The organism is Paenibacillus amylolyticus (genome assembly GCF_003719335.1).
GTDB classification, from domain to species: domain Bacteria; phylum Bacillota; class Bacilli; order Paenibacillales; family Paenibacillaceae; genus Paenibacillus; species Paenibacillus amylolyticus_D.
In genome coordinates, this window is the sequence record NZ_RIAS01000018.1 from 57,672 (window position 1) to 144,482 (window position 86,811).

At 42.0% G+C, this 86,811-nt stretch carries 101 protein-coding genes and 2 pseudogenes (1 of these 103 cut by a window edge); 4 read left to right on the forward strand and 99 right to left on the reverse strand.

Translation table 11 applies throughout. The features are described from left to right. The 27 genes from EC604_RS24810 to EC604_RS24935 all read right to left on the reverse strand — a co-directional run. Window positions 1–730: the 5' portion of an S-layer homology domain-containing protein gene (locus EC604_RS24810; RefSeq protein WP_240037188.1), read on the reverse strand. Its footprint begins 914 nt before the window's first position; only the first 730 of its 1,644 coding nucleotides appear in the window; it begins with the start codon at window positions 728–730; its stop codon lies beyond the left edge, outside the window. A gap of 94 nt (window positions 731–824) precedes the next feature. Beyond that, the gene (locus EC604_RS24815; RefSeq protein ID WP_123066710.1) at window positions 825–1,424 is read right to left on the reverse strand and encodes a nitroreductase family protein; all 600 of its coding nucleotides are present in this window, start codon (window positions 1,422–1,424) and stop codon (window positions 825–827) included. Between the two features lie 101 nt (window positions 1,425–1,525). Then, entirely contained in the window at window positions 1,526–1,771 is a 246-nt protein-coding gene (locus EC604_RS24820) for a hypothetical protein (RefSeq protein WP_123066711.1), read from the reverse strand. 247 nt (window positions 1,772–2,018) lie between these two features. Further along, complete coding sequence (locus EC604_RS24825; RefSeq protein ID WP_240037203.1) at window positions 2,019–2,867, reverse strand: AraC family transcriptional regulator; 849 nt, start codon at window positions 2,865–2,867, stop codon at window positions 2,019–2,021. A gap of 88 nt (window positions 2,868–2,955) precedes the next feature. Further along, window positions 2,956–3,504 (reverse strand): glutathione peroxidase, encoded by a 549-nt coding sequence (locus EC604_RS24830; protein ID WP_123066713.1) that lies wholly within the window; start codon window positions 3,502–3,504, stop codon window positions 2,956–2,958. A gap of 48 nt (window positions 3,505–3,552) precedes the next feature. Continuing rightward, window positions 3,553–3,966 carry a hypothetical protein gene (locus EC604_RS24835; protein ID WP_123066714.1) on the reverse strand — a complete coding sequence of 138 codons (414 nt, stop codon included), beginning with the start codon at window positions 3,964–3,966 and terminating at the stop codon, window positions 3,553–3,555. A gap of 53 nt (window positions 3,967–4,019) precedes the next feature. Next, on the reverse strand, window positions 4,020–4,499 hold the full coding sequence (locus tag EC604_RS24840) for a GyrI-like domain-containing protein (RefSeq protein ID WP_123066715.1): 480 nt from the start codon (window positions 4,497–4,499) through the stop codon (window positions 4,020–4,022). A gap of 75 nt (window positions 4,500–4,574) precedes the next feature. Beyond that, on the reverse strand, window positions 4,575–5,420 hold the full coding sequence (locus EC604_RS24845) for an aminoglycoside phosphotransferase family protein (protein WP_240037190.1): 846 nt from the start codon (window positions 5,418–5,420) through the stop codon (window positions 4,575–4,577). 13 nt (window positions 5,421–5,433) lie between these two features. After that, window positions 5,434–5,721 carry a hypothetical protein gene (locus EC604_RS30640; protein ID WP_240037192.1) on the reverse strand — a complete coding sequence of 96 codons (288 nt, stop codon included), beginning with the start codon at window positions 5,719–5,721 and terminating at the stop codon, window positions 5,434–5,436. A gap of 15 nt (window positions 5,722–5,736) precedes the next feature. Continuing rightward, complete coding sequence (locus EC604_RS24850; protein WP_429351027.1) at window positions 5,737–6,012, reverse strand: hypothetical protein; 276 nt, start codon at window positions 6,010–6,012, stop codon at window positions 5,737–5,739. Window positions 6,013–6,246: 234 nt separating this feature from the next. Continuing rightward, on the reverse strand, window positions 6,247–6,786 hold the full coding sequence (locus EC604_RS24855; RefSeq protein ID WP_123066717.1) for a GNAT family N-acetyltransferase: 540 nt from the start codon (window positions 6,784–6,786) through the stop codon (window positions 6,247–6,249). 219 nt (window positions 6,787–7,005) lie between these two features. After that, window positions 7,006–8,208, reverse strand: a complete 1,203-nt coding sequence (locus tag EC604_RS24860) for a glycoside hydrolase family 5 protein (RefSeq protein WP_123066718.1) — start codon at window positions 8,206–8,208, stop codon at window positions 7,006–7,008. A gap of 225 nt (window positions 8,209–8,433) precedes the next feature. Continuing rightward, entirely contained in the window at window positions 8,434–9,471 is a 1,038-nt protein-coding gene (locus EC604_RS24865; protein ID WP_123066804.1) for an alpha/beta fold hydrolase, read from the reverse strand. Window positions 9,472–9,596: 125 nt separating this feature from the next. Beyond that, entirely contained in the window at window positions 9,597–10,130 is a 534-nt protein-coding gene (locus EC604_RS24870) for a GNAT family N-acetyltransferase (protein ID WP_123066719.1), read from the reverse strand. 78 nt (window positions 10,131–10,208) lie between these two features. After that, window positions 10,209–10,691 carry a GNAT family N-acetyltransferase gene (locus EC604_RS24875; protein WP_123066720.1) on the reverse strand — a complete coding sequence of 161 codons (483 nt, stop codon included), beginning with the start codon at window positions 10,689–10,691 and terminating at the stop codon, window positions 10,209–10,211. 1 nt (window position 10,692) lies between these two features. Continuing rightward, entirely contained in the window at window positions 10,693–11,277 is a 585-nt protein-coding gene (locus tag EC604_RS24880) for a GNAT family N-acetyltransferase (RefSeq protein WP_123066721.1), read from the reverse strand. A 41-nt stretch (window positions 11,278–11,318) separates the two neighbouring features. Further along, window positions 11,319–11,786: a GNAT family N-acetyltransferase gene (locus EC604_RS24885; RefSeq protein WP_123066722.1), complete on the reverse strand. Its 468-nt coding sequence runs from the start codon at window positions 11,784–11,786 to the stop codon at window positions 11,319–11,321. Between the two features lie 27 nt (window positions 11,787–11,813). Next, a complete protein-coding gene (locus tag EC604_RS24890; protein ID WP_123066723.1) occupies window positions 11,814–12,305 on the reverse strand; it encodes a GNAT family N-acetyltransferase in 492 nt (163 codons plus the stop codon). Window positions 12,306–12,346: 41 nt separating this feature from the next. Further along, on the reverse strand, window positions 12,347–12,595 hold the full coding sequence (locus EC604_RS24895) for a hypothetical protein (RefSeq protein WP_123066724.1): 249 nt from the start codon (window positions 12,593–12,595) through the stop codon (window positions 12,347–12,349). 142 nt (window positions 12,596–12,737) lie between these two features. Next, a complete protein-coding gene (locus tag EC604_RS24900) occupies window positions 12,738–13,616 on the reverse strand; it encodes a class I SAM-dependent methyltransferase (protein WP_123066805.1) in 879 nt (292 codons plus the stop codon). Between the two features lie 150 nt (window positions 13,617–13,766). Continuing rightward, complete coding sequence (locus tag EC604_RS24905) at window positions 13,767–14,234, reverse strand: DUF2691 family protein (protein WP_123066725.1); 468 nt, start codon at window positions 14,232–14,234, stop codon at window positions 13,767–13,769. A 17-nt stretch (window positions 14,235–14,251) separates the two neighbouring features. After that, a complete protein-coding gene (locus EC604_RS24910; RefSeq protein WP_192895156.1) occupies window positions 14,252–14,521 on the reverse strand; it encodes a hypothetical protein in 270 nt (89 codons plus the stop codon). Between the two features lie 51 nt (window positions 14,522–14,572). After that, a complete protein-coding gene (locus EC604_RS24915; protein ID WP_123066726.1) occupies window positions 14,573–15,622 on the reverse strand; it encodes an ABC transporter substrate-binding protein in 1,050 nt (349 codons plus the stop codon). A gap of 118 nt (window positions 15,623–15,740) precedes the next feature. Continuing rightward, window positions 15,741–16,715 carry a galactofuranose ABC transporter, permease protein YjfF gene (gene yjfF, locus EC604_RS24920; protein ID WP_123066727.1) on the reverse strand — a complete coding sequence of 325 codons (975 nt, stop codon included), beginning with the start codon at window positions 16,713–16,715 and terminating at the stop codon, window positions 15,741–15,743. Then, window positions 16,705–17,748 carry an ABC transporter permease gene (locus EC604_RS24925; RefSeq protein ID WP_123066728.1) on the reverse strand — a complete coding sequence of 348 codons (1,044 nt, stop codon included), beginning with the start codon at window positions 17,746–17,748 and terminating at the stop codon, window positions 16,705–16,707. The genes yjfF and EC604_RS24925 overlap by 11 nt, the downstream gene beginning before the upstream one ends. A 4-nt stretch (window positions 17,749–17,752) precedes the next feature. Next, window positions 17,753–19,285, reverse strand: a complete 1,533-nt coding sequence (locus EC604_RS24930) for a sugar ABC transporter ATP-binding protein (RefSeq protein ID WP_345789282.1) — start codon at window positions 19,283–19,285, stop codon at window positions 17,753–17,755. 123 nt (window positions 19,286–19,408) lie between these two features. Beyond that, on the reverse strand, window positions 19,409–20,431 hold the full coding sequence (locus EC604_RS24935) for an ABC transporter substrate-binding protein (protein WP_123066730.1): 1,023 nt from the start codon (window positions 20,429–20,431) through the stop codon (window positions 19,409–19,411). Between the two features lie 250 nt (window positions 20,432–20,681). Between EC604_RS24935 and EC604_RS24940 the strand changes: the two genes are divergently transcribed. Genes EC604_RS24940 through EC604_RS24950 form a run of 3 tightly spaced genes read left to right on the forward strand, consistent with a single transcriptional unit; the run spans window position 20,682 to window position 25,094 of the window. After that, entirely contained in the window at window positions 20,682–22,493 is a 1,812-nt protein-coding gene (locus EC604_RS24940; protein WP_123066731.1) for a sensor histidine kinase, read from the forward strand. Window positions 22,494–22,498: 5 nt separating this feature from the next. Further along, entirely contained in the window at window positions 22,499–24,088 is a 1,590-nt protein-coding gene (locus EC604_RS24945) for a response regulator transcription factor (protein ID WP_240037207.1), read from the forward strand. Further along, entirely contained in the window at window positions 24,081–25,094 is a 1,014-nt protein-coding gene (locus EC604_RS24950) for a sugar ABC transporter substrate-binding protein (protein WP_123066733.1), read from the forward strand. The genes EC604_RS24945 and EC604_RS24950 overlap by 8 nt, the downstream gene beginning before the upstream one ends. Window positions 25,095–25,184: 90 nt before the next feature. On the opposite strand, the gene EC604_RS24955 is transcribed toward EC604_RS24950, so the two are convergent. The 11 genes from EC604_RS24955 to EC604_RS25010 form a co-directional block, all read right to left on the reverse strand. Further along, window positions 25,185–26,264, reverse strand: a complete 1,080-nt coding sequence (locus EC604_RS24955; protein ID WP_123066734.1) for a glycoside hydrolase family 88/105 protein — start codon at window positions 26,262–26,264, stop codon at window positions 25,185–25,187. Between the two features lie 35 nt (window positions 26,265–26,299). After that, window positions 26,300–28,855 (reverse strand): hypothetical protein, encoded by a 2,556-nt coding sequence (locus EC604_RS24960; protein ID WP_123066735.1) that lies wholly within the window; start codon window positions 28,853–28,855, stop codon window positions 26,300–26,302. Window positions 28,856–28,860: 5 nt separating this feature from the next. Next, window positions 28,861–29,685, reverse strand: a complete 825-nt coding sequence (locus EC604_RS24965; protein WP_123066736.1) for a carbohydrate ABC transporter permease — start codon at window positions 29,683–29,685, stop codon at window positions 28,861–28,863. Further along, the gene (locus EC604_RS24970; RefSeq protein ID WP_123066737.1) at window positions 29,685–30,590 is read right to left on the reverse strand and encodes a carbohydrate ABC transporter permease; all 906 of its coding nucleotides are present in this window, start codon (window positions 30,588–30,590) and stop codon (window positions 29,685–29,687) included. Before EC604_RS24970 ends, EC604_RS24965 begins: the two co-directional genes overlap by 1 nt. A gap of 112 nt (window positions 30,591–30,702) precedes the next feature. After that, window positions 30,703–31,974 (reverse strand): ABC transporter substrate-binding protein, encoded by a 1,272-nt coding sequence (locus tag EC604_RS24975; RefSeq protein WP_123066738.1) that lies wholly within the window; start codon window positions 31,972–31,974, stop codon window positions 30,703–30,705. A 22-nt stretch (window positions 31,975–31,996) separates the two neighbouring features. Beyond that, on the reverse strand, window positions 31,997–32,878 hold the full coding sequence (locus tag EC604_RS24980; protein WP_123066739.1) for an AraC family transcriptional regulator: 882 nt from the start codon (window positions 32,876–32,878) through the stop codon (window positions 31,997–31,999). A 615-nt stretch (window positions 32,879–33,493) separates the two neighbouring features. Further along, a complete protein-coding gene (locus EC604_RS24990; protein WP_123066741.1) occupies window positions 33,494–33,958 on the reverse strand; it encodes a GNAT family N-acetyltransferase in 465 nt (154 codons plus the stop codon). A 113-nt stretch (window positions 33,959–34,071) separates the two neighbouring features. Further along, entirely contained in the window at window positions 34,072–34,902 is an 831-nt protein-coding gene (locus EC604_RS24995) for a phosphotransferase family protein (protein ID WP_161557034.1), read from the reverse strand. A 67-nt stretch (window positions 34,903–34,969) separates the two neighbouring features. Continuing rightward, a complete protein-coding gene (locus tag EC604_RS25000; RefSeq protein ID WP_123066743.1) occupies window positions 34,970–35,914 on the reverse strand; it encodes a hypothetical protein in 945 nt (314 codons plus the stop codon). Window positions 35,915–35,933: 19 nt separating this feature from the next. After that, the gene (locus EC604_RS25005) at window positions 35,934–36,758 is read right to left on the reverse strand and encodes a methyltransferase domain-containing protein (RefSeq protein ID WP_123066744.1); all 825 of its coding nucleotides are present in this window, start codon (window positions 36,756–36,758) and stop codon (window positions 35,934–35,936) included. A gap of 43 nt (window positions 36,759–36,801) precedes the next feature. Further along, a complete protein-coding gene (locus tag EC604_RS25010; RefSeq protein WP_161557035.1) occupies window positions 36,802–37,578 on the reverse strand; it encodes a class I SAM-dependent methyltransferase in 777 nt (258 codons plus the stop codon). A gap of 156 nt (window positions 37,579–37,734) precedes the next feature. Here EC604_RS25010 and EC604_RS25015 point away from each other — a divergent pair, with 156 nt between their 5' ends. Then, window positions 37,735–38,184, forward strand: a complete 450-nt coding sequence (locus EC604_RS25015) for a DUF1569 domain-containing protein (RefSeq protein ID WP_123066746.1) — start codon at window positions 37,735–37,737, stop codon at window positions 38,182–38,184. A 127-nt stretch (window positions 38,185–38,311) separates the two neighbouring features. Here EC604_RS25015 and EC604_RS25020 read toward each other — a convergent pair whose 3' ends face one another. The 61 genes and pseudogenes from EC604_RS25020 to EC604_RS25310 all read right to left on the reverse strand — a co-directional run bounded on the left by EC604_RS25020 (window position 38,312) and on the right by EC604_RS25310 (window position 86,690). Further along, on the reverse strand, window positions 38,312–39,880 hold the full coding sequence (locus tag EC604_RS25020) for a glycoside hydrolase (protein ID WP_123066747.1): 1,569 nt from the start codon (window positions 39,878–39,880) through the stop codon (window positions 38,312–38,314). 149 nt (window positions 39,881–40,029) lie between these two features. Further along, the gene (locus EC604_RS25025) at window positions 40,030–41,043 is read right to left on the reverse strand and encodes a carbohydrate ABC transporter permease (protein ID WP_123066748.1); all 1,014 of its coding nucleotides are present in this window, start codon (window positions 41,041–41,043) and stop codon (window positions 40,030–40,032) included. Between the two features lie 21 nt (window positions 41,044–41,064). Next, the gene (locus EC604_RS25030) at window positions 41,065–41,964 is read right to left on the reverse strand and encodes a carbohydrate ABC transporter permease (RefSeq protein WP_090920925.1); all 900 of its coding nucleotides are present in this window, start codon (window positions 41,962–41,964) and stop codon (window positions 41,065–41,067) included. After that, a complete protein-coding gene (locus EC604_RS25035) occupies window positions 41,961–44,633 on the reverse strand; it encodes a DUF5696 domain-containing protein (protein WP_123066749.1) in 2,673 nt (890 codons plus the stop codon). Before EC604_RS25035 ends, EC604_RS25030 begins: the two co-directional genes overlap by 4 nt. Before the next feature lie 22 nt (window positions 44,634–44,655). Then, window positions 44,656–45,279 carry a Yip1 family protein gene (locus EC604_RS25040; protein ID WP_123066750.1) on the reverse strand — a complete coding sequence of 208 codons (624 nt, stop codon included), beginning with the start codon at window positions 45,277–45,279 and terminating at the stop codon, window positions 44,656–44,658. Next, on the reverse strand, window positions 45,266–46,705 hold the full coding sequence (locus tag EC604_RS25045) for a gluconolactonase (RefSeq protein WP_123066751.1): 1,440 nt from the start codon (window positions 46,703–46,705) through the stop codon (window positions 45,266–45,268). Before EC604_RS25045 ends, EC604_RS25040 begins: the two co-directional genes overlap by 14 nt. Window positions 46,706–46,722: 17 nt before the next feature. Continuing rightward, window positions 46,723–47,586 (reverse strand): carbohydrate ABC transporter permease, encoded by an 864-nt coding sequence (locus EC604_RS25050; RefSeq protein ID WP_123066752.1) that lies wholly within the window; start codon window positions 47,584–47,586, stop codon window positions 46,723–46,725. Window positions 47,587–47,589: 3 nt separating this feature from the next. Further along, on the reverse strand, window positions 47,590–48,495 hold the full coding sequence (locus EC604_RS25055; RefSeq protein WP_240037208.1) for a carbohydrate ABC transporter permease: 906 nt from the start codon (window positions 48,493–48,495) through the stop codon (window positions 47,590–47,592). A gap of 72 nt (window positions 48,496–48,567) precedes the next feature. Beyond that, on the reverse strand, window positions 48,568–51,441 hold the full coding sequence (locus EC604_RS25060; protein WP_192895159.1) for an extracellular solute-binding protein: 2,874 nt from the start codon (window positions 51,439–51,441) through the stop codon (window positions 48,568–48,570). A gap of 147 nt (window positions 51,442–51,588) precedes the next feature. Beyond that, window positions 51,589–52,995, reverse strand: a complete 1,407-nt coding sequence (locus tag EC604_RS25065; RefSeq protein ID WP_161557036.1) for an ABC transporter substrate-binding protein — start codon at window positions 52,993–52,995, stop codon at window positions 51,589–51,591. Between the two features lie 34 nt (window positions 52,996–53,029). After that, entirely contained in the window at window positions 53,030–54,421 is a 1,392-nt protein-coding gene (locus tag EC604_RS25070; RefSeq protein ID WP_123066754.1) for an extracellular solute-binding protein, read from the reverse strand. Between the two features lie 404 nt (window positions 54,422–54,825). Then, on the reverse strand, window positions 54,826–55,773 hold the full coding sequence (locus EC604_RS25075) for an acetamidase/formamidase family protein (RefSeq protein ID WP_123066755.1): 948 nt from the start codon (window positions 55,771–55,773) through the stop codon (window positions 54,826–54,828). Next, on the reverse strand, window positions 55,770–56,258 hold the full coding sequence (locus EC604_RS25080) for a DinB family protein (RefSeq protein WP_123066756.1): 489 nt from the start codon (window positions 56,256–56,258) through the stop codon (window positions 55,770–55,772). The genes EC604_RS25075 and EC604_RS25080 overlap by 4 nt, the downstream gene beginning before the upstream one ends. Window positions 56,259–56,295: 37 nt before the next feature. After that, on the reverse strand, window positions 56,296–56,763 hold the full coding sequence (locus tag EC604_RS25085; protein ID WP_345789283.1) for a DUF5662 family protein: 468 nt from the start codon (window positions 56,761–56,763) through the stop codon (window positions 56,296–56,298). Between the two features lie 26 nt (window positions 56,764–56,789). Continuing rightward, a complete protein-coding gene (locus EC604_RS25090; RefSeq protein ID WP_123066757.1) occupies window positions 56,790–57,302 on the reverse strand; it encodes a DUF6886 family protein in 513 nt (170 codons plus the stop codon). A gap of 23 nt (window positions 57,303–57,325) precedes the next feature. Continuing rightward, on the reverse strand, window positions 57,326–57,859 hold the full coding sequence (locus EC604_RS25095) for a hypothetical protein (RefSeq protein ID WP_123066758.1): 534 nt from the start codon (window positions 57,857–57,859) through the stop codon (window positions 57,326–57,328). 55 nt (window positions 57,860–57,914) lie between these two features. Further along, window positions 57,915–58,502, reverse strand: a complete 588-nt coding sequence (locus tag EC604_RS30305) for a hypothetical protein (RefSeq protein ID WP_205127953.1) — start codon at window positions 58,500–58,502, stop codon at window positions 57,915–57,917. Between the two features lie 111 nt (window positions 58,503–58,613). After that, window positions 58,614–59,132 carry a phosphotransferase-like protein gene (locus EC604_RS25105; protein WP_123066759.1) on the reverse strand — a complete coding sequence of 173 codons (519 nt, stop codon included), beginning with the start codon at window positions 59,130–59,132 and terminating at the stop codon, window positions 58,614–58,616. A 104-nt stretch (window positions 59,133–59,236) separates the two neighbouring features. Next, window positions 59,237–59,938 carry a metallophosphoesterase family protein gene (locus tag EC604_RS25110; protein ID WP_123066760.1) on the reverse strand — a complete coding sequence of 234 codons (702 nt, stop codon included), beginning with the start codon at window positions 59,936–59,938 and terminating at the stop codon, window positions 59,237–59,239. After that, window positions 59,935–60,375 (reverse strand): class I SAM-dependent methyltransferase, encoded by a 441-nt coding sequence (locus EC604_RS25115; protein WP_161557037.1) that lies wholly within the window; start codon window positions 60,373–60,375, stop codon window positions 59,935–59,937. The genes EC604_RS25110 and EC604_RS25115 overlap by 4 nt, the downstream gene beginning before the upstream one ends. Then, on the reverse strand, window positions 60,353–60,532 hold the full coding sequence (locus EC604_RS25120; RefSeq protein ID WP_123066762.1) for a hypothetical protein: 180 nt from the start codon (window positions 60,530–60,532) through the stop codon (window positions 60,353–60,355). The genes EC604_RS25115 and EC604_RS25120 overlap by 23 nt, the downstream gene beginning before the upstream one ends. Before the next feature lie 56 nt (window positions 60,533–60,588). Then, window positions 60,589–60,888 (reverse strand): hypothetical protein, encoded by a 300-nt coding sequence (locus EC604_RS25125; RefSeq protein WP_123066763.1) that lies wholly within the window; start codon window positions 60,886–60,888, stop codon window positions 60,589–60,591. A gap of 157 nt (window positions 60,889–61,045) precedes the next feature. Continuing rightward, window positions 61,046–61,270: a hypothetical protein gene (locus EC604_RS29765; RefSeq protein ID WP_151458121.1), complete on the reverse strand. Its 225-nt coding sequence runs from the start codon at window positions 61,268–61,270 to the stop codon at window positions 61,046–61,048. Window positions 61,271–61,284: 14 nt separating this feature from the next. Beyond that, window positions 61,285–61,725 carry a GNAT family N-acetyltransferase gene (locus EC604_RS25135; RefSeq protein ID WP_123066765.1) on the reverse strand — a complete coding sequence of 147 codons (441 nt, stop codon included), beginning with the start codon at window positions 61,723–61,725 and terminating at the stop codon, window positions 61,285–61,287. 24 nt (window positions 61,726–61,749) lie between these two features. Further along, window positions 61,750–62,250 carry a helicase gene (locus EC604_RS30645; protein WP_240037210.1) on the reverse strand — a complete coding sequence of 167 codons (501 nt, stop codon included), beginning with the start codon at window positions 62,248–62,250 and terminating at the stop codon, window positions 61,750–61,752. A 63-nt stretch (window positions 62,251–62,313) separates the two neighbouring features. Beyond that, window positions 62,314–62,820 (reverse strand): annotated as a pseudogene (locus EC604_RS30650) (YfiT family bacillithiol transferase); the annotation flags it as partial. Window positions 62,821–62,964: 144 nt separating this feature from the next. Further along, the gene (locus tag EC604_RS25145) at window positions 62,965–63,252 is read right to left on the reverse strand and encodes a hypothetical protein (protein ID WP_123066767.1); all 288 of its coding nucleotides are present in this window, start codon (window positions 63,250–63,252) and stop codon (window positions 62,965–62,967) included. Between the two features lie 16 nt (window positions 63,253–63,268). Then, complete coding sequence (locus EC604_RS25150; RefSeq protein ID WP_123066768.1) at window positions 63,269–63,874, reverse strand: oxidoreductase; 606 nt, start codon at window positions 63,872–63,874, stop codon at window positions 63,269–63,271. A gap of 257 nt (window positions 63,875–64,131) precedes the next feature. Then, on the reverse strand, window positions 64,132–64,581 hold the full coding sequence (locus EC604_RS25155) for a hypothetical protein (protein WP_123066769.1): 450 nt from the start codon (window positions 64,579–64,581) through the stop codon (window positions 64,132–64,134). A 63-nt stretch (window positions 64,582–64,644) separates the two neighbouring features. Beyond that, entirely contained in the window at window positions 64,645–65,100 is a 456-nt protein-coding gene (locus EC604_RS25160; RefSeq protein ID WP_123066770.1) for a hypothetical protein, read from the reverse strand. Between the two features lie 88 nt (window positions 65,101–65,188). Continuing rightward, window positions 65,189–65,563, reverse strand: a complete 375-nt coding sequence (locus tag EC604_RS25165) for a hypothetical protein (protein ID WP_161557038.1) — start codon at window positions 65,561–65,563, stop codon at window positions 65,189–65,191. Window positions 65,564–65,605: 42 nt separating this feature from the next. Then, complete coding sequence (locus EC604_RS25170; RefSeq protein WP_345789284.1) at window positions 65,606–66,025, reverse strand: GTP pyrophosphokinase; 420 nt, start codon at window positions 66,023–66,025, stop codon at window positions 65,606–65,608. Between the two features lie 17 nt (window positions 66,026–66,042). Continuing rightward, on the reverse strand, window positions 66,043–66,372 hold the full coding sequence (locus EC604_RS25175) for a low molecular weight protein tyrosine phosphatase family protein (protein ID WP_123066772.1): 330 nt from the start codon (window positions 66,370–66,372) through the stop codon (window positions 66,043–66,045). Between the two features lie 70 nt (window positions 66,373–66,442). After that, on the reverse strand, window positions 66,443–66,940 hold the full coding sequence (locus EC604_RS25180) for a DinB family protein (RefSeq protein WP_123066773.1): 498 nt from the start codon (window positions 66,938–66,940) through the stop codon (window positions 66,443–66,445). Between the two features lie 547 nt (window positions 66,941–67,487). Beyond that, entirely contained in the window at window positions 67,488–68,420 is a 933-nt protein-coding gene (locus EC604_RS25190) for an aminoglycoside phosphotransferase family protein (protein ID WP_123066775.1), read from the reverse strand. Window positions 68,421–68,704: 284 nt separating this feature from the next. Further along, window positions 68,705–69,193, reverse strand: coding sequence for an NUDIX hydrolase (locus EC604_RS25195; protein WP_123066776.1), 489 nt, complete (start codon window positions 69,191–69,193; stop codon window positions 68,705–68,707). Between the two features lie 66 nt (window positions 69,194–69,259). Beyond that, on the reverse strand, window positions 69,260–69,688 hold the full coding sequence (locus EC604_RS25200; RefSeq protein ID WP_123066777.1) for a GNAT family N-acetyltransferase: 429 nt from the start codon (window positions 69,686–69,688) through the stop codon (window positions 69,260–69,262). A gap of 13 nt (window positions 69,689–69,701) precedes the next feature. After that, on the reverse strand, window positions 69,702–70,169 hold the full coding sequence (locus EC604_RS25205) for a GNAT family N-acetyltransferase (RefSeq protein ID WP_123066778.1): 468 nt from the start codon (window positions 70,167–70,169) through the stop codon (window positions 69,702–69,704). Window positions 70,170–70,302: 133 nt separating this feature from the next. Next, a complete protein-coding gene (locus EC604_RS30655; protein ID WP_240037195.1) occupies window positions 70,303–70,836 on the reverse strand; it encodes a phosphotransferase in 534 nt (177 codons plus the stop codon). Between the two features lie 266 nt (window positions 70,837–71,102). After that, the gene (locus tag EC604_RS30660) at window positions 71,103–71,333 is read right to left on the reverse strand and encodes a hypothetical protein (RefSeq protein WP_240037196.1); all 231 of its coding nucleotides are present in this window, start codon (window positions 71,331–71,333) and stop codon (window positions 71,103–71,105) included. A gap of 347 nt (window positions 71,334–71,680) precedes the next feature. Continuing rightward, on the reverse strand, window positions 71,681–72,172 hold the full coding sequence (locus tag EC604_RS25215) for an NUDIX hydrolase (protein WP_123066779.1): 492 nt from the start codon (window positions 72,170–72,172) through the stop codon (window positions 71,681–71,683). 240 nt (window positions 72,173–72,412) lie between these two features. Beyond that, window positions 72,413–72,928 carry a GNAT family N-acetyltransferase gene (locus EC604_RS25220; RefSeq protein WP_123066780.1) on the reverse strand — a complete coding sequence of 172 codons (516 nt, stop codon included), beginning with the start codon at window positions 72,926–72,928 and terminating at the stop codon, window positions 72,413–72,415. A gap of 176 nt (window positions 72,929–73,104) precedes the next feature. Then, window positions 73,105–73,713 (reverse strand): alpha/beta hydrolase, encoded by a 609-nt coding sequence (locus EC604_RS25225; RefSeq protein WP_123066781.1) that lies wholly within the window; start codon window positions 73,711–73,713, stop codon window positions 73,105–73,107. A 47-nt stretch (window positions 73,714–73,760) separates the two neighbouring features. Further along, window positions 73,761–74,138, reverse strand: a complete 378-nt coding sequence (locus tag EC604_RS25230) for a hypothetical protein (protein WP_123066782.1) — start codon at window positions 74,136–74,138, stop codon at window positions 73,761–73,763. Window positions 74,139–74,270: 132 nt separating this feature from the next. After that, window positions 74,271–74,489, reverse strand: a complete 219-nt coding sequence (locus EC604_RS30015; protein WP_161557039.1) for a hypothetical protein — start codon at window positions 74,487–74,489, stop codon at window positions 74,271–74,273. Between the two features lie 398 nt (window positions 74,490–74,887). Next, a complete protein-coding gene (locus EC604_RS30665) occupies window positions 74,888–75,028 on the reverse strand; it encodes a hypothetical protein (protein WP_240037197.1) in 141 nt (46 codons plus the stop codon). A 105-nt stretch (window positions 75,029–75,133) separates the two neighbouring features. Beyond that, on the reverse strand, window positions 75,134–75,415 hold the full coding sequence (locus EC604_RS30670; RefSeq protein WP_240037199.1) for a hypothetical protein: 282 nt from the start codon (window positions 75,413–75,415) through the stop codon (window positions 75,134–75,136). Window positions 75,416–75,485: 70 nt separating this feature from the next. Then, entirely contained in the window at window positions 75,486–76,151 is a 666-nt protein-coding gene (locus EC604_RS25245; protein ID WP_123066784.1) for a hypothetical protein, read from the reverse strand. A 281-nt stretch (window positions 76,152–76,432) separates the two neighbouring features. Continuing rightward, a complete protein-coding gene (locus EC604_RS25250) occupies window positions 76,433–76,918 on the reverse strand; it encodes a hypothetical protein (RefSeq protein WP_123066785.1) in 486 nt (161 codons plus the stop codon). A gap of 159 nt (window positions 76,919–77,077) precedes the next feature. Beyond that, window positions 77,078–77,650 (reverse strand): DinB family protein, encoded by a 573-nt coding sequence (locus EC604_RS25255; RefSeq protein WP_123066786.1) that lies wholly within the window; start codon window positions 77,648–77,650, stop codon window positions 77,078–77,080. Window positions 77,651–77,860: 210 nt separating this feature from the next. After that, window positions 77,861–78,178: a hypothetical protein gene (locus tag EC604_RS25260; RefSeq protein ID WP_123066787.1), complete on the reverse strand. Its 318-nt coding sequence runs from the start codon at window positions 78,176–78,178 to the stop codon at window positions 77,861–77,863. Window positions 78,179–78,449: 271 nt separating this feature from the next. Beyond that, a complete protein-coding gene (locus tag EC604_RS25265; RefSeq protein ID WP_123066788.1) occupies window positions 78,450–78,698 on the reverse strand; it encodes a ParB N-terminal domain-containing protein in 249 nt (82 codons plus the stop codon). Between the two features lie 248 nt (window positions 78,699–78,946). Next, window positions 78,947–79,555 (reverse strand): hypothetical protein, encoded by a 609-nt coding sequence (locus EC604_RS25270; RefSeq protein ID WP_123066789.1) that lies wholly within the window; start codon window positions 79,553–79,555, stop codon window positions 78,947–78,949. Between the two features lie 193 nt (window positions 79,556–79,748). Then, window positions 79,749–80,381: an AAA family ATPase gene (locus tag EC604_RS25275; protein WP_123066790.1), complete on the reverse strand. Its 633-nt coding sequence runs from the start codon at window positions 80,379–80,381 to the stop codon at window positions 79,749–79,751. A gap of 189 nt (window positions 80,382–80,570) precedes the next feature. Next, window positions 80,571–81,122 (reverse strand): hypothetical protein, encoded by a 552-nt coding sequence (locus tag EC604_RS25280; protein ID WP_240037201.1) that lies wholly within the window; start codon window positions 81,120–81,122, stop codon window positions 80,571–80,573. A 222-nt stretch (window positions 81,123–81,344) separates the two neighbouring features. Then, on the reverse strand, window positions 81,345–82,334 hold the full coding sequence (locus EC604_RS25285; RefSeq protein WP_123066791.1) for a phosphotransferase: 990 nt from the start codon (window positions 82,332–82,334) through the stop codon (window positions 81,345–81,347). Between the two features lie 242 nt (window positions 82,335–82,576). Continuing rightward, a complete protein-coding gene (locus tag EC604_RS25290) occupies window positions 82,577–83,320 on the reverse strand; it encodes a hypothetical protein (protein WP_123066792.1) in 744 nt (247 codons plus the stop codon). A 174-nt stretch (window positions 83,321–83,494) separates the two neighbouring features. Beyond that, complete coding sequence (locus tag EC604_RS25295; protein WP_123066793.1) at window positions 83,495–84,286, reverse strand: GNAT family N-acetyltransferase; 792 nt, start codon at window positions 84,284–84,286, stop codon at window positions 83,495–83,497. Between the two features lie 165 nt (window positions 84,287–84,451). After that, window positions 84,452–85,351, reverse strand: a complete 900-nt coding sequence (locus EC604_RS25300) for a hypothetical protein (RefSeq protein WP_123066794.1) — start codon at window positions 85,349–85,351, stop codon at window positions 84,452–84,454. A gap of 359 nt (window positions 85,352–85,710) precedes the next feature. After that, a complete protein-coding gene (locus tag EC604_RS30020; RefSeq protein WP_007431380.1) occupies window positions 85,711–85,803 on the reverse strand; it encodes a putative holin-like toxin in 93 nt (30 codons plus the stop codon). Window positions 85,804–86,159: 356 nt separating this feature from the next. Continuing rightward, window positions 86,160–86,690 (reverse strand): annotated as a pseudogene (locus EC604_RS25310) (AAA family ATPase). Window positions 86,691–86,811: the final 121 nt, after the last annotated feature.

Genomic DNA, 86,811 nt, shown 5'->3' on the forward strand with positions numbered 1-86,811 from the left:
AATTGTACTGCCACCCCAGTTGAATCCCATGATCCTGCTTCCGCTGGATTTGTGTGGCCCATGTGTAATTCTGCAGGATCGCGTCCAGCATCACCGCAGCCTCTTCCCGTGTGACTTGGTCAGCTGGCCGGAACATGCCGTTGCTTCCGCGCATCAATCCAAGCTGATGAACCTTCTGTACATATGAAAGAGCCCAGCTTGAGATATCCCCCGCGTCTGCATATGTATTGTATATACTATCGCTTGCCACAGGGCGCTGTTTCAGCATACGAACAAGCAAAGCAGCTGCCTCTTCCCGCGTGATGGAAGCATTCGGCTGAAACTGGTTCTGGCCTTTACCCTCCAGAATGGATAGATTAGTCATCGCAGCCACATTGCCGTAATACCAAGCTTTCGCAGAAATATCTGCAAAAGGTTTAATATTGTTTGAAACTGGCTTTAGTCCGAGCAAGCGTACCGCAAATGATGCAAATTCAGCACGTGTGACCGCTTTTTTCGTTTCAAACGTGTGCTCCGTTGTTCCTGCCACAATCCCTTTCTGTACCAATCGCGTAATGGCTTCTCTTGCGTAGCTTTTGCTTGTATCCTGAAAGGTAGGTTGCTGGCTCCCCGCTCCGTTAACGAAGCTTCCATTTCCAACCACTGAACTGAATAAAATGGCACTGCTCAACACGATTTTCCACACGGAATGAAAGGTTCGAAAAGCTCTATTATCATTTACTATTTTCACATTAAAAAGCCTCACTTCAATAGATTACGATCTTCATTATCGTATCAAATTGAAGCGAGGCCGTATGTGGTTAAATATTGGTAATGTTCAAGAATTACTTGTGTACTTTAACGCGCTCTTCGATCGGCTGGAACTCTTTCTCCCCTGGTGTTGCAGTTGGTTTACCAAATGGCATCTGAGCGATCAGTCTCCAGTGCTCTGGAATATTCCATTCTTGCTTTACTTTTTCATCAATCAGTGGATTGTAGTGCTGCAGGGATGCTCCTAGTCCCTCTTGCTCCAGCGCAGTCCAGATGACCAGTTGCAGCATACCGTTAGATTGGTTAGACCAGATCGGGAAGTTATCTGCATAAGCAGCAAAGTTTTGCTGAAGCTGTGCTACCACATTGTTGTCTTCGAAAAACAGAACCGTACCGTAGCCGCTGCGGAAACCTGCCATTTTCTCAGCTGTGGATTGGAATGCCTCTTCGTTGCCCACAACTTCACGCAAAATTTCTTCCGTGTGGTTCCATAATTGATCATGTTGTTCACCAAGCAATACAACCGCCCGGGATGTCTGTGAATTAAATGCAGTTGGTGTATACTTTACCGCTTCTTCGACGATTTCCTGAATTTTCGCATCCGAGATTGTGGATTCCTTGCTGATTCCATAATAAGATCTTCTGTTCTTCAACGCATCAAAAAAAGTAGACATTCGTATACGCCTCCTAAGTCATTTGTAGTTCATTGCCAACAAGGTAACTATAATATAGTAACATACATTAGTCAATAAACTATTTTATTTTCATAAATTTTTCAATGCCTCTTACGATAGTCTGCCCGGTACTTCTCTTCTGTAGACGAATTACTTTTCGTCTGATCCTTATTCTTTTCTTCCTGCGCTTCCATATTCAAATCTTGCATAGGAATCGGATCAACCGTTTGTTCTTGCTCGTATCGATCCAGCATGCTTTCGTGTTCCGTCTTATTTTGCTCCGGGTGATCTTGCATCTTATCCTGTGTACCTTTTTCCCGCAGCTGTTTCGGTGTGTCCTTTTCCATCCCTTTTCGCCTCCTATAATCGTCTTCTCCTCATTACCTTTCTTTACCTGTTCGCATGGAATTCTAAACATCTTCGTTACGTGAAGTGTGCTGATCCTTGGTCGCTATTTGTTCAAATGTAATAAAAAGAAAAGCCAAAGAAGCCGGCCGCGATGAATCTGCGGGTCGGCTTCTACATATGACATACAATTATTCTTCGTTTACTCTAATATAAGCGATAAACTTCGTTTTAACTTCCCTATCAGTCCTACAGCTGCCGATGCAACTGACTTCGATACAGATCAGGCGAACAGCCCACGCTTTGTTTAAATATTCGGCTAAAATGAGACAGCCTTTTAAAACCAGACAATCGACTGGCCTCCGTCACACTCATCTCGGGCTGAAACTGAAACAGCAGCTTCGCTTGATTAATACGCCGATCATATAAGTACTTAAATATGGTCAGCCCCGTCATCTCCTTGAACATACCTGCCAAATACGGCTTGGACAGATGTAGTTCCTGAGCGAGATCATCCAGACCGATGTCATGCATGTAATTCGTATCCACATATCGGATGATATGCTGGACATGTCTTTCTTTTTCCGATGAAGAACGCTGTTCCTGCACATGTCCCTGACAGATCTCTGCTACACAATATAACAGGTCACACACACGGATATGCATACGCTCCTGTCTGAATCTGGACGAGTGAGAAGATAACTGGTGCAGATCATGCAGCAGTGCTTCAAATTCTGTGCGAATCTCACCTGTGAGGTTCACCCGGCAATTGCCCAGCTCATCGAACGGCTTCAGCACTTCATGGATGCGCTCGGGGTGCAGGCTTTTACGAATGGCAGAAGGGTCGAAATGAAGCGTAGTCCGAACATACGGTTTACCGACTTTGGGATGCGGCCGATGCAAGGTCAGTCCATGCATTAACACCAGATCCCCCGGCTCCAGAGCATATACCCGATCCCCAATAATATAGGTGCATTCACCTTCATGAAAATAATAAATCTCATAGTGCGGATGCGAATGGAAACCGTCCGAGTTACCCGGATCAAACTGACTCGTGGCTTTATACGTATACGCCAGTGGGGCATTAAACTGCATCATGCTTGGCACGTCATCACCTCCTGTGCAAAAAAAAGAAAGCGGGATACAACGTTATGCTTGGTTGCCCCGCTAATATTAAGCTAACCTTTTATAACAACTCTCGGATACTTGCTTTGATCTCGTCCATGGAATCCACCGGCTCGAAGCGCCGAACGACTTGACCTTCTGCATCAATCAGGAATTTGGTGAAATTCCATTTGATCGCATCGCCGTGCAGCCACTCTGGTGCTTTGTCTGCAACCATCAGCTTGAGCAGTTTGGCCTGAATATCGTTCTCGTCAAAGCCGGCGAACGGACCTGACTTTTTCAAAAAGTCGTACAGCGGATGCGCTTCCTCTCCGTTCACATCAAGTTTCGCAAACATCGGAAATTTCACCCCGTAGTTGATCTGACAGAAAGACTCGGCTTCCGCACTGCTACCCGGTTCCTGCTCCGCAAACTGGTTGCACGGGAAGCCAATGACCTGCAACCCCTGATCCTTGTACTCATCATATAACTTCTGAATGTCATCAAATTGATGTGTATATTTACATTTGCTTGCCGTGTTCACAATCAGTACAGGCTTTCCTTCATATTGAAAGAGCGGGAAACGCTCTCCACTCGTTCTCGTCACAGTGAAATCATAGATCGTTGGCATAAGTCGAAGTGCACCTCGCAATAGTATGTAGTTCGTTGCTTTATAGAGTCATCTCTCATTATATACGAAGTCAGTCAGGTTGTATTGAGAAAGGTGGAGAATAGTTTGTTCTCTTATTTTCTTGCCCATAGGCCCCACGTAGTCTGGCCTGCCTGATAATGTAACATACTCTTTTTTGTAATACGAACCAAGATCCAGAACACCAGCCAGAGCTTCAGGAGAAAAACTCCATAAACATGCGAATCCAAAAATAATAAATAAAAATTTAGAGCTTAGCCGTTTTAGTTTGCTTCTAATCGATTTCATCCCATGAAATAATCCGATACCAAAAAAAAATGCTGAAAAACCAACAAAAAATAATCGTACAAAGACCCAACTGGGGAAAAAGGCAGGAAACAACACGGCCACAAAAGAACATATAACGATCAAAAATATGAAACCGCCTAAGCCAAATAATTTCATTTTATTAAATTCATCTTCTTTCTCAATAATCTAACACGATGAAAACTCGATAATTAAGAATGCAAAGCCACATAAACATCGATCTCGTTATTGACACTATCCGGCTGGTAACGTTCATCCCAAATTTCAAAATCATAACACTCAGGTGTGTATCCAGCATCTTCTAACCACGGTCCATAGATGTAGTCATATGTATCACCTATATCGGATTCTAGTCCTCTGTGCGTACATGTAACGTATGAACGAGCTGGCACATGATGAATAATCATTCCAGGCGGCGCGCCCTCCGGCTCGTTTACTTCATAACACAATACATGTGTGAATGGATGCACTTTGGCATTAAAGTCCTCATGGGACGGATAAAGTTGCATCAAGAAAACCTGGTCATTTTTCCGATGCTTAATCTCGTCTTTTTTCTCTATTAACTTATCATACTGGCTCTGTCGCAATCCTGCTTCAAACTCTTCCACCGTAGCTTCAATGCGATAACCTGCAACGTAAAATGCATTCAATGTAACAATCTTCGTTTCCATCTTGGTCTCTCCCAATGTATAAAAAAATACAAGCCGTATTAACATTGCACTTGCCCAAAAACGATGTAACAAAAACTAGGACCACTCTTGCCAATGTTGCTCCAGGAAAATCACTTCTCTCTCATAGTGAGCCAGATGACCTTCCTCAACCATCTTCATAAAGGCTGCGTCTCCTGCTGCTGCACGATCCTCTAATGTTTTGCACATAAAGCGAATACGGGACACCACCCCATGTTTAAGATTAGGTGGCACATTTAACCCGTAAGCTTTCATAAACATTGCGATACGTTTTTTCCGAACCTTTGCGTGCTTTTCGCTATCATATAAGGTAACTGATTTTCCTTGGCCTTCAAGCTTGGGTGAAAAATTGGCTAGGGGTACACACGTGTATAAAGTGTAGGCGATATCCCACATACGCGGCCCCGGACAGGCCAGATCAAAATCAATAATACCCTGCGGCAAACCATGTCTGAAAACGATGTTGTATAAAGCAAAGTCGTTATGGCAGACCACTTCGGAATTCTTTGAATTTGTATCTACTGATTCATGTGAGCGTTCATCTCTACCTATATCTGGATAAATGTTATCAGACTGTTCTACCGTGGTGAAATTTACGGTTGCATCGTGGTAGGCTCTTAATAAACGGGCAACGGCAATCAGTGACTCGTCGGACCACATGTAACTTTCGATCTCCGGATAATCATTACCCGGGACGTCTCCGTCAACGTAAGAGAGCATTTCTCTACCCTTCTCGTCCATGCCAAGATATCTCGGCGCCTGATGGAAGCCTTCCTTTTCCAGATGCAACAGCAGTTTATGTACATAACGATTCGGGTGGGCACTACGGCGAACTGTATCTCCAACGCGCACAACTTCATTCACGTTACCACCCGTTAACTTCTCCTCCGGTAGTTCAGACAACTTGAATCCTCCTCTATTGATAATTCTCTGGCCGCTCGTATTGATGTCTATTCTTGTTTTTATTTTTGTAGGTCCCCGGGAAACCGGCAACCAGCAATACGAATCCAACAAAAAACATGAAATATACGAGTAGTCCCGTGGGTACATCTACCGTCTGCGTAACTTCTCGCAAACCTTGCTCCGTTCCGCTTCCCGACTCAACCAATGCTGCTGATAATCGGATGGACATTCGTTCAAGTGTGGATATAAACACACTCGCAACCATTAATACGACACCCAGAATCTTGTTCATCTGATTCAAAATATAACCCCCTTCTTATTCAAAAAAAATCTCACTGTACACTCCAGACAAAAAGGTCTTTAGCGTTTGAGCCAGTGCATAGTGGTTGGGCAGGTCTTTAGCAATGACGCCTCCGATATTACCTGCCTCGCCTTGGGTTAGGCAGGTTAGTTGAAGCTCATTCGAATTTCCATATATGTATGAGAGCAAGTATTCCAGAGGCTGCTCTTGATATATTCGAATTTTGGTACCTGCCCAGATCGGCTCCTGATCCTGGATCTCATCCATTGGAATCCATACCTCCGTTGTCAAAACAACGACCTCCTTCAATAGACTTTACTTCAATTATAATCCATGTTCTTCCATAAAGGAATTTTCTATAAAGCTATTAACGAGGTATACAATAGCTCTTAATCCAGCAGTTTTCACCTATGCTTCTACGAATGAAGCTATACCTAGTTTCATAAGGTCGTGTTTCCCTGTATATCAAATAGCGCCGTCATCTCTGACGGCGCCTGGAATACTCTTTTACACTCCCGAGTCATCTTACGTAGCTAAAATATGGTGCAATTCCATATGACTTTCGAGAAAAGTAGCACGTTCGACATGGTACAAATCATATATGGACTGCTCCGAATTAATGGCCTGCGTAACCTCTGGATACAGGTCGTTGGAAAATGTAACGTATGGCAGTTTCTCTACCGCTTTACGTGAGCGAACATTTTGCTTGCGTATTTTCATAAAAACCGTCTGTATATCTTGTTCAAGAAACAGTTCTGTCAAAAAAGCGGACTTGGCTCTTTGACTGTATCCTTGTCCGAAATAAGGGGCACCGATCCACGTTGCCAGAAATCCAGTCTGGTTGACAATGTGATACAGATCAATGGTTCCGATTGCAGTTCCAACCTCATTCAAAATCGTGCGTGTTATGGCGGTTCCCTGTTCTTCTTCTGCGATTAACTGCCTCGTTAAAAACATAAATTCCTCTTGCGACTGACATGCATAACGAACATAAGGGGAAACTGCGGGATCCATCATCAAGCTGTGCAGAGATTGACATTCATGCAGCTCACGCTTCTTCAACATTCTGTCTACCACCCAATCCTTCAAGTTCGCTAGATCAAAGCAAAATTAAGTATAACCATGATTGTGTGGCATTTAATGAATTCTGCTTGCGGCTTGTGTAAAAATTCATGGGAAATTACGAGTGAACTGGCACTACGTTTGCTTGAGAAAACACACTAAAACGGCATGTTCCTGGTAATAAGAAACACGCCGCTGGATTCTTCCTTCTGACAATATCAGTTATTGCATGCCTTGCATGATAGCATTAATGATATTTTGTTGTGTTACAGTATTGTTAAATCGGTTGAACAGCGCGAATCCATGCTGGCCGTTGAATCCGTTGTCCCAATAAACTGGAACCATTTTATATTTTTTTGCCTTGGCGGTCACGGCTTTGGCATAAACCGCTCGATAGGTACTGTTGCTGGAATCATAAGAAGATTTGTCAATGGAACCGAACTCACCCATAACGACTGGATAACCTTGAGTCACAAATTTATCGTACATGGACTTGAACTGAGATTCCAAGTAATCCTCCTGCCCCCATGTCGATCTTTTGGAAGGATTCGTCGCGGTAGCTCCCCATTGCGTAATGTTTCCATTTTCTTCACCAGCAAAATCCCATGGCGAGTAATAGTGTGCCGAGATCATGATTCGCTTCTGAGAGCTTGGAATTGCGGAAGATCTGAAATTATCACTTGGAACGACAAAACCATAATTGCCCACAGTGTAGTCAATGTTTGTGTTCCAACCAGGAACGAGCAACCATCTTGCATTGTTGTTGCCACCCGTTTTACGAACAGTATCCACAAAAATCTGATTGTACGCGTTTAAGTTACCATAATAAGACGTATTCGGATTGTTGTAATTTCCGTCAAACACCTCATTCATGGATTCAAAAATAAGACGTTCATTATAATTGCTGAACTTGGTGGCAACTTGTTGCCATACCTTTTGATACTTCTCACGAATGACGTTCTGATTTCCACTGTTCACATGTAACCACGAGCCCGGAATCGAGTGGAACCCGTCTCCATGCATATTGATGACTACATATAAACCTTCGTTATACGCATAGTCAACCACTTGCTGTATACGATTAAGCCAAGATGCGTTCACTGTATAATTGGGAGCGCTTCCAATATAGTTCAGATAAGAAACCGGAATACGAATCGTTTTGAAACCTGCCGCTTTTACCTTTTTGATCAGCTCAGGTGTGATCGTTGGATTGCCCCATGACGTTTCATTCGGTGTACCGTTCACGGTAGCTTCCAACTGATTACCCAGATTCCAGCCTGCACCCATCTCTGCAGTAATCTGCGCAGCGGTTAATGATCTCATGTCAGCAGCAGCCGCCTTGGAGCCCCATCCCGCAAACGCCGCTGTGGCCATAAAAAGCAGTGCCAAACTGGCTATGCCAAATTTTTTAAACGTTTTCGTCATAACAATACCTCCGCTTATTTTAATTTGGAACAAGCAGTGCAGTTATTCTAGTGATTCATCTGGATGGTTAAAGAAATTGATTGATTAGATTGAAGAAATAAGAAAAACTATTCCTCCCTTCTCTATGAATAGATTATGCGAAAAAACGGTTCGCACCAACATAATAACACAATTATGGTAAATAAAGTTCATTTTCTTGTCCATTTTGACAGGTTATTACACTTTTTAATCCAATTTGAAATGTTCGACCAGCCAAGCCATGAATTTGTCCTTCTCTTCAAACTGAGGATAATGCGCGGATTCATGAAATATAACCAGTTCTTTCTCGGGCGCTTTCAACATTTCCAAGTAGTCCCTGGCTGCATTAAGAGTTGTCATATAATCATATTGTCCCATGAAGAAATAAGTCGGAATTCGGATCTCGTCTACAATCTCAGGCAATGGGTGATCCAATGCTTCTAGCACAAGACGATCTTGCAATTGGAGAATTCCAGTATAAAACCGAATGACATCCACCCCATTGTACTCCGGATTTATCAGAAATCCTTTAACATAATCAGCGTTCTCGTTAATGAGTCTGGCTGAACCTCCATACTTTTGCACAAACGTTCGAGGAGTCAGTCCTTTCCCTTGCTGTACGGAATCACGCAATAACTCTAATTGTTTCACATCAGCTTTGTTTCCTGACGCGTTTGCCTGCTTTATCGTATAATCCAGCGTTTCCATTTCACTCTGAATGGTGTCGGCCACCTGTCCAATTCCAATATAAGCTTTAAACCGTTCTGGAGCTTTTGCAACCGCCTTGATGCCGATATACGTTCCAAAAGAATGCCCGACCAAGATCACCTGCTCTTGATGCAGTTCCTCAGTAACATACTTTGTCAGTGCTATTAAATCATCTGCAAGTACATCGGTTGTCAGCTTCGAGTAATCCTCTGTAAAATGGAACGACTTTCCGCTACCGCGTTGATCATAATGAACAATTGTAAAATGCCGCTCAAGCTCACGCTGATATTTTCTTACATAAGGAATCTCTGAGTACCCAGGTCCACCATGAACAAATAACAATACCGGATTGGCTCGATCTGTTCCCCTGATCATCACTTCGTGCCCTTCACCGTTAATGTCAATCTGCTCTAGATGGCTTATACTATTCTCCCCTTCGATACTCGGTGTCCATGTAGGAACAATGAGAAAAACCACTATTATTCCTAAGATGGTAAAGAAGGTATATTTACAAACTTTTGCTATCTTTTTTCTCATACGTTCTCCTTTTACTTCAAAGGATAAATCCAATGAACATCCTCTTTCTGTAACTCATCCTGAAATATGTAATTGTGACCGCACCGACGATATGAATTGAATTGTTCCTAACAAACCAACCGTCGTCATCCGTTAAGCTCCTTTACCATATGAATATCTTTGGGCTCTTTGGTGTACAATTCTACGTCTAACTCACCTGTCACTTCACTGCCCTGGCTTTGGTAAAAAGATACCGCTGATCTCGTTTCGGTTGACGAGATGTACAAGGATTGCGCTCCACGAATTCTTGCCTCTTCACTTAAAAAAGATAGAATTCGTGTCCCAATTCCCTGTCGTCTGTACGCTCTGGATACATACATGAGATCGAGCTGCAACTGATTATGCTCTTTTCCTCTAAATTGATGGGCAAGCACACCGAATCCTACTAATTTCGTACCATCAAAAGCCCCATAAGCCATTCCACCATGCTGCAATTCATAAACGTAACGATCCTGCATCTCTTCCAGTTGCCCCTGACCCCAACTGGCACACTCGTGATCTTGTTTGTGCTCAACTAAACCCTGTGCACTGACCTCATAGATCAGGTCGATATACTCAGAACGATCAATTTCATGTAACTGTTTTGCATGATCCAGGTTCAAGATTTGGTATGTAATCATTCTTTTTGTCTCCTTTTTACATCCTCTAAGCCTTAATATTCAGGTGTTGCTCCTGCTTAGGTGACCCTTCCTCTATAATCAGAGCTCCAAAACGGTAATATACTCATCATGGCAGATCTCACCGTTATCACGGAAACCAAAGCTCTCATACAACCTTTTAGCATGTACATTTTCTGCACTATACGATATCCAACTATATTGAGCAGGGCCTGCAGGGCAGGTCCGAATCCAGTCTAAAATCTTTTCCATAGCTTGGCGCCCGTATCCGCGATTCTGGAACTGCTCGTCAATCATCAGCCTCAGAATACAGTAGCTACCTTCTGCGATTGATGGCAGGTCGTACCCTGTAATTCCATAGGTGATCATTACAAAACCAACAGGTTTGTCATCCGCATAGATTGCAAAAGGAAAGGGATAACCTCCGTTCTGGGAAAGCACATAACAGGAAGCCACGCTCGACAGATTGGAGGCAACGAACCGACGCTGTTCCTCCGCGACCTCCAGATTAAATACGGCACGCCGATTATCGAGTGTAATGTTCTGCAAAGTAATGGTACTCATATTAAAGCCCCCGCTTTGCATCTCGATTAGCGAGGTACTCGTCCTTTGTTAATCCGAACATAATAAAGTCCATATGTTTCCCATTAATATAAACAACCTGACGACGAATTCCCTCTTGCACACAACCCAATTTCTGCATCATTCGAGCCGATCCTTCATTACCCTCCAGCACATAATCGTTGAACTTATGAAGCCTGCGCTCCAAAAACGCATAACGAAGCAAAATATTCATCGCGCTTGTGCCATATCCCTGACCACGATAAGTTTGATCGATGACTATGCCGATACTGAACGTTCCGTTTCGTTCATCAATGCTATTCAGATTAATGCCACCGATGTTATGCCCCTCAAGATTTTCGATGGTAAACATAATACGACCGTTGGTTGATGAGAATGCTACGTTCTGTTCTATAAATCGTTTGGCTCCAGCAATCGTTGGCGGAAGCTCAACAGCACATTCAAGCAGAATACGTGCAGGAGAGTCAAAGCCCTCTGTGTAACAACTCTCCCAGTCCTCTTCTTCAAAGGCTCTCAGCCTCACCTTGTCATCTTGCCAGTAATACTGGCTATAATCGATTGTTCTCATAAGAATGCCTCCCTTTAAACGATGTATGTTGACTTGGTGATTCATCTTATTTCCAATCTGTAAATAACCTCATCATCGGAATTGGTCAGATTCTCGCTTACAAATGACATGCTTGTATATAAGCGCTGGGCAATATGGTTGTCTCGTTCAACGGTCAGAGAAATGACGTGACATAACGGATGTTTATCGGTGATAAAATCGATGATGGCTCTTAAAGCTCGTTTTCCCATACCTTGCCCTTGAAACGCCTTGTCGATCTGAAAGCCGCCAATCCAGTAATTATCTATACTTTCAGGCGTATAACTTATATAAAAGAATCCAATGATGTTGCCTTCGATTTGCAAAACGTAAGGATCAAATGCTTCATCCCATGGTTTAATATAGGCATAAGCAAGTCCTTCCGTAATACTTGGAACCAGATGTTTTTGGTTTTCATGTAGTGAAATTTGTAGTGCCTGTTCCCAATTATCTCGTGTAACGGGATGAATCTGGATGATGTGTGTTCTCATGTGATCTCCTCATTCAACGGTTAATTACTACACTTCGATAGAAAATACGGCAACTTGTTTACCTAGGATGTCGACATCCTTCTCATGGGTCATGCCATTCTTTTCCGCAACTCGCATCGAGCCTGCGTTTCCGTATTGGATCAAGGAGATCAAACGTTTCTCTCCTTGTTGCAAACCGTACTCCTTCCATGCGTTGGCTTGCTCATACCCGTAGCCTTGTCTCCAATAGGGCTCTCGCACCCAATAACCGACTTCAAGCTCATCCGTGCCATCAATCACTTGCGGGATCAATCCAGACGTTCCAACAAGTTGCCGATCTTCTCTGTTAAAGGCAAGCAAAAGTCCTTTGCCTGCCTTATTCCAATGGATAAATTTCTCTAACGTCTGCATCGTTTCTTCTTTCGTCCATGGGTTTCCATGGCGAATGTATTTCATCACGTTTGGATCACTGGTCATCGTATATAAATGTTCAAAATCATTTTTAGTGTATTCACGAAATATAAGCCTTTCTGTCTCCATAATTCACACTACTCCTCGCTTTAACATCTCCATTTGGTCTTCTATAGTTTAAAACGACAACCTTCAAACGTTAGATCATTTTGGACCAGATTAACTGCTGATGCAATAGCCCCTTTTTGATGTTCAGATAAGCTCGCTTCATCTCCGTTCCAATCTTTCAACCACCAGAAGATTGAACTTATATTTCGGTACTCCATAAATAAAGGAATCCGAGCGATCCATTCCTGACTTATTGGCTGTTGTTGCACATCCCCTTCCTTCCCCATCGAGTAAATAAATCCGTATCCCATACACCCCAGTCATAATCAAAAAAAATATCCAGTCGCTCCTTCAAATACCGCTGCCACATAAGATTTCTCCTGATCACGGCATACAGCAGTCAGCTTGCCTTCAACCGTAAGAATTACTGCCTTTCTTCGGTACACATTAGATTCATCGTTCTACAATCCCGCTAGTGATTTTCATATTCGGAGCATACGTCATATACGAGTTTCCATTGAACTCTCTAGCAAAACTCTCCTCTGCCTCATACTGATGGATGGCTTCCTCGGAAGTTAATCCGCGTCCAATGAGGTGGACAGTGGCTTCGTTTCGGTTACCCGGAACGGCTCCTAACCCTTCTTCTTTTAGCGCGTTATACAACGTATGTTTATCTGGCTCATCCATCTGTTGATCTAGAAAGTTTACCCGATCGCTTACTCGGCATTCCACGCCTCTAACACCAAGCTGACTTAACAGTGTCGGAATCTTCATACCTATATTTCCATCTTTTCCACTCTCTCTAGCACCCTGCTCATACAATTTCTGAAGTACGCCCAGGTGCACAATGCTGGACTGCTCCATGCCATCCAATGCATAACTCGCCATGTTGGCAATCCAGTGTGGCTCGAAACAAATCACTCGACCTCCATCCACCACACTGCCGATCATCTTTTCCAATATCACACGTGGTTCTGTCATATGTACCAAAAAAGCATGACTTATCGCGATGTCATAGGCTCGTTCGACCTGCACCGTTTCAATGTCACCTTCTATAAATTCGGCCTGATAAGACGTATGTGCGTAGAGTTCTTTCGCATGTTTAATCAGTTCTGATCCTTGATCTACTCCCGTGTACCGTGAACCAACAGGCAGTAGCGGGAGTAGCTTCAGTCCCATGTAACCAAAACCACATCCATAATCGATCATATGTACGGCTTGCTTAATCTTCCAAACCCGCTCAACCAAGAATTCGAGATAATCATCGTTATAATAAAGCCAGCGTGTTTTTCTCAGATACTCTATTTGGTTATCCCAATAATAATCCGACAATAATTTACGCCCCTTTCTTGTAAACGCATTCATATTTCTAAAGGACTTCCTCTAACTTCATTTGCAATTCAGCACATCCCATTCTACTCCTAACATATGTCATAGTCTATCCGACTTCAGGATGATCTGTTCCCGAACTTCCAGCAGTTATCACCAGACGGACAGTTTTGTTCTTACTTCATTATCATCCGTAATATAATCCAGCGCTTCGTATCCCAGTCTCTTGATATGCTCGAACATTTCTTCCCGTATTTCAGTATCTTTAATGTATACCGCAACGTAACTGCTATCTATGACAAGCAATACGAGCTGACACTCACTCTCTGCATAGTCTTCGTAAGTCTCTATATCTATAATTGCTGTACCTCTCGGATAGGCCTTCAGATTGGCAAAGATCAAATAATACTTGTTATCATCAATCATTTTCTGCAACTCTTCACCTGCCATGCCCATAACCCGATCTGGAAAAAGACTGCCTCCCAAGCTATTCTCAACCACTAAATAAGACTCTTCCCCGCCAACAAACCAGTCATAATCCGCGATCTTGATCGACTTCAGGATTTCTCCCAGAAATCGTCCATAGGCATTGGGAATGGTGAACTGTATTCCTCTCTTCATCGTACCTCCTCCTGACTTCAACCCTTCAAATTGTGCAAAATGATATCAATCACTTCGTCCGTTGCCAGATGATCTGTCGCTATTCGGGTTTCGAATGCAGCTTCCTTGAACGCTTCAACACACTTCGGAGCTTGTTGATATTGCCAGCCGCCGAATTCATCTCCACGTTGAGCAAGGCGCTTATATATCGTCTCTAACTCAGCCGTTAAACAAAAATGATGCAGGTCCGGGTCGATCTCCTTTAGCCCGTTATAAATGTAACCAAAGTTCGATATCCTGAAAATCATCCGTGCGCCCGTCGGGATTATCCAACAGGATTTCTTACAAAATCTGGCCGTTTAAAATTTTCGATTAAGCATCTCACGCTTCGCACTTTCTTGTGTGAAAATATCCTCTCGGGGCACCATACGTTTCGGAAGTGTACGCCCTGCCATAATTTCTTTGGTAGCCTGCATCAGCTGAGGTCCGAGTAACGGGTTGCATTCCACCACGGCATTAATCTGTCCGTCCGCCAAAATCTGCAGCGCTTTACGTGAGCCGTCTACCGACACAATGATGATGTCTTCACCAGGTTTCAAGCCAGCATCCTGAATCGCCCGAATCGCCCCAAAAGCCATCTCATCATTATGCGCAAAAAGGACTTGTGGCCGCTCCTCTTCCCCGACCTGAAGAAAACCTTCCATCACTTGCCTGCCCTTGTCTTCTGTGAAATCAGCAGGGGCACTTTGCGAGAACAAGATGTGGTCTTTATCCCCTAAAATGCTTCGGAAGCCCTCCCCACGCTGAATAGACGGGGTTGATCCACTTGTTCCTTGCAGTTCAGCAACTCGAATCGTTCCTGGCATATTCCGTAGCCGATCCTGAATATACTTTCCGGCTTTCACTCCTTCTTCATAGAAGTCCGAGCCGATCGTCGTTACAAACAGAGAGGTATCTTGAGCGTCAACGGAGCGGTCTACGATGATGACCGGAATTCCGGCTTGCTTCGCTTCCTGCAGAATATCATCCCAGCCCGATTCCACCACCGGTGCAATCGCGATCACATCTACTTTTTGCTTGATAAACGAACGAACAGCCTCAAATTGTTTCGTCTGAGACTGCTCTGCATTTTTTATAATAAGGGTAATCCCGGATTCCTTGGCGGCATCCTGAATGGAGGTGGAATTGGCGATACGCCAAGCACTCTCCGTACCCAGCTGCGAAAAGCCCAATATGATTGGTTCTTTGGAAGGCAGGTTATATTCCTGTGATTGCATCCAATCCTCTAACGAGGGCAGTGAGTCAACGTTTGATGGGACAGGAAGAGGTTTGGACTCGGACTCAACCAGGGTGCAGCCAGAGAGACACAACAGAAGCAGCAGACCCAACCAGCTCACAACTTTTTTCACCAGACCCCTCCCCCTTTAACATCTTTTACAACCTCCAATCCACTCACTGCAACCTGATTTTACGGATTAATCGATAATGATGAGGCTGAGAAGCTTAATTACCTCATGTTGAAACAGGTTAATGCAATGATTTGGCGGATACTCGCCGTTCACTGAGAAGTCGTTGGAATAAAATAAAGACAAACAGCATCAGACCGATTACAATCTTTGTCCACCAGGAGCTGAGCGTGCCTTCGAAACTAATTATAGTTTGGATAACCCCTTGGATCAATACACCAAGGAACGTGCCGGCTACGTAACCAACGCCGCCCGTCAGCAATGTTCCCCCGATCACAACCGCTGCAATCGTATCCAGCTCGAGACCCATCGCGTGTAATCCATAGCCGGATAACATGTAGAATGTAAATACAACTCCTGCCAGTGCAGAGCAAAACCCGCTAAAGGTATACACCAAAATTTTTGTGCGGGCTACAGGTAGACCCATCAGCATGGCCGATTGCTCACTTCCGCCAATGGCGTACACATTACGTCCAAAACGGGTGTAGTGGGCAAGGAAGATGGCAAGCAATAAGATGATCAGAGCTATAATTACATTAATGGAAACGAAGCTGCCTCCAGGCAGAGGAATCTTGGCTTGTGCAACGTCCGTATAGAACGAGTTGGTAATCGTAATGGTGTCGGTACTGATGACATAACAGAGCCCCCTTGCCAGAAACATACCGGCGAGTGTCACAATGAAGGGCTGAATTTTAAAATAATGAATGATGGCTCCCATCAATGTGCCAAACACCGCTCCCATAATGAGCACCATGGGAATGACTACTGTGGGCGACCAGCCTTGCTTTTCAACCAAACTCGCACTAATAATCGTGGTCAGCGCAATGACCGAACCGACCGACAGATCAATGCCACCGGATACGATGACAAAGGTCATGCCAATCGCCGTCACAATCAGAAAAGCATTATCAATCAACAGATTAAACAGAACTTGTGTGGAGAAGAAACCCGTGTAACGGAACGAGCCAATGGCAATCATAACAGCCAGTAAGCCAAAGGTGACCAGAACCGGGAGCAGCTTTCGATTAAGATACATGGCGATTCACCCCTTGTTCAGCTGGAAACTTCCGCTTTTTCAGGCGCTCTGCCAAGGACTTGCGGAAAGCATCTGATTGGATTAGACATACGGCGAGCACAACAAAGGCTTTGACAACGAGTGTGACCTCTGGCGGCACACCAATCATGTAGATGGTTGTCGTTAAGGTCTGGATAATCAGCGCACCGACCACCGTACCCATCAGATAGAAACGTCCGCCATTCAGTGAAGTCCCGCCGATCACGACAGCCAGAATAGCGTCCAGCTCATACCATAAGCCGGCGTTATTGCCATCCGCACTGGATACATTGGAGCTAAGAATCAGTCCTGCAATCCCCGCACAGAGACCACAGAACACATAAACGGCAAGGATGACGGTTTTGGAACGAATGCCAGCAAGTTGGCTGGCCCGTGCATTATTGCCAACCGACTCAATAAACAGCCCCAGTGCTGTTTTTCTGGTGAGAATTACAGCAACGAGCAGTACCGTCAATACGATGAAAATTGAAAAAGGCAACGCTGCGAGTGAACCCGCGCCAATGTACTGATATTGTGCATTGGACACCGTTATAATCTGTCCGTCAGTGATTAATTGGGCAACACCTCGGCCAGCCACCATAAGAATGAGCGTTGCAATAATAGGTTGGATTCGAGCTACGGATACCAGTGCTCCGTTCCACATACCAAGAACCAGGGAAAGACCGATCGATAACGCAAGTGCACTCAAAACAAGCCAGAGTGAGCTTTGATCCGTTCCTTTGCTGATCGTCATACAAGCCATTGCCCCCGAGATCGCTACGATCGAACCTACTGACAGGTCAATACCGCCGGTTGCAATGACCAGAGTCATACCAATGGAGACCAGAATCAGCGGAGCGCCGAAATTGAGAATATCGATCAAACTGCCATATAGATTGCCTTCACGTATCACAAGCGAGAAAAAATCGGGCGAATAAAGCAAGTTAAATAATAAAAGTAAACCGAGCATACATAACGGCCAAAACAAATGATGTTTTCGCATCCTGCTCATCATGACGTCAACCTCCTGCCATCGCTTTCATAATTTGCTGCTGATTGATCTCTTCACCACTGAGCTCTTTTACTTTTTTACGGTCTCGCAGCACGGCTACCCGGTCGCTAACCCGAATCACTTCTTCCAGCTCCGAAGAAATAAACAGAACACCCATGCCTTGCTTCGACAACGAGAGCACCAGCTTCTGAATTTCTGCTTTCGCCCCAATATCGATGCCGCGTGTAGGCTCATCAAGGATTAGCAGATCGGGATTCATCAATAACCAGCGCGCAAGCAATACTTTCTGCTGATTGCCACCACTCAGGTTTTTGATTAGTTGCTCCGGATTTTTAGGATGAATCTGTAACAGATTGATATATCTCTCCGCAAGCTCATCCTGTTTTTTTCGCGAAATAGGCTTCGACCAGCCCCGTGTCGCCTGATAGGCAAGAACAATATTCTCTCTGATCGTCAGATCATCGATGATCCCTTCGGTTTTGCGATTCTCTGAGCAAAAGGCAATATGTTGGTCAATCGCATGCCGCGGTGACTTTACCGAGTTACCTGTATCCGCAACCGTCAGCTTGCCTTCGTCCGCACGGTCTGCGCCAAAGATCAGACGAGCAATCTCGGTACGCCCCGATCCGAGCAATCCAGCCAAACCCACAACTTCTCCTTTACGAATCGTTAAATCAAATGGGTCGATGGCTCCTTTTCGTCCCAATCCCGTTGCGGTAATCATAACTTCCCTTGCGTCTGCTTCCGCTTCTGTCTCTGACTTTCCTTCGCCCGTTTGCTTAGGAAGATCCTCCAGTATTTCGAGTTCTTTGCCAATCATCTTGAGTACAAGTTCCATACGTGGAAGCGATGCAGCAATGTATTCCCCTTCGAGTTCACCGTTGCGGAGCACGGTCAGACGATCCGACATTTCGTACACCTGGTCGAGAAAATGCGTGACGAACAGAATCGCCAGTCCTTCACTCTTCAGCTTGCGCATAATCTGGAAGAGCTGCTGCACTTCATTTTTATCTAAACTGGAAGTGGGTTCATCTAAAATAAGGACTTTGGCCGAGATGCTAAGCGCTCTTGCAATGGCGATGAGTTGCTGTACCGCCACCGAATAGGACTGAAGCGGCGCTTTCACGTCGATGACCAAATTTAATCGTTCACGTAACAGCTTCTCCGCATCTTGGTTCATCTGTTTCCAGTTGATTCGGCCATGCTTCATCGGCTCCCGCCCGATATAGATGTTCTCTGCTACCGTCAGATTCGGACAAAGATTCACTTCCTGATATACCGTGCTAATCCCCGCTTTTTGTGCCTCTAGCGGCCCTGATATGGCAAGCGTTCGATTGTCCATCGTAACCGTGCCTTCGTCAATCGAATACACCCCTGTCAGTACTTTGATCAATGTTGATTTTCCCGCGCCATTCTCACCCATTAGTGCATGAATCTCACCTGGAAACAGGCGAAAGCTAACGTCAGAGAGGGCTTTAACGCCTGGAAAACGTTTGGTGATCCCCGTCATTTGCAGGATCGGTGCATGATGATCCTCCACATCCATCTCTCCTTTATTGTAGAAGCCGTTCGCATTCGAGCGGCTTTCCGATTGGGATAGAAAAAAGTCATTTAGCGACAGCGAGGTCGAAAAATGACTTTTCGGTGTTAACCGCAGCTGCTTTTAATATTGCCGTGATGGCAGTGCTTCTTTGGCTTGCTCCGATGTAAAGGTCGTTTCTTCCGTGACGATGCGCGGCTCAATCTCTTTGCCGTCCACCACAGCCTGAACCGCCTCCATCAACTGAGGTCCGAGCAGCGGGTTACATTCCACGATAAAATTGATCTTGCCATCGGCAGCCGCCTGCATACCATCTTTCACCGCATCAACGGAGATAATAGTGATATCTACACCTGGTTTTAAACCCGCAGCTTCAATCGCCTGAATGGCACCAAGTGCCATGTCGTCATTGTGTGCATAAAGAACATCGATTTTTTTATGCGCTTTGAGGAAAGCCTGCATTACCTCTTTCCCTTTAGCACGTGTAAAGTCGCCCGATTGGGACGCGATTACTTTCAGTTTGGCATTGGAACCAATGACCTCCATAAAACCTTCCTGGCGATCATTCGCTGGAGCAGAACCTGTTGTACCTTGCAGTTCAACAATATTGATCTCCTCTTGTGCATCTTTATACTTATCGCTCAGCCACTGGCCTGCTTTACGTCCTTCTTCCACAAAATCGGAACCGATAAATGTCTTGTACAAAGATTTATCCGGTGAATCCACGGCACGGTCCGTCAGAATGACCGGGATGCCTGCATCCTTCGCTTCTTTTAAGACTGTATCCCAGCCGGATTCCACCACGGGGGAAAAGGCAATCACAGTCACCTTCTGCTGAATAAAGGAGCGCAAGGCTTTAATCTGATTTTCCTGTTTCTGCTGAGCGTCCGAGAATTTCAGATCATACCCGGCTTCTTTGGCAGAGTCCTGAATGGATTTGGTGTTGGCTGAACGCCAGCCGCTCTCCGCACCCACTTGAGAAAAACCAAGTGTAATCGTTTTGGAAGTCGCAGGTGTACTTCCGCTATCTCCTCCAGAACTCGCTTGATTTGTACCGGATGCCCCATTGCTGCTGTTACACGCTGTGCTTACAAGCATAACCATCGCCAGTGTGATGGCCAGTCCCCATTTTTTTTTGCTTCGCATCATGTGATCCTCCCTTTTTCAGTTCACCTTGTGTGGTGTGATCACATTATAGAACGCTTGCAACATGCACTAATATGGAATGTGATGCGAATTTTATGTAATAATTTAGTAATTGTGGAGGACATGTTATATAAACGTGTAATTTTTTTAGTGAATGGTGTACTATTTTGCGATACGCTTTCATTGTCTAAATTCATGTTATAATAATGCTACCTTTAGATCCTGATCCCTTCAAATGGAGTGGAATACGTTGAAACTTGTTAGGTGGATAGCTTCGAGCCTCAGACTTAAATTACTCAGCATGTTCATCATCCTCAGTTCTGTACCGCTGATTATCGTTGGATTAATTTCGTACCACAAGTCATATACCGTTGTATCGAATCACAACAAAGCCTCCACCCAACTGGCTGCGGACCAGCTTGCCAGAAACATCGACATCATGTTTGAAGATACGGAGCGGCTACTAGAACTGGGCAAGAATCCACAAGTTCTACAGTATTTGTACGCGCAATCCGAGTCGTATGGCGAAGCAAAGGCTATTTTACAGACCTACAATCTCTACCGTGAAACCTACAAATACGATAAGGTACTTAACATCTCGTTTGTTAACTTCTATGGCAAAGGCATCAGTGAGCGAAAAGGAGTATTCAAGCTGGATCGTAACCCGCTTCGCAATCCCTATTTTCAGTATCTGGTACAGTACCCAAACGCTATTTTGCGAATTCCTCATGCTGCACCTTATGCGGAATATAACCGTTTGGATGGTTTTGTATATCCAAAACAGAATGCGCTTTCAATTATGACGACCGTCAAAGAACGCATTACACATGAAGTGATCGGCTTTATTGTGATTGATATGAATGATTCATTCATAGATGATTTTTTGACAACGACGAAAATTAAAGATTCCGGCTTCTTTTATATTAATGATCAATATGGGAAAACACTTTTCACACCGCCTGCGGGCGAGGCATCTCTCGCCATCATCAACCAGATCAACTCCGTGCCTCTACACGCAGAGCAAGATAGCTTTAACTTGTCCGCAGGCTCGAAACCGCAGTTTGTTGTATATAGTACATCCAGGCAGACGGGATGGAAAATCATCGGAGCTGCGCCTTTTCAAGAAATTATTACGGAGGCCAATGGCATTCGCCAGTTAATTATCATCAGTGTTTTATTAAGCGCATTTTTTGCGATTTCTTTATATTTTTTCCTGAATAACAGACTCATTCATCCCATCCAAATTCTCATGAACAAGATGCGTAAAGCAGCCAGCGGATATTTGGAGGTCAAAGTCACCCCTACCGGTTCGGACGAAATCGCGGATTTAGGGCAAAGTTTCAACATCATGCTGGAGAAAATCAAAACGCTGATTGACCAAAGCATCAAAGAAAATGAACAAGTCAAAATAGCCGAATTGCGAACGTTGCAAGCGCAGATTAACCCGCATTTTCTATACAATACGCTGGAGTCCATCATCTGGATGGCCGAAGCCGAAAAAAAGGAAAGTGTGATCAAGCTGGTTCAGGCACTCTCCAAGTTCTTTCGGTTGGGTCTGAACAAAGGCTTTGATTGGGTATCGATCCAGACGGAGCTTGAACATGCGCGCAATTATCTGGTAATTCAGCAGATGAGGTATCACGATATTTTGACATACGAAATCAAGGTTGAGCATCAGCTTCAAGAGTATCCCATCCTGAAAATGACACTACAGCCTCTAATCGAAAACGCCATCTATCATGGCATTAAAAACAAACGGGGTCAAGGACTCATCTCGATTCAGGGTTACTCCGATGATACTAGCATTGTGCTCACCGTGCGGGACAACGGCATTGGCATGAACACTGAACAACTGACACAGTTGAGAGAAAAATTAGAACAACCAGCAGGCTCCCGCTCTCCTCAAGAAAATGAGCAAGACGGAGGGTTTGGTCTGTTGAATGTGCATGACCGCATTCGTCTCTATTTTGGCCCTTCCTATGGCGTTGAGATGGAAAGCACGTATATGGAAGGAAGTACATTTCAGATTCGCATCCCCAAAAGCAAGGAGGTACAGCATTGAAAAAGGTGATGATTGTCGATGATGAAATCGGGATTCGGGAGAACATACGCAACAGCGTACAATGGGAAAAGGAAGGTTTTCACTACTGCGGAGATGCACCGGATGGGGAGCTGGCTTTACCCTTAATCGAAGAATGGGCACCTGATATTCTCATTACCGACATTAAAATGCCGTTTATGAACGGTTTAGAGCTGGCCTCTATCATCCGTGCACAAAAACCCCAGATCAAGATCATTATTATGAGCGGACATGATGAGTTCAGTTATGCCCAGGAGGCGATCCGTCTTGGCGTTACTGAATATTGTCTTAAACCCGTCAGCGCAACAGAACTTCTTCAGATTTTGCATGAAGTCAGTCAGAAGATGGATGAAGAAGAACAACGACTGAGTAGTCTTTCGATGACCAAAGAAAAACTGCTCGCCGATCTGTGCGGGGGTCTCATCGGTACATCGGATGCCATCGATTCTGCCAAAAAGCTTTCCCTGTCTCTTTCGGCGAAATTCTACACCATCGTCATTATGGATATCAGACCCCATGATGATTCTCAAAACTCGGAGTTATTATTAAATAAAACACTTCGGATTCTGGAGGAATTCTGTAGCGTCGATGTGGAACTCCTCTCTTACATTCGTAGTCGAACGGAACGGGTGCTGTTGCTCAAATCCAGCTCCGAAAACCGTATTATGGCTTATCTGGAACAGCTTCGAGGACAGATTCGTCTGGATCTGGAGCAGCAGTTCAACTGCAGTGTCGTTATTGGCATTGGCCGCAATCAGGAGCGCCTGCAAGGCATTCATGTTTCCTATCTTGAAGCAGATGAAGACAAATATATTACGCGTTTGACCCAGCAAAACAAAGCCTCATTGCGGGAGATTCACCTGGATGAGAAAATGAATATTTTGTTAGATCGCAGTCGGTTTCTTGAGTTTCTCAAGATTGGTGATCCCCATCTGCGTGACAGCTTTGTACAGGAATTCGCAGCTCCATTACAGTCGATAGACTGGAATGCTTCATCATATGGCGTTTATTTGTTGAACGATCTTACACTAGAATCCTTCCGACTCGCGAATCAAATCTTTCGTATGGGCGCTGACCCGGATGAGAACATTCGGAGCTTACAGCAGATGATTCGGGGAATTACAAGCTGGGAAGCCTGCACTCAATACTTGCGCTATCTGCTCGAACAATTATGGCAGCGAAGAGCAGCATCTTCTGGCAAATACAGTGATGTCATTGATCAGGTCAAAGCGTATGTGTCTGGGCAATACAATAACGAGCAGGTTTCCTTGAAGAGCATCTCAGCACATGTGCGTATTAGCCCAAGTCATCTCAGTAAAATTTTCAGCCAAGAAACTGGTCAAACCATAACGGAATACTTAACCCAAGTGAGAATCGGCAAAGCCAAAGAATTGCTCAAAACAACGAGCAACAAGACGTTTGAGATTGCATTCAAGGTCGGCTATAACGATCCACACTATTTTTCAAATATATTCAAAAAGACAACCGGATGTACGCCCAAGGAATATCGCACTCGGGGGGCCGTGGTACCCGATGAAACATCTGTGGACATGAGAAAAGAGCCCATGTATGAGTAAGCTCCAAAGGGCTGGCTGGCTCTTGTTGTTGATCTTGCTTGTATTAACTATAACTGCTTGCTCGAAAAGCACTTCGAGTTCAACGATAAATTCGGATACAGGCGCTCTACATCCCAAACGTCAGGAAGCAAGCCAGTATGCTACTACAGCTGCGGAACCATCCGTGGCCAAAAACAAAACCTTTGGAATTATCTATCCGATGACCTATCCGACATATGAGATGATCACGATGGATGCTGCACAATCTGCTGAAAAACATCATGTGACTCTTACCGTCAATGCGCCGGACGAAGCAAGTACCGAACAGCAAATACGCATTCTCGAAAACATGATCAAACAACATGTTGACGGGATTGCCATCGCTCCTATTGATGTTGCCGCGCTCACACCGGTCATTCATAAAGCTACGGCAGCAGGTATTCCGGTGATTACATTTGAATCCGATGCACCTTCCAGCGAGCGGGTTGCGTATGTCGGAGCGGACAATTATCAAACGGGACGACAGTTTGCTCAGACCACAGCCAGGCTACTAAATAATGAAGGCATGATTTTAGTCGAAAGTGGTATGGAAGAGATCGTTGGTCTGCAGCAGCGTCTGGACGGATTCATTGATTATATTCGCAATGACACCGACATCGAAATTTTGGAAGTCAGATACAATCAAGGCAATGAAGACCGAGCAGTCAACGATATTGAATCCATGATTGATGCACACCCCCATTTTAATGCAGTTGTGGGGCTGGATTTTGTATCCGTTTCAGCTTCTACTCTCGTTTGGAAAGCCAAAGGGTTGAACCGGCATCTTATTGCTTTTGGTGGCAATTCAATTAGTGAAAAAGGACTGTTAAATGGGCAGGTATCATCCGTAATTTCGCAAAATGAGCAGGTATGGGGGACAAAAATTATTGAAACGTTGCTGCGTGCAAGTGAAGGTCTTCCTGTTGAGGATTTTATCAATACGGGTATAACGGAAATCAACCAAAATAGGATTACATCTGAGTACTGACGAATCAAAATCACCCTCTAGAATAGCCTTTCAAAGGGCTTCGCTATAGGGTGATTTTTAATCAAATCATGAAGATAGTATTATCTTTTTTTAAGACACTTCAGCAACAACTGAAGACCTTAAGCCCTCAATGAGGATAAATAACGTCAACGCTTGTCCATAGCCCATCGGACTAATCGGTATTTCTTTATAAAACTGGGCATCATGCCCTACAGGTGTTCCATAAGATACTTGCTGTACAACTCCGGTTTCATCAATATGCTGCAACACAGCTTCAAGCGCCCTCATCCCCGTATCAAGATAGGATTCATCGAGGTAACCATAACGGATTCCCTTGAGAATTCCGTATCCAAACGCTGCCGTTGCGGACGTTTCTTTATAGGAGTCTGGATCATCCAGTACCGTATGCCACATGCCATCCTCATGTTGCAGCTTGCTAAGTGCTCTGACTTGCGCAGTCGCTGTATCGAGCAGATAAGACTTCAGCACATCTTCAATGGGGATGATATTTAGAAAATCCATCACTCCAGCCGTATACCATGCATTGCCTCTTCCCCAATGAACAGCCCCATAATTATGGTTTTCATTGAAATCCCAGCCGTGATAGAACAATCCGCTTTGTTTATTGTACAGATATTTAATATGCACAAGGAACTGTCGTTTGGCTTCTTCCACATAGGCTGGTTTCTCAAAGTGCACTCCTGCTTTGGCCAAAAACAGCACCGTCATAAAAAGAGTATCGATCAGAATCTGACCATCATTCGCATCTCCCGTGATCATATGCTGGAACGCACCATCTCCGGTCCGCAGCAGTTCTTCCATAATCCAGCTACTCCATTCTTCACAGACACGTTCGTATGCTTTGTTTCCGGTCAGCTGGCTTAGTGCCATCAAAGTAAGCAACGGTGCACAGGTATTCACATTTTTCTCGGGTAGTCCCTCCATCAGCCTGGCATCATACCAGGATTCAAGAAAACGAAGCACTTCAGCATCGTTGGTTGCTTCATAGAGCTGAAGGAGACCGTAAAGTCCGACCCCTTGCGGCCATTCCCACAGATGAATGTCGATCAGTCCAATAGGGAACTGTTCGTTGATGCTTGTGTTTTTCATCGATTTCATCGCACCCGATACCTTGCTTATTTTCTCCATAAGCATATCTTGATTCAGCATGTTAGTTTCACTCCCCAGATTTTATTGCACACGATTCAACGTTTAATGTCATCTAGATGCAATTGTCCCCTAACACCATGACCTGCGTGTACGATTTCCTCTCCTTGAACAAGTAAAGGTTTATTCATTCCCCACTGAACGGAACCGTATATCGGATCGGTCAGGCTAAGCGTCAGAGAAGTACTGTCAAATTGCGGGCTGGAAGAACGAACTTGGTCTACAAAATGGCTAAATGATCCGAATTGCAATTCATTGCCTGCTCTGATAATCCAGGCATTACGCAATCCAGGGGAAACAAGTTCACGCTCTCTTGTCACTCCGTTCTCCTCCATGCTCGTTCCATTCGCTGCATATAGAGCCACATACCCTTTATCCAGACGGCCAAAATACCAATTCTCATGTTTCTCCCATGTCGTGAAAAATGACGTAGGAAAATAAGCATGTGTCCAATCCGAAGTATGCGTTGCCGGAATATCAAACATCATCAAAGCTATCGCTTCATGCTGAACAACGTCAGGCAAAATACCATTTCCAGCCCAGAAACAAGGCCTACCATCCCCATGTTTGTATATCTCTGCGGGATGATTCACCCATACCTGCGCCTCTGGCGACAGGGACAGATGGTTGACATGCTCCTGATAACCTGGCTTGCCTGGTCGAAAGCGAATGATGGAAGACAAAGCGTACTCCGCTGTTCGATAATGATAGAGTCTGGCATACCCTCCCTTGCCCTGCTGATTGGTAAACGTTAACTGTTGATTTTCCTCAAGCAAGAGATGTTCCTGATAAGCGGCAGGAGGGATATAATCGGATAAACTCAAAGCCACGTTACTAATTGAATAATTGTTTACATGACCGACACCATAACCGATCCAGCACATGGACGTTGTCCCCGCGGCATAACTCCCCAGCAATTCTTTCTCATAGCTACGCCCAAACGTGGTGGACATCACCCCTTGATGCATCTGAATCGTAATATAATAAAATAACAAATCCATTGCTTTTTTCGCTTGCTGTCTAAGTTGTTCATTCTGAGCAAACTCGTAAATATGCAAGAGTCCCACGGCATCAATGGGAATGTACGCACTAGAATTCCATTCAGCCAATCCTTCTTCCATAAAGCGTTCAAACCATAAAGCAAGCCTCTGTTCTGCCTTCTGACGATGTACTTCACCGGTTTCACCACTATTCGTGAACATTTCTTCCCCAAACAGTTGCCCCGCTAACAGTTCGTTCGTATGGAACAACAACGCATGATTCTCACTGAAAAACCACATCACATCATCGCCAGGTTCATCGATCCAATACCGATAATTCAGGATACTTGCTTTTACCCGCTCCCAGAATGCTTCACTGAACAACCCGCTATCTCGTTCATCTCTCCATAGCCGGAACAGCCCTACGAGATAAAAATCACTACAATCCTTCCGCTCTTCAATGCCCTCCACACCTTCTAACAACATGGTCTCCGCGTCTTGCACATTGCCATTTGTTTTTAGCATAGCGATCGCTGTGTGAATGTTAGAGCTACCCTTCTCGGCAATACATTGCAGAGCCAGCAATTTGCGGGTTTCAATATCTTTGGCTTGATGAGCAGCCTCATCATAACGGGTATCGTAGGATTGGCAACCAAACTTCTTGGTGAGAACTACGTTTGAAACCGAAATGGTCAGCGTGAAATAGACGTAATGATGTCCAATTTCATTGGTATGTCCCAGAACCAGATCCGCTTCCTTCTCGGCGATCTGTATCGTCTTATTTTCGGTGCCATCAAAGAAATTGCCATACTCAACATGCATCTCTCTGACGATATCTGGCAAGGAAAGCGGAAGCTTAAGTTTAATCTGTTCGCCTTTAAAAATATCTGAAGGAAAGTAAGCTTGTTCCAGAGCGCGCTCGGCGGATCGCACAGGCTCTACCAAATGAGAAGCAATAGGCAGCGAAACATGCAATTCTTCGTTTCCAAGGTATTCTACGGCAAAAGCATACATCGTATCTCGTTCAGCCAGATCCTCCCAGCAGGCATAAATCTCATTGACTCCGGCTGTAAGCTCAGCTTGAATCACGATTTCCTGCTCTTTATTACGAACAAACGGCGCAAAATCCGTTACCTGTTCTCCATTGATCCACAGTGTCAGGCTTCCATACGTTTTGATTCGGAATGAGGCCTTATGAGCGGTCGGAGAGACCAGACGTGTCGCGGCATAACTACGCAGATGAGTGGGCACAAACCAGAAGCCTGATTTCTCTACTCGTGGATTACCCCAGGGAGAATAGATCTCCCATGACATCCCATCCTGCTCTCCTCGAAATGGATCTCCCGGACTCGGAAACTCACTCCATTGATCGAAAAATCGGGATACAGGCTGTGATCTTCTATGTTCAACAAACTCTTGCCTGCACGGGTTTTCGTGAATGGCAAATCCATCGATAAGCCAATCATTAATATCTCCCTCCATCGTTGTTGGAACAAAGGTAACAGGCTCCGTATATATACCACTGATCAACCAATGATTGATGACCTGATTTCCGCCTAGTTTCATCGGCTTGTAATTCAAAGTATCCGTCCCGTCCTGGGTGGATTCTACCATTTAACTCATCCTTTCATGCCTGAAGTAATCATACCGCTGACAAAATAACGCTGGAAAACCATAAAAACAATTAAGACCGGAAGCATCGTAATAACGGACATGGCAAGCAGGCTTCCCCAGTCGACGTTGTATTCTCCAATAAAATTAGAGAGTGCCAGCTGAATGGTGTATTTGGATGGATCACTGATTGCAATTAACGGCCATACAAAATCATCCCATCTCCACATAAACGAAAAGATCGCAAGGACAGCCAGAATGGGCTTGGCTATCGGAAGAATAATGCTCCAGTAAATTTTCCATTCTCCCGCTCCATCCATACGAGCCGCTTCTAACAACTCATCCGGTACGGTCAGCAAATATTGCCGCATAAGGAACACACCCGTCGGCGTTGCTGCAGGCGGAATGATGATGGCAAGCAGGCTGTTATATAAACCGAGTGCACTTAACACTTTGAAGATCGGGATCATAATGACCTCAATCGGGATCATAAGTGTTGAGATAAAAGCAATGAGTATAATGGAGCTTCCACGGAAGCGATACTTTGCGAGTGCAAAGCCTGCCATGGAATTGATCAATAACAGTAGCAACGTTGAAGAGAGCGTGACGATCGTACTATTCATAAAATACAAGCCAAAATCGCCTTTTTTGAATGCCGCCTTGAAATGTTCAAAGGTCACTGGATCTGGCCACAATTTAGGAGGAAAGCTATACAGATCGCTATTTGTCTTTAGGGCAGAAATTACAACCCATAACACAGGTAGTAGCCACAACACTGCGGCCACACTTAACATACCGTAGATGGTGATTTTAACCATAGGTTTCATGACCATCAGACAGCCCCTCCTTTCGATAGGCGGAATTGAAGTGCCGAGAATCCGCCGATGAGCATAAATAGAATGACAGACATGGCACTGGCAAGACCTAATTCCTGCCTGTTAAATCCAATCTCATAAATATATTGAACAATAAAGGTCGTTTCTTTACCTGGCCCACCTCCTGTAAGCGCAAACATAAGTGGGAACGCTTTAAACGCGTCTATCAGACAAAGCATAACCACAAGTAAACTTGTCGGCTTCAACAGCGGAAGGGTAATATAGCGGAACACCTTGGTTCCTGTTGCCCCGTCCAAACGGGCAGCCTCATAATAATCTGTAGGTATAGCCTGTAAACCTGCGATAAAAATGACCATGAAAAATCCTGCTCGTGACCATACCGTCGCCACAATTACAGCCGTATTGGCCCAGAAAGATGAGGTTAGAAAGCCTACAGGTTCTGCGCCTGCCATCGTTAACAGATGATTCAGAATGCCGAAGGAATCTCCGAAAATCCATTTCCAGGTTAAACCAACAATGATATAAGAAATCATGGTCGGCCAGTAAAAGATGGCTCTGAAAAAACCGCGCATTCGAATCTCTCGCGCCAGCAACAACGCAATGCCCAAAGCTGCTGCATAAATTAATGGAACAACAATCACAGCATAAATGCCTGTTCTTCCTATGGTTGACCAAAACTCCTGATCCGTCAGAATCTTCATATAATTGTCCAGCCCATTAAATTTCATCGGATTTAACCCATCATAGACATGGAATGAATAGTACAGACCCAATAAAGAGGGGAAGACGATAAATGTACTAAAGATCAGGAGGTTTGGAAGTATGAACAGATACGGAGCGATCACGAGTTTCCTATTCTGTTTGCTTAATGTTTTATGATTTGTTCGTTGTGCTTCACTCATCTGCATGCCCCTTCCTTATAAATTAAACGAAAGGGAGGCCTAACAGGAATCGGTAAGCCCCCGGTCGTGATGAACATTTGGCTTTGCGTTTAACTTTGTGTTTGGTTAGACCTTATTGACTGCCTATGGCTTCATTAATCTGCTTAGCCATCTGATCCAATGCATCCTGCGGGGTTGCTTTGTCGGATAACACGTCCATAATATGATTTTTCAAATCCGTAGAAATCTTGGATATAAGCGTTTGCCTGGACCAATCATTCGCTGCAAGCGGAGAACTATTTTTCAGTTCATCCGAGAAAACTTCAAACATCTCCTTTCCAAATTCATAATTCAGTGTGGAGCTGTCCTTCCTCGGACTCATGAACAAGGACTCCTGATTATATTTGGAATTCACTTCCTTGGACGTCAAATATTCAATAAACTTTGCAGCTTCCTCTTCCTGCCCGCTACCCTTAAAGGCCATAAGGAACTTCCCTCCTGGTACGGAAGAACGCTGCGTTCCTTTTGGCATGTAGGTGACACCCCATTCGAAGTCGGTAATATCCTTATAATTGCTAATCATCCAGTTGCCAGCCCAGTGAGCGGCTACCGTGCCAGAACGGAACAAGTTATTCGGATTCTCTCCGCCGAGCCATACCGATTCAGGCATGATACCCTCTTGATGAAGCTGTTTGAACATCTCCATGGAGCGAATTCCAGCTTCACTGTTAATCGCTGCTGCACTGCCATCCTCTGTCAAGATGCTTCCGCCATTCTGGTACAACAACGTAGACCACCGGTGGGGAGTGACATCCCAAACCATGCCATATCGTGCTCCGCCTTTGTCCATCACCTGCTTTAATGCAGCGATATATTCGTCCCAAGTCCATACTTCATCTGGAGATGTTGGCACCTTGACACCGGCTTTATCAAATAAGGTTTTGTTATAAATCAATCCATTCGCTGTAACGTCCATCGGCGCGGCTACCAGTTTGTTGTCCATAACATAGTAAGGTTTAAGGGAGTCGATAAATTGATCCTGGAATTGTTCCGCATTCTCTACATAAGGGGTAAGATCAACAGCCTGATTGGCAAAAGACCCCGTATCCGTCACCCGGCTCAAGGCTGGTGGTTTCCCTCCAGACAACATCGTTTTCAACTTGGTTTGAATATCCTTGAAGCCAACTTCAATCAGATTGATTTTTACGTTGCTATTACTTTGCTCGTATTCCTTAATAATCTCCTTGATGACTTCTCCTTCTTTCCCATCAGAGAACCATAAGAAGTCAAGAGATTTTTGTTTCCCACTAGCGTTGTTACCCGCACTTCCACAAGCGCTCAGCAGGATGAGCACAGCTGTCAGTAACACGCTGATGCTCATCTTAAACCATGTTTTTCTTGTCATTTTAACCTCTCCTTAAGAAGAATTAATGATTTTGGGATACATGAAGCAATTCATTTTTACGGAACAACTGTGGTGAAACACCAACGTATTGTTTGAATGCTCTGCTGAAATACACAGGTGTATTGAAGCCTAATGTCTCGGATATGGACAAAATCGGTGCATCGGTAGAAAGCAACAGCTTTTTGGCCTCTGCCACCCTTTTGCGTATGACATAATTGCTGATCGTATATCCCGTAGTTTCTTTAAAAGAATGACAAATATAATATTTGTTCAAATGCAGCGTTTTGGACAGTTCATCGAGTGAAACATTTTCCGCATAATTTTGGTTCAAATAATGAAGAACTCGGCTCACACTGGACTGCTTCTGTGAGGAAATCAGAATCGGATCGACCGATTGCTCCGTAGTCATTTTTCGATAAATCCGCAGTAGCAACTGAGTAAGAATCAATTTAACCATCGTTTTACATCCCGCACTTCGGGCATCCATCTCCTCTTTAATCCCTTTAAATGTACTTGAGATGTATTCACGCTCCTCCGGGGACCAATGTACCAATAAACCGTCGGGGTGACGGAAAATAGACATCAGATTCTCTAATTGACTAAGCTCAAGCATATCTAATAGCAATATTTCCGTAAAATTAACAAAACTTCGCTTGTACACAATCTCTCTCGAAGGATTGATCCGATGAGGGACTCCGCCTCTGAAAATAAACATATCCCCGGGCTTCGGCTTATAGATTCGATCACCGATTAAGAAGGTTGCATCCCCTTGGATAAAATAATGAATCTCATACCCGTTATGTGTATGAATGGGCCATTCATCCTGAAAATTGTCAGCTTCCGAGCGCACATAAATTTCATTTTCCTGCAATGCCATATTCGTCGGGGTGTGTATAGTTAACATCAATAAAGATCTCCCTTCTCTGAATATAAATAGCAATATAGTTTAATCATTTGTAATGATAGCGCTTTACAATGAATTGTATCACAGATATTTCGAACTAATATGAACTATATTGCTGTATTGTTGATCACAATTGTTGCAAATGATTTCAAAGGATCTCAACCATCTAAATGCTGGAAATAAAAAAACACGCCATAGCTCTTAGTCTACGACGTGGTGGAGATACTCTCTGAGTACGATTCGTTCTCCATATATACGAGCCATATCCGTTACCTCCCGGTTTGTTTCCTGATCTTATCCTTCTTTATTAATTTATCAATAATCAGACCCAATGCTGTCCAAAAGAGCAGATGTAATCCACAAATGAGAGGTTTAAACAAGTACGTTGTCTCCGGGTTCATATTGATGTCTGTTAGCCAGCGGTTTAATAGCGGATTGAATGGATTCGTTAAATATATCAAAATGTTTTTATCATCATTACCAGATAGGTTGTTGAAACACACCAGTAATGAGAAAAGGACTAACCAAAAGGTCAGCCGTTTGAATATGTTCATCTTCGTCTATACCTCCTTCTAAACAAGCCATGCTCAGCGGACTCAATCCATCATAGAGAAGTTATTCAATCCCTCTGTATTCTAATTTCAAAGCTCGAACAACCTCTCCATCAATAAGTTCCTCACTGATCCGCTGGAAACCGAGAGATTCGTACAAGGCACCTGCAACGTGATTATCAGGTCTGTGTCCAATCAGGATGCGTTTGCAGTCTAATGCCTTTTGCATCCTTTGAATCAAAGCACGGAGTGCTTCTTTTCCATATCCTCTGCCCTGATATTTGCTATCGATCATCAGTGCAGGCAGCCAATAATCACCCTCGTCAGGCTCTTGATCGGAGTACACCGCAAAACCTACCAAATCTGAATCGTTGTAAATTGCCATAGGTTGAAAATCTTTGACAAACCTAGACTCAGCCAACCAGTATACAACCGGTGCAGGGAACGTTGATTTCTGTTCTTCACTTACCTGCAATTGAGTACAAGCAAACCAATCATCCATCGAAACAGGTCTCACCTGAATAGTCATTTAAAATTCCTCCTAATGGTTTTCTTCGTTTTTTAATGCACGTATTCAACTGTTTTCTCATACTGCATCACTCCTTTCACATTGGCTTAGGTATTTCGGTGTGATTCATCTCACTATTCATTTACACAAAAGTTCGTTTGCAGCGTCCATTCTAATCTTCGCAACCATTCCTTCTGTACATCCGGGTGGGCATTCTTGATGCGGTTCATGATCTGTATTACTTTGGATGTGGCGTAAGCTCGGATTAAATCATGTGTTATTTGGACATTTGTATGTTCTGTATATGTACTTAAGAAGGCTCCTGACAGTTCCTTGGCCATATTAGGATAATGTAAATGCACAAACCAGACAACCCATGCCACATCAAATAACGGGTTCCCCCAGCCTGCCCACTCCCAGTCCAAAATGAACATGGAATCGTTGCATAACATTACATTATGCGGTCCATAATCCCCGTGAATCAGAGTTTGTTCCCCATGATCTGGAATGCTTAATACTTCTTTTGCCATGCTCTTGATTCCAGTAGGCATGAACTTAAGTCCATCCACAGCAACAGCGGATTTCATGATAACAGGCAACTCTGTCTCTTGGTCGTCTCGTTTGACGGAGTGCACCTCTTTGGCGAGATATTTACCCAGTTGCTCATACATTCTCCTGCCTTGGTCAAGTCTATCTTGATCCAAAATCTTCTGTGCATTTACGCCCGTGACATAGTCCATCATTACAAATAGCCGTTCATCTTGCTCAAAATAATCATACACTCGAGGAGTCACCCCAGAATGAGTTAACAGCGTCAGTGCACTTATTTCTGTCTTTGCATCTGAATTATTCACATGATAGATTTTGGCAACCCTCTTCATGTCAGTTCCCTCAAGTAAGAGGGTCGTATTCGTATAACCGCCAGTTAATCCAACGATTTTTACATTTGGGAATCGATTTAACAAGGTGTCATGTATCACTTTATGATTCCTTCTTTCTTATTTCCATTAAGTGCTATTCACTAACGCGTACTCAAATCTGATCTCCGATCTCGACAAGAACAGGACTATGTTTAGTCAATTCAGAGAGCTCAAAAGATTTATTGGCAGCCAACGCTGTTCGAGCGATACTTGCCCCTTCTGACTTCCAAACCGAATAAATATATTTGGAAAAAGCATATCCATTCAAGACGTACCCCCTATCTTGTAGCTGTCTGAACAATTTCGCACTTTCTTCAGACTGTTCAATATCCGCTAGAATACAAGCCAGATTATTTAACGCAATATGAATATCTCGCTGTGAGTTTCTACATGAATTCACATCTTCCCAGCTGCCGACAACTTCTTCTTTTTTCATGGGCTCTAAGGAAGCCCAATCAATGTTATCTATTAAATGCATCGTTTCATGCATAAGTAAATCTACTTCTCTTTCGTCTCTGGAGTGATACAGATAAGCTAGACGCTGTTTGTTATATGTAATCCGGGCGAAAAGAAGATTGTCCCACTGCTGATCTTCCCAGGTAAGCTGTTTCATATGTTCTAAGACTTCCGGCATCTCGCTGTATCTCTCTAATGCCCAGAACGTACCGCCCAAGGCCCGGTGGCTCTCAAAACGAACGGCGCGATTGGAATCCAATTTTGGCGCATGATCGCAAGCATATCGATACCAGACAATCCAATGCTCGAAGTAATTCCCCAGAGACAATGACAAAGCCTGTGTGGAATCGGAAACGACCCAATGATACTGTTCAGGGAGAAGAGTCTCCTTCCCCCATTCGTAAAATGCCAGATGATTGGCATAAAGTAGCTCCGGCTCTCTTAACAGGGCGTAGCCATCTGAAATATTCCAGTATACCCAGCCGCGTTCATTCACAGCGAGTTCGCCGGTTTGCTCGTATTTTTTTAATAAGTTAATCATCTCCTGATGATCGCCTCGCACCACTGTTTCCCGAAAAGCATGAACGATATTCTTCCTCATCCTCCGTCCCTCATAGCCCTTACAATGGCTTCGTACCGCAAGCAGTAATAAAATTCATCATGGCATAGGCTTCTGGCGAATGATTGATAGCTTCAAAAGCTCGCTGCAACTGGGCAAACTCCTCCGGGCTAATGATGCCCTTTTCAACAAAATGTACAAAACGCTGGAGATTGAATTGTTGCTTGAAACCCTCTATACCGATGATGTCACTGTGTTGAACAACCGCATCAATGTCAACATCAATGTATCCACTCTCAGCAAGGAGCCGCGGCAAACTTCTGCCAATTAACCGATTACCGCCATGTTGGGCTACATAGTCGGCGATTTTCATTAATACGCTATGCAACGCCGGTATATCCGGATTCACCGCCCCAAAAATACCGTCGTCAACATCAATAATGGCCAGCCGGCCACCAGGCTTGAGCACACGATAAATTTCTTGCGCAGCTTCGATCGGATTGTTCAGGTGAAGAAAGATCAGTCTAGCCACCACAAAATCAAAGGAGTCATCTGGCAGATCCATTTGATATATGGAAGATTCCACAAACTGCAGTCGCTCGGAAGAAACGTCTTTCAGCCGTTCTTTGGCTTGTGCCTGTAACGTACGATCAATCTCAAGCGAGGTGATCTCGCTGCCCGGTAGACTGTTCAATAATTGTTCTGTGATGTAGCCTGGTCCGCTTCCGACCTCTAATACACGCATTCCATTTTTGAGCCCATACCACGACAGATTACGAAATTCTTTGGACCATCCCATGACCGCTTGCATCTTTAACCTCTCTAGTTCCTCATTGAAACTTAATACTGCGGTTTGGATATTGTAAGTTGAACGCGTGTCAGTCATATTTCTTCATCTCCTGTTGATTAAAATGATAGAACCTGCATTCTCACACTTTTTTTCTACCTAAAAAAAGAGCAACCTTGTGATGTTTGTCTATCGTTCCACCTGCATGATCTATTGAACGTTTAATTCTCTCCAAAAGCGTACTCCGAACATCCTCAGAAAGCTGCTGATGCTTGGAATTTGTATTTAAAAGTGCGACATACTCATCGCTCGAACAGGACTGTATCCAGTTATATTCCTTGACCTTAATGTCTGTGAACAAGCCCGAACGCTCCGTTATTTCTTTGCGCTCCTGAATGACTTCATCGGGCGAAGGATATTGAGAATCATCCAAATGAGAGGCTAGCGCAATGTAATGCGCACGGATTTCTCGATGCAGCTGGTCGTAGCCAGGAACATGAACTGTCCAAAAAAAACCTATGCATCCCTCATCCTCAAGCACTTCCCAGGCCCTGCGGTAACCGATCTCTGGATCAATAAAATGAAAGGCTGTCCCTGACACCATCAACTTGAAAAGCTTTCCTTCTTCATTCCATTCCTCAAACGAAGTGTTGATCACTTGAATGGATGGATACGATCTGAATTTATCTGCGGTAAACTGTGCCAAATTGCTACCTAATTCAATACACGTTATGTTGGTGTAGTGCTTACTTACCAAACCACCAGTGGCCTGCCCTGTTCCGCAACCAACTTCAAGAATAGAATCTTGCTTATCAAGCTTCGCATATGTAAAAATATCATCAAACATTTCACTCGGATAGACGGGTCTGTAACGCTCATATTCAATCGCTACGAGATTGAATGTTTCCTTGTTTTCCATAAATATCCACCTCAAATTTGCTAACATTATTTTTCTCATTTCATTGACTAAACTTACCATATTTTATTATTGTTGAACATATCCGAATAAACCTCTCAATAATGGAATAATACTGTCTCCAGTTCAACAGTTACTATAATAGATCGGGGTGCTTCGATGAAAAGTATTTTTGAAACAAGACATGCTACTGAAATTACAGATCGTATTGATCGACTCCGTGAAGATTCCACACCTCTGTGGGGAACCATGCAGGTTTCTCAAATGTTAGCTCACTGTGCAGCTTTTCATGATATCCCTTTGGGTAATACGTTCCCGCCAAGAGGATTGCTAGGAAGACTTGTTGGACGGTTTGCCAAACCGATGTTTTACAATGAAAAACCTTTACCACAAAATATGTCGACCATTCCAACCATCGTTATTGATGATGATCGAGTGTTTGAGACCGAGAAAGAAAAACTAAAAGAGCAGATCACTACTTTTCAAGTAAGAGGCCCAGATCAATGTTCCCATCATCCCCACCCTTTCTTCGGAAAACTAACACCTGAGCAATGGGGAAAAGGAATCTATAAACATCTGGACCATCATCTAAAGCAATTTGGAGTTTAAATGTAGAGTCTTATCCAGCCGCGACAGATCCCATGATCGAAAAAAAGCCCATGACAACATTCCGCTTTATCACACATTTCTGCATGGTTCAAGCTTCAAGTGTCATGGGCAATATCAAGTGAAGCTCTTACTCGCCACTTTCCACTTTCTGTGCGCCGCCAGTGAGGGTCACAACCGATTTTCCTGGAATGTTTACGATAAAAGTCTGCTCTTCTTCCGCTTCGGGTACTCTCTCCTGACAAACCAGATCCAATTCCGCATTGGTTACGTAAGACTGCATTGTGGTAATTCGTTCATTTAATCCCAGCTCATGGAGGTGTAGTTGAATGCATTTGTCCTGTTCACCATGATTCACAAAAACAGCTGTCACGGTTTGCTCTCCCTCATGGACATAGGCAGAACCTAACAAACCGCTGTCGGCTTCCTCACCAAGTCCGGTCAAGTCGATTCGCTTCGCACCAGGCCGAATAAATCGGCTATAGTTACCGAGTACCCACAGCATTTTCGAAGTAAGAATATTTTGCTCATCGCCGGTTTCATTAAAATCCGTATAGATTAATCCATCTTTGTAATCTACTTTGGAAACCGCTGTCCACCATTGCCATGCTGCCGCATTCGCTTCTACCAGATCAAAATGAATCGTTCTTGCCACATGAAGCGCAGGCTCGATCCCTAAATCACGTCCGGGACCATAATCCCCCAGAATGCAATATTCCGTCACCCAGTACTTGCTCTCTTCATCGTAATGCTTCATGTTGGTGTGCAGCAATTGCCTCAATCTGACTAACCGATCGTCTCCGGGATTACTGTAGTCGGACCAGTATGAATGGGAAGCCATTTTATTCCCTATCGCTTCTTTCACCTCAGGATCACCAATCATATCCTTTATGTATTCCCTATACTTCCCTGTGCCCAGCTTGTTAGCGCCGCTGGAATACGTGCCACTTCCCGCAAACTGGCGATAGTACTCATCGTCCAAGAGCGACGTAATTTCCACGCCATCCGGTGCACTGATCCGTGTCTGTAGACCGGTATGCTGTAACTGGCGGTATAATTCCAGAATTACTTGTTTCAGATCATCATTATTGTAACGGTTCCCCTCCTGCCAAGACTGATTCCAATCCCAAGTCGGCTCGTTGATCGGGCTAATATAGTCAAAAGCGAGTCCTTTTCCCTTGAAATAGGATAAAACATCAATCAGATAAGACGCGAACTTTCCATTATAACCTGGTTTCAGATTCGTCGAACCCACTTCAAGATCAGGCTGGGCATGCCCATTTTTGGTCATCCATACCGGTGGGCTATTTACAAAAGCGATTAGTGTCCCAACTCCCCGCTCACGCGCGGCTTGAAGGAACCACTGTTGGCCAGACTGTTTACTCCAGTCATACTCGTGCTCCTCTGATATTTTGAAAGCTTCGGCTCTTCTCCAGGGGTCGGGTATTCGATCCTGATCGGTTTCTGTTGAACCTGCGCCTATGTTAAAACGCCACGCGGACAACCCGATTCCTCGCTCCCTGGAAAATAACAGATCGGCAATCTTTGCTTTATTTTCCTCACTCCAATACTTCCCTAGCGGTTCCATCGACCACGCATCCGACGCGCCAAAATTGTCTATGCTCTGATAACATTTATTTCCATCAATCGTGACTTGTGCATCCAGCCTATCTATTGCTTGTGGGTTATCTCTTTGCATTCCTAATCCTCCTCTGCCGATAAGCCGTTAAAATAGCTATGGGTTAGAGACTGCCATCTACGTAGGCAGCCTCTTATAAGCTTCCAAATTCAGTGTCCTTCTCAAGTTATGAAGGACATATTCCCCTTCAGTTCACTGCTCCAATCCTGTTATCCTACAAGACCGGAACGTTCCACACTCTCCACGAAATGACGCTGAACGAACAGATAAATGATAATCAGCGGCAAAATGGCCATCAGTACACTCGTATTCATCATCATGGACATGAAAAACGGATCTTGTGTATAAGATGCCGCGGCCTGACCTCCGCCCGTCAGATACGTCGCAATGGTAAAGCCCGAGGACGACATCATCGAGGACATGACTTTAGGTTCATTTAAATACATATTGGTGAAGAAAGAATCATTCCACTGCCATACAAACGAGAACAGCATAACCGTAACCATTGAAGGTATCGCGTTAGGCAAAATAATACGTCCAAACGTTTTGAAATATCCAGCACCGTCCACGTAGGCTGCCTCTTCAATCTCACGTGGGATACCTCTGAAGAACTGGCGAAAAATGTAGACGTACAGACCTGTTTTCACACCCATGCCGAGTGCTGCGGAAATCAGAAATGGCCAGTATGTGTTGATGAGATTAGCAGGACTGCCACGAAACAGCTCGATTAAGCCCATCACATCAAAGTTCTTAAAATTTAGATAGAGCGGAATCATGATCGTCTGTGAAGGCACCAAGATGGTAAAAATTACGGCAGCAAACAACAAACCGCTACCTCTGAACTTGATTCTTGCAAACCCGTAGCCGGCTAGCACACAGGTTATCGTCTGGAGAAGCATAACCGCAGAGGATAACCATAAGGTGTTCATCAGCACGCTGGGATAGTTCATCGCCGTGAAGACCAGTTTAAAGTTTTCGAGCGTAAACGTACGCGGAATCCAGATCACCGTTGGGTCATACAGATCGGACATGCTTTTAAAGGATATCGATATTTTCAATAAAATCGGGTAAAGAATGACAAATGAAATGCCAAAGATCAAGACAAACCGAACCAGAATCCACGCCCACTTCTTGATCGCTTCAAACCAGTAGGCCGTGGATCCCAGGCGATGCATCCATTCCTTTTTCGCTGGCGGTTGCCCTGCTGCGGTTTCTGTCTTCATGTCAGGCCTCCTTCAGAATTACTAGTTTTGATAAAAGACCTTGCGGGATACCAGGGCGGTCGTTACCCACAGGATTAGTGCAATCACGGCAAAATACATCCATGACATCGCCGCACTGAGCCCGAAGTTAAAGCTTTTGAAGGCCGTGTCCACCACAAGCCGACTCGTCTGATCACTGATGAAGCTGTCCACGATGGTATACACCAGATTCGTCAGAATCAATGGGCTCAGCATCGGGAACGTAATTTTCCAAAAGGCTTCGTAACCTGTAGATCCTTCGATTTTGGCTGCCTCATACAGCGATGGAGAAATCGACTGCAAACCCGCAAGGAAAATCAAAATCTGAACGCCTGATTGACTGACAATCTCGTAAATCCGGCTAACCGCACCTGTCAAATATTCAACCAGAATCGGACTCATACCTGATTCAAGGAGCATTATCGTCAGATCCAGATTTTTCATCACAGACAGTCCACCGCCCGTCATGTCGTTGGCACTGCGCACAACGGATTGCATCAAATCCCCGTTTTCGATACTCGCAATAATACCCGAAGCCAGAATAACCGGAAGGAAAAAAATCGCTCTTGCCAGCACCCTTCCATGAAACTTCTGATTCAGAATCACCGCAAAAAACAGGCTGAAAATAATAATTAACGGTGTATTGACGACAATATTGATTACAGATTCCGTCAACATCCTGACATAGGATTCATGAGAGAATAACGCCTCACGGAAATTGGCCAACCCAATAAACTCCAGCGTAAATCCTTCATTGGACACCTGCAGATTGCTCAGACTGTATCGGAACGAAGAGATCAGCGGCACCATGAAAAGCAGCAGGAAACCGATGAACCAAGGCAGGATGAAATACAAACCGTAATATCTGTTTTTTTGCTCTAGGGATAATTTCTTAAGTTTCATTCCGGCATGTCACCTCCTACCCAGTAGCTCTTCGCTGCCACACGTGTGCCATTCCACTCCACAGCAGCATCGTTGTAATTCACAATGACCGTTTTACCTTTTTCGTAAGTCGTTTGATACACACCCTTACTCAGCTTCTCATGTTTAACAATCGTTTGATTCTGTACATCTTGGAGCACGTTCTTCAGTTCCTTGTATCGCTCTGCTGATTCCTGAATCCAGCGCCGATAATCGGCTGAATATAACGCGTCAAAACTCGTCAGTTTGATCGCAGATGGATCTGCGTAGAACCACGTGTAATATGGCGCCGATCCGGTTTCGATCGCCCGCAGCATCTGTACATGGGAATCCTGATCATCCGCCATATTCCAGGCCTGCCCTGTATATTGCACGAAGCCGTGATAGACCAGTTGGAAAAAGGGAACCGCTTCATCGGTGATGTTAAACCCGCTGTTGCTCACAGGTGCATCCACGATATGTCTGGCATAGGGGCTTGCATAACTATTGCCGCCCTCTACAAGAAGCGATGCATCGGAACTGCGCACCTGATCAAGCTGCTTCATCACAACCTCTTTGGCCTGCTCGCGATTGATCACATTAGCGCGGTTGAAATCGGAATTCAGCTGGTCGCCTAAGTCTCGAAGCGACAGACCTGTAAGTCCAGTCTCTTTATAATCTTGTAAAAATCCACTCACAATGCCCGGCACCGATTCCGGACTCAGGACATAGCCCGGAGATGCTTCATCATCCCGTGTAAAGGAGGAGATATAGTACGGGAACAACTGCGCAAGTTTACCCGTAATTTGGCGTGAAGCATACGTTTTTTTGAATCCCTTCGCTTCTGGGAATGCCTCCAGGAAGGATACGTCCGGGTATAATCCAAAGCCATTCTCTTGTATATAAGCTTGCAGGCTTTGCAAACCTTTAGCTCCACCAAGCTTTTTATCAACATCGATCGACTTCGGTATATCATGGTGGATACCTCCGCCAAACCACCCCGAGTACCGAAGCTGGATGTCCTCCACACCAAGGCTTTGCATCTCTTTTAAAATATCCTGTGCCTCTTCAAACGTGGTAAGCGACTCGTAAGCATTGTAAGGGATGCCGAGGAAAAACTTTTTCTTCGGAATGCCGCCGATCAGTTCCACGTAAAATGGCATTTCTGTATCATCACCTAAACGGGTGAGTTTCTTTTGCTCCGTCAGATAATCCCGATAAGTCGAGGCCATACCTGAATAGCTCGCATCATCTGCATCCAGGAATTCATACACAACGGCCATTTCATTATGAAAAGGCTGTGCTTGAAACCGTTTGACTGTGCTCGAACGCCAGCCATTAGTCAGGGTAACCTCTTCCATACTGCTGAGCGAAAAACTGGAATGCACCGTGTTGTACTGGTTCAACCTGCCGCTGACATCCGCTTCAACAGACGCAACCGCGTCACCCTTATCAATGACCGCAAGGTATCCTTTGTCTCCGTAACTCATGCCAAACACCGGCATTCTCGCCTTCTGTTCCTTCTGAATCTGGGAGAGTTGGTTTACAGCATGATCACTTCCATACAGAGCTGTACTATATGGGGACACAGACGTTTTTTTATTATTAAAATAAATCAGAGATCCCGATCCGTCCGGCACCAGACTGTATCCTTTATCTTTTGGACCGCTCGCTCCGAAAAACGGCAACAGGGACAACGATTGAATTTTCATCGTATCCGGGTATTGGATACCGTTCTCCGGGATGGATACACGCAGACGTCCTTGCTCCAGCCGATAGTGGACAGGCACAACGACACTTGCGTTCCCGTTTTCCTCTTCACCGTAGGCCGCTTTGTCTATGGCGATCTGTGCCTCATCATAGCCGATGGATTCGAAAATTCGGGTTACTTTGGACAAACCTACGCCTTTTAGAGATGAATCCCGTCTTTCATAACGTTTGTTCTGCGCATCATACTTAAAGCGCTTCTCAATTTCTTTCTGGTCTTTTTCTTCCAGTTTCCCGAGAATTAACGTGTTAAAGCGTTCCTCGCTAATATATTTAGGGATGGCTTCAATATCACTTTTGACTTCACCCAGCGTGTATACAACGTTGAGACCGTCCTTTACTTTTTCAACTTCAAACTGACCACTCTCTACACTGTGCGTAAAATTATCGTATTTGAGCGCATTGCCCGTATTATCGTAATACGTCAATTCAAATTGCACATTCAGCTGGGACTTGTTATAACCCGTCGCAATGCTATCCTGATCACGATCCTGCGGGTTAGAAAACCACATCGCACCATTCTTCTGATCCTTGACCGCAATCTCTGTGGTTTCCGGCTTCAGATATAGAATCAAGCCATCCTTTTCTGCAACAGCTTCCATCCCCTCAGGAGCAGCCGCCGCTTTGTTATTCTTTTGATTTGCAGATGCTGCCTTCGGTTCAGAGCTGGTCGCAGCGGATTGCTCTTTTCCCTCACGTTCAGGATCCGCCGCCGTAGATTTTTGATCCGTTGAAGTTTGTTGTGTTGCAGACGACTCAGCAGCCTTGCTCTGATCCGCCTCTTGTGAATCTCCGGATGTGGTTACCACACGTTCCGATACGGACTCCGCATAGTTGACATTTTGAGACATGAACAAGCTTGCAATGAGAATGACCGCTGCAAACGCAGTACGCTTTTTTCTCATATCAGGCACCTCCTTTCTTCTCCTATTCGCGCAGTGTAATCTCCTGAAAGAGGGTATAACCAAAACTGATAATTTGCTGGATCAGGCTAAAGAAAAGCAAGCCCAGAAAGATTACAACACCCATCACAACCAGCGTAAGCAACATCGTCATCATTGTTTTCATGACTGAATACTGATGTACCGTCTTGGTTCCGATAAAAAGCAGCCACACAAACCAGATGACACCGAACGAATCAAGCAAGTAATAAAAAGAAGATTCACGCAGCGTGATCACATTACTCAGCAAAATATTAGGAATGTTGACCAGAATAAGCGGAAGCATCGCATATCCTGTGGCAATCAAGATGTCTTTGAACTTGCCTTCCCCGTCCATCAGCGTGGTCAGCGACCAATTGGAAATACACCAGAGCAGAAAAGGAAGCACGATGTACTTGAACTCGTTAATACTGTTAAGTGAAAGTGGATAGTTATCATTGACAACATACCCGGCAAACTGTCGCTTCAAGATCATCGTTACCGTGACAGCCAGAAGCACGAGCAATGCAACGCGCAATCTGCCTTTGTTTTCATATTTCAAATCCCAGTATCCGTCAAAAGGGCGTACCGCAACATGCAGAGAGTATTTGAGTTCCTTAATTAGCGACATCTCTGACCCCCCTCTCATTCCTTGTTCTGACGATCCGGCGCCAGACGATGACGCTGATTAACAATGCAATTGCTACAGTCATGTACATCCCGAAATATTCACGCATGTATTCTCTCCGATACTTCGCTAAAGCTTTGGAATAGTATTCGCGATCGTTTCCCAGCTTCAGGTAGGTCATTGCATCTTTGTATTTTCCTTCTCGAAGCATTGATTTACCGATCCCGATATAGGCCATCTCGTAGTTGGCATCAAGACGCAGTACCTCTTGCCACAATTTTGCCGCTTCCGTATGTTTGCCTGAACTGTACAAGCGGTTTGCTTCATTAACCAGGCTTCCAAACGTTGTTGCCTTGAACTCCGTAATCCGACCGAGATCTCGATCCAGTACGTAGATGGCGTCCCCATAGCTTTCGATGGCGACCGGATTTTTAAATGTACCGATCTGGTTGCCAAGCTGACCTATGACATAGAGCAGATTACCGTCCTCGTTATACGTGAACACCCGTCCTCTTGTTGAATCCAGCGCACGATAGACACCGTTACTGGACACCTTGATATCCACGAAGGAAGAGCGATTGAAGGTCAAGTCTCCGACCGGTGCAAATTCACCGTTGACCCGAAGTACGTCAATACCGGACGGATTCAATCTTTTGACGGAAGAAAGCGAGTTTTTGTCCGCTGTTGTGGTGTAGATAAAACCGCCATCATCGATGTCCGCGTTGTTGAACTCCAGCGGGATAAACCGAACCATTTTCTCACGTTGTTCCTTGGTAGATACGGTTTTCCAGAACAGGTCGACCGGATCAAATTGCACACGATTGGTACCCATAAATCCTGTGAAACGTCCGTCACTGTCAAACTCGATCAGTCCTTCGAAGACACCACGGCCAACCACATAGATCCGTCCAGCTTTGTCCACGATAACCTTGCGAGGAAAGTATTCAAAGTTATCACTAAGCACATCCGACTCTGGTGCACCGATGGCACGCACAAAAGTACCATCTTGATTCAACTCTACGATCCGTCTGTTTTCGGTATCCGCAACGTAGATCTGACCTGCTTCCGTCACGAAGATCCCCTCAGGATTGTTAAAACTGTCCTTTTTACCGTCATGTTTAAAATCTTGAATGACCCGAACCGCTTCCCATTTCTCGTTTAAGACAACGATCCGTCCATTGCCTGAATCCAGAATATAGAGCAAGCCATCTTTCGCAGCATATATATCCAGCGGAGACTGCCATGCTCCTGTTCCGGCCTCATCCCCTGTGATTACTCTGGAGGGAAGAAACGCAATCGGTGACTTCACCGAATCTCCCCAATAGTTGTAGGTATATCCCTCATACGGTGCCGCATGAGCCTGGTTATGTCCTAGTCCGGCAATCAGCAGGGAAGCTGCCAGAACGATTAGCCATGATTTCAATCTCATCTGTAACACCCTCTCCCTTAATCCTTCATGCCGGATGAAGCCATCGTTTGAATGACATTGCTCTGCGACAATACAAACGTCACGATCGGCACCGTCATCATGATGACCGCTACTGCAGCTCCTACCCCTGCCCGGGCAATTCCTCCTTGCACAATCTGTCCCATGGCATAGTGCATCGTTTTGAGTTGCTCACTGTAGATGAAGCTGCCGCCATCCGTTCCCCATAACATCTGCATCATCAGGATCAACAGCGTTAACCAAGCCGGTTTAACGAGTGGCATAACGACCTGGAAGAAAATCCGGTATTCGCTCGCACCATCCATTTTCGCCGCCTCAAGCAATGCATCCGGGATCTGCTCCATAAACTGCTTCATCAGATACAAGCCGAGTGGATAAGCAAAGGCCGGGATAATAATCGCTTGATATGAGTCGAGCCACCCCAGGGTCGACATGATCATGTAGTTCGGGATCGCTGTGACATGCGGCGAGAACATCAGCGACAATACGATGACTGTAAACAGCACCTTGTGTCCGCGAAATTTATGTTTCGCCAGCGGATATGCCGCCGCCGAGGCCAGAATGATATGACCGAACGTACCCGCCGCGGTAATAAACACGGTATTAAAAATGTATCTGGAAAAGGGAACCCATGAATTTTTCATCACCTGAAACAAATCCGAGAAATTTTCGAACGTCGGATTGCGAACAAACAGGGTTGGCGGGAAAATGAACAGCTCATCCAGCGGTTTAAACGCATTATTGATGACATAGATGAGCGGAACCGCCATAAATGCGCCAAATCCGCCAAGTAGCAGGAACAGCAGGATGTCGACCTGCCAGGATCGGTTAATTTTTCGTTTCATACGCAGGGCTATTTTCATCTGCTATTCCCCCACTCTCTTCAGAAGCTTTTGTACAAGGAGGTTGGAACCCAGCATCAGACCGAACAACACCGTTGCAATGGCAGACGCATAACCCATTTCGAAGCGGATCGTTCCATAATCCATCAAGTGAGTGACGATCGTATGCGCACCATACTGCACACTTGGGAAACCGGCCAGCGCCGTAGCGACTTCGGCAACCGCCAAAGATGCTGTAATCTGAATGACCGCACCAAACATCAGCTGAGGCCGCATCGAAGGCAGCGTAATGTACCATAGTTCCTGCCAGCGATTTTGTACCCCATCGATTGCTCCTGCTTCATACAGCGTACGATCCACGGTTTGCAAACCGGCAATGAACGCGAGGAAACTGGTTCCCAAGCTGAGCCACAGCTGCACAAGCATGATGATTGCCAGCATATATTTCGGATCTTGTAGCCACAGGATCGGCTCATAAAGAATGCCTGTTTTCATCAAGAAACCATTCATAATGCCGTACGAATCTCCCGAGAAAATAATTTGCCAAATAAAGAACACATTTCCCGAAATTGAAGGTGCAAAAAAGATCAGGGTCATAAAGGCTCTCACCTTGGGATTCAACTCATTGATCAGCCATGCGAATACAAAACAAGCGATGTAACTGATTGGGCCGGTGACCACCGAGAAAATAATTGTATTTTTGAGACCGATCAAGAACACATCATCATTCCAAAGCAGCTTGGAGTAATTCTCCCAGCCGACCCATTGCGGAAACTCCAGCATATTGAAGTTGGTAAAGCTGAAGAAAATGGATATGATGACGGGAAACACTGTAAATAGTAAAAACAACAACATATACGGAGATAATAGAACATAAAGATGTTTATCCCGCTTCATATCTCTGACAAAGAGTTCCCATTTCCCCGGCATGCCGGCAGGCGTGCGCTTGGGCTGAGAACCGGTTTTGTTCACCATTTCTGTCTTTTGCAAAAGAGTCCCTCCCTAGCGCATTCCGTCCAATTTAAACTCTTTTCGTTTCTGCTGAATTTCGTAGTTAATTTCCTGCACATAATCGTAGATGGCATCCGTGGAATTGGTACCGTTATTCACGACCTCACGCAAGGCATTGTCCAGATGGCGACCTGTAAAGTAACCTCCAGGAACCTCCGGAACACCCTGCACCCACTCCCACTGTTCTTCCAAACTGCGGTAATCGCGGATTGGCCAAGGCAACTCCTGTAATGCTTCGATGTTGGCTGTCGGATATCGCGCCGCAGCTCCCATCAGACCTTCCATTTCCCGTCCGAATCGAACCTGCGCATCCTTACTAACCCACCATTTCATGAATTCCCATGCGGCATCCTTATGTTTGGATTGTTTCAGCATGACTGTCGCCGTGCCACCACTAGCCACATCCCGTTTGATGCTTCCGTCCTTCTGCTTGATTCCTGGAACCGGAATGAACTCCCATAGTCCTTTAATCTCTGGCGCAGATACAGACAAATAGTTGTAGAAAGTGTAATCCATAATGCCCACTGGCATTTCACCTGTTCTAAAACGCATCGGGAAATCAAACGTTAGTGGAAGCTTATAGCTGGTATAAAAATCCGTCCATTCTTTGAATGCTTCCAGTCCCGTTTCCGTATCCATACCACTTTTCGCACCATGGTCTAGATAGAATGAACCGCCCATTTGATAGAGCAGCATCGCATAGGCCCGGTTCACTTCGAGTACCGGTACACCCGTAGTTTGAGCAAGCGGCAGTGCCATTTCCATGTTGTGCTTCTGCAGCACCGGGATCATGGCATACACATCCTCCCACGTCTGCGGCGGCTCCAAATCAAGCTGTTCCAATATATCTTTCCGGTAAAATAACATGTTGAAGATTTGCTGTTCCGGCAGCGCAAATACTTGATCCTCAAATTGATAAGGAACCATGGCACTGGCCCTGAACTGTTTAATCAACTCGTGATACCCCGGATACGTCGACAGATCCTCTGCCGCATGCCGCATCCCGAAGTTAACCGGCACATCATTGCCTACTTGCATCGCCACATCCGGCCCTTCTCCTGCAAGCGACGCACGAAGCAACACGTCGGCATTGACCAGCTTGAGATTGACGCTAATGCCTGTCAGCGGCGTAAACGTATCATCAATCATCGCTTTTAATACCTGCGCCTGGTCGCGGCCTGTACCAATCCAGACGGTAACGGATTTATCTTCATCCGCTGTGCTACCGATGGTGTCGTAATCTTCGAAGAAAGAATGGAAGAAAGACGAAACCTCATGCCCTGCTTTGCGGAAGGCCGAATCATTTGCTTTTGGCAACTTCTCATTAGGAGAAGCTAAGAGCAGATAGTCAATTTCCAGCGGTTGCTCCCGTACTTCCAGCAGCCAAGAACCGACACTTCCGACGTTAATTTTGAATTGAGACAATCGCTTCTGAACCGTTTCCGGTTTGTCGGCAAGATCAGCCAGTTGATAAGCTGTTTTATTCAAAATCGCGGTTTTATCACTCTTTTCTCCTGTTAGACGAATTAGTTCTTCAGAGACCGCATTCAAAATGTCACTTTGCTTATGAAAAACATCCACCATATCTGGAATTTGCTTCTCTAATTGATAATCGCGATACGGGTCAGGCACATTGCCTGTGATCATCAGAATTTTTCGATACATCGCATTGATCTCAAGCACACTGGCTTCAACCTGACGGATCAAAGGCGCAATGGCTCCAAGACTGACCTCAAGCCGCAAATCATGTTTTCCTTTGGTTAAATAAAATAAATACGGCTCTTCTTCGTTACCAAGCACATGCATCTGCCAATCCGAATCATAGAAGAATGGAACCTGCATCATCTCTTTGAATGGCGTTTGGTTATCAATCTGCAGCGAGCGCGTGGAGTAAATGCCTCTCAGCAATTCCTGTCTGCCTTTGATCGCAATTTTATATAAGCCATCCTCCGGTACATCCATTTCCCATGCAATCCATTGCCCCGGTACTCGCCAGTTGTTTCCACCAATGGTGTTCATTCTGATTTTAGAAACATCATACGGTTCTGTTGATGTGCTGGATCGATCTGTAATCGGATACAATGTCGGTGATGATTTGTATGCGGCCTGCTCCCCTTGAACTTTGATCAAGTGCCCGCTGGTTTCCGCGTATCCCTTCGATTCGTACTCCTGCTTCAGTTCAGCATAGGAAGGCGGTTCTTCGTAATGATGCAGCTTGATCGAATCAATAACCATAGGTTCCCGGGTCGATACAAGCTTTATGGAGTGTTTCCCTGCTGAAAAATAAAACTGGTACGGCTCTTCATAATAGCCTTCTTTATCTCTCAGGATGGACTCCTGCCACATCGGTGCTTCGATCTGACGCGGACGCAGGTCATTGCCTCTGTTGTCCTGCTCAATTTCGGATTTTTCATTGACCCAAACCCGATGAAAGCTCATGTTGCGTGCACTGTTGAAAGGGATCTCTCCATCAATCCATAACTCACGTTCGATGGCAGAGCTCTTTCCTTGAATCGGGTAATAGCGCAACGTCATGTGATACATGCCGGATTCCGGAACATCTACATCCCATTGCACGGAACCACTTTCCTCAGTTCGTATAAACTTGCCCGTTTCGCCGCCGAGTTCCGTGATCATCTCCGGTTTCATTCCTTCAGCAGCTGTGTAATCTGCTCCCTGAATGACAATTTCACTGGAAGGCCGCTTCTCGTTCTGGTATTGCTGCAGATAATAATCATAGCTACCCTCCGCAGCAGACTCCGATATCGGCATCACACGGCTCGGATCTGATGTTCGATTTCCGGTTTTCGAACTACCGCTTGCACCGGAACTGAATATCGCATACACCACGACGAGCATTACCATGACGACAACAATCGTCACTCGGGATAATGTGAATTTCACCCAATGCCCCTCCTTTAACTGACTCTGGTAAACGTAATGAGATGGACGGCCCACAAATTTGTTTCCCGGCTAACCGAGAACAGCAATGAGGCCGTCAACTTATATCCATTATTTTTTCTTGTCTTGCTCTCCGCTTAATACTTTTTTCGCTGCAGCTTGAGCTGGTGCAATAACTTGTGCAATACCTGTGGAAGGTGTAATTTCACCTTTAACAAATTTCTCGGTTACGCTGTCCAATTGCTCTTTGATGCCCAGACCGCCAAAGCGTCCGCCAAACAAGCGTTGTACCTTACCATCATCATTCATCGCATTCGCGATTGAAGTTTCATCCGGTAAAATATTTTCAAGAGACAGTCTGCGGTTATCCTGCCAGTTATCAAAGTCTTGCAGATCTTCCCAGATCTTGACGATCACATCTGCATCCTTTACACCTTTCGGAATAACATAAGCTGCCGTCTGACCGAATGGTTCATAATAAGACTTCGCTTTAGGACCCTTCGGCATATAAACATATCCCCACTCATCCTTCAGCTTATCTACAATCCGGCCTTCAACCTCCCAGAGTCCACCGGGATACATTGCAATCGTGCCTTCTCCGAAATATTTGGCTGGATCTTCCCAGTCGTTGCCCCCGTTGGCTTTGATCACTTTATGCTCGGTGTACAGGCTATGCAGGAAGTTAAGCGCTTCCATAGCTTCGGGAGAATTAAACGTCACTTTGCCTGACTGCTCATCGTATAATTTGCCGCCGTTGCTCGCAATTAGCATTTCTGAAAGCACATAATGTGCTCCAGCGAGACCGTATTGATCCATTTTACCGTCGCCATTGCGATCAACGGTTAGCTTTTTGGCTGCATCCAGCATCGTATTCCAGTTCCAGTTATCCTCATCCATTAACTGCTGTGGGTCTTTCAATCCCGCTTCCTTGAAAATCCGTTTGTTATAGAACAAGCCGCTGTCATTCGGTGAATACCAGCTTTCGAGACCATACACCTTGTCTCCACCAAAGCGCATCGAGTCCACAACATCCTTCTCTACTCGAGTGTCTTTGAGATAATCATCCAGCGGGGTCAGGAATCCGCCCTGCATTAGTCCCCAGATGAAACCATCTGGAATACGGACAATTTCCGCAAAAGGTTCGTTCGCAAGCACGGAGGAAGACAGTTTTTCAGAAGTAGACCAGTATTCGGTGTTCAAATACTTTATTTTCACGTTATACTTTTCTTCCACCATTTTGATCCGCTCACGTGCCAGTTCATCTGACTCTGAATCCCCTTTGGGAGTGGCGTCCCACCAGTGAGATATGCGAATGACCCGTCCGTTCAAATCAGGAGCTGGCACAGCCTCTTCCTTCTCTTCTTCCTTGGCAGGTGTGGTGTTCGTCTCCGTCTCAGCTGGTTTAGTCGCAACAGGTTCGGCTGGTTTGTCATTAGAACCACTACATGCAGACAAAAGCATAATCAAAGCGGCAAACAAAACGATGAACATGATTTGGTTAGAAATCAATTTTTTCAACATGGGTTGCCTCCCTTAAGTAAATGATTTTACTTCACTTGCTTTTTTCGCCCTTCAGTACTTTCTGAATTCCTGCCTGTGCAGGTCCGATGACCTGAGCAACACCTGTAGATGGAGTCACTTCACCTTTCACAAACTTTTCGGTTACACTGCCGAGAGCTTCCTTAACACCTAATCCTCCAGCACGAGCACCGTATACACGTTCAACCTGACCATTGTCATTCATCGCGTTAGCAATTGAAGCTTCGTCAGGCAAAATGTTTTCTAACCACAGACGGTGATTATCCTGCCAGTTGTCAAAGTCCTGAAGCTCTTCCCAAATTTTCACGATGATATCGGCATCCTTCACACCCTTGGGAATAACAAAACTTTCTGTACTGTTGACTGTATCCAGATACGTTTTTGCTTTTGGACCTTTAGGCATGTAAACATAACCCCAGTCGTCTTTTAACTTATCCAGAATACGACCTTCTACTTCCCATAATCCGCCAGGGTACATCGCAATGCTGCCTTCTGAGAAAAACTTGGATGGATCTTCCCAATCATTACCGGCGTTAACCTTCACAACTTTGTGGTCGTTGTACAGACTATACAAAAAGTTAAGCGCTTCCAAAGATTCGGGTGAATCAAACGCTGCCTTCTGCGTTGCCTCGTCATACATCTTGCCGCCGTTACTTCCAATCAGCATTTCATGAAGTACGTAATACGCGCCCGACAGGCCATACTGATCCATCTTGCCGTCACCGTTTTTATCCACGGTTAGCTTCTTGGCCGCATCCAGCATCGTATCCCAGTTCCAGTTATCCTCCTCCAGCAATTGCTGCGGGTCTTTCAAACCAGCTTCCTTGAATATTCGTTTGTTGTAAAACATTCCGCTGTCATTCGGGGTATACCAACCCGTCAGCCCGTATACTTTATCACTGCCGAATCGCATCGAATCGATGACATCGGGCTTGATCTGTGTATCCTTCAGATAATCATCCAATGGTGTGAGGAATCCCCCCTGCATGAGACCCCAAATATTGCCGTCAGGCACACGTACAATCTCTGCAAAAGGTTCATTTGCCATCACGGATGAAGAAATTTTCTCGGACGTTGCTCCGTAATCTGTATTCAAATAGGAAATTTTAACGTTGTATTTCTCTTCTACATTTTTGATACGTTCACGAGCGCGTTCATCTGCCTCCGAATCTCCTTTGGGAGATGCATCCCACCAGTTCGATATACGGATTGCTCTGCCGTTCAAATCTACCTTAGGCTCCTGTTTTTCCTCTACAGGTTCGACTGCCGCTTCTTTGTTTTTATCCGCTGGTGGCTGAGTCGCCGTGTCAGATGGTGTACCTCCACCACTGCAACCAGCAATAATGGTTACCAGTAAGGTGAATATCACCAACAGGCTGAACCTCTTCTTTCTCACAAACTTCATCTTTCACACGCTCCCCCTCAAAGTTAGATAAAGATGAATCAAGCTTGCAGCATGCTTGGATGACTTCCTCGAATGACTTAACTCATCACAAGGCTGTCACGGATGGGAACTTGAAAACCTGCCTTCCCCCTGCAACAGAAAGCGCTTACTAAGTTGTCAGGAGATAATGAAACGGATTTCATGAAACCCATTTCATTATAGTATCATGAAAAGCTTTGGGTCAATACATATTCTGTTATTATTTAGAATATTTTGATCACCACTATTTCATTCCGCACAATTTCAGGAAAACATAACACTTAAAGGGGATAAATCTTCAAAACCCTCTAACATCAGACTAAATGACATCGTAGAGGGCTTCATATAATCTGGTTTAGCAGAATGCAAATTTTTCAGAGTTGCCGCTAGTTTGAATCACTTATAAAAGCATCGTGGGGCAAAAAGGCATGCACGCCTTTCACACCATTCACAATTTGCGTGATACGCAGATCAATCACTGCGCTTCCCAGCGCAATCGCTTCTACCCGCTCCAGGCCATATAACTCGCCCATCAGGCCCAACATGCCATCCAACGCTTGAACCGTTGCTTCATTCAAGTCCTCATCAAAACCAAAGGTAATCCATCCAGAAGGCGTATGCGCACGTGGATTGGTCAGCTTTATATCATCTGTGACATTCACTGTGATATCTACAAGCTCCATGGCACATTCAATCGCCTGACAGCTGACTTCCCCATCCCCTTGCCGTGCATGACCATCACCAATCGCCAGATAACCCCCATCTACAGGAACAGGCAGATATAACTTACTTCCCTGTACTAGTTCCTTGCAGTCGATGTTCCCTCCACAATATCGCGGCGGCCATGTCGTATGAATCCCTCCTGATTCTGGCGGCATGCCCACGACACCCATGAATGGATTTAAGGATACGCTGTATGACTTGTCCCGTACCTCACAAGAGCCACTCATCGCATGTCGATCAAGTGTCCAATTTAGAGACAGTTCTTCGACCTCTGTTAGATGCAATTTCTGATTCTGCCAGTTGGGATATCCACCCGCGGAAGTAAACCCGTAACTGCCTGGTATAATCTCATTGAAAATGATCTCGAGTGTCTTTCCCTGCTTCGCCTCTTCAATATAGATTGGGCCGATTAAGGCGTGCCCTCCATCTTTTTCACCTTGTCGTGGAAAAGGTTTGATCCGTTTCGCATAACTTACTCCCGTGCCCCAACCTGCGTCCAGCGTCTGAAAACGTATGGAATCACCTGACTTGATCTTTAAAATCGGCGTAACCACATTGGAGAATGAACCAATCAGATTTTCCTGAGCCAATGTAATCGTATGAATACTCACAACAATCCCTCCCCGGCCAGATATTGTTTTAACGGCTCCATATGATGCTGGTCATGCCATATAAAATCTTTAAGGTATTGGGGAATGTAAAATACATTATCTTTGTTCTCTGGATCCACATATCGTTGATAAAGCTGTTCCTCCGATAACCCTCGAATATCATTCATAATTTTGTGACGGTAAGTGATCGCCTTGTCGACAATTTCGGACGGCTCTGTGCGGTTCCCGTACTCCACAGCTTTGCGATTAAACTCATCAAAATCCAGAAGCTTCAACGTAATCTGCTGATTCAGGGCAATCTTCTCAATCGCTTCCTTGTAAAAATATCGATCCCATAACATCATATGGCTTACGATGGATTTGATCGTCCACTTTCCTTTTTCTAGACTGGAATTCCAGGTCTTTTCTTCGAGACGACTCAACGTTTTGACAAATAGCGTCCATTCTTCAAAAGCTTGAAGCAAATGTTCCATTTCTTTATTCACAACAAATTTCCCCCTTCTCTTTGTAGAAGATGAATCATCACGATTCGCCCTTTCTAGTAAGCAACTGTTCAAGCGATTCTCTCGTCTTTGGATGCAAAATAATATCTTCCGAGTTCATCATACGTTCTGCCAGATTGGAATCTTTGACTCTACGACCCCATTTTCTCGTAAAAGTTCTCCAGTCACATACCATCTCTATAATATATTTTTGCGGCATAGGCAGAGCTTCTTTTGTATTTCTGTTCACGATCCAATACTCCCAATGATGTTTATTATGATTCTGATGATGAAGCCATGCCTTCTTCCACCTTAGTTCTGTGACTTCATCTTTACGGTCCGAATAGAACTTGATTGCATAAGGGAAAAATTCGTGAGGACAAAATTTCGTTAAATCATGAAATATCCCTTGTAAATATAACCCTTCATGCCAGCACTCAATGAAAACGTTCAACTTATGTTCAGTTACATATAAGAAATACCTCCAATAGGCAGAAAGCATGGTCATCCCCCCAGCTGGCTATTCCCCGCCCTCTACAATGGTTTAGCATGATTGAAACGATGTATTCCGAATTGTTGGAAGTCTGACTGTAACACAGCATCTCTCAGAGGATATAGATTTGTCGTGAATCGCAACTCAACCCCTCTGGCCAAAAGCCTCTCTAGCAGATGATCTATTTTCTCTATGTAACTTGGTGTAACCACCTGATCAGAAATATAGTACCCTGCGGTTTCATCAAAAAGTTTAAACGACGCTGCATCCAGATGATACCGATACAACGTTTGTTGCATGATCCTGGAGTACCACTCGTTCTCAACCGTTACAATGAGGTCTGCATTTGAGTGTTTAAAAAACAACTCATGATGCTCATCACTAATGTCGTTCGTTCTTCGAATAACAATGCGAGGACAATCTCTCGGAAAGTAATAACTGAATTCATGTTGCTCATCAATCGCCCAGACAACCGCCGGAAACTCAGGCCGATTCTGCTTCGCTCTTGGTATAAAGATATGAATATCAGATTCTTCACTGAAATGATATAGCATTTGATACACCTCTGTTCGTGAAGTTAAGTCTCAAGCAGTGTGTTCAATCCTTTTCTAATCCCATACGTTAAAATGTCGTTCGCTAACAAGCTCTTAATCAGATCCTGATTCACATACTCATTGCTTGTTTGCAAATAATCTAAAATCAAATCCGCTTTCTCATGTCTACCCATCATCTGATAAGCAACGTACCACACTTCAGGACTTGAAACATGCATTCCGTGCCATTTTACATTTCGAATAGGCGATATAGGTAACTCCAGTCGTCTTCCATCTACATCAAAAGCAAATCCGCCAATGACATCCACATTTAACGGCCCAATTTCCATTCTATATTTACTTGCAAAAGTTTTGTCGCCGCTTTCCTTCTCGATCCACTCATATCCAGCAATCGCTTCTATAAATTTGAATTTTGAGCAATCGACCATCAGATCCCAATCGTTCACGGAATCAACCAAGCCAAGAAAACACAACATCGCACTTCCACCCAGTGAATATGCAATATGATTCGCTTCTAAACGTTTGACTAACGGTAAAATCTCTTGAGGATTCATCATTATGTGTCCCACTCCTAACGCTCATTTTATATCAATCATTCGTATCTAAATTACATTAATATAAAATCTCAATCTGGTTGTATACGTTCAGCGGCTCCTGATCAATCAACACATTCGGGTCTTTCTGCTCGGTAAGTAACATATTCAATATATTTAACTCGTAGTACCATTCTCCGGTATCCTGATAGATATGCCTTCCGTTGTACAACACTCTTCCATATTCGTTCGAAGTCAATCCAAATGCTCGCTCTATTAAAGGGCGATATCGTTTGTCATATCGGACAGGTTTTCCACATTCTGGGGAGTAAGTGAAGGTTACATCATATCCGGTAGTATCGAATTCCTTATTATCAATCACAATACATCCCAATTTGCAATTTTTTGCAGTAGGTTTCAGAATAACGCTCTTATCTTGAATCTTCTCAAAACCTCTCTTGTTCTGCAAAATGACCAGCCTGTGGTAAGGCAGACCATAGGATGTGTCGTAACTGAACAGTGTATCCGGTAAACGGAAGGCTTTCTCCATATCATTTCGTGCAGTCGTAAAAGGGGCTCCTCTTACTTCCTTTTCCCATCGCAACGTAATATATTGAAGAAGCAATCTTTCTTTTTTCGAGCGCTCTTTATGTTTGGCAATTTGCATTTCTGTTCGCCCTCTCTGCTTGTCGTACTGAAATAGTCAAGAAGCTGGAACATCGTACTTTAGACGTCCCAGCTTCATTTCTTATCTCTTCGTTTCATACTATAGAAGATACTATTCACTTTTAAATAACTTGTTTATAATCATCTCGGCACATTCTTCAGGCGTACGCAGACTTGTATCTACCGAGTATGTGTACTGAATGTCGGACGCCATCATACGATGTTGCTCTTCAGACTGGTCTTCTCTGCGGTCTCCCCGCTCAATGTTACGCTGACGACAGATATCAAGGGGACAGTATAGCTCCACCATCTCCAGCGGGTATCCTTCGAAAATTATTTTCACTTGTTCATAATGCGGTGCAAGCTCCGGTCTCTCCACCAAGATCCCATCGATCAGCACATGCTTGCCATGGTCTGAGAATACCTTAGCCGTGTGATACATCATGATGATGGCTTCACTTAGGTACTTCCAATAATCAGTCTGCAGATGTTTATCACCGATCGTATTTTCAAATAAATCATTCGCCACTACGTAGAAAAACGGATCATCGTAAGATTGCATCGCCTCGACTATAGACGTTTTCCCCGAACTCGTTACACCATTCAAAAATATAATTCTGCCTCTATCCATTATGATATCTTCCTTTGCTAAAGTATGAATTTATAAATATTTTACAGCTTCTACTAAAACTCATTCCAACGATCATTCATTCAAGCGAGACCGTTCACAACACTTTACACATGCTCTACCAAGTAAGTCCCATTCTGATAAACTAAACAATTAAGCTGCATTCCAAAGGCACATCCACCATCAATGCCGATCTTGTCTTCAGCAAACCAAACAGCTGCTGATCCATGAATGTCTATTGTTTTTGTGTGTCCGAAGATAACTTTTTTGTGTAGATCTTCGAATGCATTATGGATAAATTTATCTTTAATGTACATAAAATCATACTCCGGTTGTTGCTTCCATTCACTGTAATCTGGATTCAATCCAGCATGAACATAAATATGGTTTTCATCCTCATAGAATAAAGGTAGGTTGCTCAAGAAATTAATATGACGACTATAATTCAACTTTATAATTTTCCTTGCCGTTTCTAAGTCTTCACTTGAATCTTGATCGTTCAGTCGACAGTAACTTTCAAGCGTTTGAAGTCCTCCATGTTCCATAAACTTTGATTGAATAGAGGAGGTCCCCTCATATATGAGATCAGCAAATCTTTGGTCATGATTTCCTCTTAATGCGATGGCGTGATGTTCTTGTACTAATTCCATGACCTTATCAACGACTTCTCTACTATTAGCACCTCGATCTACGTAATCTCCCAGCAGGATCAACTGATCATATTTTGAATTGTAGTCTACGTTAAGTAACAATTGATTAAACTCATCAATACAACCATGAATATCACTAATCATGAGAGTTCGATTCATACACCCTCCTCCTTTTTGATTTTCATGCAATAAAAACTGACATTTGAAAATCGATTATATTCTCCTATATGTATTAACTCAAACTTCAATTCAGGCAATAGTTCGAATAGATTTTCTTTTTTGTGGTATCTATCAGAATCCATATACATGAATTGAGCATTCGGTTTTAACACCTCTGATATTTTCTGCAAACCTTTCCGGTATGCGCCTGTCTCTTGAAGAGCAGAACCAATCATGGTGACCAGATCATAATGATCCTGAGGTAATTCACATGTTAAAAAGTCTTCACATATAACAGCAGAGGCATTAGGATGGCCTTCCTTTGTTTGTCGGTATTTGAATATGTCACATATATCCTTGTTAATATCAATACTTGTTAAACAACCCGCACCATTCAACAAGTAACCGATATAATCATCCCAATACTCCAATGCCAACGTTAAGCGCATTCATGCCACTGAACACGTCAAAGTATTTTGCTAAAAAATCTCTGGTCTCCAATTCCAAATACAAACTTGCAGGCGAGAGATTCCACTGATATGCTTCCGTCTCCTTCATACGTAAATAAAAATCCAAGAGACTTCGATCTTCCATTCCGATCACCCACCTGAAAATTAGTATAATTAACTTCAGCGTACGATTACCTGATATTATTTATATTTATCCTCAAACTCTTTGTTTCTCTTTTTCATTTCGGTAATCGAATGTTGAAAGAAAGCGATGTGACGAATGAAGTAAATTGCTCCCACCAGGATGCAGATTCCTCCCACCCAGTAGTTCAGATCCAAATTCATCTCATAGTTAATCGGGCTGTAACTTCCTGCTCCTGCGGACTGAAACGCGGCATATCCCAATTTTGGTATGACCTGTTCAATCGTTTTAGTAAGTATGACTATACTGATTCCTACAATAATTATAATGAACGAAAATATTTGGGGGAGTTGCTTCAACTTAGGTAATCTCCTTTCCAGATAAATCTCGGATTGTTTCGTAACTCTTCAACGATTTCAGACACTTATTCTCGGCTGTAAGTGTTGCGTATAGAGTTTATTTTGTTCTTTTAAATCTGAGCACGCTTCAAATTCCTCCAACAAAACCAAACTGCGCTCACCCATCTGTGCATCCGTGGGTCTCCATTGATCCCTGGCTATCAGGGTGGGTCGATCTACCAACTTTACATAACCATGGTTCACCTCGTCCATTCACTGGAATATGACTGATTGCGTCTCCCGAAATGTATGCACTTTTACTTAAAGCCTGAACAAGCTGTTGCGATGTTGTCGATTTTCCTACCCCAGCCGGCCCCGAGATCACATATACTGTTCGGCTCATGTTGTGCTCACCTTCTATTTATACATCTGGATATACCACATATGGAATCCTAATTCTTCGTAAAATGACGCCGTATCTTTCCATCTTCGATTGGATGATCCAACCAAAGCCCTCTCAATCTGGTGCTCACTTGCTTTATCGATTAAACACTTAATGAGTTCTTTGCCGATTCCTTTACTCCGATGTTCAGGATGGATATACACCTCATGAATTTCCAAATAACTATCAGCAATGACCGGCTCTGCGTTTCCGCACCTAATCTCTCCAAAGGCATAACCCATAACCACACCCCGCAACTCCACAATATAAAAGTAATCATTCATCTTCTTTTCTAATTTTTCTGGGGTCCAGGCTACATTCTCATAGCCTACTGTAATGTCTTCCTTTTGCCAGAGCATTGAGAGTTCAATAATGTGCGTAAGATCTTTCTTTTGCCCCTTTCGGTAATGGTACATATGCAACTCTCCTATCAAACACAGTCAAGTTCTACAAAAGATAATACGGTCGTGAGGGTTCCACACATGCAGATCATCCGCAATGTAACCTCGTAACCACAACTCGTCTTCTATATTTCTGAGATAAAAGCCTTTTGGAAAATGATCATCCTCATGAAGAGGTTCAGAGGCTATTGTGAGTGAACCCGATGGTGCTTGGTTTCCTTTTTCAGGGCTTGATGTGCATGTCTCAGGTTGATCCAAATGCTGAATTCTAAGAAAGGGACCCAAATCAACCGGACATAATTGTAAACCGAGAGTATCTGCCATTTGAAAGAGTTGCAAGGTTGTAGCCCCATCCGAAAACCCTAGATTTCTAACTGATAACTCGACCGTCTCTAGGCGCCTCTTGGTAGGAGAAATGACAAATTTCTCATCATCAAACAGTTTATTTCCGTATTCATTCATTCGAATTGAACACTGCTGTAATTTATGTTTAAGCTGCGGTTTGCTTACTCCTCCAACTTCGACGACTCTTATTTCCATGGGACAATGAGGGTAAATTCCTTCTTGGTTAAGCACTCCTATTTCTGTGACACTTTTCAGAGATTTAATCTGAGCAACATGATGCTGTCCATGCCAGACCAATCGTTGAATGGCGACATCCAGCGAAATGGTACCTAATACCTCTGTTCGCAGTTTCCGATTGAATTGCTCCGATTGTAAGCCGCGTAGCAGCGTGAGAAATCGTTTGTGCAGTATTTCAAGCAACTGTATGGAATCTTCCAATGGCAAATCTTTATACTCCTGTAACGATGCCCACAAATCCTCGCGATACGAGCTTGCGAGCGGTTCCTCTTCAGTTAATGCTCTTTTGAATCTTATGTACGCGTTCATATCATTGTCTGCAAGATGGTGTACAATCTGTGTGATCGTCCATCCACCTCTACGATAAGGAGTACGAAGCTCCTCATCCTTAAGATCTTGTACACTCTCTCTCAAGGTCTTCGCAATCTCGGGAATTTGATCCAATATGTGTTTACGATCCTCATCAGTAAATTCAAAATGGGGCTCAAAGCGTCCGATCGGAAAACGAATCTTTTCATCTAAATTCATCTTAAGCACCGCTCCATTCGTCTACTACAGGATCAAATCATATCCAATATAACCCACAATGTTCCATTTGCGAAGTGAAAAATAAAAAAAGAAGCAGCCTTGTTCTAACGGCTAGCTTCAATGACTTCGTTTTATATAGTAAAATCAGGCATAGTACCCTCCTTCTTTTAGATACGTGTCCGTTTTTACGTAATGTTTATAGATCTTACTGAATGCCCGGTTTGCTTTGTGTTGATGTTCTCCATCACTTAAACACGGCTTGGTTACCCTAACAACTTCTTTTATATCTGTATCCATGCTCATTTCACCTGAGAGCAGGCGTCCTAAATTCAATTCAAACCGCCCTTCTAATTTCTCAGAGCAGTCTCCGTAAGCATATATTGCAATATCGTCATTGATACAAATCAATTTAAAATCGATACAAAATGCCATTCATTCGCCCCTCCGTTTACAAATTATACTCCATTTTCATTCTCTCATATAATTTGAAGTCAGGATGTTGGTTTATACGCTCTGTAACTAACTCTTTCCATTTATCCTCAATCCACTTAGGGCTCTGATCTTTCAGAACATCCTCGTTAAATTGACTATCGATATACTCTAGATCCTTTTTGAGAATACCTATGTCATTAACCAGTTTATTCCTGGAATCCAGATCAAGCGAGAACTGATTTGAAGCAATGTCACCCATTAAATCTACTTTTGCATATGCATAAAAATCTCTGAAGGTATTATAAATAAGGTAACTTGATGCTTGCCCCTCTTCCTGAAAATCCGAATCTAGAAAGGTAAATGCTTCTTCGCCTACTTTCAATGACACTATTAAATCTCCTAATGAACGAATGATCTGTTCCTTTGGGGATTTATCCTTTAACGTTTTTATGACAACATCCAGATTATTAATGGATTCTTTTATTCCAATTTGAAGACCATGATTTAATTTTAGATTGTAATTATGCTGTTGAACTTCCTTATATTCTTTCAATTGAAAGTTATAAAACAAACTTATAATCAGACCAACCGTTAATACAATGATTCCAATATTTTTCTTCATTTTCTCTCCTTATGACCATGTAAAATTGAATTCGAGTTAAACTGTCACATCTTTTGTTCTGTACTCTTTTTTTCTCCCTCCTAATCCCAACTGTAATTAATATAACCCAACTTGTTCCATTTCTGAACCCATAAATAATAAAAAGTAGTACAGTGATTGACTGGACTACTTCATTCCAAAAGAATCATCGACCCATTGATAACGCTCCCAAGATTACCCTCCGCTCAATTTGGAAATCTAATAGGTTACAATCGCCACTATTTTTCATTTATTTCATACCAAATTTTATAGCCCTCAATGTTTGATTCTGAATGGTCACTAGCGTTGGATGTTTTGAAATATCTCGCATAATAAGCATGTTCAATTGTTTTCTTATCCTTGTCCGTATTCATATCCAGATAAATTTTGGATATTTCCAGTCCCCATTTAACGCTGCGAGCAATCTCATTCATGTTATCCATTGTTGTAAATCTCTCGATTTCTGTAAGAATTGCTTCCAGTTCTTCTTTACTCGGTTCTTTGCTCATGTCTATTCTGCAAGAGAGATTTGGGCGGGTAAACGTAAAATGAACTCTTTCAATCGACGGAAAAATTTCCTTCAGCTCTTTTGTTAATTCTTTGGTTGAATCGGTATTGATCTTATGTGTAGTGCTGCAACCAGTTATAAGTAGAAGGATACCTATCAATATAACAATTAATTTACTCATCCTGAACTCCAATTATCGAGTATTTGTATATGTTACTCTGAGCAGCGTAGCTTCCAGTATCTATTACATATCCTGCTCATACCTCATGGCTACATCAATAAGTGATCTATCCAATGTTTTTGATATCCTTCCAAATGATTGTGAATTAATTCCTTCAATCAAAGGAGAATAGAATACGATCACATTGATCTCTTCATTAGCCACATCTAATCCCTTAGCTTTGAAAAACCTTGCTGAATATTTATTTTCAAATCGATCTGCCGAATATATTTCTTCTCCTATAACCTCACTCACTTCAATGGATACCCTGAGATATTCTTCAAATTCAATTCGATCATTCATTAACTTCCATTTGAATAAGGTAATCTCTTGACCATCAGGTCTTAAATAGGCATGACATCCTGTGCCATCCGCATGAAATTCTAACTGTGTATCTTCAAATGCATCATAAAAAAAGGCTTCAGAAGACCACACTCCTATAAGATCATCAATATAAAAAAACTGCACTGGCTCAGTCATATGACATACCTCATTTTATTGATTTGGCCTTATGCATTAATCACGGCTAAATCTTTGTTCGCCATGACTCTCAATTGTTCATCGTATTTCAATGTTGCCACGTCATCCATATTGATTCATCGTGAGAATCTATCAACGGAATTGTATAAGTTCCTGGCTGAGTATACTTTATCGCTATTTTCAGATGTTTTATATCTTTTTGATTTATTGGAGTTATCGCACCGTTAAATACCAGTAAATCACAACTTGATTCATCTTCTCTCGCAAAATAGATAATGTCGTGAGTACACATAGCGTGCTGAAATAAACTCGCTAATAAAAACATTTCAGAACAGTCCTTAGCATCTACTAACAGTAGATGACCCAGCTCTTCTCTTACTTTGATATTTATATCCTTCTGTCTTAAGGCTACTGCTGTGAAAACAGAACTTTGGAATTTTATCTGTATTCTACGAATTGTCATCGTCTGGGACATAACGTACCTCTTTTTAGTTTCTTTCACATGTTATTCACGCTCTAATCTTTCCAATGCCTTTCTATATTTCTCAAGTCTATGAACGTCTTCCTCCGTCGGATTCTTTATTCTTGATATATCCATATTCTCTTTAATATCAGCGATTTTCACATTTCTCGCAACTCGATTCGTTGTTGTCTTCTCAATAAATTCTTCGTAACTATCCTCTGTTGATCTCGTCAACAACTGAATGGCTGTTAAAATTTCTTCCGAAAATCCCAACCCTCTTAACTCTTCAATTGTGACTTCTGAATCTTCAATGACATCATGGAGAACAGCCACAATCTTCTCTTCCATACTTTCCACTCTGTTCATAACAGCTAAGGGATGTAAAATATACGGGTGCCCACCTTTATCAAGCTGCCCTTTATGAGCTTGTAACGCGACAGATATAGCCAATTCAATGTCCAAAATAATCAACTCCTTATTTAGATAGGCACTTCAATATATTCAGATACTCTTGCTTTCAACATTTCTATTAATTCTTCGTCCATAAATTGATAATCATCTGGAATATCCAGACAGATTAAACGTTTATCTTTTAGAATTGTTGAAAATTTATCCTTCAATCTTCTCGCATGTTTCTTCTCCATAACAAAAATTAATTCTGACCATCCAATGTGCCCTTCCGTAACCTTGATTCTTGCTCCCGTTTCGGTTCCTGCCGACCTTACTTCATATCCATTGTATCCTTCAAAAATTTTCTCAGCAGTTAAGCTACGCCATTTATTCCGGCTGCAAATAAACAGTAATTTGATGTCATCTCACCTATCCTTTTTACCCAACCGTTAAATCCATATGAAGAAGATACGAGTTTCTCGTTGTTTATTATTCTCGATAATTTTTATTTCCAGCTCGAATTTGTTTCTTTAATAACATAATTTGTCCAATATGATATGCGCTATGAATACTTAGATTAGATACAACTCCCCACCAAGGAGCATTAAAATATTCTGGAAGTTGCTTTGTTAGTTTAGATTCATCTGTTTCTTCTAAAACAACTCTCCAACTGATAAAAACATTCTCAAGTCTATTTAATGTTTCCTTCCAGCCAGCATCGTTCAATTGATCTTCATTCAAAGCAAAAGTTTCATCATTGTTGATCCCATGATTTAACACAAATTCTCCTGCCTTATAACGCTCAAGCCATTTCTCATTCCAATAAATAAGATGATTCACGATGGACCAAATGGTTTGTTTATTGTCATCCTCAGTCAGTGCTTCTTCCATTGTTACGTCTTCCAATATGTCCTCAAGCGGAATAAACCAGCTCTTATCGTTATAACATGCCGATATTTGATCTATTAAAATGGATTTATAAGTCATCAGTTAACCCTCTTCTCTTCATTCATTTTAGGTGTTAAGTTTTTCTGGAGAGGTTTCAAAATAGAGATTTATAATAATTCTTCTGTATTCACGAGGCAGGAGCCGACCTTTCTCCAAGTTCATTCTCATAATAGTTACGTAGTACAGTCTCACACATAGTAAACCAATGAATATAACTCTCAATCATATTTTTTATCGTTTCGAACTGGAGATCAATAGATAAATATATTCGTACTTCTTCTAATTCCTCACCTTTCATAATATTCTTAAAAATCTGTATAGGAATACTAAAAGCGTAGCATTTGTATCGTTCATCACTTTCTTCTACTATTTCAAGTAAATTATCAACTATCATGTAAACACACCTCAATGAAATTTATTGAGTTAACATCAGTGATAAAATAAAAACCGTTTTCGGTATTTCGTATAAGGTTCCTGTATTTGCGGCTCAGTAATCTTGATTGTCCAGCAAATGCGAAGCAAGAACGAATGTCCTCAACATAAATATTACGTTATATCCCTTCACTAAAGTCGTTTCATCTCTTATCTAGGATACAGTCATGTTTATATACTTATTTAATTCATCCAGCATTATCTTATCATCCTTCCACTTGGATAAAAACCATGACATATATCGTAACCCCAAGTATCTGGACGTAATTGTATAATTCAGCTTGAATTTATCCTCTGATAGATTTATTCCCCTCGAATTCAGCAAGATTCTGTAGTTCTCGGCTTGAGAAAACGCTCTGTATCTAAGCGCTACATCAAAGTATAAGGAACCATAATGTGCTTCTTCCCAATCAATGAAATACACCTTTCTATTTTTGTAAACTAATGTATTACCCGGATGTAGATCGTTATGTATAAGGGTATGTGAACTTTCATCCTTGAGAACTTTATCCATGTCTTTAACTATATGGTCCGCAGTCTTATCAATCTCTGGAATAAGATCACCAAAATGACTTATAAAATCCGGATCTGATTTTGCATTGTTCCAATTCGGTCCCCATTTCTCGTTGAGTACGGATTGAATATATTCTGAATCAAGCAATGGAAGCCATTTCAATTTATAATATTTTTTAAAGTTGAACGCATGTATATCTGCCAGAGCAGCTTGTTCATTTTTTTGAAGCAGTTCGATATCTAAATTATTGTAATCTGTTTCATAATCTACATCCTGCATGCAAAGATATTCTCGGCTGTTACTTGTCATATTTAATGTAAAACTAAATGGAACATTTGCTGATTGATCATTAAGATAATTTAATGTACGCCTTTCAATGAGTGACGCTTTCTTTGAAATAAGATTGATACTCCAATCATGAATATCATTTCTAAGTAATATTTCATGTCTTTTAAGTTCTACAGCTGAGGTACCGTAAGCCAGGTCAAAATCTTTAATACTCAATATTTCAGCATTAGGCGATACGAAACGATCAATTGTATTCAGCATTGTGTTTCTAAGTTCTGTATTCATTAATCCTCCTTGAATAGAACTCAAATATATTGCTATGATTGCATATAACGCCTTTGTATCTATAAACCTCGACAGACTTAAGCCACAGCGCGCCGAGCTGATGAACTTAGCCACACAGGATAGTCTGCAAGAATCATTTCTTTGAACTCCCTCTTGCAGACCAAGGGCAAGACCCGCAATAAGATACGATGCTATATTAAAATGTCAGCGCCTTTTTTGATATACTAAGTTAAATACTTCCTTTTCCCATCGTTCATAAATCTAAACAAGATGTGCTTTAGAAATTATAGATGCCTTTGAACTTTTACATTACATTCTGTCGTGGTCGGGGTAATATACTCAATATAATTCACCGATCCACTATAATTTAAATAGGCTTCGTAACGCGTTCGAATGGCTGGCAGAGTAATAAAATCCAAAACCCTGTCCTTTGAAACCCAACGACAATCACTTGTTTCTTCAGAAGTACTTAACTCTCCTCCCTCAGCTTTACATACAAAATCAAACATAACCTTCGTAGGAACATCAGTCACTCCGTCATACCACTTATGTACTCCCGTGCTGGATACAATGTTAATTAAATGACTTACTGTCACATCTATTCCACTTTCCTCCTTGATTTCACGGATCACACCATCAATCAGATTTTCCCCAACCTCAGTAATACCACCAGGATATACCCATCCATCATCATGAGCTTTTACCAAAAGTATATTTCCGTTTCCGTCCTCTACAATTCCACCCGCTGATACGATATGTGTTGGAAATCCCATTTTACAACCTCCTATTGACCAGTTATATTTCCTTATGTTTGTTCCTGTGTACTTTCACAATCTACTTTATGGTTTTTCCCTTAAAAAATCAGGCATTCGCCCCATGTATTTATCATTGTCTTTTACAAATTGATATTCTTCGTATAATCCATGAGCATCCTTCGTTCTGAGAATACCAGATAAATTCTTATACTTATCCGACGTCGTTATACTTTCGATTAATTTCTTTCCTATACCTCTGCCGCGATAATCCTCATCTATATATACATCACATAAATAATAAACCGTCTCATAGTCAGTAACTAACCTCGCGAAGCCGACTTGCCTATTGTCTTGATATACACCAACACATTCTGATGATTGGAATGATCTTATAATCTTTTCTTTAGGTCTTTTACTAGCCCAGTAACTTCTTGATAAGAAGCCACATATAGTTTCATAATCTAATAAAGATTTGTCATCAGAAATAAGAAATTCATTAAACTCAATATGCATTTTGGTCCACCCTTCATTTGGATTTCTGATCTGTATCAATTACATAAATTTTTGACTCCCTATTCCAAGAGTGATACCCATTACATAAATGAAGCCAGCCATACCTCTCATAATAATCAATATGATCTGTACATAAATACAATTTACTGAATCCTAATTTATAAGCTTCGTGTCTTGCATGCGCCATCATGACTGACCCAAGATTTTTCCCTCGTTCCTTTTCATTAATATATAGATTTGATAAGTACGGCCATAAATCTTGTCGACTCACAAAATCATTATTCATTAACGAGTAACTACCAATGATTTCATCTCCATTTATCATAAAATACCATCGAGGTAATGGACTTGTTGTTGTCATACTGGAAGTTATACATTCCTCGAATATTCTTCTATGTAATCCCCATCTTTTCACAACATACTCGATAGCTTCTTTTAGAAGATTTGAATGATCTCTCAAGTCAATGATTTGATATTCCATGAGTTCCCCCAAATCATGTTTTAATTTACGGTCCGTTTCTATATTCGCGGCTCAGCGTATGCCGAGTGTCCAGCGAATGCAAAGCCAAGGACGTATTCCCGCAAGCGTGATTATTATGTTATAGGATGTCAGCCTATTTCGAATAATTCCTCGAAACATCCTCATCATTCAGCCAGTTTTCTAGCATAACAGTCATTTTTTGATATTCTTCAAGTGCACTAAGGGTGTGTATCACTTGTTCGGTTCCCATCTCTTGTTCAATAACATCTACACATTCAATCCACAATGAAAGCTTAAGGCTGTATTCTAACCAGTTCAGTTTGCTTAAATAGCCCAGTTCCAACACAGCTTTCCAATCTGCTTCTAGATTTCCATAAAGCTGCCGATATCCGCTTAAGAAGGCTTTGAACTTGCTTTTGTTTAGTTGGCCCAACTCATCGATCGACCAATAAATTGCCGTTTCTATGAGATCATGTTTGGGATTGATTTCTCCAGCCGACTCCCAATCAATAATTATGGGTTTATTTTGGTCCCACATGACATTCTTAGGGTCCAGATCTCGATGACTACATACTTGTTCGGCCTCAAAGCTTGACTGATCGGTTAATTTGTTCGGTCCAGAATGACAGCTGCTTGATACTACTAGATAACTGGTTTGTCCAAACACCCCCTCCCCGCTACACCTTTACGTAGATAAAACTCCCAGGGAATTTGCTTTTCGCCTTTAGGAGTGCTTGGAATACGGTCGACCTGCGCAAACTTTGTTTGATGACTCTCCGCTAGCATAAAACCGATCTTCTTGCAGTTTGCTTCCGTAATTTCGAAAGGCTCTAAACTTCTCCCTTCAATCCAATCAAATACCATATAAAATTGTTAATCAAGCTCCTGCAAAAATGTGTCTTCGTATACATTAGCGGGTTGAACAGATATTCGCTAAGATAAAATACTCACAATTCTCTCTGCTTCTATATAATTGTTCAGTGCAGTAGGTCTTGCCATGATTTGTGGGTTTAATGCTTTAACTGCGAATTTCCCTTTGGTCGTTTTGATTGCAAATATCCGATGTAAAAGACCACCTGATATCGGTTTCGGAGTCGTCACCAATTCACCAAGCCCTAATTTCTCGCACAATTTTCCAAACTGTAAATGATAGGAATCATTCATTTTATGACTCTTTTCCTACTTTTTAATTTGTATTGCTGAACCCCTTTAACGTTCCTGTGTTTATGAACCCCGACGGGGATGTCTGCAGAAATCTCTCTTCGAAATCCAATTAGCAGACCTAAGATCCACAGGAGCCGCTGCGTAAATATTATGTTATCTGATGTGACTCTGACTCAATCAAACGATACTCATCCATTACTTTTTGTATTTGTACTAGGTGACGTTTTGCATGTTGACACAAAAAATAAATATATTGATACACATCAATCAGCGATAACATCCTAAAACCCCTCTGCTTACTAAGGGGTAGGCACCGTGTGAATACTTTGTTATGTAATGCTGCCTGCCTAGATTTGCTTTCCAAATCTGTGTTTTAAATAGTACTTTAACCCCGCGCGATCCACATCAGAAAACTGTTTTTGATCTTCTATCATCAATTTATAGACTTCTTCAACAGTTTCCCATCTGATATTTGTAGTTTCATCTCCTGTTTCTAACAGATTGCCGTCAACCTTACATATAAAATACATACCCATAGAATCAACTGGACCCTTTATTGTTTGATATACACAATAAGGTTCTAGGCACTCAACTTCAAAATCGGAGTTAATCCCACGTGTATCTATGCGCTTTTGACTACCTTCCACCTCTATAACAGTTAAACCTGTTTCTTCAAATACTTCTCGTCTCAGGCCATCTAATATTGATTCGAATAATTCTAATCTTCCACCTGGCAATTCTATTGATTCCTCATTCTTTTTATTTCGGGTCTGTATAATTATTTCTGTATTATCGCTTCCTTTACGCTCAACAATTGCTCTTGCATTAACATAAAACATCAAGCATTCTCCTTTAATTTTTATGTTAATCTCTAATGTTACTGGCAGTATTTTCGCTAATTTTTTATTTTGAATTTCTTCTCAACTAAGCAACTAGTTTAATAAAAAACAAAGTATGGGATGTGTCTCTGAATTAGCGCTGATTACTATAACGTTTCTGTATTCACTACCTCCTTAAGCGGACCAACGGGAGCGGCCGTGATGCGGTTAGTCGGTGCGGATGTGTCCGCGTGCTTTGAATTACTTAGCAATTTTTGGAATCTCAAAAGTTTGTGAAATCACTTTTTGTAATCCTATGCCATCAATCTCAATAGTCTCTTGTTCTTCGAAGAAATCAATATTATGTTCTTCATAATATTTCTTCCAAAATCTCACGGCTGGTTTATTTTCCACCAGTTGACCGATACTTATTTTTCCTTTGAATTGCTTAAATATGTTCTCTATTCCTAACGAAGCAATTCTAGTACCGCGATATTTCCTTAATAAAAATAATTCCTGTATTGTAAAGTCAACTCCTTCTGGAACAAAGGGAGGGGAACAAACTAATATGAAGCCAATTGGTTTACCTAGATGCATAACAAAAAATGGATGCAACTCTTCTCTCTCTAGGTATAAGTAAGTATTTGTTGGATCAAATTTCCCATCATCTTTTGGATCTTCAAAGTTATATTCTGATAAGTCATACAAATATAAATTATACAAATTCAAAAAAGTATCTGCTTGATCTTTTGTTATTTTTGTAATCTCAATATCCATTTGAAATGACACCTCTTTTTTATATTCTTTACATCCTTTTCATCTAACGTTACTGTATTGTTCCTGTATTCACGACAGTGTATGCTGTGTGTCCAGCGAATGCCGGCCCTGGGGCATATGCCCACAGCGTGAATATTATGTTAGACGGAATTACCTTTTAATTTCTTGAATACTTATTATTTCAAAAAATGCATGTAGATTTTTACAAGTTTTTTTAGAATTCCAATACTTTCTTCGACATCATTTGTTTCTAAAGAATGATTGGCATTAATGATTGCAATGATTTCATTCTCTTTATTAATTTCACTTGCCAGCTCTTCGTTAAATGCTTGATCTTTCGTCCCATATACTACAATTCCGTTGAACTTGTTCACGTAAGGAATAGTCTCTTTAATAGGTGTTAAAAATATATGCTTAATTGGCACGTCAAGTTTTTCATGAACTTCTCCAGCTATTATTGTTCCTAGACTCTTACTAATAAAAACAACTTGATTATATTCATGTACGACTTGTTTGACTGACACATAGCTGTCTTCTACGACTCTTCGCACCTCATCACGATTAAGATCTGCTCGCGCAGCTTGATATCCATACTCCAAGATCAGGAGGTCAAAACCACTTTGTATAGCGGAAGTGCCTGCAAAATGCAAGGTTGGTTTATTACACGGATAATTTTGCCCAGGAAAAAGAACAACTAACTTTTTATTTCCCTCGTGATTTTGATAGTATTTTTGCTTCATCTCCACTCCCCAAAATGAAGGTACATTTAAAATCTCTAATTTCATTTTTATCATCCTTTCTGGGGTTAAGGTTATTTCGTCTAACGTTTTGATTAACTTTTAAATAACGGTTTTATTAAATCTTTATCTAGCTCTACAAGTACAGCTATTTCATCTATTGAATATCCTTGTTGTATAGCTTTTTTAATAATCTCTACTCTTGTAGTACCTTCATTGATAGTCTTATCCATAAATCTGTCGAAATCAATTAAAACGTCTGCGACTTCACCATCCATTGTAAAGACCATTCTATAGCACCCTACATACTCTCCAATGTACATGATATTTAAATTACAATACACAAAGTCATTAGATTCATTAATGTATGTCAGTTGCAAAGAATAAAATTCTGAATGGATTAACTTTAAATTTGACTTTCCCTTAAAAGTGTCCCAGAAATCACCTCTATTTTCTTTTTTCCAATTTTCCATATATGCTATAAATCCTTCTTTAGTCCGCTCTATAACCGCATACTTCTCTGCCCATTCAATTAAGCTTTTGGAATTAATTTACTGCACCTCATTTCAGTAATTTCACATAACGTTCCCGTATTCACGACCCGACTAGGTCCTTATGATCTTTATATATGTCTTTTCAACAATAGGAAAAACATCTTCAGACTGTACTTCTACATGGTCTTCGCTTGTTTCATTCTCTATGATTTTCAATCCATCAAAACAAGCATTTTCTTTATACCAATCCATTAGTTCAGGCAAGGAGCAACTTTCCTTCAAACCCTCGTCTTCATAATAAGAAAGCAATGTCACTGTAAATGCAGGCACTAAGGAATCCGCTTTCAAATACAAAATAAAGTTTTTACTCTTATAATATGTTTTAAGATACTGCTCAATCTCTTCCTCTAGATAAAAAAGGTTTCGATTAATTTCTCTGATGATATTCGATTATGCTTTATCAATCGGTTGAATCCATGGATGTAGAAATAGTTATGATAAAGTTCCTTCTCCCTTAACTTGGGATCATTAGCAAATAAAAAACGGGGGAAGTCGTTATCGAATGAACTTCTCCGTATGCTTTTTGAGCATACTTCTTTAAGTACTCCAGGATCAAAAGCTCACTCCTCTTTGGTAATTTTACTTAACGTTCCTGTAATCACGGCCTCAGCGTATGCCCAAAGCTTGAATAGAATGTTAATTGATCTCGACACTTCTTTAATTTACATTCACAGCTCATTATCCAATGCTTTAGTTAGATATATCAGTAAGTCGTCGTCTACCATCACTTTCTCTCCGGGTTTTGCTTCAATATTGTTATAGACGATTCCTTGACCATCCATGTAATACCCGCGTTTGTTGTACATCATTTGAGCATTACCATAATCTTTATAGAGCCCTACTCCTAAGCCAATTAGTCTGGATCTCTTGGATGCTATTCTTTCAAGTTCATCAAACATTCTACTTGCGATTCCCTACCTCCTGAACTCTGGAAAAACATTTAAATCATTTATTTCTGGGATATTACCTGTTTTAAAATACGGATAATCCGAAGTAAACATTAAGTGGCAACACCCAGCCAATGTATCTCCATAGTAGGCCATTAAAGTCACTCTCTTGCCTTCTATATTTTCTTCCAAGCACTTATAGAAATAGTCATTCGAGGTGTACCATGGAAATCTTTTTGAAAATTCAAAATTTAATAAAGATACTTCTTCATGATTTGAAAGGTGCCTTATTCTTATTTGGTTTTCCATTTTCATTCCTCTTTCTATCAATTTTAGTTAACGTTCCTGTATTCACGAACCCCGGGGTTGTCTGCTTAAATTATCGGATGTCAGTATCTTCTTCAAATTTCTCCAAAAAATGATCCACTTTATTCTCATAGTCTTCCCAATTGTACTTTTCGTTTTTTATGACCAATTTTGGTATCTCCCATTCCTGAACGATATTGAAAATGAAATCTTGGTTTTTCGTCCAAAAATGGCCCGCTTCAATAAAATCATTATCCGTATAAAGTCCACAACGATCTTGTGTGAACTCAGGTCCACGAACACTACATATCCATTTCCAATGTTGTTCTACATGAGTTTGATAAAAATAAATGAGGATCGGGTCGAGACGACTTAAAATAAGTTGTACTTTCTTGGTCAAATCTAATATTCTTTGTTCGTCCATTTGCATATTAAAGGCAAAGCCAAGCGTATTCTGAAAGACGTAACTCTCCATAATTGTAACTTCGTCTCGCCCGACTCTTTCATTGACAAAATCAGTGAATAGCTGTTCAACTTTTGTAGTAAACCACTCCGCTTCATCTTGAATAGTAAAGGAAGTAAACGTCTTATCGTATATTCGCAATGGATGGTTCTCTTCTAATTCGTGATAAAACCTATTCTGAATACTCATTTTATTCAACTTTGCACCTATTACTTTTCCAATCGTTGACTTACCGGAGCCTGGCATTCCATCTATCAGTATCAATCTTGACTTCATAGGTCTTCCTCATTTCTATGTTTGTATTATTCCTCACTGCCTATTTCAGATAACATTTCTGTTTTCACGACCCCAGCGAACGCTGGTTGTCCGGCGAATGCCGGACCGAGGACGTACCTCCGCAGCTTGAATATGATGTTATTTGATTGGTCAGACTTCTTCGAACTCACTACTTAAAATTTCAAAGATCTTTAAACGGTGTTTTCTAGGCAATGAGGTACTATATACAATTTTAACTTCTACGCTTCTTATTCCATTCATTAAAATAGCTTTTTGAAAAGTCATAGCTTTGCTAGATATGTAGCCTTATCTATTTTAAGGCGTTCTCTCAAAGACAAACTATAAAAATCATTCAATCCGTTTTTAATATTTGAAAAATACCCGTTCATCTCTTCATCTGTTACATAAATCATCCATTTCTTTGCATGAGGATCAATATTAAAATGTGCTAATCGAAATAAGTCGTTAACTATTTTTCCAGCCTTCATAGTTCTCGAAGAGTTAGTTAGAGCCAGAGTATTACTATCATATTTAATTTCAACAATAATACCTTGCTTTTCTTTGACAGAGGGAATATAAGCATCCACTTCTTTATTTATTATTCCTGGATGTGGATATTCTAAAATGATTTCATGAGGTTTAATGTGTTCTGTCAGAATAAGCGAGGCAAAAAAAGTATATCTTATTGTGTCTTCAGTTGTACGAATATCGTTATATAATAATCTTTCATTAAGAAGACTTGAGAACTTCTCTATGATATAGTCCATTTCGCACCTCTTTTATAATCTTTGACCTATCAGATAACCTTCCTATATTCACAACGTCCGACGAAGTCGGATGTGTCCGCTGACTATCTTCCAATGCTATCCACTTCCCGCGGACTGAGGGCCGCCAGGCCCGATGCGTGGGTATAAAGTTATCTAATGCTACTCGGCTTCTTTGAATTTGCTGTACTCGTCCATTACTTTTTGCATTTGTTCAATGTGTCGTTTTGCATGCTGGCTCAAAAAGTAGATGTATTGATAAACATCAATTTTCCCCAAATTATTTACCGTCATTGTTGTTTTATACAATATTCCTTCTCCATTTTCCATCTCTTTCAAAAACTCTTTACATTCGTTAATTTGATCTTTAAGTAATGATCTTACTTGTCCTAGTTCTCTATCTCCCTTAGGCTCCATATGTTCTGGCCTATTCCAATTAAAAGATTTATGTTTAGCTATTGCATCGAGCTCTTGTAAGTTGATTTGATATGATTCAATTATTGTATTCAAATCTTTCTTTTCAGATAGTTCAATTGCTTTTCTCTTCCCTTTTCTAATTAGAATCAATAAGAAGTGATTAGTTAATGTTACATGCTCTAATACTTGTTCAATACTCCATCCAACTTGAGGCTTGAAGGATAGCAAATCGAACTTCAAAGTAAACCAGTTTTGATAGTCAATTAGTGTTTGAGTTAATTCATTATCTATAAAAGCAATCGTTTCGTTTATGTTCATTTTTTCACCAGCTTTCGAGTAGTTTTAGATAACATTCCTATATTCACGACCCAGCGCATGTCGAACCAAGGACGAATGTCCGCAGCGTGAATATTTTGTTATAAGATGTCCGTGTTCTTTTTGAATTACCTTAACCCTTCACTTCGCACTTCATTAAGGTATATATAGCTTTTAAATTACTTTACATTCTTTGAAGTATTCACATCCAATTTAATTTCCACTAGATCCATGGCTTTCAGATATAGTGTTGAATATATTTATGGCGACCTCGGCCATTTCTTTTAATTTAACAATATCTAAGCCTTCTATTTCAAAACCTTCAGCTATGCTTTTAAAGTATAACCAATCGTTATTTGTCTTTATGATCTGTATCTCTTTTATTAGATTCAAAAATTCGTCAATTCCTTCTATATCTATGTACAACTTTGCTAGTTTTTCAAATCCAGCTTCATTTGGCATATAACCTATGCCTGAAAAACTAAAAATGTAGTGTTCAAAGTAATTCTCGGGATACTTATTATTTTCCATTACTACTCTCCTGTTTTTAATTCATGGAATGTAATACCTTGTAGAACTTAAATCACTTTTTGTTTTGACTTGTATATTTTTCACTGATTTCTTATAACATTCTGATATTCGCGACATTCATTCCCCTTAGAAAGCTCTTATCTTAGGGAAATGGATGTGTCCAGCTGCTTCCTCTTCTTCGAAAAACCTCTGCCGGACCGAGGCGCGAATGCCCCCAAACGTGAATATATTGTTATCCGATGTTCATGCCTTCGTGAATAGCTTACAAATACTACTTGTTAGATTTCTTTTCTATAACTTTTAATATATTCCCCACACTTCTATCATCCCAAATAATTACATAACACTTTTCTTTATTTAACTTTTGAAGAGCGCCAAGTCGATGATTACCATCCCTCACACTTAAAGAGCCTTCTCTATTTTCAGCAATTAATGGGGGCAGATCCCATCCACTCTCTATACGATTAGAGATTTGATTAATGTTATAATTCCACCAATCTTCATCTTCTACATATTCCATATTTAATTCTGGACCAAGTGCTCTATCTAAATACCCTGCATGAATTTCGGATAACGTTCACGTATTCACGACGTCCTGGCACCCTAAACTGCTCATCGAACGACTAGTTCGATCGACTGGTCGCGACCGTGGTTGGGTGGTAGGATGTGTCGCCTGAATCCACTTCCCTGACTTATCTCTTGGCGACCGAGGCGGCTTGTCCGCCGATGCGTAAACACATTGTTATATAATGTTGACGCCTTCCTCGACTACACTAACTTAGAAAATCGATCTTTTATTAAACCATTAATTAATTTGTGTTTGACTTTACTTGTATATAGTATTGTAAGATTCTGACCATCATTAAAATGAATAAAATAATTTTCCTTGTCACTTCTGATAGCTAGTTCCCCAATCTTCCTCAGCAAATTAAAGTCAATCCAATCATCTTCAAAATGTATTTCCCATTCATATTTCTGATCATCTAAAATAAACGATACTTTAGCATCTTCATTATCAAAATCTACATGGCTTTTAACCTGTTGCATTTGCAATTTACCACGAGTTAAACTTACGAGTTCATTAATGATTGTCGAATAAATCTCTTCGTTCTCAACGCATTCGGTATCAAAGCTCCAAACATCCTTCGACAATCTAACTTCATTGTCATTTTCATCAATAAGATCTGAACCGATCATCGAAAGTAAGAGAGAATAGGGATCGTCTTCGTAAGTTTCTCGATCAAAATGATGCAACAACTCTTTAACAACACCACTATCATCAGTTGTGAAAGATATACCAATATCTTTGAGTACTTCTATTTGGTTTTCTAGTGAGATCTTTGTTTCTTTCGATTTCTTACGAAAAAAGTTAAACATTCCCTGATTCCCCCTTAATATTAGCTAGCGTCCCTTTCATATAACGTTCCTGTATTCACGAACCCGAGAGGCTTAAGGCGCAGCGCGCCGGGTCGAAGACTTAGCCTCACAGGAGTTGTCTGCCTGACCACACTTCCCCGAAATGCATCAAGCAGACCAAGGAGCCGACAGGCGACGAAGCGTGAAAACGATGTTAGGCGGAGTCATTGTCTTTCATGATTAATCTTGCATATTCATTCCATTCTTTATTATCAGTGTTGATTTCTAAGGTAGGCACTATTGATCTTGTTACATTATATCTTAGCTTGTTTTGAGTACCGATAAGCTCATTACATGCTCGTCCAATATCCGACTTCGACTTATTGAGCCATTCATCTGGATTTCTACTCTTTATTCTTTCTTCTACAACTTCATCCGATATTGTAAGCAGAATACATTTAGCTCCTAGTTCAGTTAATTGCTTTTCAATGTCGATGATTTCAGTAGCATCATATTCTGGGAAAGCGACACGATGGTTTAGATGGAATCTTTCTAGGACGAAGAAAAGCCCCCGAGATCTTCTGGATGCTGGTCCTAAATGTACTGCCCAATCATTAAGTTTCTTTAGCATTTCTACTCTTTCCTTAAGTAAATTCAAATGTTCATCTCGAGATAAACTCACATACTCCCCATGATTGTTATTTAGTATTTGTGAGTAATGTTCTCCAAGAACAACTACACTCCGTTCTGCGGATTCATCTTGCGATTGATACTGTTTTATTGCTCTTAGTACCGATGTTTTTCCAGCATTAGAATACCCTTCAAGAATTATTCCTCTGATATTCATTCTTTAAATACTCCTTCTTTACAATGATTTCGCCTAACATTATTGTATTCATGAACCCCACAGGGGGTGTCTGCTGAAATCACTCTCCGGAATCCATTCGCAGACCAGGCTCCATCGGAGCCGCAGCTTGAATATTGTTAACTGAAGTTGTATGTATCATTGAGCTACATATACATTGAAAATACTATCTTAAAACTCGACTTCCTTCTCATCAAATATATGTCCTTCTTTATAATATTCAATGTTAATCCTTCTTTTCTTATAATTCACTTCATAGTAAACGCCCAATGCATATCTACATACATGCTCCGGAAATCTCTTTCCATCAAAGGACCAAACATCATCATAACTGTCTTTGGTCAAAGCAATTAGTCTTATTTTGTCACTTTCTTTCTCTTCTTTTGTTCTATCGGATTTTTTCATCTCAATCGCTATTAAATTATCTTGATTCATGTTATTCCCTCGGCTATGAACAATAAGATCGCAATTTATCTTAACTCCAACATCCTTAGGTCCATAAATAGTTTTTACAATTGTTTTGAATTTTCCATTTTTATTCCGATTATATTCCACGTCTACCTTGTATTCTGCAAATTCAGTTCTTTTTATTATGTTATTTATATGTAACATTAGTGCACCACAAAGCGTCCTCTCAGAAACTTTAGATATAAATAAGTCAAGATCACTTTTTAAAAAATCTCTATTTGCCTTCTCGAATATTTCAATAAGTCTTTCTATCAATGTGTACCTCCGAATATTTAATTTTAATTGTTTGTAATGCAATTTCAGTTAACGTTTCCATCTTCACGACGTCCCACCACCTTAAGTGAACGAAAGTCAGCGGCCGCGATGCGGTTAGGTGGTGCGGGTGTGTCCGGCTGAATTTGCTTCCTGAGATTCCTCTGGCGACTGAGGGACGAATGTCCCGAAGCGCGAACATATTGTTATATGATGCCGGTGGCTTCATCGGAATACTTTCATGTCATTAAAGATATCGTCTAATATTGTCCAATTCTCTCCAATCCACATTAATTCATCAGCGAATCTACTTAGAGTCCTAATGTTTTCTGAATTAACATTTACCCATGCAGCTTCTTTCCACCAAGTTAGTTTTATTGATCTTAACAGCTTCTCTAACGAGAGCGGCATATTTTCCTTATATCCTTCTAAAAATGCTTTCGCAGATTCGAAAACCAGCTTATTATTATTAATCGCCCCTGATAAGAGTGGACGTGAAATATCAAATTCTTGATAAATATAGTTCAGTCTATCGAAATCAAGAATTGCCGATAATTTATCATCATGAAAGAGCAGATTATCTACGAAGAGATCCCAATGAACCCACCCTTCCTCACATGATGAAAATATATCTAAATTAATTTGATCAATAATCTTTTTTTGAACTTCTAATGCATTTATATATTTATTAGAACCAACTGAGACTGCTTTCTGCCAATTCTTCTCCCAGTTAGACAAAGTTACTTCCTTAGAATTAGGTTGCCAATGTAAAGGTAAAGATTGAGGAGCTTTACGATTAAGAATATCGTGCATCTTACCGACTGCTTGTCCTAAATGCTTCATCTGATCTGCACTAACATTACCAGGGGTCACCATCTTACCCTCACAATATTCAGTCAGTACATACCGTTCGCCAGACATTGTTCTGTTAATGAAACCATTCTTTGTTTTCAATAACTTTGGACAGGGTATTCCATTTTGCGACAACATGTTCTGTACTTCCAAAGCTACAGCAACTAGCTTTAATAATTCCTCAGGGTATCTGCCATAATGATATTGCTTTACAAATAGCATTCCTGAAGTTGTACTTATCCTCCACTTTAAATTGGCATAACCAAAAGATATCGGTTCTGCATCAAATATACTTATCCCGAAAGTAGTTTTTATATCTTCAAGTATTTCATATAGAATACTCTCAGGTTCTTTCAAAATCATAGTAGGGTTATCTCCTTATTGTAATAATGGTTTTTACACCGGTCTCATATAACATTCCTGTATTCACGACGTCCCACCACCTTAAGCGAACGAAAGTCAGCGGCCGCGATGCGGTTAGGTGGTGCGGGTGTGTCCGGCTGAATCTGCTTCCTCGCTACTGGAATCTCACCCTGAATCCGCTTCTAACTCCGGTCCGGACCGAGGGACGAATGTCCCGATGCGTAGTTACTGCCAACTTTGAATTATCTTTCAATTAATTTGTTATAAGATTTCGTAAGTTGTAACTTAATATATTTATTGCTTGCAAAGGCATTTTTAATATTTAACATATATAGGCATTTCAAGAAGAATCCAAACAATTTATAATCTTCATAACTAATTTTGATCTCTTCAATAGTATCCCACTTTCTATTCCTCCAGCTTGCTATCATGTACGGGCTAGTTTTTCTATCTAGATTAATTGTGAAATAAATATATTCAGTTTCATTTTCACTATTCTTCACAAAATTCTTTTCATCCCAAATTAATACAGTGATTGCGGATTCAATATTTGAAATAAAAGCCGAAACTAAATCAAAATAAAGATCCAGTTCATTAATCTCCGGAATTGAATATTCATGTTCCATTTTATTTCTAATTGTATTTAGTTTCGAAAGAGCTTTGGAACTGAAGATTCCTATTGATTCGATGAATTCAAGTTTTTTATCGAATTTTAAGCCTTTCTTTTTATAATTTGAATACAAGTTAAGGGTTGCTAAAAAGGTATCGACCTGACAATCAATTGCCCGCTTTAGGTTGGAAATACAATTTATTAACGACTCTGTATTCCCAATGCTTAGTTGATTTTCAGCAAATTCTAAATAGTCACGAGCATGTAAATCAAAACTGGGAATGTCAAAGCTTGTACCGCCTGACCCGTCTTCTTCCAATTCTTCGAGATTATCCATAATAAAGGAATAAAGTATATGAGCTTTATTTATATCCACTTCTTCTCCTCCAATGATCTAACAGTAGTTACGCATAACGTTCCTGTATTCATGAACCCCAACGGGGTTGTCTGCTGAAAAGCCTCTTCGAAATCCACCTCGCAGACCAAGGCTCCGAAGGGCCGCTGCTTGAATATTATGTTAGGCGATGCCAACCTTAATTTCCCTTCACAATTAATTCCTTGTCCATGTTGCCCGGGTATATCCAATTCTCATACCCACTCTTTCCATATTCCGATGGCTTTGCGAGCCAAATGAGCACTGACTCACAACGAGATTACAAATGTTGTAGGTATCATGAATTCGTCTAAGTAATAAATTTGTTTGAAATCCTTTATTTCGATATTCAGGTAGTGTTGTCGCAAATGTTAATGAAGCAACATTGTTCTCTATATACATTACAGCTACTGCAACTGGATAGCCCTGATCCAACCCCAAATAATAGTGCCATCCAGGACGGGAAAACAGTACTCGGTTATTTGCAGCTACGTGTTCTTTCCCATCAAGAGATAATCCTGTACCTAAACAATGAATTTCTGCATATGTATCGAACTCATCTTCGAGTAGTTCACGAATTTCCAGTTTATGATGATCAAACGAATTTAGATTTCCAGGTTCACAAAAAAGCGTTGTATGAAATCCTGATTGATAAAAGCTTTTATTATGGAGTTTTTTCATAACTTCTTGATTTATATTACCCGGGATGACTTGAATCTCGAAATTCCTTTCCCGCTCATTATAAAAGTCTAGGATATCTTCAATGACATCTTCAGAAATCCTTCCCTTTACATTATTAAAAAGACCCCATGGCATGGTTTTACTATAAAACGCCGTGCTCTCCCCGAATCGTTTTATTTCAATTCCCTCAGGGTTTCCTTCCCGTTCTCTGATTGCAGTCATTCGATCAACCATATAATTAATTTCAGATTTTTCTAAAGTATCTGCAAGTTCCAAATTCAATATCATTCAATTTATCTCCTTCCTTGATCCGCATACAATTATACAATTACTCCTGGATGGTTTCGCCTAACGTTCCTGTATTCACGACCCGACGCATGTCGAGTGTCCGGCGAATGCCGGATCAAGGACGAATGTCCGCAGCGTGAATATTATGTTATACGACGGAACCTACTACATTGAACTTGCCCAAGCTGGTTTTAAGTGATTGAAAATGTAGACCAATATTGTCATTATCAAAATAATTAAGGATGTTATAAAAAATAGTTTTTTAAATAGTTTCTCATTTTTCGATTTTCGTAATGGTATAAAATTGATAGTTTTATCTAAGATAATAACCAGAAATAAAGCAGTGTTAATAAAACTTAGCATCAGTTCTAATGCGACGATAATCTTCATTACTGGGTTAACAGCAATAAGATCACTACTACCTAGCCCCATGTATATTACAAAATGGAAATAAAAACGTTCCCAAAATCCAGGATCAATTTCGTTTTTGTTCTGATCAATAAATCGCAACAATTTATCACCAAGAATTCCATCAAACATCATTCCGTGATATGTAAAAAGGAATATCAATAATAATGTAAATACAACAAAACAAATAAACATTTTTATAAGTCTATTTGAATTAATATGAGATTTATTTTGTTTTGGGTGCAATTTATTCATTAACATAAAGAAATTATAATATACAAAAAGTAGACTAAATAAAAGTATCCCGAAGAATTCTATTAATAAAAAAATATAGCTAAGATCTTCAATCCAATTAATATGAAATTGAATCGAATTTATAGATATCAGTGAGAATGAAGAGTAAATAAAATACAAATCAATCATTATATTAAAAAACCTAAAAGTTACCGATGTGCTTGGATATATAACAAGATATTTAAAAACAAAAAAGACAATGGCTAAAATGAAAACTATAAATGCACAAATTAATGACCCACGAACATATTCATTATCTAGGTATTCTGACGGATTGAAGGCTGTAAACGTAACCAGATAACTTAATGTAATAGAAAAAATTAAACCGAACCACTTAAAATTTTTGTAGTAATACTCTTTCATTCCATTCTCCCTTCAGGTTCTGTCGTATAACGTTCCTGTATTCATGAACCCCAAGGAGGTTGTCTGCTGAAATACCTCTTTGAAATACCTCCTGCAGACCAGGGCTCCAACGGAGCCGCCGCTTGAATATATTGTTATATGATGGAAATGCTTCTTCGAGATTGCTTACCAACATGTCTTTACTCGCTTCCATTATTATTTTAGCTTTGATTCATCTTTTCTCATGTGTTATCATATTTTTAAAGAAAGACCAAGTGCGGTCAACACTTGGTCAGTACAATTGGCTTGGATGGTCTACCCCTTCTTAAGTCAAGTCAGGATAAAAACCCACCTTCGGCTGTCAACCTTGGGGTGGGTTTTTACTTTCTCTTGTTGTTATTGATATACGTCAAAAGTGCAAGAATGAATGTACCGAATAATAGCATTAGAGTCATCGCATCTTTCACTTCCATGGTTTCACCTCCTTTCGAAGGGAAACCATACCCACCCAAGATTCAATTGTATCTATATTTTACCTGTGTTTACATCTCCGTACAAGTGTTCTTATCTATTTTTTTGTATTATTCCTTTATTCTATTTTCAGCCCATCATTTCTATCATATAACGTTCCTGTATTCATGAACCCGAGAGCCTTCAGTGGAGCGAAGCGCAACGGGTCGTCAGACTTAGGCTCGCAGGGTTGTCAGCAGGATCTACTTCTCTACCAATACCTCTGCTGACCAAGGGACGGATGTCCCAATGCGTTAATGTTTTGTTATCCGATGGACTTGCCACCTTGAATTTACTTTCATTATCTATACTTTTATTTTCATTCATTTATATATCCAAGAACTTTTGGAAAGTAATCTGCGATTGGTTTCGATGAATCTACTACTATATACTTCTCTTCTTCTGGTTTTTTACTGTTTTTTATAGTCCTATAAAATCCTTCTTCTGATGATGGTGCTTCGATTTGACTCAGAAGTCTTTCTCGATTTTTTAATCGATTTCGTATTATTTCAATGTCTTCTATATAACATTCCACATACTTATATCTCTTTTTGTGTTTTCTCGCTGATTCAAGTCCGGTTTCTAATAAATTTCTGTACAAACAAGGACTATCCATAATGACACTGTGTCCATTCGATAAATGAAAATCCACCAACGACCAATCTACATCATAGGATAGTTGTCCTATTGCTTTACCTTCCATCGTGTTTCCTTGTGATGATAACGATTTTAAAATTGTTGTTTTGGAAATGTCATGATCGACAATGACAGCTCCAGTTGCTTGGCTAATCTGTCTTGCTAATGTTGATTTTCCTTATCCTGGGAATCCTGACATCTGTAAAAAGAACATACTTACACCTCTATCCTCAAATGTAGTATTGTAAGTCTTTCGGATAACGTTCCCGTATTCACGACCCGACGCATGTCGGGTGGCCGGCGAATGCCGGGCCAAGGGCGTATGCCCGCAGCGT

Coding starts and splice junctions, on each gene's coding strand:
- EC604_RS30305 (WP_205127953.1), bottom strand. CDS start 58,502: ATGCAAATTGCCAAACATAAAGAGCGCTCGAAAAAAGAAAGATTGCTT.
- EC604_RS24910 (WP_192895156.1), bottom strand. CDS start 14,521: ATGATTTTCAGGATATCGAACTTTGGTTACATTTATAACGGGCTAAAG.
- EC604_RS25180 (WP_123066773.1), bottom strand. CDS start 66,940: ATGACTTATAAATCCATTTTAATAGATCAAATATCGGCATGTTATAAC.
- EC604_RS24880 (WP_123066721.1), bottom strand. CDS start 11,277: ATGAGAACAATCGATTATAGCCAGTATTACTGGCAAGATGACAAGGTG.
- EC604_RS25265 (WP_123066788.1), bottom strand. CDS start 78,698: ATGGAATATGTAGAAGATGAAGATTGGTGGAATTATAACATTAATCAA.
- EC604_RS25250 (WP_123066785.1), bottom strand. CDS start 76,918: ATGGACTATATCATAGAGAAGTTCTCAAGTCTTCTTAATGAAAGATTA.
- EC604_RS25225 (WP_123066781.1), bottom strand. CDS start 73,713: ATGAAATTAGAGATTTTAAATGTACCTTCATTTTGGGGAGTGGAGATG.
- EC604_RS25260 (WP_123066787.1), bottom strand. CDS start 78,178: ATGGAAAATAATAAGTATCCCGAGAATTACTTTGAACACTACATTTTT.
- EC604_RS25005 (WP_123066744.1), bottom strand. CDS start 36,758: ATGACTGACACGCGTTCAACTTACAATATCCAAACCGCAGTATTAAGT.
- EC604_RS25135 (WP_123066765.1), bottom strand. CDS start 61,725: ATGTACCATTACCGAAAGGGGCAAAAGAAAGATCTTACGCACATTATT.
- EC604_RS25155 (WP_123066769.1), bottom strand. CDS start 64,581: ATGAGTAAATTAATTGTTATATTGATAGGTATCCTTCTACTTATAACT.
- EC604_RS25215 (WP_123066779.1), bottom strand. CDS start 72,172: ATGTTTTATGTTAATGCAAGAGCAATTGTTGAGCGTAAAGGAAGCGAT.
- EC604_RS25150 (WP_123066768.1), bottom strand. CDS start 63,874: ATGAAGAAAAATATTGGAATCATTGTATTAACGGTTGGTCTGATTATA.
- EC604_RS25055 (WP_240037208.1), bottom strand. CDS start 48,495: ATGCCGGGGAAATGGGAACTCTTTGTCAGAGATATGAAGCGGGATAAA.
- EC604_RS25160 (WP_123066770.1), bottom strand. CDS start 65,100: ATGACTGAGCCAGTGCAGTTTTTTTATATTGATGATCTTATAGGAGTG.
- EC604_RS24860 (WP_123066718.1), bottom strand. CDS start 8,208: ATGACGAAAACGTTTAAAAAATTTGGCATAGCCAGTTTGGCACTGCTT.
- EC604_RS25270 (WP_123066789.1), bottom strand. CDS start 79,555: ATGTTTAACTTTTTTCGTAAGAAATCGAAAGAAACAAAGATCTCACTA.
- EC604_RS25255 (WP_123066786.1), bottom strand. CDS start 77,650: ATGAACATAAACGAAACGATTGCTTTTATAGATAATGAATTAACTCAA.
- EC604_RS25200 (WP_123066777.1), bottom strand. CDS start 69,688: ATGCATATTGAGTTTAATGAATTTCTTATTTCTGATGACAAATCTTTA.
- EC604_RS24950 (WP_123066733.1), top strand. CDS start 24,081: ATGAGTAAGCTCCAAAGGGCTGGCTGGCTCTTGTTGTTGATCTTGCTT.
- EC604_RS30665 (WP_240037197.1), bottom strand. CDS start 75,028: ATGATGTACAACAAACGCGGGTATTACATGGATGGTCAAGGAATCGTC.
- EC604_RS24865 (WP_123066804.1), bottom strand. CDS start 9,471: ATGAGAAAAAAGATAGCAAAAGTTTGTAAATATACCTTCTTTACCATC.
- EC604_RS25050 (WP_123066752.1), bottom strand. CDS start 47,586: ATGAAAATAGCCCTGCGTATGAAACGAAAAATTAACCGATCCTGGCAG.
- EC604_RS24955 (WP_123066734.1), bottom strand. CDS start 26,264: ATGCTGAATCAAGATATGCTTATGGAGAAAATAAGCAAGGTATCGGGT.
- EC604_RS24830 (WP_123066713.1), bottom strand. CDS start 3,504: ATGCCAACGATCTATGATTTCACTGTGACGAGAACGAGTGGAGAGCGT.
- EC604_RS30645 (WP_240037210.1), bottom strand. CDS start 62,250: ATGGAAATAAGAGTCGTCGAAGTTGGAGGAGTAAGCAAACCGCAGCTT.
- EC604_RS25165 (WP_161557038.1), bottom strand. CDS start 65,563: ATGACAATTCGTAGAATACAGATAAAATTCCAAAGTTCTGTTTTCACA.
- EC604_RS24935 (WP_123066730.1), bottom strand. CDS start 20,431: ATGCGAAGCAAAAAAAAATGGGGACTGGCCATCACACTGGCGATGGTT.
- EC604_RS24970 (WP_123066737.1), bottom strand. CDS start 30,590: ATGAGTGAAGCACAACGAACAAATCATAAAACATTAAGCAAACAGAAT.
- EC604_RS25085 (WP_345789283.1), bottom strand. CDS start 56,763: ATGACCATGCTTTCTGCCTATTGGAGGTATTTCTTATATGTAACTGAA.
- EC604_RS25090 (WP_123066757.1), bottom strand. CDS start 57,302: ATGCTATATCATTTCAGTGAAGAATCTGATATTCATATCTTTATACCA.
- EC604_RS29765 (WP_151458121.1), bottom strand. CDS start 61,270: ATGAGCCGAACAGTATATGTGATCTCGGGGCCGGCTGGGGTAGGAAAA.
- EC604_RS25190 (WP_123066775.1), bottom strand. CDS start 68,420: ATGAATACAGAACTTAGAAACACAATGCTGAATACAATTGATCGTTTC.
- EC604_RS24975 (WP_123066738.1), bottom strand. CDS start 31,974: ATGACAAGAAAAACATGGTTTAAGATGAGCATCAGCGTGTTACTGACA.
- EC604_RS25070 (WP_123066754.1), bottom strand. CDS start 54,421: ATGAAGTTTGTGAGAAAGAAGAGGTTCAGCCTGTTGGTGATATTCACC.
- EC604_RS30670 (WP_240037199.1), bottom strand. CDS start 75,415: ATGGAAAACCAAATAAGAATAAGGCACCTTTCAAATCATGAAGAAGTA.
- EC604_RS25245 (WP_123066784.1), bottom strand. CDS start 76,151: ATGAAGTCAAGATTGATACTGATAGATGGAATGCCAGGCTCCGGTAAG.
- EC604_RS24815 (WP_123066710.1), bottom strand. CDS start 1,424: ATGTCTACTTTTTTTGATGCGTTGAAGAACAGAAGATCTTATTATGGA.
- EC604_RS25205 (WP_123066778.1), bottom strand. CDS start 70,169: ATGGAATATCAAATCATTGACTTGAGAGATCATTCAAATCTTCTAAAA.
- EC604_RS24840 (WP_123066715.1), bottom strand. CDS start 4,499: ATGGAAACGAAGATTGTTACATTGAATGCATTTTACGTTGCAGGTTAT.
- EC604_RS25220 (WP_123066780.1), bottom strand. CDS start 72,928: ATGGATATTGAGATTACAAAAATAACAAAAGATCAAGCAGATACTTTT.
- EC604_RS25300 (WP_123066794.1), bottom strand. CDS start 85,351: ATGAAAGAGTATTACTACAAAAATTTTAAGTGGTTCGGTTTAATTTTT.
- EC604_RS25000 (WP_123066743.1), bottom strand. CDS start 35,914: ATGAGGAAGAATATCGTTCATGCTTTTCGGGAAACAGTGGTGCGAGGC.
- EC604_RS24825 (WP_240037203.1), bottom strand. CDS start 2,867: ATGATGCAGTTTAATGCCCCACTGGCGTATACGTATAAAGCCACGAGT.
- EC604_RS25010 (WP_161557035.1), bottom strand. CDS start 37,578: ATGGAAAACAAGGAAACATTCAATCTCGTAGCGATTGAATATGAGCGT.
- EC604_RS25020 (WP_123066747.1), bottom strand. CDS start 39,880: ATGCAAAGAGATAACCCACAAGCAATAGATAGGCTGGATGCACAAGTC.
- EC604_RS25060 (WP_192895159.1), bottom strand. CDS start 51,441: ATGGTAATGCTCGTCGTGGTGTATGCGATATTCAGTTCCGGTGCAAGC.
- EC604_RS25035 (WP_123066749.1), bottom strand. CDS start 44,633: ATGAGAAAAAAGCGTACTGCGTTTGCAGCGGTCATTCTCATTGCAAGC.
- EC604_RS25040 (WP_123066750.1), bottom strand. CDS start 45,279: ATGTCGCTAATTAAGGAACTCAAATACTCTCTGCATGTTGCGGTACGC.
- EC604_RS24885 (WP_123066722.1), bottom strand. CDS start 11,786: ATGAGAACACACATCATCCAGATTCATCCCGTTACACGAGATAATTGG.
- EC604_RS25275 (WP_123066790.1), bottom strand. CDS start 80,381: ATGAATATCAGAGGAATAATTCTTGAAGGGTATTCTAATGCTGGAAAA.
- EC604_RS30660 (WP_240037196.1), bottom strand. CDS start 71,333: ATGAATGATTCCTATCATTTACAGTTTGGAAAATTGTGCGAGAAATTA.
- EC604_RS24990 (WP_123066741.1), bottom strand. CDS start 33,958: ATGACTATTCAGGTGAGACCTGTTTCGATGGATGATTGGTTTGCTTGT.
- EC604_RS24895 (WP_123066724.1), bottom strand. CDS start 12,595: ATGGGATACGGATTTATTTACTCGATGGGGAAGGAAGGGGATGTGCAA.
- EC604_RS24855 (WP_123066717.1), bottom strand. CDS start 6,786: ATGTTGAAGAAGCGTGAGCTGCATGAATGTCAATCTCTGCACAGCTTG.
- EC604_RS25095 (WP_123066758.1), bottom strand. CDS start 57,859: ATGATGAATCCTCAAGAGATTTTACCGTTAGTCAAACGTTTAGAAGCG.
- EC604_RS25295 (WP_123066793.1), bottom strand. CDS start 84,286: ATGATATTGAATTTGGAACTTGCAGATACTTTAGAAAAATCTGAAATT.
- EC604_RS24870 (WP_123066719.1), bottom strand. CDS start 10,130: ATGATTACATACCAAATCTTGAACCTGGATCATGCAAAACAGTTACAT.
- EC604_RS24905 (WP_123066725.1), bottom strand. CDS start 14,234: ATGAAGAGAGGAATACAGTTCACCATTCCCAATGCCTATGGACGATTT.
- EC604_RS24980 (WP_123066739.1), bottom strand. CDS start 32,878: ATGTTAACTATACACACCCCGACGAATATGGCATTGCAGGAAAATGAA.
- EC604_RS25030 (WP_090920925.1), bottom strand. CDS start 41,964: ATGAAACTTAAGAAATTATCCCTAGAGCAAAAAAACAGATATTACGGT.
- EC604_RS25230 (WP_123066782.1), bottom strand. CDS start 74,138: ATGGAAAATTGGAAAAAAGAAAATAGAGGTGATTTCTGGGACACTTTT.
- EC604_RS25025 (WP_123066748.1), bottom strand. CDS start 41,043: ATGAAGACAGAAACCGCAGCAGGGCAACCGCCAGCGAAAAAGGAATGG.
- yjfF (WP_123066727.1), bottom strand. CDS start 16,715: ATGTATCTTAATCGAAAGCTGCTCCCGGTTCTGGTCACCTTTGGCTTA.
- EC604_RS25120 (WP_123066762.1), bottom strand. CDS start 60,532: ATGGAAGATCGAAGTCTCTTGGATTTTTATTTACGTATGAAGGAGACG.
- EC604_RS25045 (WP_123066751.1), bottom strand. CDS start 46,705: ATGAGATTGAAATCATGGCTAATCGTTCTGGCAGCTTCCCTGCTGATT.
- EC604_RS25105 (WP_123066759.1), bottom strand. CDS start 59,132: ATGGATAGAGGCAGAATTATATTTTTGAATGGTGTAACGAGTTCGGGG.
- EC604_RS25110 (WP_123066760.1), bottom strand. CDS start 59,938: ATGAATCGAACTCTCATGATTAGTGATATTCATGGTTGTATTGATGAG.
- EC604_RS25285 (WP_123066791.1), bottom strand. CDS start 82,334: ATGATTTTGAAAGAACCTGAGAGTATTCTATATGAAATACTTGAAGAT.
- EC604_RS24925 (WP_123066728.1), bottom strand. CDS start 17,748: ATGATGAGCAGGATGCGAAAACATCATTTGTTTTGGCCGTTATGTATG.
- EC604_RS24965 (WP_123066736.1), bottom strand. CDS start 29,685: ATGGTCATGAAACCTATGGTTAAAATCACCATCTACGGTATGTTAAGT.
- EC604_RS25195 (WP_123066776.1), bottom strand. CDS start 69,193: ATGGGATTTCCAACACATATCGTATCAGCGGGTGGAATTGTAGAGGAC.
- EC604_RS30020 (WP_007431380.1), bottom strand. CDS start 85,803: ATGGAAGTGAAAGATGCGATGACTCTAATGCTATTATTCGGTACATTC.
- EC604_RS25145 (WP_123066767.1), bottom strand. CDS start 63,252: ATGGCATTTTGTATCGATTTTAAATTGATTTGTATCAATGACGATATT.
- EC604_RS24835 (WP_123066714.1), bottom strand. CDS start 3,966: ATGAAATTATTTGGCTTAGGCGGTTTCATATTTTTGATCGTTATATGT.
- EC604_RS24820 (WP_123066711.1), bottom strand. CDS start 1,771: ATGGAAAAGGACACACCGAAACAGCTGCGGGAAAAAGGTACACAGGAT.
- EC604_RS24960 (WP_123066735.1), bottom strand. CDS start 28,855: ATGGTAGAATCCACCCAGGACGGGACGGATACTTTGAATTACAAGCCG.
- EC604_RS25015 (WP_123066746.1), top strand. CDS start 37,735: ATGAAAAGTATTTTTGAAACAAGACATGCTACTGAAATTACAGATCGT.
- EC604_RS24890 (WP_123066723.1), bottom strand. CDS start 12,305: ATGGAGACAGAAAGGCTTATATTTCGTGAATACACTAAAAATGATTTT.
- EC604_RS24875 (WP_123066720.1), bottom strand. CDS start 10,691: ATGAGTACCATTACTTTGCAGAACATTACACTCGATAATCGGCGTGCC.